We start from the raw sequence: 112,315 nt of genomic DNA on the forward strand, positions 1-112,315 counted from the left end.
GATCCTTTACGCAACCTTGGCCAAAGGACCTAAGCTGCCGCTGGAATACCAGGTCAACTCGACCCGCCAGTTCATGCGTGAGCTCAACCGCCTGGGCCTGACCAGCGCCATCGACGCAGGGGGCGGCTACCAGAACTTCCCCGACGACTACGCGGTGATTCAGGAACTGGCCGACAACGACCAGCTGACGGTGCGCATCGCCTACAACCTGTTCACCCAAAAGCCCAAGGAAGAGCTGGACGACTTCAGGAAGTGGACTTCCAGTGTCAAGCTGCACAGCGGCACCGACTTCCTGCGCCATAACGGCGCCGGTGAGATGCTGGTGTTCTCAGCCGCCGACTTCGAGGACTTCCTCGAACCGCGCCCGGACCTGCCGCAAACCATGGAAGAGGAGCTGGAACCGGTGGTGCGCCACCTGGTCGAGCAGCGCTGGCCGTTCCGCCTGCACGCCACCTACAACGAATCGATCACGCGCATGCTCGACGTGTTCGAGAAGGTCAACCGCGATATCCCGTTCAACGGGTTGCCCTGGTTCTTCGACCATGCCGAGACCATCACGCCTCAGAACATCGAGCGCGTGCGTGCGTTGGGCGGCGGTATTGCCATCCAGGACCGCATGGCGTTCCAGGGTGAGTACTTCGTCGATCGCTACGGTGCGAAGGCCGCCGAGCAGACCCCGCCGATCAAGCGCATGCTCGAAATGGGTGTGCCTGTGGGCGCCGGTACCGACGCCACCCGGGTCTCCAGTTACAACCCTTGGACGTCGCTGTACTGGTTGGTCAGCGGCAAGACGGTGGGCGGCATGGAGCTGTACCCGGAGGGCCTGAGCCGCGATACCGCGCTGCAACTGTTCACCCAGGGCAGCGCGTGGTTCTCCAGCGAGCAGGGCAAGAAAGGCCAGATCAAGGTTGGCCAGCTGGCGGACCTGGCGGCGCTGTCGCTGGATTTCTTCAGCGTTGATGAAGAGGCGATCAAGGGCATCGAGTCGGTACTGACTATCGTCGACGGCAAGGTCGTGTACGGCGCTGGCGAATTCGACAAGCTCGGCCCGCCACAGGTACCGGTATTGCCGGAGTGGTCGCCAGTGGTCAAGGTGCCGGGGCACTGGCGCGTGGGTACGCCCTCATTGGCTGCAGCGGTGCACCAGTGCAGCGGGCCTTGCGGGGTGCATGCGCACAGCCATGAAAAAGCCCGGCATTCGAGTGTGCCGGTGAATGACTACCAGGGCTTCTGGGGGGCCTTGGGCTGTTCGTGCTTTGCGTTTTGAGCTGATGTGAAGAGTGGGCCCCCTGCGGTTATGCCAGCCAGTTAGTGTTATCAGGGCTGCTACGCAGCCCATCGCCGGCAAGCCGGCTCCCACCGCGACCGCGCAGTTCTTCAGGCGTCACCTCTGGTTGAATGATCCGGGACTGTGGGGCAAGCGTAGAACAAGGTTTTGTAAGCGTGTGCTGGTTCAGGCCATGTCGCTGATCGCGAATTCCTCCGCCAGGTGGTCGATCAGCGACCGCACCGACGGCAACAACCCACGCCGCGAAGGGAAAATGGCATGCACGATGCCGCAACGTGGGTGCCACTGCGGCAACAGCTCCACCAAACGGCCTTCGGCCAGATCTTCGCGCACTGCCACCCGTGGCAAGTGCGCGATACCCACCCCCGCCACCACGAAATGGCGCAGGGCAAACAGGTCATCGGTGACCATGCGCGGTGTGTGCGGGATCACGATGCTGCGGCTCATGTCCTCGCCCTGGAACAGCTCCCACTGGTAATCGCGCTGGGCGCTACCCCAGTGCACGCTGGGCAGCGTGCCGAGCAGCTGCGGGTCGAAGCCCTTGGGCAACTGCTGCAGATACTGCGGGTGCCCCACCAGGCACTGGGTGCTGTTGCTCAGCACCTTCATCACCATGTCGGTGTTTTCCAGCGGCGGGAAGCGCACGCGCAGCGCCACGTCGAAGCCCTCGTGCAGCAGGTCGACGCGGCGGTTGGTGCTCTCGATGAACAGCTCTACCTGTGGGTACTTGAGCATGTAGCGGGTGAGCATTGGCCCGACCCAGGAGTTGAGCAGTGTGGTCGGGCAGCTGATGCGCACCAAGCCGCGCGGCTCGCTGCGGTTGCGCTCGATGATTTCCGCTGCACCTTCGGCCTCTACACGCATGGCCAGGCAACGGTTGTAGTAGGCCTGGCCGATCTCGGTGAGCGAGCAGTGCCGGCTGGTGCGGTGCAGCAGGCGCACGCCCAGGCGGTCCTCAAGGTCGGCGATGCGGCGGCTGAGTTTCGACTTGGGCATGTCCAGCGCCCGCCCGGCCGGGGCGAAGCCGCCGTGCTCGACCACCTGGGTGAAATAGTAGAGGGAGTTCAGGTCTTCCAATGATCGTTCTCCAGGTGGAACGCTAAGGGCAATTTTCGCAGTCTACCGCTCTAAAGGTGATGATTTTAATCTGTGCCCATCAACGCGAAACACCCCAGATTGCTGAAAAATTCATAAACCTCAGGAGCACAGAGCATGAGCAAATTCACCTACAACCGCCTCAACAAAGACGACGCCGCCGTGCTACTGGTGGACCACCAGGCGGGGCTGCTGTCGCTGGTGCGTGACATCGAGCCGGACAAGTTCAAGAACAACGTGCTGGCCCTGGCGGACCTCGCCAAGTTCTTCAATCTGCCGACCATCCTCACCACCAGCTTCGAACAAGGCCCCAACGGCCCGCTGGTACCGGAGCTCAAAGCACTGTTCCCGGACGCCCCTTATATCGCCCGCCCTGGCCAGATCAACGCCTGGGACAATGAAGACTTCGTCAAGGCGGTGAAGGCCACCGGCAAGAAGCAACTGATCATCGCCGGTGTAGTGACCGAGGTGTGTGTAGCCTTCCCCGCGCTGTCGGCACTGGAAGAAGAGTTCGAGGTGTTCGTGGTGACCGATGCCTCCGGCACCTTCAACGCCATGACCCGCGACGCCGCCCACGACCGCATGAGCCAGGCTGGCGCACAACTGATGACCTGGTTTGGTGTAGCGTGTGAGCTGCATCGCGACTGGCGCAACGATGTTGAAGGGCTGGCGGCGCTGTGCTCCAACCACATTCCGGATTATCGGAATTTGATGACCAGCTATAACGCGTTGACTGCTGGGAAGTAATACACAGCAACTTGACGGATGGCTCCTGCAAAAGGGGCCATCGTTACTTGATTCAGAAGTATTGTCAGCGGTTTACTGGAGCGCGAAACCACCTGCCATCCAGCGGCACTCGCTGGTGGAGGAACCCTGTCGATGGCTGGATCATCAACGTCGGGTGAGACCTCCACACCCTGGCTTGAGGGTGTATGAATATCAAGCATGATTACAGGGCCACTGGTGACAGTGGCCCTTTTCTTTGTTCGACAGTACACCGTATCGCTTGTAGAGCAGCTTCCCATGACGATGTTTGTTCAGTGCCTTTGCACCGCACTGCATGATGAAGGCGAGCCTATTGGTGCCATGGGTGTAAGCGACCCCCCACGCCTCGAACGGCCCGGTTGATGTACCCAGCGCTACTTTCCCATATCGCTAAGTAGCGTCTTGTCGTTTCTGGAAAACGTGACGGACACAGCTGCGCAAAATCCGAATGACGCCCAGCCAAAAAAGATGGCCTGAGACTAATGCCAGACAGTTAGCGTTATCAGGGCTGTAATAGCCCGAGCGCTCGATGGGGCCAGCGAGTACTCGGGGCCGCTTTGCGGCCCATCGCCGACAAGCCCGGCTCCCACATGGATTGCGTCAGCTTTTAGAGATTGGGCAAGACGCTTGCTTCCTCAGGTAAAGCGCAGACCTGAAGAACAGCGCGGTTGGGGTGGGAGCCGGCTTGCCGGCGATGGGCCGCAAAGCGGCCCCGGATCACTTAACGGGCTGGCATTACGCCTGAGCCCTCTTTGTCTTCGACGTACAAGCCTCAATCCGCATCCGAATCGAACAATCGCTCCAACTCCATCCGCGCTTCCTTGGCCGTCTGCATCACCTTGGCCCGGTCATCACGCACCTGCCCCTGTGCCTCCAGCACTTCCTCGTCATGCTGGGCAAACCGATCGATGCGGTCCGCCGCCTGTTCACTGCTCAGCCCCAACCCGACCAGTGCCCGGCGGGTCATTTCCAGGCTCGAATAGAACGTCTCGCGAATAGGCTCTGCACCAACGTCCACCAGCTTGTGCACATGCTGCCGGTTACGCGCGCGTGCCAGCAATTTGAGGTGAGGGTACAGGCGCTTCACTCGCTCTGCCGTGCGTATGGTCACCTCCGGGTCGTCGGTGGTAATGATGAAGTATTCCGCTTCGCCGACCTTGGCAGCGTGCAGCACTTCGGGGCGCTGTGGGTCGCCGTAAAACACCGGCGCCTGTTCGAACATACGGGTCATCTCGATGGCGTCCACCGAGGTTTCCAGGGCCACGAAAGGGATTTTCTGCGCACGCAGGATGCGTGAAACGATCTGCCCCATGCGGCCCATGCCGACGATCACCACACGCGGGGTACCGGCATCGATGGCTTTGTATTGCTCAGGTACTTCACGCGCAGGCTGCGTGCGCTTGAGGGCACGGGCGCAGCCAAGCATCAGCAGCGGGGTGATGGCCATCGACAGGGTGATGGTCATCAGCAGCAGGTCGTAGGTCTGGGTGTCGAACAGGCCCTGGTCCTTACCCAGCTTGAACACCACGAAGGCAAACTCACCACCGGCGGCCAGTACCATCCCCAGGCGCAGTGCGCTGGCGCTGTTCAGGCCACCGGCCAAGCGGCCGACACCCATCAGCAGCACCAGTTTGACCGTCACCAACAGCAGGGTCAGGCCCAGCAGAACCAGTGGCATTTCCAGCAGCAGGCGCAGGTTTGCACCCATACCCACACTCATGAAAAACAGCCCCAGCAGCAGGCCTTTGAACGGTTCGATCTGTGATTCCAGCTCATGCCGGTATTCCGAGTCGGCCAGCAGCAAGCCCGCGAGGAAGGCGCCCAGGGCCATGGAAATACCGGCTTCCTCCATCAGCCAGGCGGTACCGATCACCACCAGCAATGCGGTGGCGGTGGACACTTCAGGCAGGCCGGTGCGGGCCACGATGCGGAACACCGGGCGCAGCAGGTAGCGCCCGCCGACGATCACCACCGCGATACTGGCGAAGACATTCAGGCCATGCTGCAGGCTGTCACCGTGGCTGGTTTCCGGGCCGCTGGCAGCCAGCAGTGGCACCAGGGCTATCAGCGGGATCGCGGCAATGTCCTGGAACAGCAGGATGGCGAACGCCAGGCGGCCATGCGGGGCGTTGAGCTGCTTGCTCTCGGCCAGGCTCTGCAGGCCCAGGGCGGTGGAAGACAGGGCCAGGCCAAGGCCGACCACGAGGGCGGCCGAGAGTGACTGGCCGAAACCGAACAGGGCAATGGCGCCGATCAGTGCACCGGTCAGCAGCACCTGTGCAGTACCGACGCCGAACACTGACTTACGCATCAGCCACAGGCGCTTGGGCGACAGTTCCAGGCCGATGATGAACAGCAACAGGACCACGCCCAGTTCGGAAATGTGCGCCACGCTTTCGGTGTCGCGGATCAGGCCCAAGGCCTGTGGGCCGATGGCCACGCCCGCCAGCAGGTAGCCGATCACGGCGCCCAGTTGCAGGCGTTTGGTCAAGGGTACGGCAAGGACGGCGGCGAACAGGAAGATCACCGCGGTTTGCAGAAGGCTGCCTTCGTGTGGCATTGGCTCGAACTCCATGAGCTGCCGGGGCAGCGTTAGAACAGTGTGGCGGGCAATTCTGGGGATTGCGGCTGCCTAAGACAATCTGCCGCAGGAGAGAAACATTGTCCCACCAAGTGTGACAGTTTTACCTGGCGCTTCGCGGGCAACGAGGAACGCTCAGCTCAACTGCCGACGAACTGCGCCCGGTACTGCGCCGGCGTCATGCCTAGCCGCTCGCAGAACACTTATGCCGGTCACTGCCAAACCCACATTGCGCCGCCACCACCTTCAAAGGACGGTCGCTGCCTTCGAGCAGTTTACGTGCCTGATCGATCCGCGCGTTCTGCAGGTACTGCAACGGCGTGATGCCCACCTCACGCTGAAACCTTTCATGTCGTGGATGCTGGCCGCTTGTGCGGCCTGAAGCTGAATTTGGAGTGCATTTCGAGGTATCGATTAGGCTGTTGTCGGGGAAGGCCTCAGGGATAACGCGTTCGCCAAGAACAGCCAGCGTCAACCTTCAGTGCCCCATCGCCGGCCTGCCAGCGATGGGGCGAGGGGCTCAGCCCAGGCCGAGCAGATCCACACCCAACTGGAAGGCCACCCACAACGCCAGCCCGGTCGCGAATGCCAGCGCGATGTTTTCGAACAGGTTGTTGCGGTATTGCTTGCTGAGCAGCGACTTTTGGTTCGACATAATCAGCAGGCCCAGCGAAATGACAGGCAAGCCAATGATGTTCAACGCACTGACGCCAATGGTCAGGGTGACGAAGTCGGGCATGCCCGGGATCGACCAGATCAGCGGCGTCACCAGAATGAACAGCATGAACCACTTGTGCATCGGGTCCTTGTGGAACTCTTTGCCGTAACGCTCACGCCGCTGCGGGCGGACATGCTGGAAGGCATCGGTAATCAGCATCGGGAAGGCCGTGGTCTTGCCGGAAATGCTGGCGAACAGTGTGGCGAACACACCGATGAAGAAGATGTACCAGCCGATCGGGCCGAAGAATATTTCCAGTGCCTTGCCCAGGTCGCCGAGGGTTTTCACTTCGATGCCGTTTGGCCGCAGTATTTCCGCGCCGACGATCCAGATGGCCAGGTTGATGACGATACCGATGAACACGGCGAACAGCAGGTCGTTGCGCTGGATGCGTTTGTGTTGCGGGCCTACCCAGCCCTTCTGGCGCATCACATAGGGGTGCACGAAGTTGGCCACCGAGCCTGCCACCGCGCCGATCACCGACACCGCCACCAGCAGTGCACCGTGCACGCCTTCGTCGGCGGGGATGCTGAAGCCGATGGTGCCTTTGACGATACCGGCCACATCCGGGCCAGACATTACGGCCAGTGCCAGAAACGCCAGCGTCATCACCGCCAGCAGCAGCTTCATCACGCCTTCGATCATGGCGTAGATGTTGCGCCCGACCAGCATCCACACCGCCAGCACCACAGCCATCGAGCACAGCAGCGGGTAGTCGATGCGCAACAGCATCGCCAGCGCTTCGCCTGCGCCCTTGATCATGTAGGCGTTCATCAGGTGGCCCATCAGCAGCGCGTAGGCCAGCATGAACCAGGCAAATACGGGGTGCAGTTGCGCGTACCCCTGGAGGATGGTCATGCCTTGGTTATTGCACAGCTGGAAGCGGGCGATGATGTTGACGATGAGGTACCTGAGCAGCAACGAAACGGCCAGTACCCACATCATGGCGTAACCGTAGTTGGCGCCTGCCACGGATGAGGTTATCAGATCACCTGCGCCAAGCCAGGACAACACCGCGATGATGCCTGGGCCCAGCAGTTTAATCAGCCGTGTTACGCGGCTTTGAGAGGGTGCTGCAGCACTGCCCTCGGCCGAATGAATGCTCGACATGGGGATGTCTCCGTTATTGTTCTTGTTTAAACGAGCGCAGTCGAACACAGTAGATAGGATGTCGTACAACTACATTTTGTTTTCAAATGTGTCTAAGTATTACAGGTTTTGGGTAACGCCTTGTCGCTACAGGTGTCGCGAGCAGTTGCTTTGAATATGCCAGTATCCTGCAAATGCAAAAGGCCGCTTGCACGGCCTTGTTCGATCTTGCATGGGCATTCAGTTCTGGTTGCCTTGAGCGTTATCGGGCTGGTAGTAGCGAATGCTCCGGACTTGGCCAGTGCTGTCTCGGTAGGTCATGGTAGCGGTGCTTGGCTGGCCCTGGATCGTGGCCGAGGGGGCCAGGCTGATCACTTGCGCGATGTCCAGGTTCATGCCGTAGTGGTAGGGCGTCGCTTCGGTGGACTGAGCAAAGGTACTGGCACTGGTGCCCAGTGCAAGGGTGGCGAGGGTGAGTGCGAATACGGTGCGAAGGGTCATGGTCGTTCTCCAGATTCAGTAAGGGGTGGCGACGATTGCTTTCTGTCTGAAGCCAATATTGCGCGCTATTATTTTGCGCGCAAAATATATTACCACTATGGGTAGTATTGAGTGCGCATATGAAGGACCCGCCGCAGTGCTAGTGACTTCCGGGCCGGTACTGCAGGGCTTCGGCCAGGTGCGCCTTGGCAATCGTACTGGCCCCCTCCAAGTCAGCCAGCGTGCGGGCCACCTTCAACAGCCTGTGGGCGGCGCGCAGGGAAAGTGTCAGGCGCTCGCAGGCACTCTCCAGCCAGGCCTGGTCGGCAGCGCGCAATTCGCAGTGCTGGCGCAGCCCCTCGAGGTCCAGAAACGCATTGGCACAGCCTTGCCGCCGGTACTGCACCTCGCGTGCCTCGGCCACCTGGGCGGCCACGTCGGCGCTGGTATCGCCGCAAGGTTGGTTGTTGAGCGTGGTGGTTTCACGCGCCACGGTAAGGTGCAGATCGATGCGGTCCAGCAGCGGGCCGGAAAGCTTGTTGCGGTAGCGCTGGATCTGTTCGGTGCTGCAGCGGCAGCGGCCGGTGGGGTCGCCCAGGTAGCCGCAAGGGCAGGGGTTCATGGCCGCCACCAGTTGGAAGCGCGCCGGAAAGCGTACTTTGTCCCGTGCCCGGGCAATCACGATCTCGCCAGACTCCAGCGGCTCGCGAAGCACCTCAAGTACACGACGCTCAAACTCCGGCAATTCATCGAGAAACAGTACCCCATGGTGCGCCAAGGTGATTTCACCTGGTTGCGGCCGGCTGCCTCCGCCGACCAGCGCGGGCCCGGACGCTGAGTGGTGCGGATGGCGAAACGGCCGTTGCGGCCAGCTATCGAGGGGTTTGTGCCCGCTTACCGACTGGATGGCTGCCACTTCGAGCGCTTCATGTTCATCCAGCGGCGGCAGCAGGCCGGGCAGGCGGCTGGCGAGCAGTGTCTTGCCTGTGCCGGGCGGGCCGGTGAACAGCAGGTTATGAGCACCTGAGGCCGCCAGCAGTAACGCACGCTTGGCGGCTACCTGGCCCTGCACCTCGCTGAGGTCGGGGTAGGGGCGGCTGTGCAGCAATAGACCGTTAGCGGCAAAGGGAGGCAGAGGTACCAGGCCGTTGAGGTGCGCCACCAGTTCCAGCAGGTGCCCCACCGCGTACACCACCAGCCCACCCGCCAGGCTCGCCTCTTCGGCGTTTTCCCGCGGCACTACCAATGCCCGGCCAGCCTCGCGCGCCGCCAGTGCCGCAGGCAGCACGCCCTGAACCGGGCGCAGCTTGCCAGACAGCGCCAGTTCGCCCAGGCATTCGATATCGGTCAATGTGGCCACCGGCACCTGACCGTCAGCGGCAAGGATGCCCAGGGCGATGGCCAGGTCGTAGCGCCCGCCATCCTTGGGCAGGTCTGCCGGTGCCAGGTTCTGGGTGATGCGCCTTTGCGGGTAGTTCAGCCCGGAGTTGACGATGGCGCTGCGCACCCGGTCCTTGCTTTCCTTGACCGTGGTTTCGGGCAGGCCGACCAGCGTGAGAGTGGGCAGCCCGTTGGCCAGGTGAGTTTCGACGCTGACCGCCGGTGCCTGCACGCCAACCTGGGCGCGGCTGTGGACGAGGGCAAGGGACATGGACGCTCCGTTGTCGCGAATAGGGGGCCGCTTCCTGCGGCATTGCCAAGCATAGCGAGGCTCAGGAGGCCAGGAGCAAGAAGAGTGCATCCTCGTTTTTCACGTCAGCACAAAAATGGATCCAATAACTTTGCACCCGGCAAATCTATGGCTTAGTGTTTAAACGTTACTTTCCTGCCATCGGATGGCAATGCATCGCCTGCAAATGGACTTGAGGTACTGCCCGTGCAATCACTCACTCGCACCCGCCAGCAGATCCTGGAACGGGTCAAGGCCAATGAGTTCACTGAACTCAACCGTTTCTTCGATACCCTTCAGGCGCAGTGGCGGCAAGCGCGCCCTGGGGAGTGCCCGGCCTACCTTGAGGCCGTTCAGGGGCACATGCTGGTCGACTGGGATGTCGAAGGCAGCAAGGCCCTGACCCAGCGCCTCAACGCTTGGATCGAAGCCTGCCCCAAGGCCTATCACCCCCAGGTGGCCATGGGCTTTCACTGTTTCAATCGTGCTTGCCATATTCGCGGTACGGCTCCCGCCCATGAGGTGTCTGCAGCGCGCTGGCTGGCCGCCGAGCAAGCCTGCGAAATGGCTGCGGCGCACTTTCTGAGGGCCATCGAGCGATGCGCGCAGCCTGTAGCGGCGGCGATCGGTATGTTGCAGATCAGTGCGCACTTTCGTGAGCCAGGCTGGCTGGTGGAGCTGTTTCATGGCCGGCCGGCGCGCTTTCGGCCCAGTGCCCATGCCGATGTCGAAGTGCAGGAGGCCGCTGCACCGCTGCTGGTCAAATATGCACTGGCACCGCTGGTCGAGCTGCCGCAAGTGTTGCCTTCGTGCCTGAGTCTGCGCCCGCTCGCCGAGCAGGGGTCTGCCCGGGACTACTGGCTGCGGCATGCCTTGAACGGGTTCCCTGGCTGTTTCGAGGCGGTCGAGGCCTATGCCAGCTACCTGACACCCCGTTGGGGCGGTAGCTATGAGGCCATCGATGCCGTGGCCAGCGGCCCTTTGTGTCGGGACTGGCCTGAAACCTTGCGCAATGCGATCCGCTGGCTGGCGCTTGAGGATCAGTTCCGGCTGCCGCCTGCCGATCAGGCCCAGCAGGTCGCGGCATGGCAGCGCGTCTTCGAGCGGTGGATGCAACGCGAGCTCAGGCCAAAGGAACGCGCCACGCTCATGGCGTGGCGAGGGGCCTTTCGCCGCTATTCGCTGCAAGATTACCCCGGTGCGATGTGCGACTTCGTCGCCTCTGTCGCGCTATACCCCGACCAGGGCTTCGTACCGGCCATTGGCGAGCCGTTCTACAGCGTTGTCTGCCTGGTCGTGAGCCATGGTGTGCCAGACGATGCGCAGAGCCTGCGTATCGCCATCGAGCGGTTAAGCGAAAACCGCAGGCAAGCGGCGGCCTGTGCGCTGCGCTCGGTTGGGCACCAGTTCGGCGTGTGGGGTTTCAGGCAGTGCGTCGAGCAGGCGCGTACCTGGCTGCACGCTGCGGTGAAACGCCAGTGCGGGCGCGAGGGGCTGGGCTTTGATGTACTCGAGGTGGCGCGCCTGCTTTGGGCCGCCAATTACCACGAGGCCGCGTATTTTCTCTACAGGCAGTGTGCCGAGTGCAAGCTGCCCGATGCCGCCGCCGCGCTTTATGCGCTGCATTGCGGTCGGCTCGAGAGTACGCCGGAACACTACATCGATACTGGGGCTGCTGCGCATTGGCTGCTGTGTGCCGCGCAGTCAGGCAGCCAGGTAGCCAAGTACGAACTGGCCTGCCAGCGCATGCGTGATGAACAGCGTTTGAGCGAGCGTAGCGCGATGCTGGCGGTCAGGCGCTTGCTGCTCGATTGCCTGGGCAACGAAGCGCTCGATGCCCATGCCCGCTTGCAAGTGGCCATGCTGCAGCGCCAGTTCGGCGACCCTCGGGAACGTGCGGAGGCGGTCGCCTATTTGCTGGATCTGGTGCACTACCCCGATTGCGCGATAGCCGGGCGAGCCAGCGCGGAGCTTGGCCTGGCCTGGATGCACGGGCATGGTACGCGCAAGCCGAGCCGCTTTGCGGCCATCGAGTGGGCCAGCCGTGCTGTCGCGCTGCACCCGGGGGATGCGGCCATCGAGGGCATTCAGGCGCAGATTCGCAACGCGCACAACCTGTTCAGGACGCTGTTCACGGTGTGCGGCGCAACGCTGTTTCGAGGGGACCTGCACGCCAGTGAGCTGCCGCCCAAGCCAAGCAGCCCGGCGCCCGGCCGGGTGCGGGCTCCCGCGTGAGGGCAGGGCGCGGAGCTTACTCCTGTGACGCAGGTGCCATGCGCGCTTCCAGCTCGGCGACCTGTTTCTCCAGGGCCTCCAGGCGCGCACGGGTGCGGGCCAATACGACCATCTGGCTGTCGAATTCTTCGCGGCTGACCAGGTCCAGCTTGCTGAAGGCTCCTTGCATCAGCACCTTGAACTGGCTTTCCAGTTCAGCGCGGGGCTGGGCGGTGTCGCCGCTGAACAGGCGCGAGGCCTGGTCGCTGAGGGCATCGAGAAGGGCTTTGGGCGCGAGCATGATCGGCTGTCCACTGCAGATGGGTAATGGCCGGCAGTGTAACACGGGGCCGGTTTGCCGCTCTGTTGCACATTTTTCGAGCAGCCCCGTGCACTGCTGCGCACCAAAGTTGTGCATCTTTTCAATGCTGGCGACTGGCCAATCCTGAATCTTTCACTCAACTGCTTGTTTTTCAGCGCTTTAACAGAACTGGCAAGGTTTCTGCAAAGACCTGTACGAGCCATGCACTGATGCAGTTCCTTGTGACCAGGCAGTGCGCACGCGGAGCCGGATGCCGACGACGCGTTACAAAGCCAACCGCTGCGCTTAGACTTGAGACGGGTTTGTTTTCCTGGGGCAAGTCCACCAAATCGGGAGAGAGTTTCATGAAGCTAGTCACAGCCATCATCAAGCCGTTCAAGCTGGACGACGTGCGCGAGTCACTGTCGGAAATCGGCGTGCAGGGCATCACCGTCACCGAAGTCAAAGGCTTCGGTCGGCAGAAGGGTCACACCGAGCTGTATCGCGGTGCGGAATACGTGGTCGACTTCCTGCCCAAGGTGAAGATCGACGTCGCCATCGACGACAAGGACCTCGATCGCGTGATCGAAGCCATCACCAAGGCTGCCAACACCGGCAAGATCGGTGACGGCAAGATCTTCGTGGTGAATCTGGAGCAGGCAATCCGCATCCGTACCGGCGAAACCGATACCGACGCGATCTAAGCGCCCAAAAAAAGCCTCACCAAACCCAACGCCCCAGGAGAAAACAACATGACTCTGCGTAAGATCGCAGGGCTAGGAGCCCTATTGTCCCTCGTAATGCCGGGCATCGCCCTGGCAGAGGAGGCTGCCGCCCCTGTACTGAACTCCGGTGACACCGCCTGGATGCTGACTGCCACGGCGCTGGTGCTGTTCATGACCATCCCGGGCCTGGCCCTGTTCTACGGCGGCATGGTGCGTTCGAAGAACGTACTCTCGGTGATGATGCAATGCTTCGCCATCACCGGCCTGATGAGCATCCTCTGGGTCGTTTACGGTTACAGCATGGCCTTCGATACCACGGGTATGGAAAAGGGCGTGCTCAACTTCAATTCCTTCGTCGGCGGCTTCTCCAAGGCGTTCCTCAGCGGCGTAACGCCGGACGGGCTGACGTCGGCTGCGGCACTGTTCCCTGAAGCGGTCTTCATTACCTTCCAGATGACCTTCGCCATCATCACCCCGGCGCTGATCGTGGGTGCCTTCGCCGAACGCATGAAATTCTCGGCGATGCTGGTGTTCATGGGCATCTGGTTCACCCTGGTCTACGCACCGATCGCGCATATGGTCTGGAGCGGTGATGGCGCGCTGATGTGGGACTGGGGCGTGCTCGACTTCGCTGGCGGCACCGTGGTGCACATCAACGCAGGTATCGCTGGCCTGGTCTGCTGCCTGGTACTGGGCAAGCGCAAAGGCTACCCGACCACCCCGATGGCCCCGCACAACCTGGGCTACACCCTGATGGGCGCAGCCATGCTGTGGATCGGTTGGTTCGGCTTCAACGCCGGCTCCGCCGCGGCCGCCAACGGTACTGCCGGCATGGCCATGCTGGTGACCCAGATCGCTACCGCTGCTGCAGCGCTGGGCTGGATGTTCGCCGAGTGGATCGGCCACGGCAAACCGAGCGCCCTGGGCATCGCCTCTGGTGTGGTCGCCGGCCTGGTTGCCATCACCCCGGCTGCCGGCACCGTGGGCCCGATGGGCGCCCTGGTGATTGGCCTGGTGTCTGGCGTGCTCTGCTACTTCTGCGCTACCAGCCTCAAGCGCAAGCTGGGTTATGACGACTCCCTGGATGCCTTCGGCGTGCATGGCATCGGCGGCATCATCGGCGCCATCCTCACCGGTGTGTTCGCGGCACCGGCCCTGGGCGGCTTCGGCGCGGTCACCGACATCGGTGCGCAGGTCTGGATCCAGGCCAAGGGCGTGATTTTCACCGTGGTCTACACCGCCATCGTCACCTACGTGATCCTCAAGGTGCTGGACGTAGTGATGGGCCTGCGGGTCAACGAAGAAGAAGAGTCGGTCGGCCTCGACCTGGCTCAACACAACGAACGTGGTTACAACCTGTAACTGCGACGCTGGAAAAACTTGCCCGGCTTGCCGGGCATTTTTTTGCCTGTTTTTCGCCATTTTCCGCAGAGCAAACGGTTTATCAGTCACGTTCGCGACGTAGGCAAAAAACTTACAACACGCAGGGCGTTCATGGAGCTTTGCTTTTTCTCCGGGCGCGCTAGAATGCGCGCCGAGAGGTGTTGCACGAGTTGTCCGCACGCTTCTTCAGCCTTTGCTAGGCTTGCCAATAGCGTGTGGCCAGCAAGGGCTGCAAGGTTTTGTCGGGTCCTGCCAGGAGCAGGGCCTGCTGGGCGGGGCGTCCCATCAGGAGTGCCGTCTCAAGGGCAGTGGCCAACCCACGGCCAGTTGAATTTTCACTGGTGGCTGCCGGTCTACGGCTGCACTGGTCTATAACTAACCTGCTTTTCGCAAGTCATGAGGTAGAACATGAGCGACGACGATCTGGAAAATGATGACCTCGAAGTAGGCGACGAAGACGAGGCTGATGATGGCCTCGAAGCTGCGGCTGACGATGTTGCCGAGGACGCTGGCGATGACGACAGCAGCCCGGCACCGGTCGCCAAGGGTAAATCCAAGGCGGCTGTTTCGGTAGACGAGATGCCGAGCATGGAAGCCAAGCAAAAGGAGCGTGATGCCCTGGCCAAGGCGATGGAAGAATTCCTTTCGCGCGGTGGCAAGGTGCAGGAAGTCGAGGCCAACGTAGTCGCCGACCCGCCCAAGAAGCCGGACAACAAGTACGGCAGCCGCCCTATCTGAGTGGCTGAATACAAAAGAGCCCGCCGTCGCTGCGGGCTTTTTTGTGCCTGACGAAAATTGCAGTTATTTCTTACACAAAAAGTAGGTGTTTTAAGCTAGGCCATTTTGTCGCTTCCAGGCAAGCATTGCTCACTGATTCTGGAGGTGTTTATGGACAAACTGGTTCGTCGTTGCAAGCTACGCAAGGAAGACTTTTCTAGAGTAGAGGACCCTTTTTTTGCTAAGGGAAACGTAGAGCGTGCTCTTAAAGGGAACAGTCGCCTTGACGGTAAGGATGAGTTTCTCAGGAGTTGCGGCATCACCCTTCAGCGAGACCTTTCCGCCAAAGATATCGAGGTAGCAGTCGAAGAAATCAGAAGCGGCAGGTGGCTATTTTTGACCAACGAACCATTCAAGCCCATGAGGATAGATGGTTACCAAGGTGCAACTCAGTGCTTTCCTCTGCCAGGGCCGTTCAAGCAGCAGGCCGATGATGAGAGAGGGCCTGGTAAGTGGCGCACGATCGACATCGATTATGACGGGTTGAAAAATACATTCGCGATGCTGCAAAACCGCCTAGGCTCGCTGGGTGACGAGGGTCGTCTCTTCGGCTCGGAAGGCAAGGATTATGACAACACCACCCGTGTCGTAACCCAGCAATGGGTTCCCCTCGATGGTAATGATGATCATCTGGCATCACGATCTGTTATTCGTCGCTATGGGGAATTGCGAGCTATAACGCAGCGGTATTCTGAAGGAGATGATAAGTGGCAGGTCAGTGGAAAATCTTGGCACTGGCAGCCAGTTCTTCCTTTTGAAACCTACGAACACCGAGAAAAAAAATGATGCCCGGAGGACGAAAAGAAGAGCGTTGGGTATTGCAATTGTGGGGCATTCTGGATGCCCTTTCTTTGCTGCTCTACATCGTAGCCAGCGTGCGGCGTAGCCATCTACCTTTCTTTACTGACTTGCAGAGCATGTTGAGCTTATGGCGAGAGCAAGGTCTGCTAACCGTTATGCTCATTTTGATGAATCTGGTTCTGCACGTTTCGATCATTCTCAGCACTGTGCTTCTCCTCAGTGGCAGAAAGTCTGGTGTGTATTTAGGGCTCGCGCAGATACCCTTTAGGCTGCTTTTCGCTGCACCTTCGCTCTCGATATTGTTGATCTGGGCTAGCTTCGTACCCGATTACGATCCGTGGCTGATGCTTGGTTTCATAGGGCTTTCAGAGCTGATCAAGGGCGGCACCTCCTGGTGGTGGCTGCATCGCCAACGATCGCATCACCGGTTAGCCAGCAATTGAACAGTCTTTGTTGTGCCTGTGAGATTTGTATGGCCTGTGCCGGCCTCTTTGCGGCGGTTCGGCGCCCCGACACGCCCGCTCCCACAGGAACCGCACAATGCCTAAGGGCGGTGGTATTACTGTGGGAGCGGGCTTGCCCCGCGAATGGGGCGCGAAGCGGCCCCTGTCAGCGCCAGCGCGCGAGCACGTCGGGCAGCTGGGACAAGCGCTGGATCTCGGCATCCGGCGCCCGCTCGCCCGCCCAGGCCTTACCCTGCGGGTTGAACCAGACGGCGCGCAAACCGGCACGCTGGGCCCCGGCGATGTCGTCGCCTGGGTGATCACCAATATGCACCGCCGCACTGGCTTCAGCCTCGCCACGCTTGAGTGCTTCCATGAACGGCGCCGGGTCTGGCTTGCCGATGCCCAGGTCCTCTGCACACAGGGCAAAGCGGAAGTAATCCGCCAGCCCCAGACGGCTTACATCGGCGTTGCCGTTGGTGACCACGCCCAAGGTGTAGTGATGGCGCAGAATCTCCAGCACCGGCTGCACTTCAGGGAATACTTCGACCTGATGGCGTGCATGCAGGAACACTTCAAAGCCCTCGTTGGCCAGTTCTTGTGCCTGCTTCTCGCTGTAGCCGACTTCTTCCAGGGCGTGGAACAGCACACGCCGGCGCAGGGTACTGATGCGGTGCTTGAGGCCTGGCTCGGCCTGTACCAGGCGTTCGCGAATGGCGAACAGGTGTTCCACCGGCACGCCGCCAAGTATCGGGGCGTTGGCCTGCAGCCAGTCGCGCAGCACGATTTCCGCGCTGGCAATCACTGGCGCGGTATCCCACAGGGTGTCGTCAAGGTCGAACGTGATCAGCTTGATGCTCATGAGTCTGTGCCTTTGCTGCGTTTGGCCCGTGGGTGGGCGCTGTCGTACACCGCGGCCAGGTGCTGGAAGTCCAGGTGGGTGTAGATCTGTGTGGTGCTGATGTCGGCATGGCCGAGCATTTCCTGCACCGCCCGCAGGTCCTGGGACGATTCCAGCACATGGCTGGCGAATGAATGGCGAAGCATGTGCGGGTGCAGGTGCTGGCCCAGTTCGCGCTCACCGGCTGCCTTGACCCGCATCTGGATAGCCCGTGGCCCGAGGCGGTTGCCTTGGCGGCTGATGAACACGGCGCCGTCACGCGGGCCGCCGATACCGCGCAGTCGCAACCATTGCTGCATGGCCTCGCGCGCCTTGCGGCCCACAGGCAGCACGCGCGCCTTGCCACCCTTGCCGAGCACTTGTACCAGGCCGGCGGCAAGGTCCAGGTGTTCGAGGTCGAGGTTGGTCAGCTCGGACAGGCGCAGGCCAGAGGAATAGAACAGTTCGAGGATCGCCTGGTCGCGGCGGGCGATGAAGTCGTCGTCCACGCCGCCGTCGAGCAGTTGCAGGGCGCGGTCGGTGTCCAGCACCTTGGGCAGCCGGCGCTCGCCTTTGGGCGCGCTCAGGCCGCTGGCAGGGTCGTGCTGGCAAAGGCCTTCACGGTTCAGGTAGCGATACAGCCCGCGTACCGCCGACAGCAGCCGCGCCAGGCTGCGCGAGGACTGCCCATGATGATGCTGGCGGGCGATCAGTTGGCGCAGTTGCTGGATCTGTAATGCGCCCCAGCCAGCGATGCCTTGGGTGTTGCAGTATTCGATGACCTTCTGGAGGTCGCGACGGTAGGCCAGCAGCGTGTGTTCGGACACTTGGCGCTCGTTGCGCAGGTGAGCGCAATAAGCCTCCAGCTGGCGTTCCATCAGCGCACCGGGCGCAGGGGCTGGGTCACCCGTGGGACCACGCGGGCGAGCACTTCGGCGATGTAGCCAAGGAACAGGGTGCCGACGCTGCTTTTGTAGTGTTGCGGGTCGCGGCTGCCGATCGCCAGCACGCCGTGCAACCCTTGGTACTCCAGGGCAGCGACGGCGCTGGAGCCCACTTCCTGGTGCTGCTGCTCACCGAACAGGAACACCAGTTCGTGCTCACGCAGGTTGCCACTGACTGTCTTGCCACCGCCCAGCAGGCCGCCGATGGCCTGTTGGGCCTCGGCATTGCTGGCCCAACGGCCGACCGGCGCTGCATGGTCACCGAACAGGATCAGGCTGACGAACGGTACCTGGAACTCCTGGCGCAGGCTGTCTTCGACCGCCATGACCACTTCTTCCAGGCTGCCGGCATCGAGCAGGTCAAGGATCAGCCGGCGCGTCTTGTCGAACAACCGGTCGTTGTCCCTGGCCACGTCCATCAGTTGCGACAGGCGATGGCGCATCTCGATGTTGCGATCGCGCAGCAGTTTGAGCTGGCGCTCCACCAGCGACACGCTGTCGCCACGCTGGTGAGGGATACGCTGCTCGACCAACAGTTCATCGTGTTCGGCGAAGAAGGTCGGGTGGGCGCGCAGGTAGGCGACCACCGCTTCGGCATCGAGCTCACTGGACTGCTGGGGTACAACCTTGGGCTGATCGGTCATGGCAGTTACTCGCTTAGAGACGAACCTGTCCTTCGTAGACACGTACGGCTGGGCCAGTCATCAACACGGACGTGCCGGGGCCGGCCCACTCGATGTGCAGGCGCCCACCAGGCAGGTCCAGGGTCACCGGAGAGTCCATCCAGCCCTGGCTGATGGCTGCCACGGCGGCTGCACAAGCACCGGTGCCGCAGGCCTGGGTCTCGCCGGCACCACGTTCCCATACCCGCAGGTTGGCGCGGTGGCGGTCCATGACCTGAAGGAAACCGGCGTTCACCCGCTGCGCAAAGCGTGGGTGGTTTTCGATTTTCGGGCCCAGGTCATGGACCGGCGCAGTATGTACGTCATCGACGCGCAGCACGGCATGCGGGTTACCCATGGACAAGGCAGCGATAGCGTGCACTTCGCCGTCCACCTCCAGCGGGTAACTGAGCGCCTGCTCATCAGCGTCGAATGGGATTTCGGCAGGATTGAAGCGCGGCGGCCCCATGTCGACACACACCTGGCCGTCGTTCTGCACGTCCAGTTCGATGATGCCGCCCTTGGTTTCCACACGGATACGCTTTTTCGCGGTCAAGCGTTTATCCAGCACGAAGCGTGCGAAGCAGCGTGCGCCGTTGCCGCATTGCTCCACTTCCGAACCGTCGGCATTGAAGATCCGGTAGCGGAAATCCACTTCCGGATTGTTCGGAGCCTCGACGATCAGCAGCTGGTCGAAGCCGATCCCGGTGTGGCGGTCGCCCCATTGCTTGGCGTGCTTGGGCTGGATGTGCGCGTGTTGGCTGACCAGGTCCAGGACCATGAAGTCATTGCCCAGCCCATGCATCTTGGTAAAACGCAGAAGCATGGGGTCACTCCGGCAGCAGGCTTTCGCCAGCGTACAGTTCGGCAATGGTCTCGCGACGGCGGACTTCGAAAGCCTGATCGCCGTCGACCAGGATTTCCGCACAACGGCCACGGGTGTTGTAGTTCGAGCTCATGACGAAACCATAGGCGCCCGCGGACTGCACAGCCAGCAGGTCACCTTCGGCCAGGTTCAGCTGGCGGTCCTTGGCGAGGAAATCGCCGGTTTCGCAGATTGGCCCGACCAGGTCGTAGGCACGGCCTTCGCCTTCGCGTGGGATGACCGCGCTGACGCCCATCCAGGCCTGGTAGAGGGCCGGACGGATCAGGTCGTTCATCGCCGCATCGATGATGGCGAAGTCTTTGTGTTCGGTGTGCTTGAGGTATTCAACGCGGGTCAGCAGGGCACCGGCGTTGGCCACGATGTAGCGGCCAGGCTCGAACACCAGGGCCAGGTCACGATCACCGACGCGCTCGCGGATGGCCTTGATGTAATCGGCTACCAGCGGCGGCTCTTCGTCGCGATAGCGCACGCCAACACCGCCGCCCAGGTCCAGGTGGCGCAGGTGGATGCCGCAGTCGGCCAGGCGGTCGACCAGGTCCAGCAGGCGGTCGAGGGCGTCGAGGAATGGGTCTACGCTGGTCAGCTGCGAGCCGATGTGGCAGTCGACACCGACCACTTCCAGGTTTGGCAGCTGCGCGGCACGCACATAGATGGCTTCGGCGTCGGCGATGGCGATGCCGAACTTGTTCTCTTTGAGGCCGGTGGAGATGTACGGGTGGGTACCGGCATCGACGTCCGGGTTGACCCGCAGCGAGACCGGGGCCACCTTGCCCATCTCGGCGGCTACCACCTGCAGGCGCTCCAGTTCGTCGGTGGATTCGACGTTGAAGCAATGCACGCCGACTTCCAGGGCCCGGCGCATGTCTTCGCGGGTTTTGCCGACGCCGGAGAACACCACGCGGTCAGCCCGCCCACCGGCGGCCAGTACCCGCTCCAGTTCACCGCCGGACACGATGTCGAAGCCTGCGCCCATGCGGGCCAGCACGTTCAGCACGCCAAGGTTGGAGTTAGCCTTGACCGCGAAGCACACCAGGTGCTCGACACCTTGCAGGGCATCGGTATAGCTGCGGTACTGGGCCTCGATGTGGGCGCGCGAGTACACGTAGGTGGGGGTGCCGAAGCGTTCGGCGATGGCCGACAGGGCCACGCCCTCCGCGAACAGTTCACCGTCGCGGTAATTGAAAGCGTTCATCTGATTTCCTTACTGCTCTGGCGTTTGCTCGGGCTCGATTGGCTGTTCATCCTGTGGCTGGACAGGCTGAGCGTGCTGGTGCTGATGCGACTTCTGGCTGCCCTTGCCGTCCTTGCCGTCTTCTGGCAGGTAGAGGGGGCCTTTCTGACCGCAGGCCGAAACGAGGCAGGCAACCGCGACCAGCGCCGCGAGCGAGGAAATCAGGCGCTTCATGGGTGAAATCCTTTGAAATATGCAGTATTGCGCCCGAGTATACCGAGCGACTGCCGGATTGCCTATGCAAGAGCCGGTCCGCCGGGCGGGCAGAAATTGGCCACCAGCGGCGAGCGGCAAGCGGCAAGAAAAAACGTTCAGGTGTAGGCTGAGCTTTTTCCTGCCGCTTGAAGCTCCCCGCTTGCGGCTGGCGCCAAGCGCCCGTATCGTGCCCGGCCTGCCTGTAACGCAGCCAATTTCGAGGTTCCTGCAATGAGTTTGAGCGAAGCGCGTTTCCATGATCTGGTCGACGCCACCCAACAGGCCCTGGAAGACCTGTTCGACGAGAGCGGCCTTGACCTGGACATGGAGAATTCCGCCGGCGTCCTCACCATCAAGTTCGACAATGGCAGCCAGCTGATCTTCAGCCGCCAGGAGCCGCTGCGTCAGCTTTGGCTGGCCGACCGCTCCGGGGGCTTCCACTTCGACTACGACGAAGAGAGCGGCAAGTGGGTCTGCGAGAAGAGCGAAGAGCTGCTGGGCGAGATGCTCGAGCGGATTGTCTGGGAGCGGGCCGGCGAAAAGCTGGACTTCGACGAGATCTGAAATGAGCGCCCAGGCGCGGCCGGCCAAGCCGCTTTACAGTAACGTCAGCCCAGCGGTGCCGTCGCCGTGCATCAGCGTGTGCCGGCTGAATGAACAGCGCGTTTGCACCGGTTGCCATCGCCATGTCGAGCACATTCGCGAGTGGCGCTCGGCCGATGACGAACGGCGCCGGCAGATTTGCCGCGAAGCCGAGGCCTTGCGCACGCAGGGTTGAGTATTTGCCCGGCTGTGGTAGTGTCGGGTTATGCGTCGGTGACGCCAAAGCACTCATCAAACCCCGCCCTCTGGGCGGGGTTTTGCTTTATCTGCCCTTAGAAAACCACCTGTTCAATGGAGTCTGACTGGATCATGAGCACCAAGCCCTCCCTCATCCTTACCCGATTGGACGTGCAGCGTCTCGAGCGCCTGATCGACAGCCTCGACGAAAGCACCCCAGGTGTGCTCGCCCTGCAGGAGGAGCTGGACCGCGCCGAGCAGGTGGTCGGTCACGAGGACGTGCCGGCCGGCGTGGTGACCATGAACTCGCGCGTGCACTGCCGTGAAGAGGCCAGTGGCAAGGACTACCACCTGACCCTGGTGTACCCGAAGGATGCCGGCGGCGAAGGCAAGGTCTCGGTCCTGGCGCCGATCGGATGCGCGCTGCTTGGCTTGTCGGTGGGTGAACAGATCGATTGGCCGGCGCCGGGCGGCAAGACCCTCAAGCTCAAGCTGCTGGAGGTGGAATACCAGCCGGAAGCGGCAGGCGATTTCGACCTCTGATCCCCCATGGCTTTCAGGGCGTATTCCGCGCCCTGATAGAGCAGGCATGGATGCAGTTGTCGACGATCCTGCTGCGCAGCGACCAGTCCGTGTTGATGATGTGGAAGTTCTGGATGTAACTGTCGATACCTGTTGATTCGAACCATTCATCGACCTTGTCGCTGAAGTCGTCCGGCGAAAACCACCCTTTGTTGTATTTGGCGCACTGGATGGAACGCAGGGTGTAATCAGGTTTATAGCGTTGCGCCCGCTCGTCCATGAAGGCTTTCAGCTCTTCGGTGGACGGTGTGTTCTCACCCATCCAGCCATGTTCCACGCCTGGCCAGTGCTGCCCGCGGGCGGAGTTGTTGTACGCAATCACCACGGTCTTGCCTGGGTGTTCAATCCAGAGTTGATCCAGCGTCAGGGGGTGCAACGCCCAGGGGATGATGCGCTGGCCCAGGTGCTTCTCCAGCGTCTCCTGCAACCAGGCATGTTCCTGGTCGCTGAAGTTGTCGAACCCATGGAAGTCGAGAATGATGATTTCGCGAACGTTTGCCGGGTCTTCGTAAAAGCGGTTCAGTTCCAGGACGATGTCACCCAGTACGGTGCGCCCCGATGTACTCAGGTGGAACAGCTTGTAGCGATAGGGCGAATCGGGCGTGTGCTCGCGGTTGGCGCGCACTCGCAGATCAAGCACGCGGATGCCGCCGCGAACCTGTTCGATGCAGGAAACGTCCTGGGTCACTTCCTGGGGCGGGACGATGTTGTCCGCCTGCTTGTCCATCCCAGAGTCATGGCTGCCGGGGAGAATCAGCTGATCGATACGCAGGCGGCCTAATTCGGGCAGGGCGCCCATCCAGTTCTGCTTGTCCATGACGCACTCCAGTCATTGATTGAGTGCCCAAGGATGTTGCCGCCGTGTGCGGCCGTGCAGAGGGAAAGCGCACCGGGGTCAAGGTGCGAGCGACGCCTGCAACTGCTCCAACCCGTCGTTCAGGGCTCTTTCCAGCTCCCGCTTGTAGCGCAGGTAGAGGAGGGTCGAACCCTGTTCGTCATCGAGCAGTTCGGACAGGTCCAGGTCAGTGATGTAGCAACGATAATGCCCGGCATCGCGGCGCTGGCTCAGAATCTGCCTGGCTACCACGGTGTACAGTTCATCGCCGTGGTCCAGTTCGGAGAATTCCAGTTGGTCGCAGTAGAGCGTGACGTGCACGTCATCGCCGGTGCCGGCCTGGAGGATGGCCTGAACTTCATAGTAGGGCTGATCGTTGACGATGTCTGGCGTCGGTCGGGGCTCGATGCTGCGTGCCTTGCCCGTGCCCGAGGGCAGTAGCTGAGCATAATCGATGTACAAAGATGCCTGGTGCAGGTTATCGAGCGGCACGCGGGCGTCGTGGCGCATTACCACCGAGCGCAGAAAGCGCTGCAGGGGCAATAGCAGGTGATTCTCGTCGTGCAATGGCAGGCGTTGCTGCCATAACGCGTTGTACTCATCCAGCACATACAGGTCGGCCCAGCCCTCGAGCAGGCGGTAGAACACCTGAATGCAGCCGGGGCGGCCTTGTTCCAGCAGCAGCGAAAGGTCGTGGTCCTGCAGTGCGTTGGCATCCAGATAAAGTGGGCTGTAGGCGCTGCGTTCTTCGCTTAGGTAATCGAGCACGGCATCGTGCTCGGTCAGGGTGGCGAGGCTGACCTGGCCGGGCACCAGTTCCAGTGCGTGGGTGTACTGCGCCACCTGCAGCAGGTAGCGGTGGTTGCGGCCCTGGTCGAGCAGTAATTGTACCGTGTCGAAAATCTCCTCGACCCGCTGGCTGATGGCTTGCGCGCGGTTGTGGCAGAAGCAACGCACCCGCACGCGCGGCCGGTGGCTGCGCTGGCCGAGGCTGTTGAGGAAGTCCCGCATGCAGCGCAGCAGGGCGTGCTCGCCGTCGTAGCGCTGCACCAGCACCTCGTTCCAGCTGTTGAGGGTGACCTGATCGAGGGTCAGCACCAGGTTTTCGCGCACGCCTGCATAGCTCAGCGAGTCGGTGCGTTCGGTGGTCATCAGGATGTTCAGGTCGCGGTGGTGGCGCAGCGGGTCGACGCCAACGTTGACCAGCAGCAGGATCTCTTCGGCCACGCTGGGCTGCAGCAGTCGCACTTCGCTGACGGCCTCAAGCGGCAAGGGAATGCTTTGCTGCAGGCTGCCAAGCAGGTTGAACAGCTCGAATTCGCTCAAGTCGCTGACGCCTGGGTGCAGCGCAAAGCGCGTAGTGCTGTCGATAACGCCGTTGCGGTGGGCCCAGGTCAGCAGTTCGAGCAGCTCCCGGCAACGCTTGATCGGGCTGAAATGCTCCCACTCGTGGACGCCCAGGTTGCCGTTGTACAGGCCCCAGTGGTGGCTGCCGGGTTCCTTGCGGTTGGGTGACTGAACCAGTGTCAGGGTGTCCTCGGCGAGGTCCGGTGCGATGCCTGGGTTGATCACCTCTATCTTGCCGGCGCGCCGCTCGAAGGCTGCGTACAGGCGCCGGCCCAGTACGTTGAGGTCGCGTTGGTCGGCGCGGCTGTTGGCGTTCTGGTTTTGCGCGAACTGGCTGAGAAAGCGGTAGCTGTGGTTGAGCTCGGCGACCAGCTCGCGGCGCTCGACTGCCACCTGGCGTACCTTCCACTGACTACGGCTGTCGAGTAAGGCCAGCTGGCGCTCGTCCCAGCCCCACTCATCGGCCAGGCGCTTGAGCAACCGACGCTGCCAGCCGTTGCTGCGTGCGCGGTCCAGGCCGCTGAGCTTCTTGTTGACCTTCAGGTAAAGGCTGCGCCTTGCCAGCTCCAGCCGCCTGGTTTCACCGCGCGCTAGCAAGTAGCGTTCGATGCGCCGGTAAACCATGACATAGGGGTCAAGCGCGTCGAGGTCGAGGTGGTTGGCGAAGACCGCCTGTTTGTAGTCCAGGCTCAGGCAGCGCACGGCTGGGTGTTCGCTGGCGTAGACCTCGGTCAGCAACAGCTTGAGCAGTGACTTGTAAGGTGAGTCGATCCCTTTGAACAGCTGCCACAGGCCAGCACCGACGAACTCGCCGGCCGGGATGTGGGCCAGGTTGCCCAGGTCGAGGGCATCGGTGCTGCGGATGAAACGCTTGGACAGCAAGGTTTCGGTATAGCGGCTGTAATTGCGCTCTTCATACACCGGCACCAGCCACCAGAGCGGTGTGCGCCCGGCTAGCCAGATGGCCGTGCGGTAGAACTCGTCGAGCAGCAGGTAGTGCTGGGTGGTACCACAGTCGTCCGAGCTGAGCTGGCTGTCGCGCTGGCCTCGGGCGAAGCTTTGCGGGTCGATCAGGAAGCAATGTGCTTCGGCGCCGAGGCTGGCAGCCCAGGTTTCGAGCAACTGGCATTTGCGCCGCAGCTCTTCGAGCTGGCTGTCACCCAGGCCGGGGGCATGACAGACCCACAGGTCGATGTCGCTTTGCTCGGCCTGGGCCAGCGTGCCAAGGCTGCCCATCAGGTACAGGCCGTGTATCGGGCGGTTGGGGTTGCCCAGGCGTGTCTTGTAAGTGAACGACCGCGCCAGCCGTTGGCCCTCGGCGACCAGGTTGGCATCGGGCTCGAAGCCCGACACGCCGGCCGGTGTGCTTCCCGAAACATACCCAGGCAACAGGGGGTGGTTGACGTGAAACAGCAGCGGTAGCAGGGTCAAAACCTGTTGCTGGCGGGTCGAAAGCCCATCCATGGCGCGCTGTAGCCGGCCCGTGTTCAGCTGCAGGAACCGCGCACGCAATTTCGCCAGCACCTTGCGGTCGATGCCGTCTTCGATATCAGGGCGAATCTCGTGGGGGTGGGTCATTGCGAACTCAGGGCAGGCCGGGGGGGGAACTCTGGCGAGTTTAGCCTGAGTGATGCACTCGGATAAGCGGCAGTTGGAGTTTTGACGCCATTTTTCTCGCGCCTTTGTGTGCCCCATCCCCGGCTTGCCGGCGATGGGGCCGGGCGGGTTACGCCGGCTGGGGCGACTTGAGGATGTTCAGCAGCAGTTGCACGCTTTCGACCGCGTCATGCCCAAGGCTGGTGAGGTAACCGCCATCAGGCTGATCGGTCAATTGCTTTTCATGCAGGCGTCGAGCCGCTGCGACCAGCGCGGGTGAGGCATTGGCGTGAATCTTGATGCCTTCCTGGCTGCTGTCCAGATTGAACAGGGCAAGGACTTCCAGTTCAGCGATCAGTTCGGGGGTGAAGGACATGGCGACTCCTGACTTCCAGACGAGGATGGCGGCACCGCCAGCGGTGCCTGACCCTGGAGTGTAGTCGGGTTATTCGTCCCCGCCTTGATCTGCCTCAGGGGGTAGCTCGGGCAGGGCGCGCAGGGCGGTTTCGTACCATTGGGTGTCGAACGGGCGGTCCTCGTCGAGCATGTTGTCGATCTCGATGGCCAGCACGTGGGCCATGAGGTTGAGGATGTCTTCGCGCTCGTAGCCGACCAGGCTCAGCTTGTTGAACGTCGCCTTGGCGGCCGGCGGTTCGCCGCTTTCGATCTGGTTTTCGATGGCCTGGGTCAGCGTCGCCTCGGCGAAGGCTTCGTCGTCATTGTCGATTTCGTCGTGCTCGCTCATGGCGGTACTCCTGTGGTGGGGCGCACAGTTTGCCACGCCCGCGCCGGCAATGCCCGGTCATCGACCGGGAGCATGATGCTGGTCAGGCGCAGCCCCAGGGGCTATAACAGCCCAGCCAACCCCTTACGGCCTGGAGGCTGTTACCCCATGCTCAAGCTTCACGGATTCTCGGTCAGCAACTACTACAACATGGTCAAGCTGGCCCTGCTGGAAAAAGGCTTGCCGTTCGAAGAGGTCACCTTTTATGGCGGCCAGGCACCGCAAGCGCTGGAAGTCAGCCCGCGCGGCAAGGTGCCAGTGCTGGAAACCGAACACGGCTTCATCAGCGAGACCAGCGTGATTCTCGACTATATCGAGCAGACGCAGGGCGGCAAGGCGCTGTTGCCGGCCGATCCATTCGAACAGGCGAAAGTGCGTGAGCTGCTCAAGGAGATCGAGCTGTATATCGAACTGCCGGCGCGTACCTGCTATGCCGAGTCGTTCTTTGGGATGGAGGTCGATTCAGTGATCAAGGAGCGGGCGCGTGCGGATCTGCTGGCGGGCTTCGCCACCTTGAAGCGCAATGGCCGTTTTGCACCCTATGTGGCCGGTGAGCAACTGACCATTGCCGACCTGATGTTCTGCTTCTCGGTCGATCTGGCGTGTGCGGTAGGCAAGAAGGTGCTGGGCATCGACTTCCTCGCAGACTTCCCGCAGGCGAAGGCGTTGCTGGAGAAAATGCGCGAGAACCCGCACATGGTGAAGATTCTGGCGGACAAGGAGGCGGCAATGCCGGCCTTCATGGAGATGATCCGCAGCGGCAAGCGCTGATCTGAAGAGGGGCTGCGTTGCAGCCCAATCGCCGGCAAGCCGGCTCCTACAGGGATTGCGCACCGCTTGAGAGCGGCGCGGTCATTGTGGGAGCCGGCTTGCCGGCGAACGAGGGCAAAGCCCTCGCAATGGCGCTTAGCGCGAAGCCAGCAATGCCTTGCCGCGCACAACGGCAGCGCGCACCTGGGCAGGCGCAGTACCACCAATGTGGTTACGGGCATTCACCGAGCCTTCCAGCGTCAACACGGCGAATACGTCCTGCTCGATCTGGTCGCTGAACTGGCGCAGTTCATCCAGGCTCATCTCGGCCAGGTCCTTGCCGGTGTCAACGCCATACTTCACCGCATGGCCGACGATCTCGTGGCAATCACGGAACGGCAGGCCGCGACGCACCAGGTAGTCGGCCAGGTCGGTGGCAGTGGAGAAGCCGCGCAGCGCCGCTTCGCGCATGACCACGTGCTTGGGCTTGATGGCCGGGATCATGTCGGCGAAGGCACGCAGCGAGTCGCGCAGGGTGTCGGCGGCGTCGAACAGCGGCTCCTTGTCTTCCTGGTTGTCCTTGTTGTAGGCCAGCGGCTGGCCTTTCATCAGGGTCAGCAGGCCGGTCAGGGCGCCGAACACGCGGCCGCTCTTGCCGCGGACCAGTTCAGGTACGTCGGGGTTCTTCTTCTGCGGCATGATCGAGCTGCCAGTGCAGAAACGGTCGGGCAGATCGACGAACTGGAACTGGGCGCTGGTCCACAGCACCAGCTCTTCAGAGAAGCGCGACAGGTGCATCATCGCCACGCTGGCGGCAGCGCAAAATTCGATGGCGAAATCACGGTCCGACACGCCATCCAGCGAGTTGCCGGCCACGGCTTCGAAACCGAGTAGTTTGCAGGTCAGCTCGCGGTCGATCGGGTAGGTGGTACCGGCCAGCGCAGCGCTGCCCAGGGGCATGCGATTGGTGCGTTTGCGGCAGTCGACCAGGCGCTCGTAGTCGCGGCTGAGCATTTCGAACCAGGCCAGCAGGTGGTGGCCGAAAGTCACCGGCTGGGCGGTCTGCAGGTGGGTGAAGCCCGGCATGATGGTTTCGGCTTCGCGCTCGGCCTGTTCCAGCAGGCCCTGCTGCAAGCGGGTGATTTCGGCCAGAATCAGGTCGATCTCGTCGCGCAGCCACAGGCGGATGTCGGTGGCGACCTGGTCGTTGCGGCTACGGCCGGTGTGCAGCTTCTTGCCGGTGATGCCGATGCGGTCGGTCAGGCGTGCTTCGATGTTCATGTGCACGTCTTCGAGGTCGACGCGCCAGTCGAAATTGCCGGCCTCGATTTCAGCCTGGATGGTGTTCAGGCCGTCGATGATGGTGTCGCGCTCGGCATCGCTGAGTACACCGACCTGCGCCAGCATGGTGGCGTGGGCGATCGAACCCATGATGTCGTGGCGGTACAGGCGCTTGTCGAAATCGACCGAGGCGGTGAAGCGGGCGACGAAGGCGTCGACGGGTTCACTGAAGCGGCCGCCCCAGGACTGATTGGTCTTGTCGGTGCTCATGGATTCACTCGTTGAAGGCGTGAACGAAAAAGTGGCGGCGATAATAGCAGGGTTGGGCGTGTGGCCGAAGGACGCCGGTCGACAGAAATCGGCATAAAACCCCGCTCGATTGAGGTAAAGACGATATTCAACGATTGAACGGCAGTGTTCCACGGACCGTCTACAGTTGGACAAAGGACTGGCAGCGAATCTGCCAGCGCAGTGAATCTTTGGCCATCGTATTGGTCTAGAGCGTGACCGCAGTGTCGCTCGACCTGCAACTGTCTACGCTATACCTGTGCGAGACTCACTCAGGAATCCAGAGCAATTATGAATGTCCTGATCGTTGATGACGAATCCCTACCCCGTGAACGCTTGGCGCGGCTATTCGGGGAGCTGGAGGGGTACACCGTGCTGGAGCCCAGCGCCACCAGCGGCGAGGAGGCCCTGGCCCTGATTGAAAGCCTCAAGCCTGATGTGGTCCTGCTGGATATTCGCATGCCGGGCCTTGACGGCCTGCAGGTCGCGGCCCGCTTGTGCGAGCGCGAATCACCGCCATCGGTCGTGTTCTGCAGCGACGCCGATGACGATGAATACGGCGCAGAGGCTTTCACCGACAGCACCCTCAGCCATGTATCCAAACCGATCCATCCCCATGCTCTGCGTGATGCTTTGCGCAAAGCTGAGAAACCCAGTCGCACGCAGTTGGCGGCGCTGACCCGGCCAGGAAGTGAAGGGGGTGGCCCGCGCAGCCATATCAGCGCGCGTACGCGCAAGGGCATCGAGCTGATCCCTTTGCCCCAGGTGATCTATTTCATCGCCGACCACAAATATGTGACGCTGCGCCACGAAGCAGGCGAAGTGCTGCTCGATGAGCCACTCAAGGCCTTGGAAGATGAATTCGGCGAACGCTTCGTGCGTATCCACCGCAACGCCCTGGTAGCCCGCGAGCGCATCGAACGCCTGCAACGCACGCCGCTTGGGCATTTTCAACTGTTCCTCAAAGGCCTCAATGGTGATGCCTTGACTGTCAGCCGCCGGCATGTGGCTGGCGTACGCAAGATGATGCAGACGCTCTGAGCGCTGCAGGTGCCCCATCGCCGGCGACCTGGCGATGAGGGCGCGCATGGCCAGCCTGGTTCATGACCCACATCTGCTAGCGATACCGACGGAGCTGTTATCATCGGCGGCATTCCTAAGCATCGGGGCGTTCCATGTCCACTCGCGAAATCCGCATTGCCACCCGTAAAAGTGCCTTGGCCCTGTGGCAGGCCGAATATGTCAAAGCCCGCCTCGAACAGGCGCACCCTGGCCTTCTGGTGACGCTGGTGCCCATGGTCAGCCGCGGCGACAAACTGCTCGACGCGCCGCTGGCGAAGATTGGCGGCAAAGGCCTGTTCGTCAAGGAGCTGGAAACGGCCCTGCTGGACAATGAGGCCGACATCGCCGTGCATTCGATGAAGGATGTACCCATGGACTTCCCCGAAGGCCTGGGCCTGTACTGCATCTGCGAACGTGAAGACCCCCGCGATGCCTTCGTTTCCAACCGTTTCCCCAGCCTCGAAGCGCTGCCTGCCGGCAGCATCGTCGGCACCTCCAGCCTGCGCCGTCAGGCCCAGTTGCTGGCCCGCCGCCCTGACCTGCAAATCCGCTTCCTGCGCGGCAACGTCAACACTCGCCTGGCCAAGCTCGATGCCGGTGAGTACGACGCCATCATCCTTGCCGCGGCGGGCCTGATCCGTCTGGGCTTCGAAGACCGCATCACCGCCAGCATCAGTGTCGACGACAGCCTGCCGGCCGGTGGCCAGGGCGCGGTGGGTATCGAGTGCCGTAGCGCAGACAGCGAGATCCATGCGCTGTTGGCGCCTTTGCACCACATCGATACCGCTGACCGTGTGGTGGCCGAACGCGCGTTGAACAAGCACTTGAACGGTGGCTGCCAGGTACCGATTGCCTGCTATGCCGTGCTCGAAGGCGAGCAGCTATGGCTGCGCGGCCTGGTCGGCCAGCCCAGCGGTGGGACCCTGCTGATGGCTGAGGCGCGTGCACCGCGGGCATCCGCTGAAACCTTGGGGGTGCAGGTGGCCGAAGACCTCCTGGGCCAAGGTGCCGCCGCCATTCTCAAGGAAGTCTATGGTGAGGCCGGGCACCCGTGAGTTCGTGGCGCCTGTTGCTGACCCGTCCTGAAGAGGACTGCGCGGCGCTGGCCCAGACGCTGGCCGCGGCCGGCATTGCCAGCGAGTGCCTGCCGTTGCTGGCGATCGAGCCGGTGCAGATGGATGCTCTGCAGCGTCAGCAGCTTGCCGGCCTAGGGCAGTACCAGGCGATGATCGTGGTCAGTAAGCCGGCAGCGAGGTCGCTCCTTGCGCAGCTCGCTCAAGCAGGGTTGCAGCCGCCCCCAGCTGGTTGGTTCACCGTAGGTCAAGCCACGGCGGCGGTGTTGCAGTCTGCGGGGCTGTCGGTGGCTTTCCCTGCACAGGGTGACGACAGCGAAGCCTTGCTCACGCTCCCGGCCTTGCACCAGGCTATCAAGGGTCCCGCACCCCGTGTCCTGATCGCCCGTGGGGTAGGAGGTCGCGAACTGCTGGCCGAGCGTCTTGCAGAGCAAGGTGCTAGTGTCGATTATCTGGAACTGTATCGTCGTTGCCTGCCGGTATACCCGGCGGGCACGCTGGTGGCTCGCATCGAAGCGGAACGCCTGAACGGCGTGGTGGTCAGCAGTGGGCAGGGTCTTGAACACCTGCAACAGTTGGCCGCTGCCGATTGGCCGCGTGTGGCGCGCTTGCCCTTGTTCGTGCCGAGCCCCAGGGTCGCCGAGCAGGCCAGGGCCGCAGGGGCACAACAGATTGTGGATTGTCGTGGCGCGAGTGCCACGGCCTTGCTGGCAGCCGTGCAGCGCAGCGCTGCACCTGCCTCTTAAGGCGCTAAGCTCAGAGCGACGCGCCCCCATGCAAAGGATGGATACGTGAGCGAAACTGTCTTGTCCCACAATGATCAGCCGTCGGCGCAGGAGCCGACGCAACCCGTCACCCCGCCACCTGCCAAACGTTCCGGCACAGGCCTGGCCTTGCTGGCACTGTTAGTGGGTGCTGCCGGGGTCGCAGTGGGCGGGTGGGGTGTTTGGCAGGTGCGGCATCTGCAAGGCAATGAGCTGAGCCAACGTCAGCACCTTGAGACGCTGAGCCAGCGTGCCGCTGCTCTGCAGCAGCGCGAGCAACAGATCAGTGCCCAGTTGGCCAGCCTGCCGGCAGCCAGCGAACTGGAAGACCGCCGCCGCCTGGTGGCGCAGTTGCAGGGTGACCAGCAGCGCCTGAGCCAGCGCCTGGAAACCGTGCTTGGCGAAAGCCGCAAGGAATGGCGCCTGGCCGAGGCCGAGCACTTGTTGCGCCTGGCCACTTTGCGGCTTTCGGCCCTGCAGGACATCACCAGCGCCAAGGCCCTGGTCGAAGGCGCAGACGAAATTCTGCGCGAGCAAAGCGACCCTGGTTCCTTTGCCGCCCGCGAGCAGTTGACGCGTAGCCTGGCAACGCTCAACAGCACCCAGCAACCGGACCGTACCGGGTTGTATCTGAAACTGGCAGCCCAGCGAGAGTTGGTGCAGCACCTCAACGCCCAGTCGCCGGAGTTCGACAGCGATGCCGATGCCCTCGGTGCCTTGACCGCCGATGGCGATGTCGCCAGCCGCCTGGCGCAGTGGTGGGCGGAGATTTCCAAGTACTTCCAGATCGATTTCAACGCCGACGACAATGTACGGCCGTTGCTGGCCGGGCAGTCGCTCAACCAGTTGCGCCTGGCCTTGAGCCTGACCATCGAGCAAGCCCAGTGGGCTGCGCTCAATGGCGACGCCAAGGTCTACACCCAGGCGCTGGATGACGCGCGCAGTGTGCTGGTGGCCAATTTCGACGCTGACAATCCGCAGAGCAAGGCCATGCTCGAAAGCCTCAATGCGCTGGCCGAGCAACCGGTGTCGGTGGTTACCCCGGACCTCAGTGAAAGCCTGGCTGCGGTGCAGGCGTATATCCAGCGCCGCCACCTGCCTGCCGAGGGTGAGGGGGGCAAGCCATGAAGCGTGTGTACCTGCTGGCCGTGCTGGCGATCGTGATCGCCGCGGCACTGGGCATCGCGGTGGCCAAACACAGCGGCTACGTGCTGGTCTCCTACGGTGGCTTCCGTTACCAGTCCGGGCTGTGGGCGGCGCTCGCGGCCCTGGTTGCCGTATTTGCACTGTTGTGGCTGCTGCGCTACTTGGTCGGGCTGGTGCTGACGTCCAGTGGCGTGGTCAACCCGTGGTCGCGACGTAACCGCAGCCGTCGCATTCGCATCGCGATCGAGCAGGGCCAACTGGACCTCGCAGAGGGGCGTTGGGCCAGCGCCCAGCGCCACTTGCACCGCGCAGCCGAGGCCGAACGCCAGCCATTGCTGTATTACCTCGGTGCCGCACGGGCGGCCAATGAACAGGGGCGTACCGAAGACAGGGACAACCTGCTCGAGCGTGCACTGGAGCGTCAGCCCCAGGCGGAATTGGCGGTCGCCCTGGCCCATGCGCAATTGCAGATGGACCGTGGCGAAAGCGACGGCGCCCTGGACGCCCTGTTGGCCATGCAGGAGCGGCACCCGCACAACAACCAGGTCTTGCGCCTGTTGCAGTGCCTGTATCTGGAGCGCGGCGACTGGTCGGCGCTGATCCGCCTGTTGCCTGATTTGCGCAAGGGCAAAGTGCTGCCGGCCGAGGAGCTCGCTGCACTGGAGCAGCGTGCCTGGGGTCAGAACCTGGGGCTTGCGGCGACCCGTGGCGACGATGAGCAAAGCGCCCGTCAGTCGTTGGAGCGGGCCTGGCAACAGCTGACTGCGGCCCAGCGTCAAGAGCCCCGGTTGGTGCTGGCTTATGCCGAACAACTGCGCCAGGTTGGCGCTCAAGGCGAGGCCGAACAGGTGCTACGTGCCGCGCTCAAGCGTGATTACGAAAGTCACCTGGCGCGGCTCTATGGCCTGGTGCGCGGCGATGATCCGGCGCGCCAACTGCAAACAGCCGAGGGCTGGCTCAAGGCGCACCCACAGGACCCGAGCCTGTTGCTGACGCTTGGGCGTCTGAGCTTGCAAAACCGCCTTTGGGGCAAGGCGCGCGATTACCTGGAAAGCAGCTTGCGCATGGAACGCAACCCAGAGACCTGCGCTGAACTGGCCCGGCTGCTGGCTAGCCTGGGGGAGACCGAGCGCAGCAACCAACTGTTCCAGGAAGGCCTGGGCCTGCTCGATGAGCGTTTGTTGGCCTTGCCATTGCCGCAGGGCGTGCGCGCCTGAGAGATCCCATGAGCCCGCGCTGAGGGCGGGCTTATGGGGTGTTTGAGGCGTCTCGCGATCCCTGCGTTATTCTGTAATACCCTTCGCAAGATTTTTCCCACATTGCGATTGGAAATTTCTGCTACCCCTCAGTGACTTATCTCCCCTGTAGTGCCTTGAAACAAAGCACACCTTTCCTCTACCGTTCCAAGCCACTCAATTTGCCCCGGGACCACCACCTTTCATGTTGCCGGCCCGCTTGCGCACGTTTTTTCTACCGGCCTGCCTTGCCTCGTTGGCGGTGCTGGTCGCGTCCTTTTACCTGGAGATCACCCTCGGTCTGGTGCCTTGCCCGCTGTGCTTCAGCCAGCGGTTCCTGCTGGGCGTGTATGCCATGATCTGCCTGTGTGCGGCCGTGCATGCGTCGGGCGTTGCCGCTATGCGCCAGTACGCGCGCGCTGCCCTGGGCTGTTCCGCGGGCGGGGCCCTGCTGGCGGCCAGGCATGTCTGGATACAAGGGGAGATCGCTACGAGCCAGGAGTGCCCGGTGCCTTTCTGGCATGTACTGGAGCGCTCCTGGGGTGAAGCGGCCCGTCAACTCTTGCTTGGCGGCCCCGATTGCAGCTCGCTGACCTGGAGCTTTCTGGACCTGACCTTGCCCGAATGGAGCCTGTTGTCCTTCTTGCTGCTGGCAGTGCTGCCCTTGACTCGCCTGATGGCGTATCGTTTCCGCACGCTGGCCAACGCTTGATTGGGTGCGGCTGCGCTAGCCGGCACGACCAGTGGTGCTGCCCCAGGGTATTAAACACTTGTATGAACTTTGTCTGCTGCGTACCTTGAAGGGCAGCACGCACGGGAATAATCTCCCTGCACGCCTATCAAAAACACAACTGCTCGATGCCGTCCTGCTGATGTCACCTTTGTGCCGCACGATCGGGGTGCGAGGTGCAGCGGCATCTACCCAGAAGGGATGAGATCGCCATGCTCGATAGTTGTCAGAACGCCCAGGAACGCTGGGGTGGGGTTCACAAGCTGATCGACCGCTGGCTCAAGGAGCGAGAGGAGCTGGTTCAGGCTTTTCGTGCCTTGCGCGATGCCAAGCCGGCATTTGCGGACAAGGAAAAAAACCGAGATTTCTGCGCGGTGCTGGTCGATTATGTGTCGGCTTGGCATTTTGAAGTCAGCGAGCAATTGGTCAGTGAAGCCAAAGCTTTCGGTGACACGCGTGGCCTGGAGCTGGCCAAGCAAATCACTCCGCGCATCGATGCCATCACCGAAATCGCATCGGCCTTCAATGACCATTGCGAAAAGGGCGATTGCAAGGACCCGGACCGTTTCGCCAAGAAGCTCGGCGAGCTTGGTAGTCTGCTGCATGAACGCTTCGAGCTCGAAGACTGCCTGATCGAAGTGCTGCATACCGCGCACAAGGAAGAGGGCGCGGTCGAGGCTTGAGGGTCGGCGTCAGTCGCCGACCGCCAGCAGTTCTATCTCGAACACCAGTGGCGTATAGGGCGCGATCAGGTCACCCGCGCCCTCGGCACCGTAGGCTTGTGCCGATGGGATCACCAGGCGCCATTTCGCCCCCGTTTTCATATGTGGCAACGCCACTTGCCAGCCTTCGATGACCGAGTCCAGGCTGAACCACTGTGGCTGTTGGTTCTGATCGAATACCGTGCCGTCAGGCAACTTGCCTACATAGCGTACCTGCACCTTGCTCTTGGGGTTGGGCTGCGCGCCATTACCACTTTTCAGTTCACTGTAGAGCACGCCCTCAGGCAGCTCATGCACGCCGGCTCGTGCGCGCTCGTTGGCCATGAAGCGCGCCTCGATGCCTTGCAGTTTTTCCACTTCGGCTTGCACGGCGGTATTGTTCGCCTGTTCTTCATGCTGCTGAAGAATGGCTTGCATGCGCGCCTTGTCGAGTTTCAGCGGCTGGTTCTGGTAGGACTGGCGAAGTCCTTCAACCAAAGCCTCCAGTTGCAATCCAGGCACTTCCTCGCGCAGCCGCTCCCCCAGGCTGGCGCCCAGGCTGTAGGCCACGTCGTGATCACTGGGGGGCACCGTTTCAGGGGCGGCGAGTGCGATGGGAGCCGCCAGGCACAGGCCGATAAAAAGATAACGAGGCATGGTCAACTCCGAGCTCAAGAGCCGAGAAGTATGCCAGCCTTGTTGCATCGATTTGCGTAAATCTCGGCAACCATTTGTTGAGCAACTACACTTTCACGCAGCTGCAAGACAACAACTTTGCCCAGGCATGCAACGCGGCGCCAACGATACTGTCCACATGCCCTAGCGGCGGTAGCAGCACAAGCATAGTATTAGCCGCAATCTCGTCAGCCAGGAGGTAAACCATGTCGGCCAAGAAGAAGCCAGTAAGTACGCCGTTACACCTGCTCCAGCAACTTTCGGGCAGCTTGCTCGAACACTTGGAAGATGCTTGCTCGCAAGCGCTGGCCGATGCGGAAAAACTGCTGGCGAAGTTGGAGAAGCAGCGTGGCAAGGCTCAGGAAAAACTGCACAACGGTCGCCTGAAATTACAGGACGCGGCCAAGGCAGGTAAAACCAAGGCGCAAGGCAAAGCCCAGAAAGGCATTGGTGAACTCGAGTCGTTGCTCGACTCGCTCAAAGAGCGCCAGACGCAAACCCGTACTTATATCCAGCAACTCAAACGCGATGCCCAGGAAAGCCTGAAGCTGGCCCAGGGTGTCGGCAAGGTGCGTGAGGCTGCTGGCAAGGCCCTGGACCAACGGGCAGTTGCAGCCAAGTCGGCTAAACCAGCCGCTGCCAAAGCGCCTGCCAAAGCTGCGGCCAAACCTGCAGCAAGGTCTTCCACCAGCGCTGCGGCCAAAGCGCCTGCCAAGGCCGCTGCTGCCAAGGCGCCGTCGCGCGCTGCTGCCGCCAAGCCTGCTGCCGTAAAAACCCCGGCCAAGGCTGCGGCTAAACCTGCAGCTAAAGCTGCAGCCAAGCCAGTCACTGCCAAAGCGGCTGCAGCCAAGGCGCCATCGCGCACTGCTGCGGCCAAGCCTGCTGCCACCAAGGCCCCCGCCAAAGCCGCTGCTGACAAGCCTGCCGCCAAACCCGCCACGTCCAGAGGCACTGCAGCCAAACCGGCCGCGGCCAAGGCGCCGGCTAAAACCACTGCAGCCAAGCCTGCTGCGAAAACTGCTGCCGCCAAGCCCGCAGCCAAGCCTGCCGCGAAGGCCCCGGCCAAGGCTGCAGTCAAGCCAGCTGCCAAGGCGCCCGCCAAGCCCGCAGCCAAACCTGCGGCCAAGCCCGCCGCTGCAAAGCCGGCCACCAGCAAACCAGCTGAAGCCAAGCCAGCGGCGCCTGTGGTGACCAACTCGACAGGCACTGCCGCCCCGGCGACGTCCTCCGCCGCACCGGCAAGCACCTCGCCTCAGGCGCCGTCTTCGGCCTCCTGAAGCCCGGTGGCCGCGACACGCAGCTGAGTCAGCGAGTCGTGGCCATGGACCTGGTCGGGCGCCAGCCTGGCCAGCCAATCGTCCGCGGGTTCAGGCGAGCCCGTGGGCCATTGCCTTGCACGTGCCTCCAGGCGTTGCAGCAAGCGCTTCTCTGCCTGTAATTCCAAGCCCTTTACGTGCTCACGTAATGCCTGCAGGTGCGGGTCATGCTGCGCGGCCGCCCGCCATTGCTGGCGCAAATGGCGTAGCGGCGTCACCACTTCAGTTTGCCAAGGCTCGGCAATTGCGCGTAAAGCGTCGATTCGCCCGGCTTCTACGGCGACACCTCGGGTTTGCAGCCAGCTCGCGCACAACAGAAGGCACACATCGCCCCCCTCGGCCTGCACGCTCAGGCAAGCCGCTTCGACGCCCGGCCGGCCATACAGGGCCAGGGCGTAATTCCACAGGTCGGTGTACATGATTCCACTTACGCTCCGGGTCGAGGAAGCTGGTAGACTCCGCGACCATCATGATCAGACTATCCAACCTCACTTTACAGCGTGGTCCGCAGCGCTTGCTAGAAGGCGCCGAGATGACCCTGCACGCCGGTCACAAGGCCGGCCTGATCGGCGCCAACGGCGCCGGAAAATCCAGCCTGTTCGCCTTGCTGCGCGGTGAGCTGTCGCCTGATGCCGGCGACTGCCAACTGCCGGGTGACTGGCGCATCGCCCACATGCGTCAGGAGGTCGATACCCTCGATCGGCTGGCCGTGGACTATGTGCTCGACGGCGACGCGCGCCTGCGCAAGGTCCAGGCCGAGCTCGCTGTAGCCGAAACCGCCCACGACGGCACTGCCCTGGCACGCCTGCACAGTGAGCTGGAAAGCGCCGACGGCTATACCGCCGATGCCCGTGCGCGCAAATTGCTGGCCGGTCTTGGTTTTACCAACGAGCAGATGGACCGCCGCGTCGGCGACTTCTCCGGTGGCTGGCGGATGCGCCTGAACCTGGCCCAGGCCCTGATGTGCCCATCCGACCTGCTGCTGCTCGACGAACCGACCAACCACCTGGACCTCGATGCGATCCTGTGGCTCGAAGACTGGCTCAAGGGCTACCCGGGCACGCTGTTGCTGATTTCCCACGACCGCGACTTCCTCGACGCCGTGGTCGACCATGTGTTGCATGTCGAGCAGCGCAAGCTGAACCTGTACAAGGGTGGCTATACCGCCTTCGAGCGCACCCGTGCCGAGCGCCTGGCGCAGCAGCAGCAAGCCTACGAGAAGCAACAGGCCCAGCGTGCGCACATGGAAAAGTACATTGCCCGCTTCAAGGCCCAAGCCACCAAGGCCCGTCAGGCGCAGAGCCGGATCAAGGCCCTGGAGCGCATGGAGGAGCTGTCGGCGGCGCACGTGGATTCGCCGTTCGACTTCGTTTTCCGTGAATCGCACAAGATTTCCAGCCCGCTGCTGAGCCTTTCCGAAGGCCGTCTGGGCTACGGCGACAAGGCGGTCCTCGACAAGGTCAAGCTGCAGCTGGTGCCCGGTGCGCGCATCGGCCTGCTGGGCCCCAACGGCGCTGGCAAGTCGACCCTGATCAAGAACCTTGCCGGCGAACTGTCGCCGCTGTCGGGCCGCCTGGTGCTGGGGGAGAACCTGGCCGTCGGTTACTTCGCCCAGCATCAGTTGGACTCGCTGGACGACAAGGCCAGCCCGCTGTTGCACTTGCAGCGTATTGCGCCGGCCGAGCGCGAGCAGACCCTGCGTGATTTCCTTGGCGGTTTCGACTTCCATGGCGACCGCGTGGACGAGCCGGTGGTGAATTTCTCCGGGGGCGAAAAAGCCCGCCTGGCGCTTGCCCTGATCGCCTGGGAGCGGCCTAACCTGCTGCTGCTCGACGAGCCGACCAACCACCTGGACCTGGAAATGCGCCTGGCACTGACCATGGCGTTGCAGGAGTTCGCGGGTGCTGTGGTAGTCGTTTCCCACGACCGTCACTTGCTCAAGAGCACCACCGACGATTTCCTGCTGGTGGCCGATGGCAAGGTCGATACCTTCGATGGCGACCTGGACGACTACAGCCGCTGGCTGGTCGAGTACCGGCAGCGCAGCGCGCCGGCGAGCAACGCGCCGGTCAACCCGGACAAGACCGACAAGAAGGCCCAGCGCCAGGCCGCCGCTGCCTTGCGCCAGCAGCTGGCACCGCACAAGAAGGCTGCCGACAAGCTGGAGGCCGAACTGAACCAGGTGCATGCGCAGCTGGCCGAGGTCGAAACCGCCTTGGGCGACAGCGGCCTCTATGAGGGGGCGCGCAAGGACGAGCTGCGCGACCTGCTGGCCCGCCAGAGCAAGCTGAAGCAGCGTGAAGGCGAACTCGAGGAAGACTGGATGCAGGCCCTGGAAACGCTGGAAAGCATGCAGGCCGAGCTTGAGGCGCTGTCCTGACAGCGAGGTAGAGCTAGACCCACGCAGGGTGTGCGGCTGTCAGGCTGAGCGTTTGCAACGAGCGCATGATCGAGCGCCGCCCGCGCGGGCGGCGCTCGATGCACAACACATCCGACAAACCACGCTTTCCCTTCGCGCCCTGCAAAATTTGCTGGTTATTTTTTCGCCAACATCTTAGCTTAACGTTTTGCAACATATGTTCGAACGAGGTGTGTGATGTCGATGGAAGTGTGGTTGGGCTTCTTTGCCGCTTGTTGGGTGATCAGCCTTTCGCCCGGGGCCGGGGCGATCGCCTCGATGTCCAGCGGCCTGCAATATGGTTTCTGGCGCGGTTACTGGAACGCCCTGGGCCTGCAGATTGGCCTGGTCGTGCAGATCGCCATCATCGCAGCGGGTGTCGGCGCCATTCTTGCGGCCTCCGCCACGGCCTTCAGCCTCATCAAGTGGTTTGGCGTCGCTTACCTGGTCTACCTGGCCTACAAGCAATGGCGCGCCTTGCCGATGGACATGACTGATGAATCCACCGTGCGTCCGATCGGCAAGCCTTTGAGCCTGGTGTTCCGTGGTTTCCTGGTCAACGTCAGCAACCCCAAGGCCCTGGTGTTCATGCTTGCTGTGCTGCCACAGTTCATCAACCCGCATGCACCGCTGTTGCCGCAATACGTGGCGATCACGGTGACCATGGTCACCGTCGATATGCTGGTGATGGCGGGTTATACCGGGTTGGCTTCACGGGTGCTGCGCCTGTTGCGCACCCCCAAGCAACAGAAACGCCTGAACCGGACGTTCGCCGGCCTGTTCATCGGGGCTGCCACGTTCCTCGCGACCCTGCGCCGCGCGCCTGTCTGACCGTTTTGCGGGGGGCCTCGTGCAGGCCCCTCATTTCTCCCGGTCCATCATCCCCTTGAGCAAGTCCAAGGGCATTGGGAAGACGATGGTCGAGCTCTTGTCTCCGGCAATCGACCCCAGCGTCTGCATGTAGCGCAACTGCATGGCTCCTGGCTCCTTGCTGAGCATCTGCGCGGCCTGCATCAGTTTTTCCGACGCTTGCAGTTCCCCTTCGGCGTGGATGACCTTGGCCCGCCGCTCACGTTCGGCCTCGGCCTGACGGGCAATGGCGCGCACCATCGATTCGTTGAGGTCGACGTGCTTGATCTCGACGTTGGCCACCTTGATGCCCCAGGCGTCGGTTTGCGCGTCCAGCACCTGGCGGATATCCAGGTTCAACTGTTCCCGCTCGGCCAGCAGCTCGTCGAGCTCGTGCTTACCCAATACCGCTCGAAGGGTTGTCTGTGCCAGCTGGCTTGTGGCGACCAGGAAGTCTTCGACCTGGATGATCGCCTTCTGAGGGTCGAGCACACGGAAGTACAGCACCGCATTGACCTTCACTGACACGTTGTCGCGGGTGATCACATCCTGCGGCGGCACATCCAGCACCACGGTACGCAGGTCCACCCGCACCATCTGCTGGATCACGGGGATGAGCAGAATCAGCCCCGGCCCCTTCACCTGCCAGAAACGCCCCAATTGAAACACCACCCCACGCTCGTATTCGCGCAAGATGCGAAATGCCGACAGCAACAGCACGCCCAGCAGCATCAGCAGGGCCCCGAAACCCAATTGCATGAACATCGTCATTCTCCTTGCGCTGTAGGAGCAGCAGCGCTCACTTCGAGCATCACGCCATGACGCGCGGTGACCCGCACCTGCTGGCCGAGCTGCAAGGGCGTAGTGCACTGGACCTGCCATTGTTCGCCCTGGGCCTGTACTGCGCCACAGAACGGGTTGTCTGCCACCACCTGAGTGACGCTCACCAAGCTGCCCACCAAGCCGGCGTCACCGCTGACCAAGGCCCGCTTGCGAGCTTTGAGGGCCATGCCCAGCACACCCCCTATCAGCAATGCCGAGAGCACCGCCAGGCTCGCGATCAACGCCAGCGGAATGCCGAACCCGGGGGCGTCGGTGTCTATCAGGATGACCGCGCCCACCACGAACGCCACGATGCCGCCAAAACCGACCACACCGAAACTGGGCAGGAACGCCTCGGCGATCATGAAGGCGATACCGAGCATCACCAGCGCGACACCGGCAAAGCTCACCGGTAGCAACTGCAGGGCATACAGCGCCAGCAACAGGCAGATGCCACCGACCACGCCGCCCACGCCGGAGCCTGGGTTGATGAACTCGAACAGCAGGCCATACACGCCGATCATGATCAGAATCAGTGCCACGCCAGGGTTGGTGATCACGGCCAGCAGGCGTGTGCGCCAGTCCGGCAGATGCTCGACCAGGTTGGCGTCACGGGTGTGCAACGGGTGCGGCTGGTCAGCGGCGATGAGGGTCTTGCCGTGGAGCTGGCGCAGCAGGTCAAGCAGGTCGTTGGCCACGTAGTCGACCACGTTCTGTTTGAGCGCTTCGCTGGCCGACAGGCTGACTGCTTCGCGTACAGCCTGTTCTGCCCAGTCGGCGTTGCGCCCGCGCAGCTGCGCCAGGCCGCGGATATAGGCGGCGGCATCGTTCACCTGCTTGCGCGCAAGGGCTTGTTCATTGCTGTCGGGTTTGGCCTTGTCATCCTTTGGTGCACCCGGTGGGCCGCCAATCTGCACGGGTGTGGCGGCGCCGAGGTTGGTCCCGGGCGCCATGGCCGCTACGTGGCTGGCATAAAGGATGTAGGTGCCAGCGCTGGCAGCACGGGCACCGCTTGGTGCAACGAAGGTCGCAACCGGCACGGGACTGGCGAGGATGACCTTGATGATCTGACGCATGGCGCTGTCCAGGCCGCCGGGGGTATCCATGCGGATCACCACCAGTTGCGCGCCCTGTTCCCTGGCCTGGTCCAGGCCGCGCAGCACATAGTCGGCAGTGGCCGGCCCAATGGCATCATCGATGCTCAGCACCCAGATTGCTCCGGGCGCGGCCTGGCTGCCTGGGGCGAGGCCAAGCATCAGCACCAATAGCCACCCGCGCCAGCAGCGAGCGATCACCTGTCGTCACCTTGTTCGCTTACGTTCTCCAAGTTTAGCCCTGCCCACCCCGGCAGGGCCTAAAATTGGAGATGGGGGCGAAACCGGAGGTGCATCATGCGAATGGCCAAGACCCTGCAGCAGCGCCTGGACCAGGCTAACTGCGACTACGACATCATTCCCCATCCCCACTCGGCGACCAGCCTGGAATCGGCGCGTACGGCTGGCGTGCCGGCCGAGCGGGTCGCCAAGTCGGTCATGCTCGACGATCGCCATGGCAACTACATCATGGCGGTGCTGCCTGCCAACCGGCACCTGGACATGAGCAAGGTGCGCATGTCTGGCGCCTGGCAACTGACCCGCGAAAGCGGTCTGCCGAGCCTGTTCGGTGACTGCGAGCGTGGCGCCATCCCGGCAATGGGTGACGCTTATCAGATAAAGATGCTGCTCGATTCGAGTCTTACCCGCCAAGGCGATGTCTACCTGGAGGCGGGTGACCACGATCACCTGATCCACATGAGCATGGAGCAGTACCTGAAACTTGTGCCGCAAGCGGAAGTACGCGAGCTGTGCTGATGTTCTCAAACCAATGCCGGGCTGGCGTCGTGGACGGCCCGCCCGGTACCCAGGAGGAAACATGGAAGCGCCTACCCATCACTTTTCCGAGCTGTTCAAGCAGTTGGGCTTGCCCGATGATCCTCAGAGCATCGATCAGTTCATCTCCAGCCATTCGCCGCTGAAAAACGAGATCAAGCTGGTGGACGCGCCGTTCTGGACCGACTCCCAGCGCGCTTTTCTCAAAGAAAGCATCATTGACGATTCCGATTGGGCAGTGCCCTTCGATCAACTCAACGAAGCGTTGCGCCGCCCCCGAAAATAAAGCGCCGAGCGGCACCTGACGAGTGATCGGCCGTTGCTATGCTCAGGAAAACAATAAGGGGATATGCGCGATGAAAGATCCCTACGCACCAGGTTTCTGGTGCACCGTGACCATCCTGGGCACCCTGACGGCCGGCTACTTCTACGGTATCCGCCACACACACCACATGAACCAGGCTGTGCAGTTTCTGTACGCTGCTGCGGCAGTGGCTGCAGCGGTCGCGCTGCTGGGCCTGACGTGGATCGCATGGCAGCAACTGCACCTGAACAAGCGCGAGGTGATCCAAGGGCGAACATTGCTCACCATCTGGAACACCAAGGTGGCGCTACGCCGGGTAGAAACGGTATTCGACCGGTATTTCTGGGGCAGCTATTGGCATTCGGGGCGCACCTTCGAGGAAGTGATGGGCGAGCTCAGAGGTACACCCCTGGAACAAAGCCTGGATGCGCTCAAGCGCCAGTGCCGAGCGCTGGACCGCGAGGTCCACGACCATCACCATCACTGGTTGGCCAACGCCCGGGATCTGTCCAGCGTCGCCACAGCCATGGCACGCGAACGTTATCAACTCGACCTGCTCGAGCCCTCGAGCAGTGGCCATGGCAATACCGCAGTGCTCAATCGTGACCTTGAAGTGCTGGTCTACACATGGTCGGCGCGCCTGCGCAGCTTCGACCATCAGTTGGACGAACTGGAGCGCGCCTACCACTGAAGTGGGTCATTCACCGCGGATGTACTGCTCCAGTTGCACGATCAGGCTGGCCTGTTCGGCGATGGTTTCCTTGACCAGGTCGCCGATCGACAGCAGCCCGAGCAACTCGCCATTGCTGACCACCGGCAGGTGGCGCAGGTGGCGGTTGGTCATGAGGTTCATGCAGTACTCCAGATTCTGCTTGGGCTCCACCGTGACCACGGGTGCACTCATGATTTCCCGCACCGGCGTAGCCGCCGAAGACCGGCCCTTGAGCACCAGCTTACGGGCATAGTCACGCTCGCTGACGATTCCGATCACCTGGTTGTTCTCCACGACCGGCAGCGCACCGACATTTTTCTCCGCCAGCATTTTCAGGGCTTCGAGCACCGAGTCGTCAGGGCCGATGGTATAGACGGCCTGGTGCTGGGACTTGGTCTTGAGGATTTGTTCGACGTTCTTCATACAGGCCTCTGCGGATAGAAAAAACGGGCTCTTGGAGTAACTAAAGCATCCGGCACGCGGGGCTGCACGGCAATGCAGGAAGCGGCATCGAGTCGATTGAAAAACGTCATGGCTGAAGTCGTTACGGGGTGAAGTAATAGACAGGCTTGAGGGCGCAGGGGGGATGCCAAATCGGATGGGGTAATATGCCCGATAATCTGTGACAATACATGTCAAGTTGCCATCATTCAGTCCTCTTTCGGCAAGGAGCCGCAATGCACCGTGCGTTTCGCCTCACAGCGCTAAGCTGTGCCTTCATTACCGCTGCCGGGTGCAGCACTCAGCAGATGGACACCCTTTCCAAGAAAGTCAAAGACATCGGCAGGGACTACGGCATGCCGGTGCTCTGTGGCGTCGGTGTGGTGGCCGGGGGAGCTGCCGGTTACGCCCTCAAAGGCAAGGACGGCATCTTGCCGGGTGCTGCCGTCGGTGGCGCGGTGGGTTGCGTCGTGGGTTATGCCTGGCAGTCCCGCCTGCAGGAGCTGGACCGCATCGCCAAAGAAGAAAACCTGAAGATCACCACAGAGAAGCTGACAGTGGCCTCGGCCGCGGTGGTAACCGCTGTGCCGGAGCAGGCAGGTTTGGTGACCCAGATCGAAGACAGCGGCATGTTCGCCACCGGCTCTGACCAGTTGACCCCAAGCGGGAAGCGCGCCGTGGCCAAGCTGGCACAGATGTATGCCAAGCCTGCCGCCACCGATAAGCAGGCCGCTGCCAAGGAGTCGCTGGATCGTCGCCTGCTGATCGTCGGCCACAGTGATGCTGTGGGTAACGCCGAATTCAACCAGAAGCTGTCCGAGCGTCGCGCCAAGACGGTCGGCAAGGTCATGCTGCAGGCGGGCATACCTGCCCATGCGATCTACTACCAGGGGGCAGGAGCCTCGCGACCGATTGCCGACAACAGTGACCCGCTGTTGCGTGGCCAGAACCGTCGTGTGGAAATCGTCGAGCTGGCCAACGAACAGGCCTTGGTGATGCGGGCCCAGGCAGAGGCGGGCAACACCCGCTACCTGCACTATGGCACCTCGACCGCAGCCAGGTCCAAGGCTGCCGGCAGCGCTAAGGCCAGCAGCACGCCGACCCGGCGGGCGACCGCAATGTCCGGTACGGGCGTTGCCAAAACCCCTGGCAGCACCCCGCCCACGAAGGCCGCAGCCGCTGCCCGGCCGCAAGTCGATTTCGCCGGCACGCCGGTGGCCAGCTACAACTGGACCATGGCCCAGAGCATCAAGCCAAAACAGAGTGGCTTTACCTTGATCAGCAGCGCTTATGCCGCGCAGATGCCGATGTCGAGCTGTGAGGCCGACAGGCCGCGCACCGCCGGCGAGGTCTTGAGCATGGCCAACGACCAGCCGCTGCCAAGGCACGCGACCAAAGACTACCTGCCTGGTTATAACAACCGTGTCTGGGCCAACTTGGTCAATGGGCACCTGGTGACGGTGTCGCCGGTATCGATCCTGCGCGAGAACGCCAAGGTCGATCGCCAGCCGATCCTTCAACTGGTGGAAGATTACAAGCTGCCCACCCAGCACAAGCCACGGACGATGAAAGCCGTGGCCAACACCTATGAAGGCGAAAGCGAAGTGCTGTACCGGGTCTTCGCCAGTGATGCCAAGGCCTCGATTTCCTGCATGGATATCGTCTTCAGCAAGGGCAATGCCCAGGCCAGCCAAGGTGCCTTGTTCTATGCCGCCGGCGGTGATGCTTTCGTCGCTGCTTACACGCCGATCCCGGCCACCAAATAACCCAAGTCAAGGACGTCCTGAATGGAAGACTTTTCGCTAGCTGCACTCAAATCATTGATTCTCGCCAACCAGTTATTCACCGCCGGCCTGCTTTCGCTGCTGGTGACTGCGCTGATCGTGCATAAATACTGGGAGGAGGTTTCCTATTTCCTCATCCGTGTCTGGCACAGCTTCCCCCTGATCGGTACGGTGGCCCGGCTGTCGCGCAAGCGGTCTTCGGTCGACAGCGATGGCTGGATCAACCACGAAGTGACCTTGTCCAAGCCGTACTACGGCCAGTACAAGAAGTACATGAAAGGCGTGAACGCCTACAATGCCTCCCTGGACTACCTCGCCAAGGCCGGTGAGGCCGGGCGCTCGCCGCGCCCGGGTTGGGTGCTGGTACTGGTGCTGATGCTGGTACTGATCGAGGCCATGGGTTTTGCCTACGTCCTGGCCGGCTGGATGAACATGGATGCCTCGACCAATGACCGCCATTGGCTGACCGCGGGCACTGCGATCCTGCTCGCCGTCGCCTCGGCGTTTTTCGCCGAAGCCGCCGGCCATACGCTGCACCACAACAGCCTGATCGCCCGTGCCCGCCACTGGTGGCAAGGTGAAGAGCCTACCAAGCGCTCGCGTTCGCTGAAGGCCGGCAAGGCGATCAACCTGGAGGATTCCTTCACCGACTCGGACAAGCCGGACTACGAGCAACTGCTGGTCCGGGTAAAGGACGTCAACTCCACCGTCTCGCGCAAGTACGTCTGGCTGGTGGTCTGCGGTGTGTTCGTGGCGGCCATGGCTGTGGGTGCGTTCGTGGTGCGCTCGGCGACCCTGGACAGCATCGAGACCGAGATGGTCAACGGTATGCGCGCAGAGTCCGCGGCGCAAAGCTCCCTTGCCGGTTCCCCGTTTGACCTGCCAGCAGAATCCCAAGCCATCAATGATGAGGCCGACAACGCCACCATCGATGACAAGATGCACGCGATCCGCCAGGCCAGCCTGACCACCTACATCATGCTGTCACTGATCTACATCGCCATTCAGGGCATCAGCATCTGGCTGGCCAGCCGTTACTACTTTGCCGGCACCCACTCGCCAACCGCCTGGCGCCTGACCCACGAGTACGCCACCGCCGAGGAAATGCTCGACGCGATGGACCAGAAACGCCATGCCATTGCCAGTCACGCCGACGACAAGCTGCGCCGCCTGCAGACATCGCTGTCCGGCCGCGACCATACCGACGCCGCTGTGCTGCACGCGCTGGAAGGTGAAAACACCGCACATCGCAACTTCCTCGCCTACGTCGAGTACAAGGCCGGTAAGGTTTCGCCCCAGCCAGTCAAGCCAAAGCCTAGCGTTGAGGCGGCTGCACCCGCGCCTTCGGCGCAACCTGTAGCCCCGGCTCCGGTTGCGCCGCAGCCTGCCGTGGCCGAGCCTGTCGCCGCGGCCGTTGCCCAGCCTGCCGCGCCGGTTGAAATCAAGGCTTCGGACTTCCACGACATGACTGGCCTGCCGGAAGAGAACCTGGCTGCCGCCAGCCGGGCGTTGAACGTCAGCGAGGCAACACTGCGTGACATCCGCGAGCAACAGCAGGCGCTCAAGGCGCTTGGCCTGTTCCCAGCGAAAAAGGAGGGCATGCTGTCATGAGGCTGGCCAAGGCCCTGATCCTTGCGCTGGCGTTGCCTTGTGCAGCGCTGGCCGCTGAGCGCAATGACCTGCAGAGCTGCTACACGCGCAACGGTCTGGCTGACATCAAACCTGCAGCCTCGGGGCGCGAGCTGGTGGTGATCATCGATCAGACCATCCCGATGCCTGAAGACCTGCAGCGCAGCAGCTGGGGCCATATCGACCGGTTCGTTCAGCCGGGTGATCGCGTCAGGCTCTATACGTTTTCAGCGTTCTTGCCGGGGGAATATCAGCGCCTGGTGTACGCCGGCGAGCTGGACATGCCGTTGCAGGGCGATGTTCGCGACGACGTCAACATGCGCAAGCTGAGGGCCCTGGACCTGTGCCTGGCGACCCAGAAGAAAGCGTTCCAGGCGGGCTTTGGCGGGCTGTTCGTCAAAGGGCTGCGTGATGCGCGCCAGGACATTCCCAAGAGCGAAATCATGAACACCTTGCGCCGGGTAGGTGAGGACATGAGCAAAGAGCAGGGTGTCCAGGAGCGGGTGGTGTATCTGATTTCGGACATGCTCGAGCATTCTGACTACACCAGTTTCTATGCGGCCAACCAGATCAAGCAGCTCAATGTCAGCAATGAACTCAAGCTGGCACAGAGCAAAGGGCTGTATGCGGACCTGCAGGGTGCCAGGGTGTATGTTTCCGGTGCAGGCCTGGTGACCGATGCGGTGAAGCATGCCTACCGATCGGGCAAGACAATGGATGCGCTGAACGATTTCTGGGCGCAATACCTGAATGCGTCCAATGCAACCCTGGAAGGCTTCGGCACGCCCAGCCTGAGTACTGACCTTCGCTGAACGGGGCGGGGCTGCAACCTGCCCCAACCCACCAACGAAAAAGCCCCGGGCGCAGGCCCAGGGCTTTTTGATATGGCGCACTCGGCGGGATTCGAACCCACGACCCCTGCCTTCGGAGGGCAGTACTCTATCCAGCTGAGCTACGAGTGCAACGCGCACGCATGATACCCCTCTGATTCGGTCGCGTCCATCGCCTTGATCTTCGTCCATTTTTCCTGATCCAGGCTCACTTGCGCGACGCATACCAGATTGCGCAATTTTTGCGCAATCACCTCCGCCCGATGCCAGCTCAGCCCGCCGATACCCACTTCGATGTCCAGCAAATCATCTTGCTGGCTGACCTGCACGCTGTGCGGCGTCAGAAACTGCAGGGCGAACAGGTTCAGTACCCGGCACAAGGTGTCCGGCTCGGCTTCGGCTTGCAGGCGATAGCACACGTTGCTGTGGCTACTGCTGGCGGCCCAGACATCGGTTCGGGGCAGGGCGCGTTCGAATGGGTTCATGCTGGTCTCCGCAAAGGTGGGAGAAATTCTGGCAGGTTGATGCGGGTATTTTTTCGCTATTATTTGATGAATGGGCCAGTGCGGCGAATTGATCAATTTGAAGAATGCGAGATCAGGGAATTGTTAATGCAAAGCGAACTGGATGCGTATGACCGGCGGATTCTCGAGCTTCTTCAGGAGGATGCGTCACTGTCCAGCGCGCAGATTGCCGAGCGCGTAGGGCTGTCGCAGTCACCGTGCTGGCGCCGTATTCAGCGGCTCAAGGACGAGGGGGTGATTCGTGGGCAGGTCACGCTGCTCGATCGCAAGAAGGTCGGGCTGAACACGCAGATCTTTGCCGAGGTGAAACTGAACGCCCATGGGCGCTCCAACTTCACCGAGTTCACCGAGGCGATCCGGGGCTTTCCAGAGGTGCTGGAGTGTTATGTGCTGATGGGGTCAGTAGACTTCATGTTGCGTATCGTCACGCAGGATATCGAGGCTTATGAGCGGTTCTTCTTCGAAAAGCTCTCGAATGTCCCGGGGATTCAGGAGGTGAACTCCATCGTGGCGCTTTCAGAGATCAAGTCCACCACCTGCCTGCCGCTGACCCGCTGACGCTGTCGCCTGCAAGCCGGCCCCTAAACGTCAACCGCGGCCTGCGAGGCCGTGGTGACAGGGGAGCCGGCTTACCGGCGATGATGCACAAGCGGATGTCAGGCCTTGAGCAGGTGCTTCCAGCCGCGGCTCTGATCAATCGCGCGGGCCTGCTCCACGCGGGCTTCCAGCAGCTCGTCAGGCGCTTCGGCCAATGGCAGTTCCGCCAGCTCATGCAGCTTTTTCAGGTCGCCATACAGGCGGTCCATCTGCGGCGCCTCGAGCACCTGGCGCGCATGGTGCAGCCAGGCCAGCAACTGCTCGATACGCGGCAGTTGTTCAGCCAGGTCTTCCGGGCGTTGGGTGTAAAGCGGTAGCTTCAACGCACGGCCTTCCTCGCCCAGCAGATGTGCCAGCCAGCTGGCCAGTTGCGCCTTGCCCTGGCGTTCGCCACGGCCCTTGCGCTCTGCGGTCCAGGCACGGGCCAGCAGCCAGCGTGATGTTTCCAGAGAGAATTGGCCCCAGCGAACGTCCTCGAGTTCTTCGAGGAACTGCTCTGGCGCGGCGCGACGGATGTCCTCGTCGTCATTGCCGGCCTGAACCAGCGGGCGCCAGTCTTCCAGCAGCGCGTCCAGGCTGGCGCGCAGGTCACGGGTGCTGGCACGCGGGGCGGCCTGGCCAAGGCTGGCGACCAGTGCACGCAGTTCTGCCAGGCACTGCACCCAGTCCTGCAGCAGGCGCCAGTGGCCATTGTGGCGGTATTGCTCTGCCAGGCGCTGGCTGCTGCCCAGCAGTTGCCAGGCGAGGGCAGCGAAGGCATCGTCGACCGGCATTTCGGCGTCCAGTTCGGTGCTTGGCAAACCCAGCTCGTAGCTGTCGGGCTCCAGCAGGCGGTAACCGCGCTCTGCCTTGCTGATGTCGCACGGCATCAGGGGCAGGCTGGCGGCCAGCTCAGCGGCCAGTTCCAGCAGCGCCTCGGGGGCACCTTCGCGCAGTTCCAGTTCCAGCTCGCAGATCGCTTCCTTGCGTTTGCCGGCAATCACGAAGCCTTGGTCCAGCGCTGCCTCGATCACCACCTTGCTCTTGCCGCGGCCCCAGGCGATCTCGGCGAATTCGCGGGTGAAGTCGGTGGTGAACAGCGGTTTGATGGATTTTTTGTCAAGCTCGGCCAGTTGCTCAGGCCAGCAGGTGGCGTCGAGCTTTTTCAGGTCGAGTTTGACTTTGTCCAGGTGCCACTCGTATTCGTTGCGTTCGGACAGGCCGGCGACGCTTTGGCCACGGCACTTCAAGGTCTGGATGATCACCTCGCCGTCGCGGCGCAGGCGCAGCGCGACTCGGGCAGCAGAAAGTTCGCGCTCAGGGGTGTCGAAGTACTGGTTGAGCAGCTCGCGGGTCTGCCAGCCGGACTTGTTGCGCTTTTTCAGCAGAGGGTGCTCGCGCAGTGCGGCCAGAGTGTCGCGGCTGGCGCGGAGCTTGAGTTCGGTTTCTTTGTGCATCGCAGGCTCGAAGAGGGGCGTGATTGCCGTGCAGTCTACAGCAGTGTGCCGGCAACGGTTTATTCCTTACGGCGGATGGCCCTATGATGGGCAATGCTTCCGAGGAGTTCGCGCATGCCGTTGCCAACGCTGAAAGACCAGTTTGCCGCTTTGATCGCCGCGCCCTCGGTCAGCTGCACCCAGCCGGCCCTGGACCAGTCGAACCGCCAGGTCATCGACCTGCTGGCCGGCTGGTTGGGTGACCTGGGGTTCAGCTGCGACATCCAGCAGGTCGGCCCAGGCAAGTTCAACCTGTTGGCCAGCCGTGGCAGTGGCCCGGGCGGGCTTGTGCTGGCTGGCCACAGTGACACCGTGCCGTATGACGAGCAGTTGTGGAGCAGCGACCCGCTCAAGCTGACCGAGGTCGATGGCCGCTGGGTGGGCCTGGGCAGCTGCGACATGAAAGGCTTCTTCGCCCTGATCATCGAGGCGGTGATTCCATTGCTGGACCACGACTTCAAGCAGCCGCTGCTGATCCTCGCCACCTGCGACGAAGAAAGCTCGATGTCCGGTGCCCGAGCCTTGGCTGAGGCGGGTCAGCCACTCGGCCGTGCGGCGGTCATCGGTGAGCCGACCGGCCTGCGCCCGATCCGCATGCACAAAGGTATCCTCATGGACCGCATCGACATCCTCGGGCGCAGCGGCCATTCCTCGGACCCAAGCCTTGGCCACAGCGCGCTGGAGGCCATGCACGCGGTGATGGGTGAGCTGATGGGCTTGCGCCGGCAATGGCAGGATACCTACCGCAACCCGCAATTCACCGTGCCCACGCCGACCATGAACTTTGGCTGCATCCACGGTGGCGACAACCCCAATCGGATCTGCGGGCAGTGCGCCCTGGAGTTCGACCTGCGCCCCCTGCCTGGCATGGATGTAGAGCAGCTTCGTGCGGCCATCCGTGAGAAGCTGCGGCCGGTGGCCGAGCGCCATGAGGTGCGTATCGACTACGCGCCGCTGTTCCCCGAGGTGCCGCCGTTCGAGCAGGCGGCCGATGCCGAACTGGTGCAGGTGGCCGAGCGCTTGACCGGCCATCGCGCCGAAGCGGTGGCGTTCGGTACCGAAGCGCCTTATCTTCAGCAACTGGGGTGCCAGACGATCGTGCTGGGCCCTGGCGACATTGCCTGCGCCCACCAGCCGGGCGAATACCTGGAAATGTCACGAATCGAGCCTACCGTGCGTCTATTGCGTGACCTGATCCGGCACTATTGCCTGAATTAAACGTCCACCCTGCTGATTCGTCTTTGCCTAGAGGAGACCGCGCGTGACCGCAAGCCTGTTCCGACGATGATCCTGAACGCCGTGTGATCCAACGTTCTCCGTCCACTTTATCCACAGGCCCTGTCATGCCCGATTACGTCAACTGGCTGCGTCATGCCTCCCCGTACATCAATGCCCATCGCGACTGCACCTTTGTCGTCATGCTTCCCGGCGATGGGGTAGATCACCCCAATTTCGGCAATATCGTCCATGACCTGGTGTTGCTGCACAGCCTGGGCGTGCGCCTGGTGCTGGTGCATGGTTCGCGCCCGCAGATCGAAAGCCGCCTGGCCGCCCGTGGCCTGACCCCGCACTACCACCACGGCCTGCGCATCACCGATGCCGCAACCCTGGACTGCGTGATCGACGCCGTGGGTGCCTTGCGCCTGGCCATCGAAGCGCGCCTTTCGATGGACATCGCCGCCTCGCCGATGCAGGGCTCGCGCCTGCGCGTGGCTTGCGGCAACCTGGTGACGGCCCGGCCTATCGGCGTGCTCGAAGGTGTGGACTACCACCACACCGGTGAAGTACGGCGCATCGACCGCAAAGGCATCAGCCGCCTGCTCGACGAGCGCTCGATTGTGCTGCTGTCGCCGCTGGGCTATTCGCCGACGGGTGAAATCTTCAACCTGGCTTGCGAAGACGTGGCCACCCGCGCCGCCATCGAATTGGGTGCCGACAAGCTGTTGCTGTTCGGCGCTGAGCCCGGGCTGCTGGATGAGAGCGGCAAGCTGGTGCGTGAGTTGCGCCCGCAGCAGGTCGCACCGCACCTGGCGCGGCTGGGCAGTGATTATCAGGGCGAGTTGCTCGATGCCGCCGCCGAGGCCTGCAAGGGCGGCGTGGCACGTAGCCACATCGTCAGCTATGCCGAGGACGGCGCACTGCTCACCGAGCTGTTCACCCGCGGCGGCGGCGGCACGCTGGTGTCGCAGGAGCAGTTCGAAGTGGTGCGCGAGGCGACCATCGAGGACGTGGGTGGGTTGCTGGAGCTGATCAGCCCGCTGGAGGAGCAGGGCATTCTGGTGCGACGCTCGCGTGAAGTGCTGGAACGTGAGATCGAGCAGTTCAGCGTGGTCGAGCGCGAGGGCATGATCATCGCCTGCGCGGCGTTGTATCCGATTGCCGATTCCCAAGCCGGTGAGCTGGCGTGCCTGGCGGTGAACCCGGAGTACCGCCATGGCGGGCGCGGTGACGAGCTGCTGGAGCGGATCGAGAGCCGGGCGCGGGCGTTGGGGTTGAACACCTTGTTCGTGCTTACCACCCGGACCGCGCACTGGTTCCGCGAGCGTGGCTTTGCCCCTAGCGGGGTAGAGCGGCTGCCGTCGGCACGAGCATCGCTGTACAACTACCAGCGCAATTCGAAGATTTTCGAAAAGTCTCTGTAAACCAGGCGATCGATTGCCCTGCCAACCCATGCAAAACGCCGCCCCAGAGGGCGGCGTTTTCATTTACACGGTATGCAGATACCAGTTGTACTCGAGGTCGGAGATCGAATGCTCGAACTCCTCCAGCTCGCTCTCCTTGCACGCGACGAAGATGTCGATGTACTTCGGATCGATGTACTTGTTCAGGATCTCGCTGTCGTCCAGCTCGCGCAGGGCATCGCGCAGGTTGTTCGGCAGGCTCTGCTCCAGCTGTTCGTACGAGTTGCCTTCGATCGGCTCACCTGGCTCGACCTTGTTGGTCAGGCCATGGTGCACACCAGCCAGCACGGCGGCCATCATCAGGTACGGGTTGGCGTCGGCGCCGGCCACGCGGTGCTCAAGGCGTACGGCGTCGGGCGAGCCGGTCGGTACGCGCAGGGCCACGGTGCGGTTGTCCAGGCCCCAGCTCGGCGCGTTCGGCACGTAGAACTGAGCGCCAAAACGACGATACGAGTTGACGTTCGGGCAAAGGAACGCCATCGACGCAGGCAGGGTCTCGAGCACACCGCCGACAGCGTGACGTAGCGCGGCGTTCTGCTCGGGATCCTCGCTGGTGAAGATGTTGTTGCCATCCTTGTCCAGCACGGAAATGTGTACATGCAGGCCGTTGCCTGCCTGGCCCGGGTAGGGCTTGGCCATGAATGTGGTGTCCATTTCATGGTCGTAGGCGATGTTCTTGATCAAGCGCTTGAGCAGCACGGCATAGTCACAGGCCTTGAGCGGGTCAGGGACGTGGTGCAGGTTGACTTCGAACTGTGCCGGGGCGCTTTCCTTGACGATGGCGTCGGCCGGAATGCCTTGTTCCTTGGCGCCTTCGAGGATGTCCTGCAGGCAATCGGCGTATTCGTCCAGGTCGTCGATCAGGTACACCTGGGTCGACTGCGGGCGCTTGCCCGAGATCGGCGAGCGCGGTGGCTGCGGGCGGCCGTTCACGTTCTCCTGGTCGATCAGGTAGAACTCCAGTTCGAACGCGGCGCAGATGGTCAGGCCCATGTCGTCGAACTTGCTCACTACCTGACGCAGCACTTCACGAGGGTCGGCGAAGAAAGGCTCGCCTTCAAGCTCGTGCATGGTCATCAGCAGCTGTGCGGTGGGGCGTTTCTGCCAGGGCTCGTTACTGAGCGTACCCGGGATCGGATAGCAGATGCGGTCAGCATCGCCGATGTCCAGGCCAAGCCCGGTGCTTTCGACGGTGGAACCGTTGATATCGAGGGCGAAAAGGGAGGCCGGCAGGTTGATGCCTTTCTCGTAAACCTTGTGGAGGCTGGTGCGCTCTATGCGCTTGCCACGCACCACACCATTCATATCTGCAATCAGAAGGTCAACGTAGAGAACCTCAGGATGTTCCTTAAGGAACGCGTTCGCTTCGTTAAGCTGAACGGCACGCGGGGGTACCGACATGATGCAACACCTTTGTTGTTAAAAATATCAATCAAGGGGGGCTTGCAGGACCAGTCAATCGAAAAGCCATACTGATGTCAAGCCAACCCCATGATGCCCTGAAATGGCACATCGACGGCAGATTTGCTGCATATCGGGGCGTGCCATTATCCGCTATTTCCCTGCCAATGGGCTATCTCCGACATGCCGTGTTTTATTTTTTACGGAGGTGTTGTGTAAAAAAATGAACAAGGCTAAGCTCGGTCTCAACCCAAAACACAATAATACGAGGGTCACATGGTCCGCTTGTCGCGACCTGAAAGCGCTGCCTGTGCAGTGCGCTCGGGTATCCCTGCCGTTCCGGCACGCATCGATCGCGCTGTGGCCGTACTGGCCGCAATAATTGACGCTTTGCGCTTCTGGACTACCCCTCGTAGCGCCGTTTCGCTTCCTTTCTTGTATTCCTGCCCTTCGAACTCATTACGGACACGCTTGTTTGCAGTGTATCCACAGTGGTCCTGCGTGGGGGTTTTTGCTTTAGCAACCCACTCCATCCAGAATCAATGCGCGGACCACATTACCTCCTGAGGTATCTATGAGTAACAACCTCGACCAGCTCACCGATTGGTTGAAAGAGCACAAGATCACCGAAGTCGAATGCCTGATCAGTGACCTGACCGGCATCACCCGCGGCAAGATCTCGCCGACCAACAAGTTCATCGCCGAAAAAGGCATGCGTCTGCCCGAGAGCGTGTTGCTGCAGACCGTGACCGGCGATTACGTCGATGACGACATCTATTACGAACTGCTCGACCCGGCCGACATCGACATGATCTGCCGGCCCGACGAAAACGCTGTGTTCCTCGTGCCGTGGGCCATCGAGCCTACCGCCCAGGTCATCCACGACACCTACGACAAGAAGGGCAACCCGGTCGAGCTGTCGCCGCGCAACGTCCTGAAGAAAGTCCTGCAGCTTTACGCCGACAAGGGCTGGCAACCGATCGTCGCGCCAGAGATGGAGTTCTACCTGACCAAGCGCAGCGAGGACCCAGACTTCCCGCTGCAGCCCCCGGTAGGTCGTTCCGGCCGCCCCGAAACCGGCCGCCAGTCGTTCTCCATCGAAGCTGCCAACGAATTCGACCCGCTGTTCGAGGACGTCTACGACTGGTGCGAGCTGCAGCAGCTGGACCTCGATACCCTGATTCACGAAGACGGCACGGCGCAGATGGAGATCAACTTCCGTCACGGCAACGCCCTGCACCTGGCCGACCAGATCCTGGTGTTCAAGCGCACCATGCGCGAAGCGGCGCTCAAGCACAATGTGGCCGCCACTTTCATGGCCAAGCCCATGACCGGCGAGCCGGGCAGTGCCATGCACCTGCACCAGAGCGTGGTCGATTCGGTCACTGGCAAGAACATCTTCAGCAATGAAGACGGCAGCATGAGCGAGCTGTTCCTGCACCACATCGGGGGCCTGCAGAAGTTCATCCCCGAGGCGTTGCCGCTGTTTGCCCCGAACGTCAACTCGTTCCGCCGCTTCCTGCCCGACACGTCGGCCCCGGTCAACGTCGAGTGGGGTGAGGAAAACCGCACCGTCGGCCTGCGCGTACCGGATGCCGGCCCGCAGAACCGTCGGGTCGAGAACCGCCTGCCGGGCGCCGATGCCAACCCTTACCTGGCCATCGCTGCCAGCCTGCTGTGCGGCTACATCGGCATGGTCGAAGGCATTGCCGCCAGCGCCCCGGTGCAGGGGCGCGGCTATGAGCGGCGCAACCTGCGCTTGCCGTTGACCATCGAGGACGCCTTGGAACGCATGGAAGTCAGCCGCGCGCTGACCCAGTACCTGGGCAAGAAATTCATCACCGGTTACGTCGCCACCAAACGCGCCGAGCATGAGAACTTCAAGCGTGTCATCAGCTCCTGGGAGCGTGAGTTCCTGCTGTTTGCTGTGTGATCAACCCCTGAGGCCGCCCGCCGGCGGCCTGTGGACCCTGGAGAAGCACATGAGCGTCAAAAACCCGCAAACCCGTGACTGGCAAACCCTGAGCGGCGAGCACCACCTTGCACCTTTCAGTGACTACAAGCAGCTGAAGGAAAAGGGGCCGCGCATCATTACCAAGGCGCAGGGTGTGCATTTGTGGGACAGCGAGGGGCACAAGATCCTCGACGGCATGGCCGGCTTGTGGTGCGTCGCGGTGGGGTATGGTCGTGAAGAGCTGGTCCAGGCTGCCGAAAAGCAGATGCGCGAACTGCCGTACTACAACCTGTTCTTCCAGACGGCCCACCCGCCTGCGCTGGAGCTGGCCAAGGCCATTACCGACGTAGCGCCCGAGGGCATGACCCATGTGTTCTTCACAGGCTCTGGCTCCGAAGGCAATGACACGGTGCTGCGCATGGTCCGCCACTACTGGGCGCTCAAGGGCAAGCCGCAGAAGCAGACCATCATCGGCCGTATCAACGGCTACCACGGCTCGACGGTCGCCGGTGCAAGCCTGGGCGGCATGAGCGGCATGCACGAACAGGGCGGCCTGCCGATCCCGGGCGTCGTGCATATCCCGCAACCGTACTGGTTCGGTGAAGGCGGCGACATGAGCCCGGACGAGTTCGGGGTGTGGGCGGCCGAGCAACTGGAGAAGAAGATTCTCGAAGTGGGTGAGGACAACGTCGCGGCCTTCATCGCCGAGCCTATCCAGGGCGCCGGCGGCGTGATCATCCCGCCAGACACCTACTGGCCCAAGGTCAAACAGATCCTCGCCAAGTACGACATCCTGTTCGTCGCTGACGAAGTGATCTGCGGTTTTGGCCGTACCGGCGAGTGGTTCGGCTCTGACTACTACGGCCTCAAGCCCGACCTGATGACCATCGCCAAAGGCCTTACTTCCGGTTACATCCCCATGGGCGGTGTGATCGTGCGTGACAAGGTGGCCAAGGTGCTCAGCGAAGGCGGCGACTTCAACCACGGGTTCACCTATTCCGGCCACCCGGTGGCCGCTGCGGTAGGCCTGGAAAACCTGCGCATCCTGCGCGACGAGAAGGTCGTCGAGAAGGTCCGTACGGAAGTGGCACCCTACTTGCAAAAACGTCTGCGTGAGCTGCAGGACCACCCGCTGGTGGGCGAGGTACGCGGCCTGGGCCTGCTCGGCGCGATCGAGCTGGTCAAGGACAAGGCCTCCCGCAGCCGTTACGAAGGCAAGGGCGTGGGCATGATCTGCCGCAACTTCTGCTTCGACAACGGCCTGATCATGCGCGCGGTGGGTGACACCATGATCATCGCACCACCGCTGGTGATCAGCCATGCAGAGGTGGACGAGCTGGTGGAAAAGGCACGCAAATGCCTGGACCTGACCCTCGAAGCGATCCGTTGAGCGCCTGCTAGGCTAGCGATGTGACATTAAGTCGTTACAAGGGGCTGGTTTCCTTGAAACAGCGCCTTGTAACTTGCCAGACTAGCGGCTGTTTCAGTCGTCCGGCGCTCTGCACGGTAGGTTCTGGCTGCTGAACAGATGGCTAAATAAAAATTCTGGAGCATGACGCATGAAGAAAATGGGCAAGACGTTGCTGGCCGCCGCCCTGATGGGAGCCATGGCCACCGCTGTACAGGCTGAAGACAAGGTGCTGAACGTCTACAACTGGTCGGACTACATCGCTCCGGACACCATCGCGAAGTTCGAGAAACAGACAGGCATCAAGGTCAAGTACGACGTCTTCGACAGCAACGAAACCCTGGAAGCCAAGCTGCTGGCGGGCAAGTCGGGCTATGACGTGGTCGTACCGTCCAACAACTTCCTGGCCAAGCAGATCAAGGCAGGGGTCTACGAAAAGCTCGACCGCTCCAAGCTGCCGAACTGGAAGAACCTCGACGAAGACCTGCTCAAGGCCGTGGGTGACGCCAGCGACAAAGGCAACGAGCACGCATTCCCCTACATGTGGGGCTCGATCGGCATCGGCTACAACCCGGAGAAGGTCAAGGCTGCTTTGGGCGTCGACAAGATCGATTCGTGGGACGTGGTATTCAAGCCGGAGAACATCGCCAAGCTCAAGAGCTGCGGCGTGAGCTTCCTCGACGCACCGACCGAGATGCTGCCGGCCGCGCTGCACTACCTGGGGCTGCCTAGCGACAGCACCAAGAAAGAAGACCTGAAGAAGGCCGAGGACCTGTTCCTGAAGATCCGTCCTTCGATCACCTACTTCCACTCGTCCAAATACATCGGCGACATGGCCAACGGCAACATCTGCGTGGCCGTGGGTTACTCGGGTGACCTGGAGCAATCCAAGGCGCGCGCCCATGAAGCCGGCGACAAGGTCAAGGTCGACTACATCATTCCGAAAGAAGGCGCCGGTACCTTCTACGACATGGTCGCCATGCCCAAGGATGCCGAGCACAAGGAAGCCGCCTACAAGTTCATGGACTTCCTGATGCAACCGGAAATCATGGCCGAGATCACCAACGCCGTACGCTTCCCGAACGGCAACGCTGCTGCGACCCCGTTGGTGGACAAGGACATCACCAGCGACCCGAGCATCTATCCGCCTGCCGACGTGAAAAAGCACCTGTACGCGATCGCCGCGCCAGAAGCTGCTGCCCAGCGCCTGATCACTCGCAGCTGGACCAAGATCAAGTCGGGCAAATAAGCCTGACTGCAACAGCTCTGGGCCGGGGTTTTCCGGCCCAGAGCCGGTGAATGGCAATTGATGATTGCGGCATCGTGGCTGCGAAGGTAAGTTGCGCGCCGGTTTTGCGTGCGTGGCAGCGCTGCGCCGTTACCAAGGCACTGATTGTGAGGACCACCCACTTGTCTATTTCTGTATTACGCAAAGCCTTGATGGCTGGAGCGGGCCTGACGCTGGCATGCAGCGTCCAAGCGGCGCCTACGGTGCACTTCTACAACTGGTCCGACTACATCGGCCCGACCACGCTCGAAGACTTCGAGAAAGCCACGGGTATCAAACCTGTGCAGGACGTGTTCGACTCCAACGAAACCCTGGAAGGCAAGCTACTGGCCGGCAACACCGGTTATGACGTGGTAGTGCCGTCCAACCATTTCCTCGGCAAGCAGATCAAGGCGGGCGCGTTCCAGAAGCTCGACAAGAAACTGCTGCCCAATTATTCCAACCTGGACCCGGCGTTGATGAAGCGCCTGGAAAAGAACGACCCAGGTAACCAGTACGCCGTGCCTTACCTGTGGGGTACCAATGGCATCGGCTACAACGTCGACAAGGTCAAGGCGGCCCTGGGCGTGGACACCATCGATTCCTGGGCCGTGCTGTTCGAGCCCGAAAACATGAAGAAGCTGTCCAAGTGCGGCGTGGCCTTCCTCGACTCGGCGGATGAAATGCTGCCAGCGGTGCTCAACTACATGGGGCTGGACCCCAACAGCACCAACCCCAAGGACTACGCCAAGGCCGAGCAGAAGCTGCTGGCCGTGCGCCCGTACGTGACCTACTTCCACTCCTCCAAGTACATCACGGACCTCGCCAACGGCAACATCTGCGTCGCGGCAGGCTTCTCCGGTGATGTGTTCCAGGCCAAGGCCCGCGCTGAAGAAGCGAAGAAGGGCGTGAACCTGGCCTACTCGATTCCCAAGGAAGGCGGCAACCTCTGGTTCGATGTGCTGGCGATCCCCAAGGACGCCAGGAACGTCAAAGAGGCCCACGCCTTCATCAACTATTTGCTGAAACCTGAGGTTATCGCCCAGGTCAGTGATTACGTCGGTTACGCCAACCCGAACCCCAAGGCTGGCGCCCTGATGGACCAGGCCGTGAGGACTGACGCCGCGGTTTACCCACCGCAGGAAGTGCTGGACAAGATGTTCGTCAACAGTGAGTTGCCACCCAAGGTGCAACGTTTGATGACCCGCAGCTGGACCAAGGTCAAGTCGGGCAAGTAACAATTCAGGCCCGCCGCCAAAGCAGGGGCGGGCACACAAATCTTGTTGGGAGTTTCACTCATGGCAGTTGCCTCCGGTGCCTATAAGAAAGCCCTCGAGGGTGGCCAGCAACCCAAGCAGGTGTTGGTCGAGATCGACCGGGTCACGAAAAAATTCGACGAAACCATCGCCGTAGACGATGTGTCGCTGGAAATCCGCAAAGGCGAAATCTTCGCCCTGCTGGGTGGCTCCGGTTCTGGCAAATCGACCTTGCTGCGCATGCTGGCCGGCTTCGAGCGCCCGACCGAAGGGCGGATCTTTCTCGATGGCGTAGACATCACCGACATGCCGCCCTACGAGCGGCCGATCAACATGATGTTCCAGTCCTACGCGCTGTTCCCGCACATGACCGTGGCGCAGAACATCGCCTTCGGCTTGCAGCAGGACCGGATGCCCAAGGCCGAGATCGACGCCCGCGTGGCCGAGATGCTCAAGCTGGTGCACATGACCCAGTACGCCAAGCGCAAGCCGCACCAGCTCTCCGGTGGTCAGCGTCAGCGTGTGGCCTTGGCCCGCTCGCTGGCCAAGCGCCCCAAGCTGTTGCTGCTCGATGAGCCCATGGGTGCACTGGACAAGAAACTGCGCTCGCAGATGCAGTTGGAACTGGTCGAGATCATCGAGCGCGTGGGCGTGACCTGCGTGATGGTGACCCACGATCAGGAAGAGGCCATGACCATGGCCCAGCGCATCGCCATCATGCACCTGGGCTGGATTGCCCAGATCGGTTCGCCTGTGGATATCTATGAAACGCCTACCAGCCGCCTGGTGTGCGAGTTCATCGGTAACGTCAACTTGTTCGAGGGTGAAGTGATCGACGATGCCGAAGGCCATGCGCTGATCGCCTCGCCGGAACTCGAGCGCAAGATCTACGTTGGCCACGGTGTGTCCACTTCGGTCGAAGACAAGCACATTACCTACGCCCTGCGCCCGGAAAAAATGCTGGTCACGACCACGCAGCCGGATTTCGAGCACAACTGGTCGCGCGGCAAGGTCCATGACATCGCCTACCTGGGCGGCCACTCGGTGTTCTACGTCGAGCTGCCCAGCGGCAAGGTGGTCCAGTCTTTCGTCGCCAACGCCGAGCGCCAGGGCACCCGCCCGACCTGGGGCGATGAAGTGTACGTGTGGTGGGAAGACGACAGCGGCGTGGTACTGCGGTCATGAAACTGCGCAAGCTCAAGCGAGCCTTCCAGCGCCTTATCCCCGAGGGGCGGCACCTGGTGATCGGCGTGCCGTTCATCTGGCTGTTCCTGTTCTTCATGCTGCCGTTCTTCATCGTGCTGAAGATCAGCTTCGCCGAAGCCGACGTGGCGATCCCGCCGTATACCGAGATCTACAGCTACGTCGAAGACAAGGTGCAGCTGGTAATCAACCTGGCCAACTATGGCCTGTTGACCGACGATGAGCTGTACATCTCGGCCTATCTGGGCTCGTTGAAGATGGCCTTCATCAGCACCGTGCTGTGCCTGCTGATCGGCTATCCGATGGCCTACGCGATCGCCAACGCACGCAAGGAAACCCAGACCGTGCTGCTGCTGCTGATCATGATGCCGACCTGGACCGCGATCCTGATCCGCGTCTATGCCTGGATGGGCATCCTCAGCAACAACGGCCTGCTCAACGGGTTCCTGATGTGGACCGGGCTGATCGACCAGCCGCTGCAGATCCTCAACACCAACCTGGCGGTGTATATCGGCGTGGTCTATTCGTACCTGCCGTTCATGATCCTGCCGCTGTTCGCCAACCTGGTGAAGCACGATCAGAGCCTGCTCGAAGCCGCATCGGACCTGGGTTCGAGCACCTTCAACAGCTTCTGGAAGATCACCGTGCCGCTGTCGAAAAACGGCATCATCGCCGGCTGCATGCTGGTGTTCATCCCGGTGGTGGGCGAGTTCGTCATTCCTGAACTGCTGGGCGGCCCGGAAACCCTGATGATCGGTAAGGTGCTGTGGCAAGAGTTCTTCAACAACCGTGACTGGCCGGTGGCATCTGCCCTGGCGGTGGTGATGCTGGCGATCCTGATCGTACCGATCCTGCTGTTCAACCGCAGCCAGGCCAAAGAGATGGAGGGCAGGGCATGAAGCGCTTCAGTTTCTCCAAGCTGATGCTGGTGCTCGGCTTGCTGTTCATCTACCTGCCGATGCTGATCCTGGTGATCTATTCGTTCAACGCCTCCAAGCTGGTAACGGTGTGGGGCGGCTGGTCGGTCAAGTGGTACGTCGGCCTGCTCGACAACACCCAGCTCATGGGCTCGGTGATGCGCTCACTGGAGATCGCCTGCTATACGGCGGTGGCGGCGGTGGCTTTGGGGACCCTGGCAGCCTTCGTGCTGACCCGGGTCACCCGCTTCAAGGGCCGCACGCTGTTCGGTGGCCTGGTCACTGCACCGCTGGTGATGCCTGAAGTAATCACAGGCCTGTCGCTGTTGCTGCTGTTCGTGGCCATGGCGCAGACGATCGGCTGGCCGCAGGAGCGTGGCGTGGTCACCATCTGGATCGCCCACACCACGTTCTGTGCGGCCTATGTGGCAGTGGTGGTGTCGGCGCGCCTGCGAGAGCTGGACCTGTCGATCGAAGAAGCGGCCATGGACCTGGGCGCCAAGCCGTGGAAGGTGTTCTTCCTGATCACCATCCCGATGATTGCGCCGTCGCTGGCGGCGGGTGGCATGATGTCGTTCGCCCTGTCGCTGGATGACCTGGTACTGGCGAGCTTCGTTTCCGGGCCTGGTTCGACCACCTTGCCGATGGAAGTATTCTCCGCTGTACGCCTGGGCGTGAAGCCGGAGATCAACGCTGTGGCCAGCCTGATCCTGCTGTCGGTGTCGTTGGTGACCTTCATGGTCTGGTACTTCAGCCGCCGCGCCGAAGAGCACCGCCGCAAGGCGATTCAGCAGGCGATCGAAGAGGGGGCTGCTGCCAACGTTTCGCAGCCGCAGATCAAGCGCCCGACGGCCACCGCTGCGTCGGCCTGAGTGCGCTAGCTCCGGCCGGGCCCGCTTCCAGAGGAACGGTGCACGCCGCAAGGGCTGCATCAGTCCAGTGGGAGCGGGCTTGCTTCAGGGCCCGCCTCCGCGCCATGGCCGCCCAACTGACCCTGGTCAGTGTTTTTTCTGAACCCTGATCTACGCTAACAGTCGCATCCCACGAATCATTTGCGCGCAAGCTAGGAGCCTGCATGAGGGTGACGCGTTCACTGTTGGTTGTAGGCTTGGGGCTGCTAGGCCTGCTGACAGGTTGCAGCAAGGAAGAGGCGCCCGAGGTTTTGCCACGGGTGGGGGTACTGCAGGTCCAACCCACTGACTTCGCCGCCAGGGTCACCTTGACCGGTGATGTGCAGGCGCGTGTGCAGACCGATCTTTCGTTTCGCGTGGGTGGCAAGATCATCTCGCGCAGCGTTGACGTGGGCGATCACGTGAAGGCCAACCAGGTGCTGGCCCGGCTGGACCCCAAAGACCTGCAGAACAATGTCGATTCGGCCAAGGCCGAGGTGTTCGCCGCTCAGGCGCGCGTCACCCAAACCAGCGCGGCCTTCGTCCGCCAGCAAAAGCTCTTGCCCAAGGGCTACACCAGCCAGAGCGAATATGACGCCGCCGAAGCGTCGCTGCGCAGCAACCAGAGCGCGCTCAAGGCGGCCCAGGCGCAACTGGCCAATGCCCAGGAGCAACTGAGCTATACCGCCTTGGTGTCAGAGGCCGATGGGGTGATCACCGAGCGCCAGGCCGAGGTCGGTCAGGTGGTCCAGGCGACCATGCCGATATTCAGCCTTGCGCGTGATGGCGACCGCGATGCTGTCTTCAATGTCTACGAGTCCCTGCTGGTGGCGCCGCCGAGCGACGCCGGTGTAATGGTCAGCCTGCTCGACGACCCCAAGGTCCAGGCACAAGGCTTTGTCCGGGAAATTACCCCGACCGTATCGGCGCAGAGCGGCACGGTCCAGGTCAAGGTGGGCCTGCGTGATGTGCCTGCGGCCATGCTCCTGGGTTCACCGGTTACCGCCACGGCCAACACGCAAGGGCGGCCGAGCATCGAATTGCCCTGGTCGGCACTGACCAAGGCGTTGCATGAGCCTGCGGTGTGGGTGGTCGGCGAAGGCGACAAGGTTGAGCTGCGCAAAGTCCAGGTAGCCCGTTACCTCACCGGCAAGGTTGTCATTGCCCAAGGCATACAAGGCGGGGAGACGGTAGTCGTCAGCGGTGGCCAGTTGCTGCATCCCGGTATGCAGGTCGAGAAAATCGATGCCCAGGACGGAGGCGCCGCGCCATGAACAAAGTACTGTTGCTGTGTGCGGCAGGCTTGCTGTTGACGGCCTGTGGCAGTGAGGAAGAACAGCCTGAAGCCGTGCGCCCTGTGCTGTCGACCGTGGTCGAAGCCCAGGCGCAGTCGCAGCTTGGCCGCTTCGCCGGCACCATCCAGGCACGCTATGAAAGCACCCTGGGCTTCCGGGTGGCCGGGCGCATTGCCCGGCGCTGGCTGGATGTGGGGGCACAGGTAAAGCCGGGCGACACGCTTGCCACCCTTGACCCCACCGACCAGCAGAACCAGCTGCGCGCTGCCGAAGGCGACCTGGCCAGGGTCCAGGCGCAATGGATCAACGCCCAGGCCAATGCCCGCCGGCAACAGCAGCTGTATGACCGCGGCGTCGGCGCCCAGGCCCAGTTGGACATTGCCCAGACCGACCTGAAAACCACCGGCGCGAGCCTGGAGCAAGCGCGCTCGGCGGTCAGCCAGGCGCGTGACCAGCTCGATTACAGCACCCTGCGCAGCGACCATTCGGCGGTGATCACGGCGTGGCAGGCAGAGGCCGGGCAGACGGTCACCGCCGGCCAGGCGGTGGTCACGCTGGCGCGACCAGACATCAAGGAAGCGGTGATCGACCTGCCCATCGGCATTGCCGAGCAGCTGACCAAGGACCTGACGTTCACGGTCGCCTCGCAACTGGACAACAGCATCAATACCACCGCCACGCTGCGTGAACTGGAACCCCAGGCCGATGCCGCGACGCGCACCCGGCGTGCCCGCCTGACCCTTGCCAGCACTCCCGATGCCTTCCACCTGGGCACCGCGATCAGTGTCACCTTGACCTCGGCGATCACCCCGCGCAGCGAGCTGCCGCTGAGCGCGCTGCTCGAGCGTGATGGCAAGACCCAGGTATGGGTCATCGATCCGCAGCAAAAAACCGTCGCTACCCGTGACGTCGCCCTGCTGGAACGCTCCGCCGACAGTATCGTGCTGGCCTCTGGAGTGCAGCCTGGTGAGCGGGTGGTCACTGCCGGTGTCAACAGCCTCAAGCCTGGCCAGAAGGTCACCTTCGACGAGGAAGCGCAATGAAAGGAAGCTTCAACCTGTCCGACTGGGCGTTGCGCCATCAATCTTTCGTCTGGTACCTGATGTTCGTCGGCCTGCTGATGGGGATTTTTTCCTACTTCAACCTTGGCCGCGAAGAAGACCCGTCGTTCACCATCAAAACCATGGTGATCCAGACCCGCTGGCCGGGCGCGACCCAGGATGAAACCCTGTACCAGGTCACCGACCGCATCGAGAAAAAGCTCGAGGAGCTGGACTCCCTCGACTACACCAAGAGCTATACCCGCCCGGGTGAGTCGACCGTCTACGTCTACCTGCGAGACACCACCAAAGCCGCCGACATCCCGCAAATCTGGTACCAGGTGCGCAAGAAGATCCAGGACATTCGCGGCGAATTCCCCCAAGGTATCCAGGGCCCAGGGTTCAACGACGAGTTCGGCGATGTCTTCGGCTCGATCTACGCGTTCACCGCAGATGGCTTGACCTTGCGCCAGTTGCGCGATTACGTGGAGCAGGCCCGTGCCGAGGTGCGCGAGGTCCCCAATATCGGCAAGATCGAGCTGGTCGGCACCCAGGATGAGGTGCTCTACCTGAACTTTTCCACGCGCAAACTGGCCGCGCTGGGCATTGACCAGCGCCAGGTCATGCAGGCCCTGCAGCAACAGAACGCGGTAACGCCGGCCGGGGTGATCGAAGCAGGCCCAGAGCGGATTTCGGTGCGCACCACCGGGCAGTTCGCCTCAGAGAAAGACCTGCAAACCGTCAACCTGCGCATCAATGACCGCTTCTTCCGCCTGGCCGATATCGCCGATATCGAGCGCGGCTATGTCGACCCGCCGTCACCGATGTTCCGTTACAACGGCCAGACCGCGATTGGCCTGGCCATCGGCATGAAGGCCGGCGGCAACATCCAGGTATTCGGCGCCGCACTCAAGAAGAAGATGGACAGCATCGTCAACGACCTGCCCGTTGGCGTAGGCGTTCATACCGTGTCCGACCAGGCGGTGGTGGTGAAAGAGGCGGTTGGGGGCTTCACCAGCGCGCTGTTCGAGGCCGTGATAATTGTACTGGCAGTGAGTTTCGTCAGCCTTGGCGTGCGAGCAGGGCTGGTGGTGGCCTGCTCGATCCCGCTGGTGCTGGCCATGGTCTTCGTGTTCATGGAGTACAGCGGCATCACCATGCAGCGGATCTCGCTCGGCGCGCTGATCATCGCGCTGGGCCTGCTGGTGGATGATGCGATGATCACCGTCGAGGTCATGGTCACACGCCTTGAGATGGGCGAGAGCAAGGAACAGGCTGCGACCTTCGCCTATACCTCGACCGCGTTCCCGATGCTCACCGGTACCCTTGTGACCGTCGCCGGCTTCGTGCCGATCGGCCTCAATGCCAGTTCTGCAGGCGAGTACACCTATACCCTGTTCGCGGTGATTGCCGTGGCGCTTATCGTGTCCTGGGTGGTGGCGGTGTTCTTCGCGCCCGTGCTTGGCGTGCATATTCTCAAGAGCGACAAGCTCAAGGGCCATGACGCGGAACCTGGCCGCGTCGGGCGAGCGTTCGAAGGTGGGTTGCTGTGGTGCATGCGTCACCGCTGGCTGACCATCGTCGGCACCATCCTGCTGTTCGCCCTGGCGCTGTTCAGCATGCGCTTTGTGCAGAACCAGTTCTTCCCGTCCTCGGACCGTCCGGAAATCCTCGTCGACCTCAACCTGCCGCAGAATGCCTCGATAGAGGAGACGCGCAAGGTGGTCGATCGCCTGGAGGCGAAGATCAAGGATGACCCTGACATGGTGAGCTGGAGCACCTACATCGGCCAGGGCGCCATCCGTTTCTATCTGCCGCTGGATCAGCAACTGCAGAACCCGTACTACGCCCAGCTGGTCATCGTCAGCAAAGGCTTGGAGGAGCGTGCAGGCATGATGGCGCGCCTGCAGAAGCTGTTGCACGAAGAGTTCGTCGGCATCGGCACCAACGTGCAGTCGCTGGAAATGGGCCCGCCGGTAGGGCGGCCGATCCAGTATCGGGTCAGCGGCAAGGACATCGACCAGGTGCGCAAGCATGCGATCGATCTCGCCACCCTGCTCAATACCAATGAACACATCGGCGAGATGATCTACGACTGGAACGAGCCGGGTAAGGTGCTGCGCATAGAAATCGCACAAGACAAGGCGCGCCAGCTCGGGCTGTCGTCCGAGGACGTGGCCAATGTGATGAACAGCATCGTCAGCGGCGCGCCGGTCACCGAGGTCAACGACAACATCTACCTGGTGGACGTGATCGCCCGTGCGGTGGACAGCGAGAGGGGCTCACCAGACACCCTGCAGAACCTGCAGATCGTCACGCCCAGCGGCACGTCGATACCCTTGCTGGCGTTCGCCACGGTGCGCTACGAGCTGGAGCAGCCACTGGTATGGCGCCGCGACCGCAAACCTACCATCACCATCAAGGCATCGGTCAACGGCGACATCCAGCCTACCGACCTGGTCGCGCAGCTCAAGCCGAAGATCGACGAGTTCGCCAGCCAGTTGCCTGTCGGTTACGAGGTGGCCACAGGTGGTACGGTGGAGGAGAGCAGCAAGGCACAAGGGCCGATTGCCAAGGTCATCCCGCTGATGCTGTTCCTCATGGCGACGTTCCTGATGATCCAGCTGCACAGTGTGCAGAAGCTGTTCCTGGTGGTCAGCGTGGCGCCGCTGGGGTTGATCGGTGTGGTCGTGGCACTGGTGCCGACGGGCACGCCCATGGGCTTCGTGGCGATTCTCGGGATACTCGCGCTGGCGGGGATCATCATTCGTAACTCGGTCATTCTGGTGACCCAGATCGATGAGTTCGAAGCGCAGGGCTATTCACCCTGGGATGCGGTGCTCGAAGCCACCAACCACCGTCGCAGGCCGATCTTGCTGACTGCCGCAGCGGCGAGCCTGGGCATGATCCCGATCGCTCGTGAGGTGTTCTGGGGGCCGATGGCCTACGCCATGATTGGCGGCATCATCAGCGCAACGCTGCTGACGCTGCTGTTCCTGCCGGCGCTTTACGTGGCCTGGTACAAGATCCGCGAGCCAGAGCACAGCGAAGAACCTGCGGCATGAGGTTTGTGGGGGTTGGGCACGACAGCCCCCATGAATGCTCCGAACCATTACTTGAAAATGGTTATATAAAAATTCTTAAAGAGTATTTTTAAGAATAACCGCGCCTGTCTATGATCGCTCCCAAGCCAGGCGCAATCCCCTTCCAATACTTCTGCCCGGCACCTCACTCACAGGAGAGCGAGCATGAGTGCATCAGTGCGCAGCATCGACGGTCAGGACGAAGCCACCATTTTGCGTGAGATCCAGAGCGCCCTGCGCGATCTGCGTTTCGGTGCGGTGGAAATTACCGTGCACAACGCTCAGGTCGTGCAGATCGAGCGCAAGGAGAAGTTCCGCCTGCAACAGCCCGGCAACAAACCCAGCTGATCACGCACCACACACAAAATTAGAAAAATGCCAATCGGGAGCTTCACCATGTCCATCCGCCGTTATGCACTCGCCGCTTTGGCCAGTGCTGTTTTTGCCGGTTCCGCCATCGCCAAGGACTACGAACTGCTGAACGTGTCCTACGACCCGACCCGTGAGCTGTATCAGCAATACAATGCTGAATTCATCAAGCATTGGCAGCAGTCGCACCCGGACGACAAAGTGAAGATCCAGCAGTCCCATGGCGGCTCGGGCAAACAGGCCCGCGCGGTAATCGACGGCCTGCGCGCCGACGTGGTGACCCTGGCCCTGGCGGGTGACATCGACGAGATCGCCAAGCTGGGCAAGGCCTTGCCGGAGGACTGGCAGAAGCGCCTGCCGGACGCCAGCACCCCGTACACCTCGACCATCGTGTTCCTGGTGCGCAAGGGCAACCCGAAAGGCATCAAGGACTGGGGTGACCTGATCAAGAAGGACGTTTCGGTCATTACCCCCAACCCTAAAACCTCCGGTGGCGCGCGCTGGAACTTCCTCGCTGCCTGGGCCTACGGCCTGAAGCAAGGCGGCAGCGAAGCCAAAGCCAAGGAGTACGTGCAGGAGCTGTTCAAGCACGTGCCGATTCTGGATACCGGTGCCCGTGGCTCGACCATCACGTTCGTCAACAACGGCCAGGGTGATGTGCTGCTGGCCTGGGAAAACGAAGCTTTCCTGGCGCTGAAGGAGGACGGCGGGGCCGACAAGTTCGAAATCGTCGTGCCTTCGCTGTCGATCCTGGCAGAACCCCCTGTGGCGGTGGTCGACAAGAACGCTCAGAAGAAGGGTAATGAACAGATCGCCGAGGCGTACCTCAAGCACCTGTACAGCCCGGCTGGCCAGAAAATCGCTGCCGAAAACTTCTACCGCCCACGTGACGCGAAGGTCGCAGCCGAATTCGGCAAGCAATTCCCGAAACTGGATCTGGTAACCATCGACAAGGACTTCGGTGGCTGGAAGACGGCACAGCCCAAATTCTTCAATGATGGCGGTGTGTTCGACCAGATCTATCAGGCGCAATAAACGGCCATGGAACAGCGGGGCCGCCTTGCGGCCCAGGATTCACAAGCTTGCACCAGCCTGGCATGACTGCCGGGCTTGGTGCGTTCAACCAGGGATCTTTATGTCACGTCGCATTTCCCCTGTCATACCCGGCTTCGGGCTGACACTGGGCTACACCTTGGTGTATCTCAGCCTGATTGTGCTGATACCGCTGGCCGCCATGTTCGTGCATGCCGCGCAGCTTACCTGGGAGCAGTTCTGGAACATCATCAGTGCGCCGCGTGTGATCGCCGCGCTCAAGCTGAGTTTCGGCACCGCCCTGTTCGCGGCCATCATCAATGGTGTCATCGGTACCCTGCTGGCTTGGGTGCTGGTGCGCTATACCTTTCCTGGGCGCAAGATCATCGATGCGATGATCGACCTGCCGTTCGCTCTGCCCACTGCCGTTGCTGGTATCGCCCTGACCGCGCTTTATGCCCCGGCAGGCTGGGTCGGTCAGTTCGCCACCGACCTGGGCTTCAAGATCGCCTACACCCCTCTGGGCATCACCTTGGCGCTGACCTTCGTCACCCTGCCGTTCGTGGTGCGTACCGTGCAACCGGTGCTGGCGGACATCCCGCGGGAAGTCGAAGAGGCTGCTGCCTGCCTGGGCGCCAAACCACTGCAGGTGTTCCGCCACGTACTGGCACCGGCCCTGCTGCCGGCCTGGCTCACCGGGTTTGCCCTGGCCTTTGCCCGTGGTGTGGGCGAGTACGGTTCGGTGATCTTCATTGCCGGCAACATGCCGATGAAGACCGAGATTCTGCCGCTGCTGATCATGGTCAAGCTCGACCAATACGACTACACCGGCGCGACTGCCATCGGCGTGCTGATGCTGGTGGTTTCCTTCATCCTGCTGCTGCTGATCAACCTGCTGCAGCGCCGCATTGAAACCCCTTGAAGGAGGCCGGCATGTCCAGTTCATCCCTGACTACCGCCGACGCCAATGCCGCACGGCGTGGCAGCGCCACCTCGCGGCGCATCCTGATCGGCCTCGGCTGGCTGGTGTTCGCACTGTTTCTGCTGCTGCCGCTGGTGATCGTGATGTCGCAGGCGCTGAAGAACGGTTTCGGCACCTTCTTCGAGGCGATCTTCGAGCCTGATGCCTTGTCGGCGCTGAAGTTGACGCTGCTCGCGGTCGTCATCTCGGTGCCGCTGAACCTGGTCTTCGGCGTCAGCGCCGCCTGGTGCGTGAGCAAGTACACCTTCCGTGGCAAGAGCATCCTGGTCACCCTGATCGACCTGCCGTTCTCGGTATCCCCGGTCATCGCCGGCCTGGTCTACGTGTTGATGTTCGGCGCCCAAGGCTTGTTCGGGCCTTGGCTGCAGGATCACGACATTCAGATCGTCTTCGCTTTGCCGGGCATCGTGTTGGCGACCATCTTCGTCACCGTGCCCTTCGTTGCCCGTGAGCTGATCCCGCTGATGCAGGAGCAAGGCACCCAGGAAGAGGAGGCTGCGCGCCTGCTCGGCGCCAACGGCTGGCAGATGTTCTGGCACGTGACCCTGCCGAACATCAAGTGGGGCCTGATCTACGGTGTGGTGCTTTGTACCGCGCGGGCCATGGGCGAGTTCGGTGCGGTATCTGTGGTCTCGGGCCATATCCGTGGCGTCACCAATACCTTGCCGCTGCACGTGGAGATCCTCTACAACGAGTACAACCACGTCGCGGCCTTCAGTGTGGCCAGCCTGTTGCTGATCCTGGCGCTCTTCATCCTGCTGCTCAAGCAGTGGAGCGAGAACCGTATTAACCGCCTGCGCCATAGCGCAGCGGAGGAATAAGTCATGTCGATCGAAGTTCGTAACGTCAGCAAGCGCTTCAACAGCTTCCAGGCCCTGGACAACATCAACCTGGATATCCACAGCGGTGAGTTGGTGGCCCTGCTCGGCCCCTCAGGCTGTGGCAAGACCACCCTGCTGCGCATCATCGCCGGCCTGGAAACGCCAGACGACGGCAACATCGTGTTCCATGGCGAAGACGTATCCGGCCACGATGTACGCGATCGCAACGTCGGTTTCGTGTTCCAGCACTACGCGCTGTTCCGCCACATGAGCGTGTTCGACAACGTTGCCTTCGGCCTGCGCATGAAGCCCAAGGGCGAGCGCCCGAGCGAGAGCAAGATTGCCGAGAAGGTGCATGAACTGCTGAACATGGTGCAGCTGGACTGGCTGGCGGACCGCTACCCCGAACAGCTGTCCGGTGGCCAGCGCCAGCGTATCGCCCTGGCCCGCGCATTGGCGGTGGAGCCCAAGGTGCTGCTGCTCGATGAGCCGTTCGGTGCCCTCGATGCCAAGGTGCGCAAGGAATTGCGCCGCTGGCTGGCGCGTTTGCACGAGGACATCAATCTGACTTCGGTATTCGTGACCCACGACCAGGAAGAGGCCATGGAAGTGGCCGATCGCATCGTGGTGATGAACAAGGGGGTGATCGAGCAGATCGGCTCCCCAGGGGAAGTGTATGAAACGCCGGCCAACGACTTCGTCTACCACTTCCTCGGCGACTCCAACCGCCTGGCGTTGAGCGAGGGGCATCATGTGCTGTTCCGGCCACACGAGGTGTCGCTGTCGCGCCATGAAACAGAAGGGCACCACGCCGCCGAGGTACGTGATATCCGGCCATTGGGCGCGACTACCCGGGTGACCTTGAAGGTGGAAGGGCAAAGCGAGCTGATCGAGGCCGAGGTGGTCAAGGATCACGACAGCCTGACCGGCCTGGCGCGAGGTGAAACACTGTTCTTCAGGCCGAAGGTCTGGCAGAAGGTGGCGGATATCTGAGCCGCGTCAGAGGATGAAAACCCGGGCATGGTCCCGGGTTTTTTTTGCCTGGCGGATTATGAGGTGCGGTTGTGTGGCCCTTGCGCTAATTCGATGCCTTTTTTGAATGTTTTGTATGCATGGATTGCATCGCTCATGTAGGGCTGGTGCGAAGGCCGCGGATTACGCGGGCTTCAAGAAACCGACATCAGCCTATATATGGAAAAGATCTATTTTTAGTTTTAAACATTACTTTAAGAAATAAGACTCCTGCCTTGATGATTCAGCCACACACCTGAATCAAGAAACCCCAGGAGTTCGATCAATGGGTAATGTCCATACGGCCATCAGGGCCTACGACCAGCCACGCCACCTTGCACCGGGTGACCTGGTCGAGCTTGGACGGACACTTCGCCTGCCGTTGGGCCGGCTCCGGCTGCAACGTACCCCGGCCAGTGGCCTCAAGCGCCGCGACAAGCTGGTGCTGGCTTTGCTGGTACTGGCCGTGCACGGCGCTGGCGCCTTTTGGGTGAGCCAGGCCCCGACGCGTGAGTTGCCCGTGGTACCACCAAAGATTCCTCCCATGACCATCGAATTTGCCGCCCCGGCCCCTGCGGCAGTCGAACCGCCACCGCCAGCCCCGGCGCCACCGGTTGTCGCGCCACCTCCACCTGTAGTGGACGAATTGGCTGCCAAACCCAAGCCCAAGCCAAAACCCGCTCCCAAGCCAGTGGCCAGGCAACCGCCTAAACCGCAGCCCAAGCCTGTCGAGGCACCACCGCCTGCACCCGCACCGGTCGCCGCTCCCTCACCGGCTGCGCCGCCCGCACCGGCCCCGGTCACGCCGCCCTCGGCCAACGCCGCTTACCTGAGGAACCCGGCGCCAGAGTATCCACAGATGGCTCAGCGCCGCGGCTGGGAAGGCACCGTGTTGCTGAGGGTGGAGGTTTTGGCCAGCGGCAAACCCGGGCAGATCCAGATCCAGAAAAGCAGTGGTCGCGATGCCCTCGACGCTGCCGCCCTGGCGGCGGTCAGGCGCTGGAGTTTCGTCCCCGCCAAGCAGGGCGCCGTGGCGCAGGCCGGCTGGGTCAGCGTGCCGATCGATTTCAAGCTTCGTTAACTTTTTCGCAGAACACAGGAAGACATTCTCATGAGCCTGCTGGCATCCCCCCTCGAATCCGTTGAAAGTACAGTCATCTGGCTGTTGGTCGGTTTTTCCGTCGTCACTTGGAGCCTGGCCCTGGTCAAGATCGTGCAATTCGTGCGGCTGAAAAACCAGGACAAACGCTTCCACGCGCAGTTCTGGGCCGCCTCAAGCCTGGACGCGGCGGCCCAGATCAGCCACGAACTGCCTGGCCCGGCGGCCCGCGTCGCCCAGTCCGGGTGTGCCGCCATTGCCGTCGGCGAGGCACAGGCCAATGACCTGAGCCATGCGATCAATCATCAGGACCGCCTCGAACGCGCCCTGCGCCAGCAGATCGTGCGGGAGCGGCGCTCGCTTGAATCCGGCTTGGCAGTGGTGGCCAGTATCGGCAGCACTTCGCCCTTCATCGGCTTGTTCGGTACCGTATGGGGCATCATGGAAGCACTCAAAGGCATCAGCGCGGCGGGTTCGGCCAGCCTGGAAACCGTGGCTGGTCCTATTGGCGCTGCACTCGTAGCTACCGGAGTAGGTATCGCCGTCGCGGTACCGGCGGTACTGGTCTACAACTACTTCCTTCGCCGCCTCAAGTTGACTGCCGCTGATCTGGATGACTTTGCCCACGACTTCTACAGCCTGGCGCAGAAGAGTGCCTTCCGTGTGCTGGTGCATCCTGGCGTGCAGAAGGTGCAAGCCGGCTTTACCCAGCCTGTGAAGGAGGCGTCCTGACATGGCCTTTTCGACGCAGGACAGCGACGAAGTTCTAAGTGAAATCAACGTTACGCCCCTGGTGGACGTCATGCTGGTGCTGCTGGTGGTATTCATCGTCACCGCGCCGCTGCTGACCAATGCCATTCCCATCAACCTGCCCAAGACCGAGTCCGTGGCCCCGGTTGAGCAGAAGGACCCATTGGTGGTGAGCATCGATGGTGCCGGCAAGCTGTTCATCAACAAGGACGAGATACAGCCGGACTTGCTGGAGACCAACCTCAAGGCAGCCAAGGACAAAGACGCGCAGGTCCGTGTGCACCTGCAGGCTGACGACGGCGTCAACTACGGCGAAGTGGCGCGCGCCATGGCCGCCATCGAACGTGCGGGGATCACCAAGCTGGCGGTGATAACCGCACGCTGATACCTGTAACACCTCTTCAGGCAAGTGACTTTCGCGAGTGCGTTGGGGCCATATCTCTTGGCAGGGGTTGGCCCTTTTTTTTCGCACTGGCCATTGGCATTTTCTTCATGGGAGCGACTTGGTGTCACGATGGGCGACACCTTGAGTGATCGCTTATGATCTTGGATTTGGTTATTAATAAATAGCTTCTTATTCCTTTACGAACATAGCTCCATCCCTATACTGGTCTCCAAGCACGCAAACATACTGGAGGCGTCCCCATGCGCAATGAGTCCATCCGCTACCTGATTGTGCCGGGTTGGCAAGGCTCGCCAGACAATCATTGGCAGAGTCACTGGCAACGCACCTTGCCCAACAGCGCGCGGGTCGAGCAGCAGGACTGGCTCACCCCACAGCGCCAGGACTGGGTGCAGGCGTTGGAGCAGGCAATCGCTGCTGAACCCTCGCCAGTGATACTCGTTGCCCATAGCCTGGGCTGCATCACTGTCGTCCATTGGGCTGCCCAGGCCAAGCCGGCCTTGCTGCGGCGCGTGCGCGGCGCGCTGTTGGTTGCCCCGGCGGATGTCGAGCGGCCGACCTGCTCGCCCGCCCTGCGCAACTTCGCGCCGATCCCGCTGCAGGCCCTGCCGTTTCCAAGCCAGGTGATCAGCTCGGACAACGACCCGGCCGTGAGCGTGCCGCGCGCCCTGTACCTGGCGCAGGCTTGGGGCGCAGAAGCGGGGTTGCTGAGCAATGCAGGGCATATCAACGTCAAATCCGGGCATGAGCGCTGGGAGCAGGGTTTTGCCTACCTGTATCGCTTGCAAAGCCGTGTGGAACAGCGCGCGCTGCGCCGCGCCTGACCGGCACCCCTGTCTATCGTTTGCCTGACGCCCTGCCCGCTGAGGCCTGGGCGGGAGTTAGTCATGACTTTTCAAAACCCGTTTGGCCAGCCGCTGCTGACCTTCCCTGAACTGGACAAGAGCCCGCTCAGCATTCGTGCCAAGGCGCTGGTGTTCATCGACCCACGCTCGCAGCAGTTGCGTCAGGCGCTGGAATACCTGGCACCGCAAGCCCTGCCGGTGCTGATCCGCGGTGAGACGGGGACCGGCAAGGAGTTGCTGGCACGGCAAATTCACCGGGCCAGTGATCGTGCCGGGCTCTTCGTCTCGGTAAACTGCGCGGCCATCAGCCCTACCTACGCCGATGCCGAGCTGTTCGGCTACAGTGCCGGCACCCATGGTGGCACCGCCAGCAGCCGGGCGGGCTGGTTCGGCTCGGCCAACGGCGGCACGCTGTACCTGGACGAAATCGCCGACTTGCCGTTGGCGATCCAAGGCAAGCTGCTGGCCGCTCTGGAAAACCGCGAGGTCACCCGCGTCGGTGCGCATCAGCCGCAGCCGGTGGACGTGCGATTGGTGGCTGCGACCAGCATTGACCTGGCGCGGGTTGTAAAAGCGGGCAGATTCAACGAACGCTTGTACCAGTACCTGCGCGAGGGCGCGCTGGAGCTTCCTCCGTTGCGTGAGCGCTGCGGCGATATCCTGCCGTTGGCTGAGTATTTCGTGGGCATCTACTGTGCACGCCTGCAGCGCCCGGTGCCGTTGATCAGCGAAGCGGCCCAGCAGGTGCTCGAAGCCCACGCATGGCCTGGCAATACCCGCGAACTGGAGAACATCATCCACTTCGCCCTGCTGGTCAATGACAGTGAACAGATCCAGCCAGAGGACCTCGACCTGCCGAACACCGCACGCTAGACGTGGCTCATAAGCAAATGGGCTAATGGCAATTTGCTTTTGGAATAAGCAGCTAATTAAAAGGTATTGTTGCGGAATAAAAATTCTCGGTATCTTGCGCCCCACGCCCGCTGATGAAACGGTTGGGCATCTGACTTCGCCATCACCGATGGCCCAGAAACAAAACAAGGACCACCATGAAGAAGACCCTGCTGACCACCGCCCTGGCCGCTGCCCTGTCGTTCTCCGGCCTGGCTGCCGCCGCCGAAAAACTGGTGGTTGCCGCTACCCCTGTGCCCCACGCCGAAATTCTGGAGCTGATCAAGCCGACCTTGGCCAAGGAAGGCGTGGACCTGCAGATCAAGGTCTTCACTGACTACGTACAACCCAACGTACAGGTAGATCAGAAGCGTCTGGACGCTAACTACTTCCAGACCCTGCCTTACCTGAAGAGCTTCAACGAAGGTAAAGGTACCCATCTGGAAACCGTGATCGGCGTGCACGTCGAGCCGTTCGGTGGCTACTCGAAGAAGATCAAGAACCTGTCCGAACTCAAGGATGGCGCTACCGTTGCCATTCCTAACGAAGGCAGCAACAGTGGCCGCGCCCTGATCCTGCTGCAGAAGGCTGGCCTGATCACCCTCAAAGATCCTAAAAACGCCCTGGCCACTCCGAAAGACATTGCCGAGAACCCGAAGAACCTGAAGTTCAAGGAACTTGAGTCGGCCATGCTGGCGCGTGTGCTGGACCAGGTGGACCTGGACATGATCAACACCAACTACGCCCTGGAAGCTGGCCTGAACCCGGCCAAAGATGCGTTGGTGATCGAGGGTAGCGATTCGCCGTACGTGAACTTCCTGGTGGCCCGCCCGGACAACAAGAACAGCGAGGCTATGCAGAAGCTGGCCAAGGCCCTGACCAGCCCTGAGGTCAAGGCATTCATCGCCAAGAAGTACAGCGGTGCGGTGCTGCCGGCGTTCTGATACGCCTGCTTCCCCCTTGTACGAAAAACGCCGACGCATTTGCGTCGGCGTTTTTTTTTGCGGTGGCCCAACGCTCAGCGTTGGCTACCCAGTGCCCGGCTCAATGCCAGCAGCCACAGCAGTTGTTCGTTGGCGTCAGTCGGGCAGGGGCTTTTCATCGTTATCGTCCTTGTAGTGTGATGGCCGTGCGGATCGCAATCTGAAGCTCTTGGAGAAGCCGACCCGAAGAAAAGTTTCCATCACTCTGTCGGCACCAGACGCAAGGTAGTGTGAGCCGGTATCACCCCCATCTGGGCGCGCTGATATTGCCCCTCGATATAGCCTTCAGCCTGGTCCGAATAGTGGCGGTCAAACGGCACGCCACTTTGCCCGACCGGGTTGCTGGTCAAGGCCTGGCCAACGTCGGCGAAGTCGATCAGCCGTCGTGTCGAAGGCCCATACGTCACCGGCCACGGCGCCGGCCCGATTTTCGCTGACAGGTTATTGGGCACTTCATGGGTGCCTGGCGCGGCAAACGGGCCGACGTTGAACAGCAGGTTCAACGGTTTTTTAACACCCAGTGGATGGTTGTGCGTCAGGGTATGCGCCTTGCCCCATTGCCAGCTGGCTGGGTCTTTGCCAAAGGTTTCACGCAGGTGCGCGAGGGTTTGCTGCCAAGCGATGCGCACGATGGCAGTGCGGTCGGTACGCTGGTCGGCACCACGCGTGTCCCACCACGGTGATTGCGAGTCCGCTGCCAAGCGTGGCAGGGCAGAGTCGATGGTCCGGGTACTGATGAGCACCGGGAACCAGGTGTCGCCCAGCTCGTCATGCAGCGCGGCATGGGCCAACTGGTAGAGAAACTGGTTGAACAGAGTGGCGCTGGTCGAGTCCAGCGGGTGATCTCCGCGCCAAGCGGCCAGTTGCTCGACCAGCTCCTTTTCCTCATCGCCCTGGGCGATGTCGCGCAGGGTCGCAAGCAGGGGCGCCAGGGTGCGTGGGCCGTAGTCATTGGCGGTGTCCAGCTGCAGCGCCTGGCTGTTCTGGGTATCCCACTTCACCTGCGGGTTGGCCAGGTGGCGCTCCAGCTGACGGCCCCGGTCCGGCAAGTTGTAATAGCCCGGTATCGGTACCGCCGCTGGCGGCTGGTAATTGGCTGAAACGATGTAACCGCTGGCCGGGTTTTCCTGCTGTGGGTTGACGCTGAATGGATAGAAACCCAGCTTGTCGGCCTGGGCGCTCGCGCCATCGAGGATGAACGACGGGTTGACGCCATCCGGGCGGATCGGCAGTTGCGCCGCCGCCCACCAACCAATGTCGCCACCTGCACTGGCCCAGACGAAGTTGAGCCCAGGCGCCTGAACCATGGCCGCCGCCTCGCGCATCTTGGCAAGGGAGTCGGCACGGTTGAGCTGATAGAAGCCTTCGAGGATCGGATTCTCGGTTTCCAGAAAGGCCCACCACATGGCAATTGGCGTCGTGCCGGCGGTCGCGCCCAGCACGTCGTTGACGATCGGCCCGTGGGGTGAGCGGCGCAGGCTGATGACGACCGGCTGCTCGCCTTTGACGGCGATTTTCTCCTCAGTCTTTTCCAGTGTTCGCCATTGGCCGTTGACCATGACCTGATCGCTGTTTGCCGGGTTGGTCTTTTCCGCAATCAGGTCGACATCGTCGTTCTGGAACATGGTCAGGCTCCAGCCGAAGTCGCGATTGTGACCGAGCAGCGCGAACGGGTTCAGCGCCTGGAAGTAGCCGTACAGGTTGAACCCTGGCGCCGACAGCTCGGCCTCGTACCAGACGGCCGGCACCGCGAAGCTGATGTGGGGATCGCCGGCCAGCAGCGGCTTGCCGCTGCGGGTACGGCTGCCGGCCACTGCCCAGGCATTGCTGCCTTCGAATTGGGGAATGCCGGCATCGCCAAGGGCTTCGTGGCTGAGACGGGCGAGGGCTTCAAGGCCCTGCCAATCGGCCGTCGCCAGCGGGGTACCCAACGCGCCGTCAGGTTGCCAGTCGAGGTCGAACATCTTCAGGTACTGCGGCCCGAGCTGGTCGCGGATATAGGTCAAGGCAGGCTCGGTGCGGAACGCGGCGGCAAAACTGTAGGCCAGGTAGCCGGCGATGCTCAGGGTATCCTCAGCGGTGAACGGCCTGGGCGTGATGCCGATCAGGTCGAACTCCATGGGCTTGGGGTGGCTCGCTTGCCAGGCGTTGATGCCATCGAGGTAGGCTTGCAGGGCCTTGTACGCGGGGGACTGGCGGTCCAGCCGCTGCACCATCAGCGCCGCTTGATCACGGATGCGCAGGCTGCGGAACAGGGTATCGGTGGGCAGCAGCTTTTCGCCCAACACCTCGGCCAGCTCTCCGCGGGCCAGGCGGCGCATGATTTCCATCTGGAACAATCGGTCCTGGGCATGCACGTAGCCAAGGGCGCGGTACAGGTCTGCTTCGTTCTGCGCCTGCAGGTGCGGCACGCCGCGGGTGTCATAGCGCACACTGACCGGGGCCTGCAGGCCGGCGATCGCTACCTCGCCGTCACGCTGCGGCAGTTTGCCGTGCACGTACCAGTAACCGGCACCGGTGGCCATGGCCACTACCACGGCTAACAGGGTCAGGCTGCGCTTCATCGAGGCTCCTTGTGCATTCGAGCGGAAATTGTGGTCCGATCTTCGGCGGATTTGCGCAAAGAGCATAGCCCTCTAGAGGAGTTTCCATGTTTCTCAGCGAAAAACAGAAAATGCTTAGTGGTCAGCTCTACCATGCCGGCTGCCCCGAGTTGCAGGCCGAGCAAATCGCCACCAAGCACTGGATGCAGCGCTACAACACCAGCGTCGACCTGCTTAACGAAGCCCGCAACGGCTTGCTTGCCGAGCACTTCGGCCATGTGGGCGAAGGCACGGTCATTCGCCCACCGTTCTATTGCGACTACGGCTACAACATCAGCGTCGGCCGCAATACCTTCATGAATTTCAACTGCGTGATCCTGGACGTGCTGCCGGTACGTATCGGCGATGATTGCCAGATCGGCCCGGCGGTGCAGATCTACACCGCCGATCACCCGCTAGACCCTGAAATTCGGCGTACCGGGCTGGAGAGCGGAAGGCCAGTGACCATCGGCAACAACGTGTGGATTGGTGGCGCGGCGGTCATCCTGCCGGGGGTGAGCATTGGCGACAATGCCGTGGTCGGTGCAGGTAGCGTGGTGACCCGCGATGTGCCGGCGGGTGTGACGGTGGTGGGGAACCCGGCGCGGGTGCGAGGGTGATATGAAAAGCCCTGCGGTGTTGCCGCGGGGCTCGGTGTCAGGCAGGTTTGAAGCCGGGTTTGCCGTTGGCGGCGCGCCATTCTTTTATACGGTTTACGATGCCTCGAGGGCTCTTGTCCGAGTTTGCTGGAGGCCTAGTAAGGACGTCTGCTCCATCTGGGTGCTCTGTGATTGTTCTAAAGTTGAAAACAATCATGTCTCGAAAACTTTCCAACTCAGCGCCGCGACGGCCTGCGCGATTCTCGTATAGCTCTGTTATGAGTGTGAGGAACTCATCTTCTGTGTAATCCTCCAATTTTTCCTTGAGGGTCATTGATTGCTCTCCTTGTGGTGATCAATATGAACTCGAGGCGTCATGAGCAATAGATTGTCCAAATCATACACAGCGCCACCGTTTGCGATTTCATGCTTGTGATGGATCTCTATTTTTGTCCGTCTTCCTACCCAATGGCTCTCGGGTGCGAATGGAGCAAGTCCGTTACGCATGTTGTCAGCGTCCAGCAGTTCTAGATATTGCTTGAACTCCTCATCTACAGCAATTTCCAACCATATCGCTTCTCTAAGTTTATCGAACCTGCTGAACCTTCGCCCCCTCAGCCTTTCCGCAATTCTTGCAGGAATCGGCGCCCCTGCTGCCGTGCTAGCGGCATCTAGCACCCTGTTTGGGGTAACTGCACCATTCCCACTGGCGACCCCCGGCAGATACCGTGGGCTGCGCAACATCACATAGATCGGTGCTAATCCCGAGTCTGCGGGGAAGATGATGACGTAGTCATCGATCTGCAGGTCGGGCAGTTCGGGGAAGGTTCGAATATCAGGCTGCGGCGGGACGATGATGTTGCCCGGTAGGTGCTTGGGCAGGTCTTCGACGATGGGGGCGCCCGGGGTGAAGCTGCTGTTCTTGGGGTTGACGGTGCCCAGGGTCGATGGCGGCGTTGCCGGGTGCCACAGCAGTGTTGCACCGCCCGGCCCTTCAGCGGTGAAGCGATAGGCGCCCTGAGTCGTATCCCACTGGGCCTGGCGCACACGTACTTCACGCAGCAGGCTGCTGCCGTCCGTGGCTGCCAGGTACACCTCAGTCTGGGTCCCCTCGGGCACGGCATTCATCCGCAGCGGTAGCTCAAGGGTCTGGCCAACCTTGCGGTTCGCCTCATGGGTGAGGTCTGCACCGGGCGTCAACAGGACGAGCGGGACTGTGACCCCCATGCGTTCGCCATCGCCCAAGCGGGCGGCATAAAGCAGCAATGTCAAGTACTTGGCCGCACCGGGTAGCAGCCGCAGCGCAGCGTTGCCGATGGCGGTGCCCAGCGCCTCCCAGATGGGTTCGAAGTGCGCCGTGCCGCCGCGTGAGGTGGTCACTACCAGCGGGTGATGGGTGCTAGCGACCCAGGCATTGAAGGTGACAGGGGTATTGCTCGGCGTACGTCCCGTCAGCGTGCTGAGCAGAGCCTGCTCATCGAAGGCGGCTTCAACGGCATTGTTCGCCTGCAGATGCAACTGCTTCCCGACGGCCTCCACGGTCGCTGAGGTACGAGCATGCTCGGCAGCGTGGGCAGATGCCTGGGCCTGCAAGGCAGCCGCTTGGGCCCTGTGAGCTTCGGTGGCCCGGGGACCATGAAACTTCAGGTCGAAGTCGAGCCGCGAAATGTCCGTTGCCAGACGCCGATATTGCACACGCTGGTAGTTACCTGCGGCGTGTCGGCGTTCACGTGTCTTGAGCAGGTCGGATGTTTCCCGCACTAGCTCCCGGCTATGCTCCAGTGCCGCGGTTTGGGCGATGTCATCATGCCGGTGCCGCCCGAAGGCCGTGAGCATGCGCTGTAGCGTGCTGTTCGCTTCTTTTAGCTCGTGATCGGCAGTGAGCGTGCGGACGATTGCCTGCTCGACCCGGTCCACTGACAGGGCGATGCTGCTGTTACTGTTTTCTCTGGCTCTGGCGCTTGACAGGTTGCTGCGCAGGACGTGTTGGCGCCGGACCAGTTGGCTGTGCTGTTGTTCGAGGTACTTGACCTCGAATGCAGCCCGGTAGGACGCGAGCCAGGCCTCGCGGGGATCGGCCTGGGCTCCCAGCGCGCGGCCCGCGGCCAGGAACTCGCGAAAGGTGCGATGTTCTGGATCTGTGCCAAAGAAACGGTTGGCTTGCTGGCGCGCAGCTTCCAGGCGTGGGCCCAGTTGTGCCTGTAGCTGGTTGACCACCGTGATTCTGCGCTCGATGGCCTGGGACTCGCTGAGGCCGGCCAGTGAGCCTGCCTGTGCGAGAATGGTCTGATCCAAGTCTGGTTCGAGCTTGGCCTGGCGCTGTTCGTGCTGTTGCTTGACCGTTTTCTTGTCGTTCTCGATCTGCGGTACCAGGTCTATTACCAGGCTGCCTGGGCGGAGAGTGGATACGAGGTGATGCGGGGGAATGCGGTTATGGCCCCAGAGAACCTGAGGGCCCAGGTATTGAATTCGGGTGCTGCCTACGTGGCTGTTGGGTAGTTCGGTGAATCCTTGGCGCGACATACAGTTTCTCCATTGATCTGTATGTCGTCAGGCTAAAAATTGTCCTCCGGGGTAACGCTGTAGATATCTATCGGACACCCGCTATCTACCAGGGGCAATAGCACCCTACGGCCAAGGTATCGGTGGCCTGCACGGGTCGTGATGCGAGCAACGCCTTGATGATCGGTTCGATGAAGCTGTTGCTGGCATTGCACACTGCGCCTTCGCTGTAAGGGCCGAAATAGGCGAGGTTGCCCTGGTGGTCCCAGATGGCCACGGCGGGGGAGGCGGGCAGGTGTTCGCTGCCTGGCACGTTGGCGATGGGCTGCAGGCTGTTCAGGTTGGCGGGCAACAGGCCGTGGCTGCCGGGCTTTTGCAGCACGTGGAAGGCCACGTCCTGGCTGGCGAACTGGCTGACCAGGTCGCCCAGGTGCTGCTGGTTGCTGACGTTGCACGGGCAGGCAGGGTCCCAGAAATGCACCACGCGGATCGGGCCGGGGCCGGCCAGCTCGGCGGGGAGCTGCAGCTGGCTGCCATTGAACAGCGTGACCTGGTTGCCGAACGGGCGCAGGTAGCGGGCCTGGAAGGTGGTGTAGGCCTGCCAGAGGATGACGGCGCCAACCAGCAAGGCAATTACCGCGCTCAGCGGTTTGATGATTCGGCTATTCATGACCAGTCGGTGGACCTTTGTGGGAGCGGGCCAGCATTCAGGCTTTGTGCAGGACAGGGGCTGCTCAAAGGTGAGCAAGCTTGCCACGACGCCGCCCAGAGCTGAAGATTCCAGATCAATACTTGCATCAATGTGGATGTGCTCGATGCCCGCTGCTTTTCACCCCGACCTCCTGCGCACCCACCTGGCGCCGCTGGCCGCTCGTCAGCCGTTGACGAACCAGGCGCAGGACTACCAGCGCTTCTACGGCCTGAACTTGCCGGCACACAGCTGGCTGGGCGGGTTCCAGGCGGCGGGCTTCGACCTGGTCGGGCAGGCCTGGTTGCCCGAACAGCCCATCGCCACGCTGTTCTTGCTGCACGGCTACTACGACCACATGGGTCTCTACCGGCATGTGATCGAGTGGGCACTCCAGCAGGGTTTCGCCGTGATCAGCTGCGATCTGCCCGGCCACGGCCTGTCCAGTGGTGAGCGGGCCAGCATCAGTGATTTCGCAGTGTACCAGCAGGTACTGGACGCCCTGTTCGAACAGGCGCGCCTGCTGCAGCTGCCGCACCCCTGGCACCTGTGCGGGCAGAGCACGGGCGGCGCCATCGCCGTCGATCACCTGTTGCATCAGGGGCTACAGAGCCCGGTTGATGGCCAGATCATTCTGCTTGCCCCGCTCGTGCGCCCACGCGCGTGGCTGTGGTCGAAACTCAGTTATCGAGTGTTGCGCCACTTCGTCAATGGCATTGAGCGGCGCTTCAGCGAGAACAGCAATGACCCGACGTTCCTGCCGTTCCTGGAGGCCGACCCGCTTCAGCCTCGGCGCCTGCCGACAGCCTGGGTCGGCGCGCTGATGGCCTGGGTCAAGCGGATCGAGGCTGCGCCCTGCAGTGCGCGGCGACCATTGATCGTGCAGGGGCAGGCTGACGGCACAGTGGACTGGCCCTACAACCTCGAAGTGCTCAAGGCCAAGTTCGCCGAGCCCCAGATACTGCTGCTGCCCGAAGCCCGTCACCACCTGGCCAACGAACTGCCGGCCATCCGCCAGCGCTATTTCGACTTCATCGACCAGCGCTTGGGCTGATCACTTGAGGTTCGCGCCGCTCTGGCCGACAGCCAGGCCGGCGCGCACAGCTGCCACGGCGGCTTGGTAGTACGCTTTGCCTTCGGGTGACTCGGCGAAGGTGGCGAACTCTTCCAGCTCGGCGTCGGACAGGTCGCGGTACACGTATAGCAACGTGTTGTTGAGGTCTTCGCCAATCTGGTTCATCAGCCGCTGGCGCTGGCCATCGAGCAGGCCTTGGGCCTGGCCACCGCCGAACAGGCCGGGGATCATCGAACTGAGGCTGTCCGCCGCTACGTCGGCGATCGCCAGGCTAACCTCGGCACCGGCTTCGCGGGCCGGGAGGGCCTGAGCCAGGTGCCCGATGATCAGCAGACGGTCATCGCTGGCCTGGATTTTCGGCAAGCCCTTGGCGTGCTTGGCCAGTTGGTCCTTGCGAGTGGCCAGCAGTTCGGCAGCTACGATCTTGCGCCCCAGCGGTGACTGGAAAAAGGCCAGCGCCGGCGCAGGGTCGGGCAGCGCGCTGCGCAATTGTGCCTGGGCACGGCGGTCCATGGCCTCAGCTTGGAAGCGCTGATTGCTGTTGCTGACCAGCGCCTGGTAAACCGCAGGCGGCAGGCTGTTGCGGTAGCGCTGCTGGGCGGCGCTCACGGCATCATTGAAATGGGCGCGCTGGTCGGGCCAGCCGGCGGCCTTGTAGAGCTGATCGAGGCTGTCTGCCCAGACAGGCACGGTGCAGATCATCAGCAAAATCAGGAAAAACAGACGGCGCATTCAGGACTCCTGTCGGCAGATGGCTATTGTCCTTGGCTCGGCGCCGGTTTGTCGAGATAGGGGCGTGTTTCTCGGCCAAGTGGCGCTGTGCGAGGGCATGGCTAATGGATATGATGCGCGCCATGCCTATCTCCCCTGAAAACCCGATGCTTGCAGCCGTCGTTGACGATCTGGCCACCCGTGGCTGGTCGCAGCAGGCCCTTTTCCTGCCTGCTGAGCTAGTCGGCGCGCTTGCGGCCGAGTGTCGTCGGCGTGATGCCGAAGGCCAGCTCAACCCCGCTGGGGTGGGGCGCGGTGTGGCCCAGGAGGTGCGCGAGGCGATCCGCGGGGACCAGATCCAGTGGATCGACCCGGGTCAGGCCCAGGCCTGCGATCAGTACCTTGAAGCGATGGACCAGTTGCGTCTGGCCATCAACCAGGGGCTGTTCCTGGGCCTTGAAGACTTCGAGTGTCACTTCGCCCTGTACCCGGCAGGTGCGTTCTACCGTCGCCACCTTGACCGTTTCCGCGACGACGACCGGCGCATGGTTTCGGCCGTGCTTTACCTCAATGAAAACTGGCAGCCGCAGGATGGTGGCCAGTTGCGCATGTTCCTGGCTGACGCTGTCGAGCATGATGTGCTGCCCGTGGCCGGTTGCCTGGTGGTGTTTCTATCGGGTGAAGTGCCTCACGAAGTCTTGCCTGCGGGGCGTGAGCGGCTTTCGTTGACGGGGTGGTTCCGGCGCCGTGGCAATGACCCGTTCTGACCCGCCCAAGGTGCTGGTCAGCGCCTGCCTGTTGGGGCAACCGGTGCGGTATGACGGGCGGGCCAGCGGCCATCCTGATCTGTTGCAGCGCTGGCAGGCTGAAGGGCGTGTGGTGCCGTTGTGCCCGGAGGTGGCGGGTGGCCTGCCCACACCGCGCCCGCCCGCGGAGATACCGGGCGGGCAGGGCGGCGAGGTGCTCGATGGCGCCACGCAGGTGCTGACGATCGATGGCGAGGACGTAAGCGCGGCCTTTCTTGCCGGTGCCCGGCAGGCGCTAAAGCTGGTGCGTCGGCATGGCATCCGGGTGGCGGTGCTCAAGGCGGGCAGCCCTTCGTGTGGCAACCGCTTGACCTACGATGGCACGTTCGCTGGGGTGAAAGTGCCAGGGCAGGGGGTGACCACCGCACTGCTGCGGCGGGAGGGGGTGCTGGTGTTCAGCGAGCTGGAGCTGGAAGAGGCCCAGCGAGCGCTGGCTGGGCTGTCAGCCTAGTTTGGTGCTGGCCCGTTCGCGAGGGTTACCCGCGAATGGCTGTGCAGGCAATAACTGACTTACTCTCCGGTAGCCGTCTGCTGCACACCCTTGAACCACTTCTGCTCAAGCTCCGCCGTTCGGCCGCTGTCCTTGAGGCGCTGCAGCGCATTGTTCACCGCGCTCTCGAACGCCGGGTTGTCTTTCTGGAACGGGATGACCAGTTTCCTCTCGCCAAAAGGCTGGCTCAGGTCGAACGGTGTGTCGGCCTTGGGGGCATTTTCCGCTGGGGTCAGGGTGATGTCGTATTTGCCCGTTTCAACACCGGGGAGTATCTCGGCCTCAGGTGTTTCAATGAACTCGACACGCAGGTCCAGTTGTTTGGCCAGCTCTTGGCCGAACTCGATCTCAAAGCCGGTCAGGTGCTCGTTTTCCTTGAAGGCATACGGCGAGTTGTCGGCCTGTACGGCAATGCGCAGTTCGCCCCGGTCGGCGATTTCGTCTATCAGCTCGGCTTGAGCCAATGGCGTGATCAGTACTGCCAGCAGTACACCCAGCGTCGAACGCATCTAATGCCCCTTTTCTTTGGCAAATGAATAACTTTCGCCACGACTTTCTTCCTCGTCGTGGTCGAGCGCAGCCTATGACCTTGAAGCCTTGGCGATGTTTAACCCTAACTGAAATTTTTCTCTTTGTGGGCTATGGTGGACTTCCGCCGCCGTTCGTTTGCAGGTGGCGGTCAATGAGTGAATCACAGGAGAAGTGAATGAACAGCCTATTTTCGCGTGCTGCCGTAGCCGGTCTGCTGATGGGGGCCTCGGTACTGGCCAGCGCTGCGGATGCGCTGAAGAGCCAGGAGCCGCCCAAGGATGCCAAGGTCTTCATCGTTTCCCCCGCTGATGGTGCGACGGTCGACAAGACCTTCACCGTCAAGTTTGGCATCGAAGGCATGGGGCTCAAACCTGCGGGTGACCAGACCCCGCACACGGGCCACCACCACCTGCTGGTGGATGTGGACAAGGAGCCTGCAGCCGATCAGCCACTGCCGACCAGCTTGATGCCTGAAGGCGGGGCAGCGCTGCCAGCCGGCCCACAGGTGCTGCACTTCGGCAAGGCCCAGACCGAGACCACCCTTACCCTGACGCCGGGCAAGCACACCCTGCAGTTGGTGCTGGGTGACCGGTATCACGTACCGTTCAAGCCAAGCGTTGAGTCGAAGAAGATCACGGTCGAAGTGAAGTAAGCCGACGCCGCAGGCATCGCTAAGGGGGCGGGCTTGTTGGCCAAACTATAAAGGTGGCCATCAAGTTCGAGGCCCCTCGGCTAAGCGGTTTGGGGCCGCTTTGCGGCCCATCGCCGGCAAGCCGGCTCCCACAGAATGGGCTACCCCAGGACTTTGGAGTGGTGTCCAGAAAGGGCTACCCCAGGACTTTGGATGGGTGTCCAGCTTGCTTGGGGTAGTTCAGAGACCGCGCAGTGCTTGAGGCCTGCGCGCAGCCTGTGGGAGCCGGCTTGCCGGCGATGGGCTGCGTAGCAGCCCTGATAATGCTGTCTGACTGGCAGTCGCTACCAGGGCTTGGTAATCAAGCTCAGAACAGTACGCGCGAGCGGATGGTGCCCTTGACGTGCTGCAGCTTCTCTTGCGCCAGGTCGGAGTACTCGGCGTCAACGTCGATGACCACGTAACCCACTTTCTCGTTGGTCTGCAGGAACTGACCGGAGATGTTGATACCGTTCTCGGCGAAGACTTTGTTGATCTCGCTGAGCACGCCCGGGATGTTTTCGTGGATGTGCAGCAGGCGGTGCTTGCCCGGGTGCGCCGGCAGGGCGACTTCCGGGAAGTTGACCGACGATACAGAGGTACCGTTGTCGCTGTACTTGACCAGTTTCTCGGCCACTTCCAGGCCGATGTTGGCTTGGGCCTCGGCGGTGGAGCCACCGATGTGCGGGGTCAGGATCACGTTGTCCAGGCCGCGCAGCGGGCTTTCGAACTCTTCATCGTTGGAGCGCGGCTCGACCGGGAATACGTCGATGGCGGCGCCGATCAGGTGCTTGTCTTTGATGGCCGCGGCCAGATGGTCCAGCTCTACCACGGTGCCACGGGCGGCGTTGATCAGGATCGAGCCCTTCTTCATCGCGCGGATTTCTTTTTCACCGATCATCCACTGGGTGGATGGCAGCTCAGGCACATGCAGCGAGACGATGTCGGCCAGGCCCAGCAGTTCGTGCAGGCTGGTGACCTGTACGGCGTTGCCCAGCGGCAGCTTGGTCAGCGGGTCGTAGAAGTAGACCTGCATGCCCAGGCTCTCGGCCAGTACCGACAGTTGGGTACCGATCGAGCCGTAGCCGACGATGCCCAGCTTCTTGCCGCGGATTTCGAACGAGTTGGCAGCGCTCTTGATCCAGCCGCCACGGTGGCAGGAGGCGTTTTTCTCGGGGATGCCGCGCAGCAGCAGGATGGCTTCGGCCAGCACCAGCTCGGCCACCGAGCGGGTGTTGGAGTATGGCGCGTTGAACACGGCAATACCGCGTTCGCGGGCAGCGTCCAGATCGACCTGGTTGGTGCCGATGCAGAAGCAACCGACGGCGACCAGTTTCTTGGCGCAGTCGAAGATCTCTTCGGTCAGCTGGGTACGCGAACGGATGCCGATGAAGTGGGCATCGGCGATCTTTTCCTTGAGTTCCGCTTCCGGCAGCGAGCCAGTGAGGTACTCGATGTTGGTGTACCCGGCGGCCTTGAGGGTATCCACCGCGTTCTGGTGCACACCTTCAAGGAGAAGGAACCTGATCTTGCTCTTGTCGAGAGAAGTCTTGCTCATCTGCGTAAACCTGTATCCCGGAGAAAAAATGGCGAGAAGTGATGCTAGGCGCGGCGTCGGCCTTAGCATGAACAGCGGGAGCGCTATGCTAGCATACGCGACACAATCTGAGCTTATCCCGACAGGTGAAGAGTACTCAGGGTGACTATGAATAAGTCGAGAGTTCCGGCGATGACGCAGCCCGCGGTAATTGATGAACTGATGACCTTGGTAGACCCTGGCAAGGTCCTGACCGATGCCGTTTCCCTGGAAACGTACGGCAAGGACTGGACCAAGCATTTCCCGCCCGCGCCGACTGCCATCGTGTTCCCCAAAAGCGTGGAACAGGTTCAGGCCATCGTTGGCTGGGCCAATCGCCATCAGGTTGCCCTGGTGCCTTCCGGCGGTCGGACCGGGCTCTCCGCCGGTGCCGTGGCAGCCAATGGTGAAGTGGTGGTCGCCTTCGACTACATGAACCAGATTCTCGATTTCAATGCCTTCGATCGCACGGTGGTCTGCCAGCCTGGGGTCATCACCCGCCAGCTGCAGGCATTCGCCGAAGAACAGGGGCTTTATTACCCGGTGGATTTCGCCTCGAGCGGCTCCAGCCAGATTGGCGGTAACATCGGCACAAACGCCGGTGGTATCAAGGTCATTCGCTATGGCATGACCCGTAACTGGGTCGCTGGCCTCAAAGTTGTCACGGGCAAGGGCGAACTGCTCGAGCTGAACAAGGACCTCATCAAGAACGCCACGGGCTATGACCTGCGCCAGTTGTTCATCGGCGCCGAAGGCACCCTGGGGTTCGTGGTCGAGGCGACCATGCGCCTGGACCGCGCCCCACGCAACCTCACCGCGATGGTGCTGGGCACGCCGGACTTCGATTCGATCATGCCGGTGTTGCATGCCTTCCAGGGCAAGCTTGACCTCACGGCATTCGAGTTCTTTTCCGACAAGGGCCTGGCCAAGATCATGGCCCGTGGCGACGTTCCTGCGCCGTTCGCCACCGACTGCCCGTTCTATGCCTTGCTGGAGTTCGAGGCCAGTACCGAGGACGTGGCCAACGAAGCGCTGGCCACTTTCGAGCACTGCGTCGAGCAAGGCTGGGTGCTGGACGGGGTGATGAGCCAGAGCGAAGCCCAGTTGCGAAACCTCTGGAAGCTGCGCGAATACTTGTCCGAAACCATCTCCCACTGGACGCCGTACAAGAACGACATTTCGGTCACGGTTTCCAAGGTGCCGGCCTTCCTGCGTGACATCGATGCCATCGTCAGCGAGCACTATCCCGACTATGAGGTGGTGTGGTACGGGCACATCGGTGACGGCAACCTGCACCTGAACATCCTCAAGCCCGAGACCATGAGCAAAGACGATTTCTTCGCTTCATGCGCCAAGGTCAACAAGTGGGTGTTCGACATCGTCCAGCGCTATAACGGCTCGATCTCCGCCGAGCACGGTGTGGGCATGACAAAGCGCGATTACCTTGGCTACAGCCGCTCACCGCAGGAAATCGCCTGCATGAAGGCGATAAAGGCCGTCTTCGACCCTAACGGCATCATGAATCCGGGTAAGATCTTCGCTCCTGAATAAAAGCAGTAATCAAAGGAGTCGGCCATGAGTTACCAGCACCAGTACGTAGACGGCACCCGTATCCACTTCCCGTTGGGCAAGGTGGTGTGCGTTGGCCGCAACTATGCCGAGCACGCCAAGGAATTGGGCAACCCCATTCCGAGCGAGCCGTTGCTGTTCATCAAGCCGGGCAGTTGCGTGGTGCCGCTGGAGGGTGGCTTCAAGATTCCTACCGACCGTGGGTCGGTGCACTACGAAGCCGAAATCGCGGTGTTGCTGGGCAAGCCGCTGTCGGCGCACCCGTCCGAAGAAGAAGTGCTGGATGCCATCTCAGGCTTTGCCCCAGCGCTGGACCTGACCCTGCGTGACGTGCAAGCCAAGCTCAAAGAGAAGGGCATGCCGTGGGAGACCGCCAAGAGTTTCGACGGTGCCTGTGTACTGCCGCCTTTCGTTGCTGCCGGCACCTTCGAAGACCTGGCCGACATTCCCGTTCGCCTGACCATCAATGGTGAGGTTCGCCAGGACGGCAACAGCGCGATGATGCTCAACCCGATCGTGCCGATCATCCAGCACATGGCCTCGCACTTTTCGCTGTTGCCGGGGGATGTGGTGCTGACCGGGACCCCGGCAGGCGTCGGGCCCTTCGAGGTGGGTGATGAACTGGTGCTGGAGTTGCCGGGCGTGAGCCGCTTCGAAAGCCGGGTGCTCTGAGCCGAGACTGCGCCGCCCGCGAAGCGGGCGACGCGATTTACCGTTTTTTTCACAACCCATCTGGATAATGCGCGAATCTCCGCCTATTCACCCAGGAACACTCTGTATGGCCCCGTCTTCCAGCGCTTCCGTATCCCCCAAGCGTCGCTTCTACCTGCGCTGGCCATTCGGCCTGGCCGTGGCTGCGGTGATTGGCTATGGCGTGGCCGTGGCAATGCACTGGGATGACCGGGGCCGGCTGTGGTTGCAGGAAGGCTTCGAGAGCAGCGCAGAGCGCGGCGAAAGCGTCTGGTTGCCGGACTACCAGGTCGATATCGATGCCAAGCCCCTGCCGGGCATGGACGACGATGAAGCGTCGGACGTGGCGTTCAATCCGCATACGCGTACGTTATTTGTGGTCATGGGCAAGAACCCGTTCCTGGTCGAGTTGAGCCTCGAGGGTGATGTGCTGAGGCAGATCCCATTGCAGGGCTGGAACAACCCTGAAGGGGTTGCCGTGCTGGAGGATGGCCGCTTGGCCATTACCGATGAGCGTCTGCACGACCTCACCGTGGTCAAGGTGGATGCGCAAACCAAGTCGCTGAACCATGCAGATTTTCAGAGCCACGACCTGGGCGAATCGGTGAAAAGCAACAAGGGCTTCGAAGCCGTGGCATGGGACCCGATGCGCCAGCGCCTGGTGATCGGCGAGGAGCGGCCGCCAAAGCTGTATACCTGGAGCACCGATGGGCGTAGCCCGCTGCAGGGTGACAAGCAGCCGCTGGCCAGCGACGAACTCGACCTGCGCAACCTCTCCGCCCTGGGCGTCGACCCGCGTACGGGCCACCTTCTGGTGCTGTCGTCGGACTCCAACATGCTGCTGGAGCTCGACGAGCAAGGTCAGCAGGTCAGCTTCATGACCTTGCTGGGCGGTTTCAACGGCCTCAAGGACACCATTCCGCGCGCTGAAGGGGTGGCGATGGATGACCAAGGCAACCTGTACATGGTCAGTGAGCCGGCGCTGTTCTATCGATTCAAGAAAAACTGACTGCAAAATCAGATATTTCGGATGCTGGCATTAAGCTTTACTTCAGTTGTTCGTGGTTAGATTCGTCGTCCTCAAACCGAGTCTGCCCTATGCGTCGTTATGTTCGTCTGCCCCTGATCCTGGCTGTCACTGGTCTGCTCGCTGTGCTCTTGCTGGGCGTGGCGCAGCAGCAGTTCCGTTTGCTCGAGCGTGGCTGGTTCAACGTCAAGTCCTGGTGGCAGCCCGCTGAACGAAGCATGGGCCTGGATCGCTATCAGGTGGTGATCGAGGCGCAGGCTATCGACGGGCTGGACGATGATGTTTCGGCGCTGACGTACGACCCCGACCGCAAGACGCTGTTCACCGTGACCAACAAGCGGTCCGAACTGATCGAATTGTCCCTCGACGGCCGTATCCTGCGGCGGGTGCCATTGACCGGTTTCGGCGACCCCGAGGCGGTGGAATACGTTGGGCCCAACAGTTACGTGATCACCGATGAGCGCCAGCAACGGCTGATTCGCGTGCGCCTGGAGGATGACACGCTGTTCCTGGATGCCAACGATGCCGAGCAATTGAGCCTAGGTATCGGCCTGAACGGTAACAAGGGCTTCGAGGGCCTGGCCTACGACTCGGCGGGCAAACGCCTGTTCGTGGCCAAGGAGCGGGACCCGATGGTGATCTATGAAATTCACGGGTTCCCCCATGAAAATCCGGAGCAGCCCTATGCAGTGCATGTAGCGCAGGACCGCAAGCGCGATGAGGGGCTGTTCGTGAGGGATCTGTCGAGCCTGCAATTCGACGAGCGCAGCGGGCATCTGCTGGCGTTGTCGGATGAATCACGGCTGGTGCTGGAGCTGGACGTGAAGGGCAAACCGTTGAGCACACTGTCGCTGCGCAAGGGTTACCAGGGGCTGAAGCAGACGGTGCCGCAGGCGGAAGGGATTGCCATGGATGAGGCGGGGATCATTTATCTGGTCAGTGAGCCGAACCTGTTCTACGTGTTCAAGCAGCCGGTCGATTGAGTGTGTTTTTGCCCCAACCGCCGGCTTGCCGCCGAGGCGTTACTCGGCAGTGAGGCGCTTGACGCCTTCAGCGGTGCCCAGCAGCAGCAGGTCGGCCGGCCGCGCGGCGAACAGGCCGTTGGTGACCACGCCGACGATCGCATTGATCTGCGCTTCCAGCTCCACCGGGTTGGTGATCTGCAGGTTGTGAACGTCCAGGATGACGTTGCCGTTATCGGTCACCACCCCCTCACGGTACACCGGATCGCCACCCAGCTTGACCAGTTGACGCGCCACGTGGCTGCGGGCCATCGGGATGACCTCGACCGGCAGCGGGAAGGCGCCCAGCACCGGCACCAGCTTGCTGCCATCGGCGATGCAAATGAAGGTCTTGGCCACGGCCGCGACGATTTTTTCGCGCGTCAGTGCCGCGCCACCCCCTTTGATCAGGTTCAGGTGTGCGTCGCTTTCGTCGGCGCCGTCGACGTAGAACTCCAGATCGCTGACGCTGTTGAGCTCATACACCGGGATGCCGTGGCCCTTCAGGCGCTGTGCCGTGGCCTCGGAGCTGGCGACCGCGCCGTCGAACGCCGTCTTGTGCTGGGCCAGGGCGTCAATGAAGAAATTGGCAGTCGAACCGGTGCCGACGCCGATGACGCTCTTTTCATCCAGCTTGGGCAGAATGAAGTCGACAGCGGCCTGGGCGACGGCCTGTTTGAGTTGGTCCTGGGTCATGCGGGCTCCGGAAAGGGGCAGGGCGGTAATGAAAGGAGGCTAGTATAACGGCTCGGACGGCTTTGCTGTGGTCGCCCGACGTGGCGCTGGGGTAGACTCGCAGCCCTTGTCCCGCGGCCAGTGATGCTTTCCCGATGCTTGAACAGTACGTCAAGAAGATCCTCACCTCGCGCGTCTACGACGTCGCTGTCGAAACCCCGCTGCACAGCGCCGGGCAACTGAGCAAGCGCCTGGGCAACCAGATCTGGCTCAAGCGTGAAGACCTGCAGCCGGTGTTCTCCTTCAAGATCCGTGGGGCGTACAACAAGCTGGCGCAACTGAGCCCGGAAGAACTGGCACGCGGCGTGGTTACCGCGTCGGCCGGCAACCATGCTCAGGGCCTGGCGTTGGCCGCGCGTGAGATGGGCATCAAGGCCACCATCGTGATGCCCAAGACCACGCCGGAGATCAAGGTCGAAGGCGTGCGTTCGCGGGGCGGCAAGGTCGTCTTGCATGGCGACTCGTTCCCAGAGGCGCTGGCCTACTCGCTGAAGCTGGTCGATGAGAAGGGCTTGGTCTATGTCCACCCTTACGACGACCCGCACACCATCGCCGGCCAAGGCACCGTGGCCATGGAGATCCTGCGCCAGCACCCGGGCCAGTTGGACGCGATCTTCGTGCCGGTGGGTGGTGGCGGCCTGATCGCCGGTATCGCGGCCTACGTGAAATACCTGCGCCCGGAAATCAAGGTCATCGGCGTCGAACCTGACGACTCCAACTGCCTGCAGGCCGCCATGGCCGCTGGCGAGCGCGTGGTCCTGCCGCAGGTCGGGCTGTTTGCCGATGGCGTGGCGGTGGCGCAGATTGGCCAGCATACCTTCGATATCTGCCGGCTGTACGTGGATGACGTGATTACCGTCAGCACTGACGAGATCTGTGCGGCGATCAAGGATATCTACGACGATACCCGCTCGATCACCGAGCCTGCTGGCGCGTTGGGCGTTGCCGGTATCAAGAAGTACGTGGAGCTCACCGGCGTCACCGGGCAGACCCTGGTCGCTATCGATTCCGGCGCCAACGTCAATTTCGACCGCTTGCGCCATGTCGCCGAGCGCGCCGAGCTGGGCGAGAAGCGCGAAGCGATCATCGCGGTGACCATCCCCGAGCGCCCCGGTAGCTTCAAGGCCTTCTGCGAGGCCATCGGCAAGCGCCAGATCACCGAATTCAACTACCGCAAGCATACCTCCGACGAGGCCCACATCTTCGTTGGTGTGCAGACCCACCCAGAGAACGACCCGCGCGCTGCGCTGGTGCAACAGCTGACCGACCAGGGTTTCCCGGTCACCGACCTGACCGACAACGAACTCGCCAAGCTACACATCCGCCACATGGTCGGCGGCCATTCGGCCGGTGCCAGTGACGAGATCGTGCTGCGCTTCGAATTCCCTGAGCGGCCGGGGGCATTGTTCAACTTCCTCAACAAGCTGGGCGGGCGCTGGAATATCTCGATGTTCCACTACCGTAACCACGGCGCGGCTGACGGCCGTGTCGTCGCTGGGCTACAGGTGCCGGAAGACGAGCGCCACCTGGTGCCGGCAGCGCTGGCCAAGATCGGTTACCCGTATTGGGATGAAACCGAAAACCCGGCCTACCGGCTATTCCTGGGTTGAGCGGCTAAGCTTGGCTAACCACCCAAGGACGTGACGACATGGAACACCTGACCACCCTCAAGGCCCTGCACATCGTCGCCACCGCGCTGCTGCTTCTGGGGGCGCTGGGCTTGGCGATCTGGACTGTACGCGCCAGGCGCCAGGGCGATGCCGATGCCTACGGCAAGTTGCTGCGCCGGCCGCTGGTGTTCGTCTGGGTGTTGATGGGCGTGTGCCTGTTGAGCATGCCATTCACCGGCTGGTGGCTGGTGCACCTGGTGGGCTGGCCGTTGGGGCAGACCTGGGTGCTGGCTTCCAGCGTCCTCTATACGGTAGGTGCGTTTTCCGCATGGTGGCTGCTGGTGCGCCTGAATCGGCTGCGCAAGGCTGAGGTGGTGGGGTTGCGGTTTACCCTGGCCCTGGCGGTGTTCAGCGGGGTCTGCTTATTGTCCATTGCCGGCCTGATGGGCGCCAAACCGGTCTGAGCCGATGGGGCTGCTCGGCAGCCCCAACCCTTTCAATCCCGCAGGGAAATCACCGGCCAGCCGCGTCGTTCTGCCTCGCCCTGCAGGTTAGGGTCCGGGTCCACCGCCACCGCGTGCGTTACCCGCTCCAGCAAAGGCAGGTCATTCATCGAGTCGCTGTAGAAATAGCTGTCTTCCAGGTCGAAGCCGTTCTCCAGCATCCAGCGCTCCAGCCGCGTCACCTTGCCTTCACGGAAACACGGTATATCGGTACTGCGCCCTGTGTAGCGGCCATCCTGCATTTCACATTCGGTCGCCAGCAGCACCCGCACGCCCAGGCGGCGGGCAATCGGTGCGGTGACGAAGCGGTTGGTGGCCGTGATGATCACCAGCTGGTCGCCGGCATCGCGGTGCTGCTGCAGCAAGGCCAGTGCCTTGGGCAGGATGATCGGCTCGATGCAGTCGCGCATGAAGTCGCGGTGCCATTGGTCAAGCTGCGCCGGCTCGGTCGCCGCAAGGATTTCCATGGAGAAGGCCAGGTAGGCCTGCAGGTCCAGGGTGCCGTTCAGGTAATCCTGGTAGAAGGCGTCGTTGCGGCGTTTATAGGCGATGGGGTCCAGAATGCCCCGTTCGCACAAATAATCACCCCAGGCGTGGTCACTGTCGCCACCAAGGAGGGTATTGTCCAGGTCGAATAAAGCCAGGCGCATTGCGGTTACTCGCGTCAGCCATAGGGAAGGCCCGCAGAATACGGAGTTTTCACCTCGCTGCACATAAGCGTGGCGGGCGCGTTGCTGCCCTCGCAAGCTTTGTGGAACAATGCGGTGACATGCGTTTGCGAGGTTGCTGCCGTGATCGACCCGGATGGTTTTCGCCCAAATGTCGGGATCATTCTCACGAATGATGCCGGGCAGGTGCTATGGGCTCGGCGGATCAACCAGGATGCCTGGCAATTCCCTCAGGGTGGTATCAACCCTGACGAGACGCCGGAAGATGCCCTGTACCGCGAGCTGAACGAAGAAGTTGGCCTTGAACGCGATGATGTGGAAATTCTTGCCTGCACCCGCGGCTGGTTGCGTTATCGTTTACCCCAGCGTCTGGTACGTACCCACAGCCAACCGCTGTGTATCGGCCAGAAGCAGAAATGGTTTTTACTGCGCCTGCTGAGCAATGAGCAACGGGTGCGGATGGACCTGACCGGCAAGCCCGAATTCGATGGCTGGCGCTGGGTCAGCTATTGGTACCCGCTGGGCCAGGTGGTGACCTTCAAGCGTGAAGTGTATCGCCGCGCCCTGAAAGAGCTAGCACCGCGTCTTTTGACGCGCGACTGACGACGGAGTTCGACCCCGAGCCATGCTCAATACGCTGCGCAAGATCGTCCAGGAAGTGAACTCCGCCAAAGATCTCAAGACGGCGTTGGGTATCATTGTCTTGCGCGTCAAGGAGGCCATGGGCAGCCAGGTCTGCTCGGTCTACCTGCTCGACCCGGAAACCAACCGCTTCGTGCTGATGGCCAGCGAAGGCCTCAACAAGCGTTCCATCGGCAAGGTCAGCATGGCCCCCAACGAAGGCCTGGTGGGTCTGGTCGGTACCCGGGAAGAGCCGCTGAACCTGGAAAACGCTGCCGATCACCCGCGTTACCGCTACTTCGCTGAAACGGGCGAGGAGCGTTTCGCGTCCTTCCTCGGTGCACCGATCATCCATCACCGTCGTGTGGTCGGCGTACTGGTCATTCAGCAGAAAGAACGCCGCCAGTTCGATGAGGGTGAAGAAGCGTTCCTGGTCACCATGAGTGCCCAGCTCGCCGGGGTCATCGCCCACGCCGAGGCCACCGGCTCGATTCGCGGCTTGGGCCGCCAGGGCAAGGGCATCCAGGAAGCGCGCTTCGTCGGCGTGCCAGGCTCGCCGGGTGCTGCCGTCGGGCGTGCCGTGGTCATGCTGCCGCCGGCCGACCTTGAGGTGGTGCCAGACAAGACGGTCGAAGACATCGACGCTGAACTCAAGCTGTTCAACAACGCCCTCGAAGGCGTGCGTGCCGATATGCGCAAGCTGTCGGCGAAGCTGGCCACCCAGCTGCGCCCTGAAGAACGCGCGCTGTTCGACGTGTACCTGATGATGCTGGAGGATGCAGCCCTTGGCGGTGAGGTGACGGACGTCATCAAGACCGGCCAGTGGGCCCAGGGCGCCCTGCGCCAGGTGGTAGGCGAGCACGTCAACCGCTTCGAACTGATGGACGACGACTACCTGCGCGAGCGCGCCTCGGACGTCAAAGACCTCGGCCGCCGTCTGCTGGCCTACCTCCAGCAAGCCCGTTCGCAATCGCTGGTGTATGCCGACAACACCATTCTGGTCAGCGAGGAGCTGACCCCGGCGATGCTGGGTGAGGTGCCCGAAGGCAAGCTGGTGGGCCTGGTCTCGGTGCTGGGCTCGGGCAACTCCCACGTCGCCATCCTGGCCCGTGCCATGGGTATCCCGACGGTGATGGGCCTGGTCGACCTGCCGTATTCCAAGGTCGACGGTATCGAGCTGATCGTCGATGGCTACAAGGGCGAGGTGTTCACCAACCCCAGCGATGTGCTGCGCAAGCAATACAGCGAGGTGGTCGAAGAAGAGCGTCAGCTGGCCCAGGGCCTGGATGCGCTGCGCGAACTGCCTTGCGTCACCCCGGACGGTCATCGCATGCCGCTGTGGGTCAACACCGGCCTGCTTGCCGACGTGGCCCGTGCCCAGCAGCGGGGCGCCGAAGGGGTGGGGCTGTACCGCACAGAAGTGCCGTTCATGATCAACCAGCGCTTCCCCAGCGAAAAAGAGCAGCTGGCCATCTATCGCGAACAGTTGGCGGCGTTTCACCCGCTGCCGGTGACCATGCGTACCCTCGACATCGGTGGGGACAAGGCGCTGTCGTACTTCCCGATCAAGGAAGAAAACCCATTCCTGGGCTGGCGCGGCATACGCGTGACGCTCGACCACCCGGAAATCTTCCTGGTCCAGACCCGCGCCATGCTCAAGGCCAGCGAAGGCCTGAACAACCTGCGCATTCTGCTGCCGATGATTTCCGGCATTCACGAACTCGAAGAAGCGCTGCACTTGATTCACCGCGCCTGGGGCGAGGTACGTGACGAAGGCACGGACGTGCCCATGCCACCTGTTGGCGTGATGGTCGAGATCCCGGCTGCGGTTTACCAGACCAAGGAGCTGGCGCGTCAGGTGGATTTCCTTTCCGTAGGCTCCAACGACCTGACCCAGTACCTGCTAGCGGTGGACCGCAACAACCCGCGGGTTGCCGACCTGTACGACTACTTGCACCCGGCAGTGCTGCAAGCCTTGAACACCGTGGTGCGTGATGCTCACGGCGAGGGCAAGCCCGTCAGTATCTGCGGCGAGATGGCCGGTGATCCGGCAGCAGCGGTGCTGTTGATGGCCATGGGCTTCGACAGCTTGTCGATGAACGCTACCAACCTGCCCAAGGTCAAGTGGATGCTGCGTCAGATCAACATGAGCAAGGCCAAGGAGCTGCTGGCCGATGCCCTGAGCCATGACAATCCGCAGGTTATCCACAGTTCGTTGCAATTGGCCCTGAAAAACCTGGGGCTGGCGCGGATGATCGGGCCAGAGGCCAACAAGACCCTCTGAATTTCAGGGCCGCTGTGCGGCCCCAGGGTTTCAGACCGAAAGCTCAACCTCCCCCAAGTGCCCACCAAACGGGCCGAAGCTGCGTTCTATCAGCCGTCTATTGCCCTGATCATCCACGATCAGCACCGTACTGGCGCGTGTCCCATAGTTCTGGCTGGCAATGAACACACTCGACAGCAGCTTCTCGGTCGCCACGCCCACGCCAGTTTCCGGCAGCTCTGCTTCAGGCGCCGTCTCACCATCGGCCAGCAACGCCATCAAACCCTGCGGGTCCGCTGAATCCAGTACCCGTGCCAGCCCCTCGCGCGCCTTGATCAGCTTTGGCCATGGCGTGTCCAGCCCGGCATTGGAAAGCCCATAGACCCCAGCCGCCAGCAAGCGCGGCGCCGCGTCTCGGGCGTGCAGAAACCCCAGGCGCGCACCATCGCCCACCAGCAGGTTGAACCCCGAGTACTGTTGGCTGCGGCTGGCGACCTGGTCCAGGTATGCCTCGACCCCAAGCTCACCTTGCAGGTAGGCCGCCACCAGCTCGCCGCGCGAGCAGGGGCCCAATGGCTGCCCGGGGTCGCGAATATTGGTCAGCGCAGCGAACCGCCCCTGCGGCCCCACGCCCAGCCAGGTACCACCGGCCTCCAGGTCACGCCCGGCATATACGCCGGGCGCATCTTCCCAGGGCGCCAGCGCCTGAGTGGGGCGGGCATAGAACTCGTCGCGGTTGGCCGCCACGATCAGCGGCAAGGCATGCCCTGGCCGCCAGGCGAATACGATCAGGCACATAGGTTGGGCCTCTGTGTTTTTTGCCACTGTACCCACAGCGGCGGCGCCGATCCATCCTGTCACAGAGTTCACTAGAGCCCCGAGCCCGGCTTCCGTTACCATGCCGGATTGTTTTGTCGGGGACGACGAATGGAGTTCGCACTCTATCTGCTTCTGGGCGCCTGTGCCGGTGTGCTGGCCGGGCTGTTCGGCGTGGGCGGTGGCATCATCATCGTGCCGGTGCTCGTGTTCAGCTTCACCTTGCAGGGTTTCGACGCTTCGGTGCTCACTCACCTGGCAGTCGGTACCTCCCTGGCCACCATCGTCTTCACCTCGGTCAACGCCGTGCTCGAGCACCATCGCCGGGGTGCGGTGCAGTGGCCGGTCTTCGCCTGGATGACCGTGGGTATCTTGCTGGGCGCCGGAGTGGGCGCCAAGACGGCTTCGCTTATCCAGGGCCCGCTGTTGCAGAAGATCATCGGCGTGTTCGCCCTGATCATTGCCGCGCAGATGGCACTGGAGCTCAAGCCCAAGGCCAGCCGCGGCATTCCCGGCAAGCCCGCACTCATCGGCGCCGGTGGCGTGATCGGTTGGGCCTCGGCAATCTTCGGGATCGGCGGTGGTTCGTTGACCGTGCCATTCCTGACCTGGCGCAGCCTGCCGATGCAGCAGGCGGTCGCCACGTCTTCGGCCTGCGGCCTGCCGATTGCCGTGGCCAGCGCCCTGAGTTTCATGTGGCTGGGTTGGCACGATGAGCATCTGCCCGCCCATAGCGTGGGCTTCGTGTACCTGCCAGCGCTGGTCGGCATTGCCGTGACCAGCATGTTTTTCGCCCGCTTCGGCGCGCGGCTGGCGCACAAGTTGTCGCCCCGTCTGCTCAAGCGTTTGTTCGCCGCGCTGCTGTTTTGCGTAGGTCTGAGCTTTTTGATTTGAAACCAGAGGAATATCCATGCTGCCTTACCCGCAGATAGACCCCGTGGCCGTTGCGCTCGGGCCGCTGAAAATCCATTGGTACGGCCTGATGTACCTGATCGGCATTGGTGGCGCCTGGCTGCTCGCCTCGCGCCGGCTCAACCGTTTCGACCCCACCTGGTCGCGTGAAAAGCTCTCGGACCTGGTGTTCTGGTTGTCGATGGGGGTCATCGTCGGCGGGCGCTTGGGTTATGTGCTGTTCTACGACCTGCACGCCTACCTGGCCAACCCGACGTTGATCTTCGAGGTATGGAAGGGTGGCATGTCGTTCCACGGCGGCTTCATCGGTGTGATGCTGGCCGCCTTGTGGTTCGGCAAGCGCAACAACAAGTCGTTCTTCGAGCTGATGGACTTCGTCGCACCGCTGGTGCCGATTGGCCTGGGCGCAGGGCGTATCGGCAACTTCATCAACGCCGAACTGTGGGGCAAACCGACCGATGTGCCGTGGGCGATGATCTTCCCGCCGTTCAGCGACCCGGCCCAGCTGCCGCGCCACCCATCGCAGCTGTACCAGTTCGCCCTGGAAGGCGTGGCGTTGTTCGCCATCCTCTGGCTGTTCTCACGCAAGCCACGCCCAACCATGGCGGTGTCTGGGATGTTCGCGCTGTTCTACGGCATCTTCCGCTTCGTCGTCGAATTCGTCCGCGTGCCGGATGCCCAGCTGGGCTACATTGCCTGGGGCTGGCTGACCATGGGTCAGATACTCTGCATCCCGATGATTCTGGCCGGCCTCGGATTGATCTGGTGGGCTTATAATCGCAAACCCACGGCGAAACCCGCCATCTGATTCCCAACGGCAGGGGCGATCCCCCTGCCGTTATTGCTACAGGTAAGCCATGAAACAGTATCTGGACCTGGTCCGTGACGTCATCGAAAACGGCACTCTGCAGGAAAACCGCACGGGCATCCGCACCATTAGCCTGCCAGGCGCCATGCTGCGTTTCGACCTGCAGAAGGGCTTCCCGGCCATCACCACGCGCAAGCTGGCATTCAAGTCCGCCATCGGCGAGATGGTCGGCTTCCTGCGTGGCGTGAAGAACGCGGGTGAATTCCGTGAGCTGGGCTGCAAGGTGTGGGATCAGAACGCCAACGAGAACGCCCAGTGGTTGGCCAACCCGTTCCGCCAGGGCCATGACGACCTCGGCGAGATCTACGGTGTGCAGTGGCGCCAGTGGCCGGGTTACAAGCGCATCCCGCTGAGCAATCCGGCTGCGATCGAAATGGCCGAGAAAGCGGGCTTTCGCAGGATTGCCCAGGACGAAGAAGATGGCCAGGCGTTCGTCGTCCTGTACAAGGCCATCGACCAGGTGCGTCAGTGCCTGGACACCATCGCCAACGACCCGGGCAGCCGCCGCATCCTGTTCCACGGCTGGAACTGCGCGCAGCTGGACGAAATGGCGCTGCCGCCCTGCCATCTGCTGTACCAGTTCCACCCGAACGTGCAGACCAGGGAAATCTCACTGACGCTGTACATCCGCTCCAACGACTTGGGCCTGGGCACGCCGTTCAACCTCACCGAAGGTGCGGCGCTGCTGTCGCTGTTCGGCCGCCTGACCGGTTACACGCCGCGCTGGTTCACGTACTTCATTGGCGATGCCCATGTGTACGAAAACCATCTGGACATGCTCAATGAGCAACTCAAGCGTGAACCGCTGCAAGCGCCGAAGCTGGTGATCAGCAACCGCGTGCCTGCCTTTGCCGAGACGGGCAAGTATGAGCCTGAGTGGCTGGAGAAGATCGAACCGAGCGATTTCAGCCTGGAAGGCTATGAGCACCATGCACCGATGACGGCGCCAATGGCGGTCTGATTCACGCGAATGCCGAGGGCTGCACAGCAGCCCCCACGGCTTCAATGGCCGTGGCTGCGCCCCACGTGCGAATGCTCTGAATCCGGCACGGATACAGCCCCGTTCACTTCCAAACGCTGCAAGATCGCGCATTCCTCTCCCTGCTCACTGCACCGCCGGCGTAATTCCACCAGTTGCTCCTGCAATGCCACCAGTCCATCGATCCGCGCCTGCACGTGTTCGATATGTTCGTCGATCAACGCATTCACGCTGCCACATGAACCCGTCGGGCTGTCACGCAGGCGCAAAAGGCTGCGGATCTCGTCCAGGGTCATGTCCAAGGTGCGGCAGTTGCGGATGAAGGTCAGCCGCTCGACATGGGCTTGGGTATACAACCGGTAATTACCGTCGGTACGTGCAGGCTCCGGCAGCAGCTGTTCACGCTCGTAATAACGGATGGTCTCCACTGCACAGTCGGTGGCTTTGGCCAGTTCTCCGATTTTCATGGCGAATCTCCAACAGGTGGCTTGACCCTATAGTGGCTACAGGGTGTTCACTTGGCAACAGGTGCTCACTAAGGATGACCCCATGAACCAGCCTGTCAGCCACGAACACGTGCATGACCATGACCACGTCAACGCCAGTAAACGCCATTGCCACGACGCCCATGCACACAGTTGCTGCGGGTCCCGTGCGGCACCTGCGTTTGTGCAACTGAGCGAAAAGGCCAGTGGTCAGGCCCGTCTCAGCCGCTTTCGCATACAAGCCATGGACTGCCCGACAGAACAGACCCTGATCCAGGACAAGCTCGGCAAGCTGGCCGGCATCGAGCAGCTGGAGTTCAACCTGATCAACCGCGTACTGGGCGTGCGCCACACCCTGGAGGGCACTACTGAGATCGAGCGGGCCATCGAAAGCCTGGGTATGAAGGCAGAACCGCTGGCTGCAGAGGATGAGGGTGGCGCCTTTGCGCCAGCCAAGACTCGCTGGTGGCCATTGGCATTGTCCGGCGTCGCGGCGATCGCCGCCGAAATAATCCATTTCAGCGCCTTGGCGCCTGAGTGGGTGGTAGCCGCGCTGGCGCTGGCCGCGATCCTTGGCTGTGGCCTGGGCACCTACAAGAAGGGCTGGATTGCCCTGAAGAACCGCAACCTGAACATCAACGCGCTGATGAGCATTGCCGTGACCGGTGCCGTGCTGGTCGGCCAATGGCCTGAGGCGGCCATGGTCATGGTGCTGTTCACCCTCGCCGAACTGATCGAGGCGCGTTCACTTGACCGTGCACGCCATGCCATCAGTGGCCTGATGCAGCTTACGCCGGACATGGCCACGGTGCAGCAGGCTGACGGCCAATGGCGGGAGGCCCCGGTGCGCGATGTGGCGATCGGTGCCCTCGTGCGCGTGCGCCCCGGTGAGCGTATCGGCCTGGACGGGGAGGTGGTCAGTGGGCAATCCAGCGTCGATCAGGCGCCGATCACCGGCGAGAGCCTGCCCGTGGAAAAGGCCCCTGGCGACAAGTTGTTCGCCGGTACCATCAACCAGGCCGGCGCGCTCGAGTACCGGGTAACGGCCGTGGCGGGGCATTCCACATTGGCCCGTATCGTCAAGGCCGTGGAGGAGGCGCAGGGCGCCCGCGCGCCTACTCAACGTTTCGTCGATACCTTCTCGCGCATCTACACACCTGTGGTTTTCGCCCTGGCTTTGGCCGTAGCGCTCATCCCGCCGCTGCTGATGGCCGGCGCCTGGTTCGACTGGGTCTACCGCGCTTTGGTGCTGCTGGTGGTGGCCTGCCCCTGTGCCTTGGTGATTTCCACGCCGGTGACCATTGTAAGTGGCCTGGCGGCTGCGGCGCGCAAGGGGATCCTGATCAAAGGTGGCGTGTACCTGGAAGGGGGGCGCAAGCTGGATTTCCTGGCCCTGGACAAAACCGGCACCCTTACCCACGGCAAACCGGTGCAGACCGATACCAAGGTGCTCGACCCTTTGTTCGAAGGCCGCGCCCAGGCACTGGCGGCAAGCCTGGCCGAGCGTTCAGACCACCCGGTAGCGGCTGCCATCGCCCAGTTCGCCAGGGCGCAGGGGCTTGAACTGAGTGAGGTCAGCGGGTTCGCTGCGTTGGCCGGGCGCGGTGTGCGCGGTGATATCGATGGCGAAACCTATCACCTGGGTAACCATCGTTTGGTCGAAGAGCTGGGCCTGTGCTCACCGCAGCTCGAAGCGCAGCTGGACCAACTCGAGCGTCAAGGCAAGACGGTGGTGCTGTTGCTCGACCGCTCTGGCCCGTTGGCGCTGTTCGCCGTTGCCGACACGGTCAAGGACAGCAGCCGCGAGGCCATCGCCGACTTGCATGCGCTTGGCATCAAGACAGTCATGCTGACCGGCGACAATCCTCACACTGCCCAGGCCATCGCTACCCAGGTCGGTATCGACCGCGCCGAAGGCAACTTGCTCCCTGCCGACAAACTGAGCACGATCGAGCAGCTCTACGCCCAGGGGCACCGGGTTGGCATGGTCGGTGATGGCATCAACGACGCGCCGGCGCTGGCCCGCGCCGAGATCGGTTTTGCCATGGCGGCTGCCGGTACCGACACCGCCATCGAGACCGCCGATGTGGCACTGATGGATGACGACTTGCGCAAAATCCCGGCCTTCGTCAGGCTGTCGCGGCAAAGTGCGGCGATCCTGAAGCAGAACATCGTTCTGGCGTTGGGTATCAAGGCCATCTTCCTGGCGTTCACCTTTGCCGGCATGGCAACGTTGTGGATGGCAGTGTTCGCCGACATGGGCGTAAGCCTGCTGGTGGTGTTCAACGGTCTGCGCCTGTTGCGCAAGTAGCAGCTGCAAGCGGCGAGCTGCAAGCGGCAAGCTGATCGAGGTGGAATCGAGATCTATGAAACTACACAGTACTGCCTTAGCTTGCGGCTTGCAGCTTGGCGCTTGCCGCTGCGGAGCCCCGCAATGCTGAGTGCCGAGCTCAAAGCCTTCTACATGGTGGCCCGCCTGGGCAGCATCACCCTGGCGGCGAAGAAGCTTGGCCTGAGCCAGCCGACGGTGACCACCCAGATCCGCAACCTCGAAAGCCAGTACGCGGTGGAGCTGTTCTACCGCGGCGGGCGGCGCCTGGTGTTGAGCGAAGAGGGCGTGCGCCTGCTGCCGATGGTCAAGGCGCTGCTGCAACACGAAGCCGACATCGAGTTCGAACTGCGCAACAGCGGCCATGCCCAAGGCAACCTGCGCATCGCTGCCACCGCGCCGTATTACATCCTCGATCTGGTGAAGATTTTCCGTGAGCGCTTGCCACAGGTGGGCGTGGCCGTGGAGATCGGCAATTCGCAGCAAGTGCTGGAGATGCTGGAAGACTACCGCGTCGATCTCGCCGCCTCCTCACAGTTGCTGGAAGATGCGCGCCTGGTCAGGCGCGTGCTGGGTACGGATCCGCTGGTAGTGGCGGTGCACCGCAATCACCCGCTGGCGCACCGTCAGGTGGTCTCGATCGAGGTGGTGGCGGGGCAATGCCTGCTGATGCGCGAAAAAGGCTCGACCACGCGCAAGCTCACCGAAGAAATGATGCAAGGCGCTGGGGTGAAGGCCGAAGCGGTGCTGGAAATCGGTAGCCGCGAGTCGATCCGTGAGGCGGTGCTGCGTAATATCGGCATCAGCGTGATCGCCCGGCACGAGGTGCCGCACAATCCGGAGCTGCGGGTGCTGACCCTGGAAGACGCGCCGGTGATGCACGAGTACCTGTATTGCCTGAAAGAAAGACGCCAGGCCCGCTTGCCGGCAGCCTTCCTCGGGGTAGCGCAGGAAGTGGTGGGGTCGCAGTTCTAGCCAGCAACGCCACTACAAAATCTGCCTATACCACTATCGCCCGCTTTTGCCTCACCGCCACAGAACCTTCGCACAGCCTTCCTAGCATGGCCACATCTGCTCGATGAGGCTTTGCCATGAACCACGCCACCCCAGGCGCACACATGAAAGTGCGCGGTATTCACAAGCGCTTTGGCGCCTTCACGGCGCTGAACGATGTCTCCCTGGACGTCGCTGCGGGCGAACTGGTCTGCCTGCTCGGCCCCTCGGGCTGTGGCAAGACCACGCTGCTGCGCTGCATCGCCGGCCTCGAGCGCCAGGACCGTGGTGAGCTGTTCATTGGCGAGCGTGACATCTCCGAACTGCCGCCACAGGCGCGTGATTACGGCATCCTGTTCCAGTCCTACGCGCTGTTCCCCAACCTCACTGTCGAAGCCAACATCGCCTACGGGCTGACCGGCAGCGGCCGGGATGCAAGCCGCCAGCGTGTGGGCCAGATGCTTGAAATGGTCGGCCTGACCGGCAGCGAAAAGAAATACCCTGGCCAGCTATCCGGCGGCCAGCAGCAGCGCGTGGCCCTGGCCCGTGCGTTGGCGCCGTCGCCTTCGCTGTTGTTGCTCGATGAGCCGATGTCGGCTCTGGACGCGCGAGTGCGTGAGCACCTGTGCACCGAATTGCGCCAGCTGCAGCGCCAATTGGGCATCACCACCCTGATGGTCACCCACAACCAGGACGAAGCCATGCTCATGGCTGACCGCATTGCGGTGATGAACAACGGCCAGGTCGAGCAGTACGCCACGCCGCAGGAAATCTACGATCAGCCCGCCACACCGTTTGTCGCCGAATTCGTCGGGCAGGGCAACTGGCTGCCGTTCCAACGCACGGGCGACAGCTCCGCCCAGGTCGGCGGCATCAGCATGCGTCTGGCATCGGGGGCGCCGCGAGCCAGCAGTGGCCGGTTGTTCTGCCGCCCGGAGGCGATCACCGTCAACCCGGTGGTGCATGAGGAAAACCTGTTCCCGGCCAAGGTCCGCGAGATCACCTTCCTCGGCAACCGCTGCCGCATGAGCTTCGAGCTCCAGGCCTTGCCGGGCCACGCCCTGCTCGCCGAGCTGGCGCCAGAAGCCATGCCGCGTCTGGGCTCGCAGGACATCTGGGTGGCGCTGCCGCCGCAGAGCCTGCAGGTGTTTGCCTGAGATGGGCGCGTCAATGTCGCTGCCGCTCACCCAGGCCAAGCGCGGTGATGTCGCCTTGGGGGACCGCCTGTTCGTCGTCGGTGGCAAAAGCCTGCTGCTGTTCATGCTGCTGCTTGCGGTGCTGATGCCATTGCTGGCGATCTTCTGGCGTGGCTTCAGTGGCGATGCCGGCCAGGGCGGTGGCCTGCACGCGGCCCGTGAGCTGTTCGCCAGCGCGAATTTCCACTGGCTGCTCGGTAACAGCCTGTCGGTGGCCCTGACCGTTGCCGCGATCGTGATCCCGCTGGCCTACCTGTTCGCTTACGCCTTGCAACGCACGCTGATCCCGGCCAAGGGCCTGTGGCGGGGGATTTCGCTGTTGCCGTTATTGGCGCCTTCCATGCTGCCAGCCATTGCCCTGGTGTATCTGTTCGGCAACCAGGGCCTGCTGCGTGGGCTGCTCAGCGACAATATCTATGGCTTCTGGGGCATCGTCCTCGGTGAGGCCATCTACACCTTCCCGCATGCGCTGATGATCCTGCTGTCGGCCTTGTCGCTGGCCGATGCGCGGCTGTTCGACGCTGCCTCCAGCATGGGCGCCGGGTCGTGGCGGGCGTTTTGCAGCATCACCTGGCCGGCCACGCGCCAGGCCGTGTTCGCGGCCTTCTGCCTGGTGTTCACCCTGACCATCACCGATTTCGGTGTGCCGGTGGTTGTCGGTGGCGACTACCAGGTGCTGGCTCTGGAGGCTTACAAAGCGGTCGTAGGCCAGCAGCAATTTGGCCGTGGTGCATTGATCGGCATGGTGCTGCTGGTGCCGGCGTTGCTCAGCTTCGCGGTGGACGCCTGGCTGCGTCGTCGCCAGGGCGAGTCCATGAACGGCCGCGCCCAGGTGTTCGAGCCCAAGCCGTCGCGCGGCCGCGATGCCTGCTACCTGGCCATCGTCGTGCTGGTGTGCGTGGCGCTGGTGGGGGTGATCGGCATGGCGGTGTAC

108 protein-coding genes, 1 tRNA gene and 1 pseudogene (2 of these 110 running past the window's edge) are annotated in these 112,315 nt (G+C 62.1%); 72 read left to right on the top strand and 38 right to left on the bottom strand.

The window, feature by feature from the left end; genetic code table 11:
• On the top strand, positions 1-1,267 hold the 3' portion of the coding sequence (locus OSW16_RS01085) for an amidohydrolase (RefSeq protein ID WP_267824151.1). It extends 575 nt beyond the left edge of the window; only the last 1,267 of its 1,842 coding nucleotides appear in the window; the start codon falls outside the window, past its left edge; its stop codon occupies positions 1,265-1,267.
• Positions 1,268-1,453: 186 nt separating this feature from the next.
• Here the strand turns inward: OSW16_RS01085 and OSW16_RS01090 are convergent, their stop codons facing one another.
• Positions 1,454-2,365: a LysR substrate-binding domain-containing protein gene (locus OSW16_RS01090; protein WP_241804964.1), complete on the bottom strand. Its 912-nt coding sequence runs from the start codon at positions 2,363-2,365 to the stop codon at positions 1,454-1,456.
• A 135-nt stretch (positions 2,366-2,500) separates the two neighbouring features.
• Between OSW16_RS01090 and ycaC the strand changes: the two genes are divergently transcribed.
• On the top strand, positions 2,501-3,130 hold the full coding sequence (ycaC, locus tag OSW16_RS01095) for an isochorismate family cysteine hydrolase YcaC (RefSeq protein WP_267820098.1): 630 nt from the start codon (positions 2,501-2,503) through the stop codon (positions 3,128-3,130).
• 790 nt (positions 3,131-3,920) lie between these two features.
• Here ycaC and OSW16_RS01100 read toward each other — a convergent pair.
• The 5 genes and pseudogenes from OSW16_RS01100 to OSW16_RS01120 form a co-directional block, all read right to left on the bottom strand.
• Positions 3,921-5,708 (bottom strand): monovalent cation:proton antiporter-2 (CPA2) family protein, encoded by a 1,788-nt coding sequence (locus tag OSW16_RS01100; protein WP_267820100.1) that lies wholly within the window; start codon positions 5,706-5,708, stop codon positions 3,921-3,923.
• A gap of 161 nt (positions 5,709-5,869) precedes the next feature.
• Positions 5,870-6,072: pseudogene (locus OSW16_RS01105) on the bottom strand (helix-turn-helix domain-containing protein); the annotation flags it as partial.
• Positions 6,073-6,249: 177 nt separating this feature from the next.
• Positions 6,250-7,557 carry an Nramp family divalent metal transporter gene (locus OSW16_RS01110; RefSeq protein WP_267820102.1) on the bottom strand — a complete coding sequence of 436 codons (1,308 nt, stop codon included), beginning with the start codon at positions 7,555-7,557 and terminating at the stop codon, positions 6,250-6,252.
• A gap of 219 nt (positions 7,558-7,776) precedes the next feature.
• Positions 7,777-8,037 carry a DUF2790 domain-containing protein gene (locus tag OSW16_RS01115; protein ID WP_267820104.1) on the bottom strand — a complete coding sequence of 87 codons (261 nt, stop codon included), beginning with the start codon at positions 8,035-8,037 and terminating at the stop codon, positions 7,777-7,779.
• A gap of 139 nt (positions 8,038-8,176) precedes the next feature.
• On the bottom strand, positions 8,177-9,667 hold the full coding sequence (locus OSW16_RS01120; RefSeq protein ID WP_267820106.1) for a YifB family Mg chelatase-like AAA ATPase: 1,491 nt from the start codon (positions 9,665-9,667) through the stop codon (positions 8,177-8,179).
• A 225-nt stretch (positions 9,668-9,892) separates the two neighbouring features.
• Between OSW16_RS01120 and OSW16_RS01125 the strand changes: the two genes are divergently transcribed.
• Positions 9,893-11,920, top strand: coding sequence for a DUF4034 domain-containing protein (locus OSW16_RS01125; protein ID WP_267820108.1), 2,028 nt, complete (start codon positions 9,893-9,895; stop codon positions 11,918-11,920).
• Positions 11,921-11,936: 16 nt separating this feature from the next.
• Here OSW16_RS01125 and OSW16_RS01130 read toward each other — a convergent pair whose 3' ends face one another.
• Complete coding sequence (locus tag OSW16_RS01130; protein ID WP_241804976.1) at positions 11,937-12,200, bottom strand: accessory factor UbiK family protein; 264 nt, start codon at positions 12,198-12,200, stop codon at positions 11,937-11,939.
• Between the two features lie 365 nt (positions 12,201-12,565).
• Between OSW16_RS01130 and glnK the strand changes: the two genes are divergently transcribed.
• From glnK to OSW16_RS01155, 5 genes are all read left to right on the top strand, one after another.
• On the top strand, positions 12,566-12,904 hold the full coding sequence (glnK, locus tag OSW16_RS01135; RefSeq protein ID WP_002555808.1) for a P-II family nitrogen regulator: 339 nt from the start codon (positions 12,566-12,568) through the stop codon (positions 12,902-12,904).
• A gap of 48 nt (positions 12,905-12,952) precedes the next feature.
• A complete protein-coding gene (locus OSW16_RS01140) occupies positions 12,953-14,287 on the top strand; it encodes an ammonium transporter (protein ID WP_241804977.1) in 1,335 nt (444 codons plus the stop codon).
• A 429-nt stretch (positions 14,288-14,716) separates the two neighbouring features.
• Positions 14,717-15,046 (top strand): transcriptional regulator SutA, encoded by a 330-nt coding sequence (gene sutA / locus OSW16_RS01145; RefSeq protein ID WP_241804978.1) that lies wholly within the window; start codon positions 14,717-14,719, stop codon positions 15,044-15,046.
• Between the two features lie 150 nt (positions 15,047-15,196).
• Complete coding sequence (locus tag OSW16_RS01150; protein WP_267820111.1) at positions 15,197-15,871, top strand: hypothetical protein; 675 nt, start codon at positions 15,197-15,199, stop codon at positions 15,869-15,871.
• Positions 15,868-16,329, top strand: a complete 462-nt coding sequence (locus tag OSW16_RS01155; protein ID WP_267820113.1) for a hypothetical protein — start codon at positions 15,868-15,870, stop codon at positions 16,327-16,329. Before OSW16_RS01150 ends, OSW16_RS01155 begins: the two co-directional genes overlap by 4 nt.
• Positions 16,330-16,495: 166 nt before the next feature.
• Here the strand turns inward: OSW16_RS01155 and OSW16_RS01160 are convergent, their stop codons facing one another.
• From OSW16_RS01160 to lptM, 6 genes are read right to left on the bottom strand one after another with little or no spacing between them, the layout of a single operon-like run.
• Positions 16,496-17,191, bottom strand: a complete 696-nt coding sequence (locus tag OSW16_RS01160) for an HAD family hydrolase (protein ID WP_241804981.1) — start codon at positions 17,189-17,191, stop codon at positions 16,496-16,498.
• Positions 17,188-18,087 carry a tyrosine recombinase XerC gene (gene xerC / locus OSW16_RS01165; protein ID WP_241804982.1) on the bottom strand — a complete coding sequence of 300 codons (900 nt, stop codon included), beginning with the start codon at positions 18,085-18,087 and terminating at the stop codon, positions 17,188-17,190. Before xerC ends, OSW16_RS01160 begins: the two co-directional genes overlap by 4 nt.
• The gene (locus OSW16_RS01170) at positions 18,087-18,797 is read right to left on the bottom strand and encodes a DUF484 family protein (RefSeq protein WP_267820117.1); all 711 of its coding nucleotides are present in this window, start codon (positions 18,795-18,797) and stop codon (positions 18,087-18,089) included. Before OSW16_RS01170 ends, xerC begins: the two co-directional genes overlap by 1 nt.
• 13 nt (positions 18,798-18,810) lie before the next feature.
• On the bottom strand, positions 18,811-19,641 hold the full coding sequence (gene dapF / locus OSW16_RS01175; RefSeq protein ID WP_267820119.1) for a diaminopimelate epimerase: 831 nt from the start codon (positions 19,639-19,641) through the stop codon (positions 18,811-18,813).
• Positions 19,642-19,645: 4 nt separating this feature from the next.
• On the bottom strand, positions 19,646-20,893 hold the full coding sequence (gene lysA / locus OSW16_RS01180; RefSeq protein WP_267820121.1) for a diaminopimelate decarboxylase: 1,248 nt from the start codon (positions 20,891-20,893) through the stop codon (positions 19,646-19,648).
• A 9-nt stretch (positions 20,894-20,902) separates the two neighbouring features.
• Positions 20,903-21,106, bottom strand: coding sequence for an LPS translocon maturation chaperone LptM (lptM, locus tag OSW16_RS01185; protein ID WP_012312193.1), 204 nt, complete (start codon positions 21,104-21,106; stop codon positions 20,903-20,905).
• A gap of 252 nt (positions 21,107-21,358) precedes the next feature.
• On the opposite strand from lptM, the gene cyaY reads away from it, so the two are divergent.
• From cyaY to rnk, 3 genes are all read left to right on the top strand, one after another.
• Complete coding sequence (gene cyaY, locus OSW16_RS01190) at positions 21,359-21,691, top strand: iron donor protein CyaY (protein ID WP_012312194.1); 333 nt, start codon at positions 21,359-21,361, stop codon at positions 21,689-21,691.
• A gap of 1 nt (position 21,692) precedes the next feature.
• The gene (locus tag OSW16_RS01195) at positions 21,693-21,905 is read left to right on the top strand and encodes a DUF1289 domain-containing protein (RefSeq protein WP_241804986.1); all 213 of its coding nucleotides are present in this window, start codon (positions 21,693-21,695) and stop codon (positions 21,903-21,905) included.
• A 134-nt stretch (positions 21,906-22,039) separates the two neighbouring features.
• The gene (gene rnk / locus OSW16_RS01200; RefSeq protein ID WP_241804987.1) at positions 22,040-22,450 is read left to right on the top strand and encodes a nucleoside diphosphate kinase regulator; all 411 of its coding nucleotides are present in this window, start codon (positions 22,040-22,042) and stop codon (positions 22,448-22,450) included.
• Between the two features lie 13 nt (positions 22,451-22,463).
• On the opposite strand, the gene OSW16_RS01205 is transcribed toward rnk, so the two are convergent.
• From OSW16_RS01205 to OSW16_RS01220, 4 genes are all read right to left on the bottom strand, one after another.
• Positions 22,464-23,306 (bottom strand): hypothetical protein, encoded by an 843-nt coding sequence (locus tag OSW16_RS01205; RefSeq protein WP_267820124.1) that lies wholly within the window; start codon positions 23,304-23,306, stop codon positions 22,464-22,466.
• Between the two features lie 78 nt (positions 23,307-23,384).
• Complete coding sequence (locus OSW16_RS01210; protein WP_267820126.1) at positions 23,385-26,249, bottom strand: class I adenylate cyclase; 2,865 nt, start codon at positions 26,247-26,249, stop codon at positions 23,385-23,387.
• A gap of 148 nt (positions 26,250-26,397) precedes the next feature.
• The gene (locus tag OSW16_RS01215) at positions 26,398-26,643 is read right to left on the bottom strand and encodes a TIGR02647 family protein (RefSeq protein WP_012312198.1); all 246 of its coding nucleotides are present in this window, start codon (positions 26,641-26,643) and stop codon (positions 26,398-26,400) included.
• Between the two features lie 69 nt (positions 26,644-26,712).
• Complete coding sequence (locus tag OSW16_RS01220; RefSeq protein WP_267820128.1) at positions 26,713-27,012, bottom strand: hypothetical protein; 300 nt, start codon at positions 27,010-27,012, stop codon at positions 26,713-26,715.
• 147 nt (positions 27,013-27,159) lie between these two features.
• Here OSW16_RS01220 and OSW16_RS01225 point away from each other — a divergent pair, with 147 nt between their 5' ends.
• A complete protein-coding gene (locus OSW16_RS01225) occupies positions 27,160-27,822 on the top strand; it encodes a glutathione S-transferase (RefSeq protein WP_267820130.1) in 663 nt (220 codons plus the stop codon).
• Between the two features lie 135 nt (positions 27,823-27,957).
• Here OSW16_RS01225 and argH read toward each other — a convergent pair whose 3' ends face one another.
• Positions 27,958-29,352 (bottom strand): argininosuccinate lyase, encoded by a 1,395-nt coding sequence (gene argH, locus OSW16_RS01230; protein ID WP_267820132.1) that lies wholly within the window; start codon positions 29,350-29,352, stop codon positions 27,958-27,960.
• A 309-nt stretch (positions 29,353-29,661) separates the two neighbouring features.
• On the opposite strand from argH, the gene OSW16_RS01235 reads away from it, so the two are divergent.
• From OSW16_RS01235 to rsd, 7 genes are all read left to right on the top strand, one after another.
• Positions 29,662-30,411, top strand: a complete 750-nt coding sequence (locus OSW16_RS01235; RefSeq protein WP_267820134.1) for a LytR/AlgR family response regulator transcription factor — start codon at positions 29,662-29,664, stop codon at positions 30,409-30,411.
• Between the two features lie 134 nt (positions 30,412-30,545).
• On the top strand, positions 30,546-31,487 hold the full coding sequence (gene hemC, locus OSW16_RS01240) for a hydroxymethylbilane synthase (RefSeq protein WP_267820136.1): 942 nt from the start codon (positions 30,546-30,548) through the stop codon (positions 31,485-31,487).
• Entirely contained in the window at positions 31,484-32,251 is a 768-nt protein-coding gene (locus OSW16_RS01245; protein ID WP_267820138.1) for a uroporphyrinogen-III synthase, read from the top strand. The genes hemC and OSW16_RS01245 overlap by 4 nt, the downstream gene beginning before the upstream one ends.
• A 45-nt stretch (positions 32,252-32,296) precedes the next feature.
• Positions 32,297-33,397, top strand: a complete 1,101-nt coding sequence (locus OSW16_RS01250; RefSeq protein WP_267820140.1) for a uroporphyrinogen-III C-methyltransferase — start codon at positions 32,297-32,299, stop codon at positions 33,395-33,397.
• Entirely contained in the window at positions 33,394-34,632 is a 1,239-nt protein-coding gene (locus tag OSW16_RS01255; protein WP_267820141.1) for a heme biosynthesis protein HemY, read from the top strand. The genes OSW16_RS01250 and OSW16_RS01255 overlap by 4 nt, the downstream gene beginning before the upstream one ends.
• Before the next feature lie 223 nt (positions 34,633-34,855).
• On the top strand, positions 34,856-35,362 hold the full coding sequence (locus tag OSW16_RS01260) for a disulfide bond formation protein B (RefSeq protein ID WP_267820142.1): 507 nt from the start codon (positions 34,856-34,858) through the stop codon (positions 35,360-35,362).
• 230 nt (positions 35,363-35,592) lie between these two features.
• Entirely contained in the window at positions 35,593-36,063 is a 471-nt protein-coding gene (rsd, locus tag OSW16_RS01265) for a sigma D regulator (RefSeq protein ID WP_241804999.1), read from the top strand.
• A gap of 9 nt (positions 36,064-36,072) precedes the next feature.
• Here rsd and OSW16_RS01270 read toward each other — a convergent pair whose 3' ends face one another.
• Positions 36,073-36,738: an FKBP-type peptidyl-prolyl cis-trans isomerase gene (locus OSW16_RS01270; RefSeq protein ID WP_267820144.1), complete on the bottom strand. Its 666-nt coding sequence runs from the start codon at positions 36,736-36,738 to the stop codon at positions 36,073-36,075.
• A gap of 224 nt (positions 36,739-36,962) precedes the next feature.
• Here OSW16_RS01270 and OSW16_RS01275 point away from each other — a divergent pair, with 224 nt between their 5' ends.
• Entirely contained in the window at positions 36,963-38,033 is a 1,071-nt protein-coding gene (locus OSW16_RS01275; protein WP_267820146.1) for an AlgP family protein, read from the top strand.
• Here OSW16_RS01275 and OSW16_RS01280 read toward each other — a convergent pair.
• Complete coding sequence (locus OSW16_RS01280) at positions 38,009-38,491, bottom strand: TIGR02444 family protein (protein WP_267820148.1); 483 nt, start codon at positions 38,489-38,491, stop codon at positions 38,009-38,011. The genes OSW16_RS01275 and OSW16_RS01280 overlap by 25 nt on opposite strands.
• Before the next feature lie 50 nt (positions 38,492-38,541).
• Between OSW16_RS01280 and OSW16_RS01285 the strand changes: the two genes are divergently transcribed.
• A complete protein-coding gene (locus OSW16_RS01285) occupies positions 38,542-40,452 on the top strand; it encodes an ATP-binding cassette domain-containing protein (protein WP_267820150.1) in 1,911 nt (636 codons plus the stop codon).
• A gap of 216 nt (positions 40,453-40,668) precedes the next feature.
• Positions 40,669-41,301 (top strand): LysE family transporter, encoded by a 633-nt coding sequence (locus tag OSW16_RS01290; protein WP_267820152.1) that lies wholly within the window; start codon positions 40,669-40,671, stop codon positions 41,299-41,301.
• Between the two features lie 30 nt (positions 41,302-41,331).
• Here the strand turns inward: OSW16_RS01290 and OSW16_RS01295 are convergent, their stop codons facing one another.
• Both OSW16_RS01295 and OSW16_RS01300 read right to left on the bottom strand, forming a co-directional pair.
• Entirely contained in the window at positions 41,332-42,084 is a 753-nt protein-coding gene (locus tag OSW16_RS01295) for a slipin family protein (protein WP_039601721.1), read from the bottom strand.
• A 2-nt stretch (positions 42,085-42,086) separates the two neighbouring features.
• Positions 42,087-43,436, bottom strand: a complete 1,350-nt coding sequence (locus tag OSW16_RS01300; RefSeq protein WP_267820155.1) for an NfeD family protein — start codon at positions 43,434-43,436, stop codon at positions 42,087-42,089.
• Positions 43,437-43,532: 96 nt separating this feature from the next.
• On the opposite strand from OSW16_RS01300, the gene OSW16_RS01305 reads away from it, so the two are divergent.
• The 3 genes from OSW16_RS01305 to OSW16_RS01315 all read left to right on the top strand — a co-directional run bounded on the left by OSW16_RS01305 (position 43,533) and on the right by OSW16_RS01315 (position 45,004).
• A complete protein-coding gene (locus tag OSW16_RS01305; protein WP_039601719.1) occupies positions 43,533-43,991 on the top strand; it encodes an aminoacyl-tRNA deacylase in 459 nt (152 codons plus the stop codon).
• A 61-nt stretch (positions 43,992-44,052) separates the two neighbouring features.
• On the top strand, positions 44,053-44,295 hold the full coding sequence (locus OSW16_RS01310; protein WP_267820157.1) for a DUF2789 domain-containing protein: 243 nt from the start codon (positions 44,053-44,055) through the stop codon (positions 44,293-44,295).
• A 70-nt stretch (positions 44,296-44,365) separates the two neighbouring features.
• Positions 44,366-45,004 carry an NADH:ubiquinone oxidoreductase subunit N gene (locus OSW16_RS01315; RefSeq protein WP_267820159.1) on the top strand — a complete coding sequence of 213 codons (639 nt, stop codon included), beginning with the start codon at positions 44,366-44,368 and terminating at the stop codon, positions 45,002-45,004.
• A 6-nt stretch (positions 45,005-45,010) separates the two neighbouring features.
• Here the strand turns inward: OSW16_RS01315 and OSW16_RS01320 are convergent, their stop codons facing one another.
• Positions 45,011-45,448: a CBS domain-containing protein gene (locus OSW16_RS01320; RefSeq protein ID WP_267820161.1), complete on the bottom strand. Its 438-nt coding sequence runs from the start codon at positions 45,446-45,448 to the stop codon at positions 45,011-45,013.
• A gap of 254 nt (positions 45,449-45,702) precedes the next feature.
• Here OSW16_RS01320 and OSW16_RS01325 point away from each other — a divergent pair, with 254 nt between their 5' ends.
• The 3 genes from OSW16_RS01325 to OSW16_RS01335 are packed head-to-tail and all read left to right on the top strand — an operon-like array spanning position 45,703 to position 49,691.
• Positions 45,703-47,232, top strand: a complete 1,530-nt coding sequence (locus OSW16_RS01325; protein WP_267820163.1) for an OmpA family protein — start codon at positions 45,703-45,705, stop codon at positions 47,230-47,232.
• A gap of 21 nt (positions 47,233-47,253) precedes the next feature.
• Positions 47,254-48,861, top strand: coding sequence for a hypothetical protein (locus OSW16_RS01330; RefSeq protein WP_267820165.1), 1,608 nt, complete (start codon positions 47,254-47,256; stop codon positions 48,859-48,861).
• Complete coding sequence (locus OSW16_RS01335; protein WP_241805012.1) at positions 48,858-49,691, top strand: hypothetical protein; 834 nt, start codon at positions 48,858-48,860, stop codon at positions 49,689-49,691. Before OSW16_RS01330 ends, OSW16_RS01335 begins: the two co-directional genes overlap by 4 nt.
• Positions 49,692-49,764: 73 nt before the next feature.
• Here the strand turns inward: OSW16_RS01335 and OSW16_RS01340 are convergent.
• Positions 49,765-49,841, bottom strand: a tRNA-Arg gene (locus OSW16_RS01340).
• Positions 49,832-50,194, bottom strand: coding sequence for a hypothetical protein (locus OSW16_RS01345; protein WP_267820168.1), 363 nt, complete (start codon positions 50,192-50,194; stop codon positions 49,832-49,834). Before OSW16_RS01345 ends, OSW16_RS01340 begins: the two co-directional genes overlap by 10 nt.
• Positions 50,195-50,320: 126 nt before the next feature.
• Between OSW16_RS01345 and OSW16_RS01350 the strand changes: the two genes are divergently transcribed.
• Entirely contained in the window at positions 50,321-50,791 is a 471-nt protein-coding gene (locus OSW16_RS01350) for an Lrp/AsnC family transcriptional regulator (protein WP_267820170.1), read from the top strand.
• A gap of 98 nt (positions 50,792-50,889) precedes the next feature.
• On the opposite strand, the gene OSW16_RS01355 is transcribed toward OSW16_RS01350, so the two are convergent.
• Positions 50,890-52,266, bottom strand: coding sequence for an inorganic triphosphatase (locus tag OSW16_RS01355; protein ID WP_267820172.1), 1,377 nt, complete (start codon positions 52,264-52,266; stop codon positions 50,890-50,892).
• A gap of 114 nt (positions 52,267-52,380) precedes the next feature.
• On the opposite strand from OSW16_RS01355, the gene argE reads away from it, so the two are divergent.
• Positions 52,381-53,523, top strand: a complete 1,143-nt coding sequence (argE, locus tag OSW16_RS01360) for an acetylornithine deacetylase (RefSeq protein ID WP_267820174.1) — start codon at positions 52,381-52,383, stop codon at positions 53,521-53,523.
• A 125-nt stretch (positions 53,524-53,648) separates the two neighbouring features.
• A complete protein-coding gene (argA, locus tag OSW16_RS01365) occupies positions 53,649-54,947 on the top strand; it encodes an amino-acid N-acetyltransferase (RefSeq protein WP_267820176.1) in 1,299 nt (432 codons plus the stop codon).
• A gap of 63 nt (positions 54,948-55,010) precedes the next feature.
• On the opposite strand, the gene OSW16_RS01370 is transcribed toward argA, so the two are convergent.
• Positions 55,011-56,387 (bottom strand): glutamine synthetase family protein, encoded by a 1,377-nt coding sequence (locus OSW16_RS01370; RefSeq protein WP_241805017.1) that lies wholly within the window; start codon positions 56,385-56,387, stop codon positions 55,011-55,013.
• Positions 56,388-56,961: 574 nt separating this feature from the next.
• On the opposite strand from OSW16_RS01370, the gene OSW16_RS01375 reads away from it, so the two are divergent.
• From OSW16_RS01375 to OSW16_RS01475, 21 genes are all read left to right on the top strand, one after another.
• A complete protein-coding gene (locus OSW16_RS01375; protein ID WP_012312227.1) occupies positions 56,962-58,320 on the top strand; it encodes a glutamine synthetase family protein in 1,359 nt (452 codons plus the stop codon).
• A 49-nt stretch (positions 58,321-58,369) separates the two neighbouring features.
• Positions 58,370-59,731 carry an aspartate aminotransferase family protein gene (locus OSW16_RS01380; RefSeq protein ID WP_267820180.1) on the top strand — a complete coding sequence of 454 codons (1,362 nt, stop codon included), beginning with the start codon at positions 58,370-58,372 and terminating at the stop codon, positions 59,729-59,731.
• A gap of 169 nt (positions 59,732-59,900) precedes the next feature.
• Positions 59,901-60,998: a polyamine ABC transporter substrate-binding protein gene (locus tag OSW16_RS01385; protein ID WP_267820182.1), complete on the top strand. Its 1,098-nt coding sequence runs from the start codon at positions 59,901-59,903 to the stop codon at positions 60,996-60,998.
• 161 nt (positions 60,999-61,159) lie between these two features.
• A complete protein-coding gene (locus tag OSW16_RS01390; RefSeq protein WP_267820184.1) occupies positions 61,160-62,254 on the top strand; it encodes a polyamine ABC transporter substrate-binding protein in 1,095 nt (364 codons plus the stop codon).
• A gap of 60 nt (positions 62,255-62,314) precedes the next feature.
• Positions 62,315-63,457: a polyamine ABC transporter ATP-binding protein gene (gene potA, locus OSW16_RS01395; protein WP_267820186.1), complete on the top strand. Its 1,143-nt coding sequence runs from the start codon at positions 62,315-62,317 to the stop codon at positions 63,455-63,457.
• A 35-nt stretch (positions 63,458-63,492) separates the two neighbouring features.
• Entirely contained in the window at positions 63,493-64,374 is an 882-nt protein-coding gene (locus OSW16_RS01400; RefSeq protein WP_267824153.1) for an ABC transporter permease subunit, read from the top strand.
• Entirely contained in the window at positions 64,371-65,264 is an 894-nt protein-coding gene (locus OSW16_RS01405; RefSeq protein ID WP_241805022.1) for an ABC transporter permease subunit, read from the top strand. The genes OSW16_RS01400 and OSW16_RS01405 overlap by 4 nt, the downstream gene beginning before the upstream one ends.
• Positions 65,265-65,467: 203 nt before the next feature.
• The gene (locus OSW16_RS01410) at positions 65,468-66,556 is read left to right on the top strand and encodes an efflux RND transporter periplasmic adaptor subunit (protein ID WP_267820190.1); all 1,089 of its coding nucleotides are present in this window, start codon (positions 65,468-65,470) and stop codon (positions 66,554-66,556) included.
• Positions 66,553-67,620 carry an efflux RND transporter periplasmic adaptor subunit gene (locus tag OSW16_RS01415; protein ID WP_267820192.1) on the top strand — a complete coding sequence of 356 codons (1,068 nt, stop codon included), beginning with the start codon at positions 66,553-66,555 and terminating at the stop codon, positions 67,618-67,620. The genes OSW16_RS01410 and OSW16_RS01415 overlap by 4 nt, the downstream gene beginning before the upstream one ends.
• The gene (locus tag OSW16_RS01420) at positions 67,617-70,682 is read left to right on the top strand and encodes an efflux RND transporter permease subunit (protein ID WP_267820194.1); all 3,066 of its coding nucleotides are present in this window, start codon (positions 67,617-67,619) and stop codon (positions 70,680-70,682) included. The genes OSW16_RS01415 and OSW16_RS01420 overlap by 4 nt, the downstream gene beginning before the upstream one ends.
• A gap of 183 nt (positions 70,683-70,865) precedes the next feature.
• On the top strand, positions 70,866-71,048 hold the full coding sequence (gene oscA, locus OSW16_RS01425) for a sulfur starvation response protein OscA (protein ID WP_119688096.1): 183 nt from the start codon (positions 70,866-70,868) through the stop codon (positions 71,046-71,048).
• Positions 71,049-71,096: 48 nt separating this feature from the next.
• Positions 71,097-72,104: a sulfate ABC transporter substrate-binding protein gene (locus tag OSW16_RS01430; protein WP_267820198.1), complete on the top strand. Its 1,008-nt coding sequence runs from the start codon at positions 71,097-71,099 to the stop codon at positions 72,102-72,104.
• 100 nt (positions 72,105-72,204) lie between these two features.
• On the top strand, positions 72,205-73,023 hold the full coding sequence (gene cysT, locus OSW16_RS01435) for a sulfate ABC transporter permease subunit CysT (protein ID WP_161871732.1): 819 nt from the start codon (positions 72,205-72,207) through the stop codon (positions 73,021-73,023).
• Between the two features lie 11 nt (positions 73,024-73,034).
• Positions 73,035-73,904 carry a sulfate ABC transporter permease subunit CysW gene (gene cysW, locus OSW16_RS01440; RefSeq protein WP_267820203.1) on the top strand — a complete coding sequence of 290 codons (870 nt, stop codon included), beginning with the start codon at positions 73,035-73,037 and terminating at the stop codon, positions 73,902-73,904.
• Positions 73,905-73,907: 3 nt separating this feature from the next.
• Positions 73,908-74,897, top strand: a complete 990-nt coding sequence (locus OSW16_RS01445) for a sulfate/molybdate ABC transporter ATP-binding protein (protein ID WP_267820205.1) — start codon at positions 73,908-73,910, stop codon at positions 74,895-74,897.
• Positions 74,898-75,201: 304 nt separating this feature from the next.
• Positions 75,202-75,996 carry an energy transducer TonB gene (locus tag OSW16_RS01450; protein WP_267820207.1) on the top strand — a complete coding sequence of 265 codons (795 nt, stop codon included), beginning with the start codon at positions 75,202-75,204 and terminating at the stop codon, positions 75,994-75,996.
• Positions 75,997-76,026: 30 nt separating this feature from the next.
• Entirely contained in the window at positions 76,027-76,746 is a 720-nt protein-coding gene (locus OSW16_RS01455) for a MotA/TolQ/ExbB proton channel family protein (protein WP_267820209.1), read from the top strand.
• 1 nt (position 76,747) lies between these two features.
• Positions 76,748-77,149 carry an ExbD/TolR family protein gene (locus OSW16_RS01460; protein ID WP_267820211.1) on the top strand — a complete coding sequence of 134 codons (402 nt, stop codon included), beginning with the start codon at positions 76,748-76,750 and terminating at the stop codon, positions 77,147-77,149.
• Between the two features lie 260 nt (positions 77,150-77,409).
• Positions 77,410-77,991 (top strand): alpha/beta hydrolase, encoded by a 582-nt coding sequence (locus OSW16_RS01465; protein WP_267820213.1) that lies wholly within the window; start codon positions 77,410-77,412, stop codon positions 77,989-77,991.
• A gap of 63 nt (positions 77,992-78,054) precedes the next feature.
• Positions 78,055-78,885 carry a sigma 54-interacting transcriptional regulator gene (locus tag OSW16_RS01470; RefSeq protein WP_267820215.1) on the top strand — a complete coding sequence of 277 codons (831 nt, stop codon included), beginning with the start codon at positions 78,055-78,057 and terminating at the stop codon, positions 78,883-78,885.
• A 176-nt stretch (positions 78,886-79,061) separates the two neighbouring features.
• Positions 79,062-79,847 carry a MetQ/NlpA family ABC transporter substrate-binding protein gene (locus OSW16_RS01475; protein ID WP_241805030.1) on the top strand — a complete coding sequence of 262 codons (786 nt, stop codon included), beginning with the start codon at positions 79,062-79,064 and terminating at the stop codon, positions 79,845-79,847.
• Between the two features lie 239 nt (positions 79,848-80,086).
• Here the strand turns inward: OSW16_RS01475 and OSW16_RS01480 are convergent, their stop codons facing one another.
• Positions 80,087-82,450 carry a penicillin acylase family protein gene (locus OSW16_RS01480; protein WP_267820217.1) on the bottom strand — a complete coding sequence of 788 codons (2,364 nt, stop codon included), beginning with the start codon at positions 82,448-82,450 and terminating at the stop codon, positions 80,087-80,089.
• An 86-nt stretch (positions 82,451-82,536) separates the two neighbouring features.
• On the opposite strand from OSW16_RS01480, the gene OSW16_RS01485 reads away from it, so the two are divergent.
• On the top strand, positions 82,537-83,088 hold the full coding sequence (locus OSW16_RS01485) for a sugar O-acetyltransferase (protein ID WP_267820219.1): 552 nt from the start codon (positions 82,537-82,539) through the stop codon (positions 83,086-83,088).
• 37 nt (positions 83,089-83,125) lie between these two features.
• Here OSW16_RS01485 and OSW16_RS01490 read toward each other — a convergent pair whose 3' ends face one another.
• The 3 genes from OSW16_RS01490 to OSW16_RS01500 form a co-directional block, all read right to left on the bottom strand.
• Complete coding sequence (locus OSW16_RS01490; protein ID WP_267820221.1) at positions 83,126-83,401, bottom strand: bacteriocin immunity protein; 276 nt, start codon at positions 83,399-83,401, stop codon at positions 83,126-83,128.
• Positions 83,398-85,590, bottom strand: a complete 2,193-nt coding sequence (locus OSW16_RS01495) for an S-type pyocin domain-containing protein (RefSeq protein WP_267820223.1) — start codon at positions 85,588-85,590, stop codon at positions 83,398-83,400. Before OSW16_RS01495 ends, OSW16_RS01490 begins: the two co-directional genes overlap by 4 nt.
• 85 nt (positions 85,591-85,675) lie before the next feature.
• Positions 85,676-86,239, bottom strand: coding sequence for a DUF6436 domain-containing protein (locus OSW16_RS01500; RefSeq protein ID WP_267820226.1), 564 nt, complete (start codon positions 86,237-86,239; stop codon positions 85,676-85,678).
• A 145-nt stretch (positions 86,240-86,384) separates the two neighbouring features.
• On the opposite strand from OSW16_RS01500, the gene OSW16_RS01505 reads away from it, so the two are divergent.
• Positions 86,385-87,311, top strand: coding sequence for an alpha/beta hydrolase (locus OSW16_RS01505; protein ID WP_267820228.1), 927 nt, complete (start codon positions 86,385-86,387; stop codon positions 87,309-87,311).
• On the opposite strand, the gene OSW16_RS01510 is transcribed toward OSW16_RS01505, so the two are convergent.
• Positions 87,312-88,064 carry a DUF2059 domain-containing protein gene (locus OSW16_RS01510; protein WP_267820230.1) on the bottom strand — a complete coding sequence of 251 codons (753 nt, stop codon included), beginning with the start codon at positions 88,062-88,064 and terminating at the stop codon, positions 87,312-87,314.
• A 110-nt stretch (positions 88,065-88,174) separates the two neighbouring features.
• Between OSW16_RS01510 and OSW16_RS01515 the strand changes: the two genes are divergently transcribed.
• Positions 88,175-88,810, top strand: a complete 636-nt coding sequence (locus tag OSW16_RS01515) for a 2OG-Fe(II) oxygenase (RefSeq protein WP_267824155.1) — start codon at positions 88,175-88,177, stop codon at positions 88,808-88,810.
• The gene (locus tag OSW16_RS01520) at positions 88,797-89,300 is read left to right on the top strand and encodes a DUF523 domain-containing protein (RefSeq protein ID WP_267820232.1); all 504 of its coding nucleotides are present in this window, start codon (positions 88,797-88,799) and stop codon (positions 89,298-89,300) included. The genes OSW16_RS01515 and OSW16_RS01520 overlap by 14 nt, the downstream gene beginning before the upstream one ends.
• A 59-nt stretch (positions 89,301-89,359) precedes the next feature.
• Here OSW16_RS01520 and OSW16_RS01525 read toward each other — a convergent pair whose 3' ends face one another.
• Positions 89,360-89,848: a substrate-binding periplasmic protein gene (locus tag OSW16_RS01525; RefSeq protein ID WP_267820234.1), complete on the bottom strand. Its 489-nt coding sequence runs from the start codon at positions 89,846-89,848 to the stop codon at positions 89,360-89,362.
• A 197-nt stretch (positions 89,849-90,045) separates the two neighbouring features.
• Between OSW16_RS01525 and OSW16_RS01530 the strand changes: the two genes are divergently transcribed.
• Positions 90,046-90,522 (top strand): DUF4399 domain-containing protein, encoded by a 477-nt coding sequence (locus OSW16_RS01530; protein WP_241805040.1) that lies wholly within the window; start codon positions 90,046-90,048, stop codon positions 90,520-90,522.
• 346 nt (positions 90,523-90,868) lie between these two features.
• Here the strand turns inward: OSW16_RS01530 and serA are convergent, their stop codons facing one another.
• The gene (gene serA / locus OSW16_RS01535; protein WP_039602651.1) at positions 90,869-92,098 is read right to left on the bottom strand and encodes a phosphoglycerate dehydrogenase; all 1,230 of its coding nucleotides are present in this window, start codon (positions 92,096-92,098) and stop codon (positions 90,869-90,871) included.
• A 171-nt stretch (positions 92,099-92,269) separates the two neighbouring features.
• Here serA and OSW16_RS01540 point away from each other — a divergent pair, with 171 nt between their 5' ends.
• From OSW16_RS01540 to OSW16_RS01555, 4 genes are all read left to right on the top strand, one after another.
• A complete protein-coding gene (locus OSW16_RS01540) occupies positions 92,270-93,667 on the top strand; it encodes an FAD-binding oxidoreductase (protein WP_267820237.1) in 1,398 nt (465 codons plus the stop codon).
• 24 nt (positions 93,668-93,691) lie between these two features.
• Positions 93,692-94,357: a fumarylacetoacetate hydrolase family protein gene (locus OSW16_RS01545; protein WP_267820239.1), complete on the top strand. Its 666-nt coding sequence runs from the start codon at positions 93,692-93,694 to the stop codon at positions 94,355-94,357.
• 106 nt (positions 94,358-94,463) lie between these two features.
• Positions 94,464-95,384 (top strand): SdiA-regulated domain-containing protein, encoded by a 921-nt coding sequence (locus OSW16_RS01550; protein ID WP_267820241.1) that lies wholly within the window; start codon positions 94,464-94,466, stop codon positions 95,382-95,384.
• 89 nt (positions 95,385-95,473) lie between these two features.
• The gene (locus tag OSW16_RS01555; protein ID WP_267820243.1) at positions 95,474-96,385 is read left to right on the top strand and encodes an SdiA-regulated domain-containing protein; all 912 of its coding nucleotides are present in this window, start codon (positions 95,474-95,476) and stop codon (positions 96,383-96,385) included.
• Between the two features lie 39 nt (positions 96,386-96,424).
• Here OSW16_RS01555 and rpiA read toward each other — a convergent pair whose 3' ends face one another.
• Positions 96,425-97,099, bottom strand: a complete 675-nt coding sequence (gene rpiA, locus OSW16_RS01560; RefSeq protein WP_241805045.1) for a ribose-5-phosphate isomerase RpiA — start codon at positions 97,097-97,099, stop codon at positions 96,425-96,427.
• A 134-nt stretch (positions 97,100-97,233) separates the two neighbouring features.
• Here rpiA and ilvA point away from each other — a divergent pair, with 134 nt between their 5' ends.
• Both ilvA and OSW16_RS01570 read left to right on the top strand, forming a co-directional pair.
• Complete coding sequence (gene ilvA / locus OSW16_RS01565) at positions 97,234-98,748, top strand: threonine ammonia-lyase, biosynthetic (protein WP_267820245.1); 1,515 nt, start codon at positions 97,234-97,236, stop codon at positions 98,746-98,748.
• A 38-nt stretch (positions 98,749-98,786) separates the two neighbouring features.
• On the top strand, positions 98,787-99,212 hold the full coding sequence (locus OSW16_RS01570) for a DUF2269 domain-containing protein (protein ID WP_267820248.1): 426 nt from the start codon (positions 98,787-98,789) through the stop codon (positions 99,210-99,212).
• Positions 99,213-99,244: 32 nt separating this feature from the next.
• Here the strand turns inward: OSW16_RS01570 and OSW16_RS01575 are convergent, their stop codons facing one another.
• Positions 99,245-99,901 carry an HAD family hydrolase gene (locus OSW16_RS01575; RefSeq protein ID WP_267820250.1) on the bottom strand — a complete coding sequence of 219 codons (657 nt, stop codon included), beginning with the start codon at positions 99,899-99,901 and terminating at the stop codon, positions 99,245-99,247.
• Positions 99,902-100,042: 141 nt separating this feature from the next.
• Between OSW16_RS01575 and OSW16_RS01580 the strand changes: the two genes are divergently transcribed.
• The gene (locus tag OSW16_RS01580) at positions 100,043-100,522 is read left to right on the top strand and encodes an RNA pyrophosphohydrolase (RefSeq protein ID WP_012054016.1); all 480 of its coding nucleotides are present in this window, start codon (positions 100,043-100,045) and stop codon (positions 100,520-100,522) included.
• A gap of 22 nt (positions 100,523-100,544) precedes the next feature.
• Positions 100,545-102,824, top strand: coding sequence for a phosphoenolpyruvate--protein phosphotransferase (gene ptsP / locus OSW16_RS01585; protein ID WP_241805049.1), 2,280 nt, complete (start codon positions 100,545-100,547; stop codon positions 102,822-102,824).
• A 30-nt stretch (positions 102,825-102,854) separates the two neighbouring features.
• Here the strand turns inward: ptsP and OSW16_RS01590 are convergent, their stop codons facing one another.
• Complete coding sequence (locus tag OSW16_RS01590; RefSeq protein WP_267820253.1) at positions 102,855-103,601, bottom strand: NRDE family protein; 747 nt, start codon at positions 103,599-103,601, stop codon at positions 102,855-102,857.
• Between the two features lie 129 nt (positions 103,602-103,730).
• On the opposite strand from OSW16_RS01590, the gene OSW16_RS01595 reads away from it, so the two are divergent.
• Genes OSW16_RS01595 through OSW16_RS01605 form a run of 3 tightly spaced genes read left to right on the top strand, consistent with a single transcriptional unit; the run spans position 103,731 to position 106,360 of the window.
• Positions 103,731-104,513, top strand: coding sequence for a sulfite exporter TauE/SafE family protein (locus OSW16_RS01595; protein WP_241805051.1), 783 nt, complete (start codon positions 103,731-103,733; stop codon positions 104,511-104,513).
• A 16-nt stretch (positions 104,514-104,529) separates the two neighbouring features.
• Positions 104,530-105,339 (top strand): prolipoprotein diacylglyceryl transferase, encoded by an 810-nt coding sequence (gene lgt / locus OSW16_RS01600; RefSeq protein ID WP_241805052.1) that lies wholly within the window; start codon positions 104,530-104,532, stop codon positions 105,337-105,339.
• Positions 105,340-105,388: 49 nt separating this feature from the next.
• On the top strand, positions 105,389-106,360 hold the full coding sequence (locus OSW16_RS01605; RefSeq protein ID WP_267820256.1) for a thymidylate synthase: 972 nt from the start codon (positions 105,389-105,391) through the stop codon (positions 106,358-106,360).
• A 41-nt stretch (positions 106,361-106,401) separates the two neighbouring features.
• On the opposite strand, the gene cadR is transcribed toward OSW16_RS01605, so the two are convergent.
• Positions 106,402-106,845 carry a cadmium resistance transcriptional regulator CadR gene (gene cadR / locus OSW16_RS01610; protein ID WP_241805054.1) on the bottom strand — a complete coding sequence of 148 codons (444 nt, stop codon included), beginning with the start codon at positions 106,843-106,845 and terminating at the stop codon, positions 106,402-106,404.
• 82 nt (positions 106,846-106,927) lie between these two features.
• Between cadR and OSW16_RS01615 the strand changes: the two genes are divergently transcribed.
• The 4 genes from OSW16_RS01615 to OSW16_RS01630 all read left to right on the top strand — a co-directional run.
• Positions 106,928-109,174, top strand: coding sequence for a heavy metal translocating P-type ATPase (locus tag OSW16_RS01615; RefSeq protein ID WP_267820259.1), 2,247 nt, complete (start codon positions 106,928-106,930; stop codon positions 109,172-109,174).
• A 123-nt stretch (positions 109,175-109,297) separates the two neighbouring features.
• Positions 109,298-110,167: a LysR substrate-binding domain-containing protein gene (locus OSW16_RS01620; protein WP_267820261.1), complete on the top strand. Its 870-nt coding sequence runs from the start codon at positions 109,298-109,300 to the stop codon at positions 110,165-110,167.
• 116 nt (positions 110,168-110,283) lie between these two features.
• Positions 110,284-111,342 carry a putative 2-aminoethylphosphonate ABC transporter ATP-binding protein gene (locus OSW16_RS01625; RefSeq protein WP_267820263.1) on the top strand — a complete coding sequence of 353 codons (1,059 nt, stop codon included), beginning with the start codon at positions 110,284-110,286 and terminating at the stop codon, positions 111,340-111,342.
• 1 nt (position 111,343) lies between these two features.
• Positions 111,344-112,315, top strand: partial view of a putative 2-aminoethylphosphonate ABC transporter permease subunit gene (locus OSW16_RS01630; RefSeq protein ID WP_241805058.1) — the 5' portion only. 744 nt of this gene lie beyond the right edge of the window; the window shows 972 of its 1,716 coding nt (coding positions 1-972); it begins with the start codon at positions 111,344-111,346; its stop codon lies off the right edge, out of view.

This window comes from Pseudomonas putida (assembly GCF_026625125.1).
In the GTDB taxonomy this organism is placed as follows: domain Bacteria; phylum Pseudomonadota; class Gammaproteobacteria; order Pseudomonadales; family Pseudomonadaceae; genus Aquipseudomonas; species Aquipseudomonas putida_X.

Coding starts and splice junctions, on each gene's coding strand:
- OSW16_RS01615 (WP_267820259.1), top strand. CDS start 106,928: ATGAACCAGCCTGTCAGCCACGAACACGTGCATGACCATGACCACGTC.
- ilvA (WP_267820245.1), top strand. CDS start 97,234: ATGCTTGAACAGTACGTCAAGAAGATCCTCACCTCGCGCGTCTACGAC.
- OSW16_RS01525 (WP_267820234.1), bottom strand. CDS start 89,848: ATGCGTTCGACGCTGGGTGTACTGCTGGCAGTACTGATCACGCCATTG.
- OSW16_RS01120 (WP_267820106.1), bottom strand. CDS start 9,667: ATGTCCCTTGCCCTCGTCCACAGCCGCGCCCAGGTTGGCGTGCAGGCA.
- OSW16_RS01510 (WP_267820230.1), bottom strand. CDS start 88,064: ATGCGCCGTCTGTTTTTCCTGATTTTGCTGATGATCTGCACCGTGCCT.
- OSW16_RS01500 (WP_267820226.1), bottom strand. CDS start 86,239: ATGAATAGCCGAATCATCAAACCGCTGAGCGCGGTAATTGCCTTGCTG.
- OSW16_RS01235 (WP_267820134.1), top strand. CDS start 29,662: ATGAATGTCCTGATCGTTGATGACGAATCCCTACCCCGTGAACGCTTG.
- cysW (WP_267820203.1), top strand. CDS start 73,035: ATGTCCAGTTCATCCCTGACTACCGCCGACGCCAATGCCGCACGGCGT.
- OSW16_RS01470 (WP_267820215.1), top strand. CDS start 78,055: ATGACTTTTCAAAACCCGTTTGGCCAGCCGCTGCTGACCTTCCCTGAA.
- rsd (WP_241804999.1), top strand. CDS start 35,593: ATGCTCGATAGTTGTCAGAACGCCCAGGAACGCTGGGGTGGGGTTCAC.
- OSW16_RS01490 (WP_267820221.1), bottom strand. CDS start 83,401: ATGACCCTCAAGGAAAAATTGGAGGATTACACAGAAGATGAGTTCCTC.
- ptsP (WP_241805049.1), top strand. CDS start 100,545: ATGCTCAATACGCTGCGCAAGATCGTCCAGGAAGTGAACTCCGCCAAA.
- OSW16_RS01620 (WP_267820261.1), top strand. CDS start 109,298: ATGCTGAGTGCCGAGCTCAAAGCCTTCTACATGGTGGCCCGCCTGGGC.
- OSW16_RS01515 (WP_267824155.1), top strand. CDS start 88,175: ATGATGCGCGCCATGCCTATCTCCCCTGAAAACCCGATGCTTGCAGCC.
- cadR (WP_241805054.1), bottom strand. CDS start 106,845: ATGAAAATCGGAGAACTGGCCAAAGCCACCGACTGTGCAGTGGAGACC.
- OSW16_RS01270 (WP_267820144.1), bottom strand. CDS start 36,738: ATGCCTCGTTATCTTTTTATCGGCCTGTGCCTGGCGGCTCCCATCGCA.
- argA (WP_267820176.1), top strand. CDS start 53,649: ATGCCCGATTACGTCAACTGGCTGCGTCATGCCTCCCCGTACATCAAT.
- OSW16_RS01445 (WP_267820205.1), top strand. CDS start 73,908: ATGTCGATCGAAGTTCGTAACGTCAGCAAGCGCTTCAACAGCTTCCAG.
- OSW16_RS01335 (WP_241805012.1), top strand. CDS start 48,858: ATGAGGCTGGCCAAGGCCCTGATCCTTGCGCTGGCGTTGCCTTGTGCA.
- OSW16_RS01345 (WP_267820168.1), bottom strand. CDS start 50,194: ATGAACCCATTCGAACGCGCCCTGCCCCGAACCGATGTCTGGGCCGCC.
- OSW16_RS01415 (WP_267820192.1), top strand. CDS start 66,553: ATGAACAAAGTACTGTTGCTGTGTGCGGCAGGCTTGCTGTTGACGGCC.
- OSW16_RS01370 (WP_241805017.1), bottom strand. CDS start 56,387: ATGTCGGTACCCCCGCGTGCCGTTCAGCTTAACGAAGCGAACGCGTTC.
- OSW16_RS01505 (WP_267820228.1), top strand. CDS start 86,385: ATGCCCGCTGCTTTTCACCCCGACCTCCTGCGCACCCACCTGGCGCCG.
- OSW16_RS01540 (WP_267820237.1), top strand. CDS start 92,270: ATGACGCAGCCCGCGGTAATTGATGAACTGATGACCTTGGTAGACCCT.
- OSW16_RS01595 (WP_241805051.1), top strand. CDS start 103,731: ATGGAGTTCGCACTCTATCTGCTTCTGGGCGCCTGTGCCGGTGTGCTG.
- OSW16_RS01150 (WP_267820111.1), top strand. CDS start 15,197: ATGGACAAACTGGTTCGTCGTTGCAAGCTACGCAAGGAAGACTTTTCT.
- serA (WP_039602651.1), bottom strand. CDS start 92,098: ATGAGCAAGACTTCTCTCGACAAGAGCAAGATCAGGTTCCTTCTCCTT.
- OSW16_RS01285 (WP_267820150.1), top strand. CDS start 38,542: ATGATCAGACTATCCAACCTCACTTTACAGCGTGGTCCGCAGCGCTTG.
- OSW16_RS01255 (WP_267820141.1), top strand. CDS start 33,394: ATGAAGCGTGTGTACCTGCTGGCCGTGCTGGCGATCGTGATCGCCGCG.
- OSW16_RS01405 (WP_241805022.1), top strand. CDS start 64,371: ATGAAGCGCTTCAGTTTCTCCAAGCTGATGCTGGTGCTCGGCTTGCTG.
- OSW16_RS01485 (WP_267820219.1), top strand. CDS start 82,537: ATGTTTCTCAGCGAAAAACAGAAAATGCTTAGTGGTCAGCTCTACCAT.
- sutA (WP_241804978.1), top strand. CDS start 14,717: ATGAGCGACGACGATCTGGAAAATGATGACCTCGAAGTAGGCGACGAA.
- OSW16_RS01480 (WP_267820217.1), bottom strand. CDS start 82,450: ATGAAGCGCAGCCTGACCCTGTTAGCCGTGGTAGTGGCCATGGCCACC.
- cysT (WP_161871732.1), top strand. CDS start 72,205: ATGTCACGTCGCATTTCCCCTGTCATACCCGGCTTCGGGCTGACACTG.
- OSW16_RS01555 (WP_267820243.1), top strand. CDS start 95,474: ATGCGTCGTTATGTTCGTCTGCCCCTGATCCTGGCTGTCACTGGTCTG.
- OSW16_RS01430 (WP_267820198.1), top strand. CDS start 71,097: ATGTCCATCCGCCGTTATGCACTCGCCGCTTTGGCCAGTGCTGTTTTT.
- OSW16_RS01350 (WP_267820170.1), top strand. CDS start 50,321: ATGCAAAGCGAACTGGATGCGTATGACCGGCGGATTCTCGAGCTTCTT.
- OSW16_RS01570 (WP_267820248.1), top strand. CDS start 98,787: ATGGAACACCTGACCACCCTCAAGGCCCTGCACATCGTCGCCACCGCG.
- OSW16_RS01450 (WP_267820207.1), top strand. CDS start 75,202: ATGGGTAATGTCCATACGGCCATCAGGGCCTACGACCAGCCACGCCAC.
- OSW16_RS01420 (WP_267820194.1), top strand. CDS start 67,617: ATGAAAGGAAGCTTCAACCTGTCCGACTGGGCGTTGCGCCATCAATCT.
- OSW16_RS01260 (WP_267820142.1), top strand. CDS start 34,856: ATGTTGCCGGCCCGCTTGCGCACGTTTTTTCTACCGGCCTGCCTTGCC.
- OSW16_RS01130 (WP_241804976.1), bottom strand. CDS start 12,200: ATGCTCGCGCCCAAAGCCCTTCTCGATGCCCTCAGCGACCAGGCCTCG.
- ycaC (WP_267820098.1), top strand. CDS start 2,501: ATGAGCAAATTCACCTACAACCGCCTCAACAAAGACGACGCCGCCGTG.
- oscA (WP_119688096.1), top strand. CDS start 70,866: ATGAGTGCATCAGTGCGCAGCATCGACGGTCAGGACGAAGCCACCATT.
- OSW16_RS01575 (WP_267820250.1), bottom strand. CDS start 99,901: ATGCGCCTGGCTTTATTCGACCTGGACAATACCCTCCTTGGTGGCGAC.
- OSW16_RS01530 (WP_241805040.1), top strand. CDS start 90,046: ATGAACAGCCTATTTTCGCGTGCTGCCGTAGCCGGTCTGCTGATGGGG.
- OSW16_RS01275 (WP_267820146.1), top strand. CDS start 36,963: ATGTCGGCCAAGAAGAAGCCAGTAAGTACGCCGTTACACCTGCTCCAG.
- OSW16_RS01605 (WP_267820256.1), top strand. CDS start 105,389: ATGAAACAGTATCTGGACCTGGTCCGTGACGTCATCGAAAACGGCACT.
- OSW16_RS01465 (WP_267820213.1), top strand. CDS start 77,410: ATGCGCAATGAGTCCATCCGCTACCTGATTGTGCCGGGTTGGCAAGGC.
- argH (WP_267820132.1), bottom strand. CDS start 29,352: ATGAGCACCGACAAGACCAATCAGTCCTGGGGCGGCCGCTTCAGTGAA.
- OSW16_RS01210 (WP_267820126.1), bottom strand. CDS start 26,249: ATGACCCACCCCCACGAGATTCGCCCTGATATCGAAGACGGCATCGAC.
- lysA (WP_267820121.1), bottom strand. CDS start 20,893: ATGAACGCTTTCAATTACCGCGACGGTGAACTGTTCGCGGAGGGCGTG.
- OSW16_RS01160 (WP_241804981.1), bottom strand. CDS start 17,191: ATGAGCATCAAGCTGATCACGTTCGACCTTGACGACACCCTGTGGGAT.
- OSW16_RS01455 (WP_267820209.1), top strand. CDS start 76,027: ATGAGCCTGCTGGCATCCCCCCTCGAATCCGTTGAAAGTACAGTCATC.
- OSW16_RS01140 (WP_241804977.1), top strand. CDS start 12,953: ATGACTCTGCGTAAGATCGCAGGGCTAGGAGCCCTATTGTCCCTCGTA.
- OSW16_RS01100 (WP_267820100.1), bottom strand. CDS start 5,708: ATGCCACACGAAGGCAGCCTTCTGCAAACCGCGGTGATCTTCCTGTTC.
- OSW16_RS01550 (WP_267820241.1), top strand. CDS start 94,464: ATGGCCCCGTCTTCCAGCGCTTCCGTATCCCCCAAGCGTCGCTTCTAC.
- OSW16_RS01545 (WP_267820239.1), top strand. CDS start 93,692: ATGAGTTACCAGCACCAGTACGTAGACGGCACCCGTATCCACTTCCCG.
- OSW16_RS01475 (WP_241805030.1), top strand. CDS start 79,062: ATGAAGAAGACCCTGCTGACCACCGCCCTGGCCGCTGCCCTGTCGTTC.
- xerC (WP_241804982.1), bottom strand. CDS start 18,087: ATGGAACGCCAGCTGGAGGCTTATTGCGCTCACCTGCGCAACGAGCGC.
- OSW16_RS01305 (WP_039601719.1), top strand. CDS start 43,533: ATGCGAATGGCCAAGACCCTGCAGCAGCGCCTGGACCAGGCTAACTGC.
- OSW16_RS01590 (WP_267820253.1), bottom strand. CDS start 103,601: ATGTGCCTGATCGTATTCGCCTGGCGGCCAGGGCATGCCTTGCCGCTG.
- OSW16_RS01220 (WP_267820128.1), bottom strand. CDS start 27,012: ATGAGCGAGCACGACGAAATCGACAATGACGACGAAGCCTTCGCCGAG.
- OSW16_RS01195 (WP_241804986.1), top strand. CDS start 21,693: ATGAGCGCCCAGGCGCGGCCGGCCAAGCCGCTTTACAGTAACGTCAGC.
- argE (WP_267820174.1), top strand. CDS start 52,381: ATGCCGTTGCCAACGCTGAAAGACCAGTTTGCCGCTTTGATCGCCGCG.
- OSW16_RS01280 (WP_267820148.1), bottom strand. CDS start 38,491: ATGTACACCGACCTGTGGAATTACGCCCTGGCCCTGTATGGCCGGCCG.
- OSW16_RS01355 (WP_267820172.1), bottom strand. CDS start 52,266: ATGCACAAAGAAACCGAACTCAAGCTCCGCGCCAGCCGCGACACTCTG.
- cyaY (WP_012312194.1), top strand. CDS start 21,359: ATGAGTTTGAGCGAAGCGCGTTTCCATGATCTGGTCGACGCCACCCAA.
- OSW16_RS01410 (WP_267820190.1), top strand. CDS start 65,468: ATGAGGGTGACGCGTTCACTGTTGGTTGTAGGCTTGGGGCTGCTAGGC.
- rpiA (WP_241805045.1), bottom strand. CDS start 97,099: ATGACCCAGGACCAACTCAAACAGGCCGTCGCCCAGGCCGCTGTCGAC.
- OSW16_RS01155 (WP_267820113.1), top strand. CDS start 15,868: ATGATGCCCGGAGGACGAAAAGAAGAGCGTTGGGTATTGCAATTGTGG.
- OSW16_RS01330 (WP_267820165.1), top strand. CDS start 47,254: ATGGAAGACTTTTCGCTAGCTGCACTCAAATCATTGATTCTCGCCAAC.
- OSW16_RS01315 (WP_267820159.1), top strand. CDS start 44,366: ATGAAAGATCCCTACGCACCAGGTTTCTGGTGCACCGTGACCATCCTG.
- OSW16_RS01520 (WP_267820232.1), top strand. CDS start 88,797: ATGACCCGTTCTGACCCGCCCAAGGTGCTGGTCAGCGCCTGCCTGTTG.
- OSW16_RS01110 (WP_267820102.1), bottom strand. CDS start 7,557: ATGTCGAGCATTCATTCGGCCGAGGGCAGTGCTGCAGCACCCTCTCAA.
- OSW16_RS01495 (WP_267820223.1), bottom strand. CDS start 85,590: ATGTCGCGCCAAGGATTCACCGAACTACCCAACAGCCACGTAGGCAGC.
- OSW16_RS01385 (WP_267820182.1), top strand. CDS start 59,901: ATGAAGAAAATGGGCAAGACGTTGCTGGCCGCCGCCCTGATGGGAGCC.
- OSW16_RS01375 (WP_012312227.1), top strand. CDS start 56,962: ATGAGTAACAACCTCGACCAGCTCACCGATTGGTTGAAAGAGCACAAG.
- OSW16_RS01295 (WP_039601721.1), bottom strand. CDS start 42,084: ATGTTCATGCAATTGGGTTTCGGGGCCCTGCTGATGCTGCTGGGCGTG.
- lptM (WP_012312193.1), bottom strand. CDS start 21,106: ATGAAGCGCCTGATTTCCTCGCTCGCGGCGCTGGTCGCGGTTGCCTGC.
- OSW16_RS01310 (WP_267820157.1), top strand. CDS start 44,053: ATGGAAGCGCCTACCCATCACTTTTCCGAGCTGTTCAAGCAGTTGGGC.
- OSW16_RS01170 (WP_267820117.1), bottom strand. CDS start 18,797: ATGACCGATCAGCCCAAGGTTGTACCCCAGCAGTCCAGTGAGCTCGAT.
- OSW16_RS01290 (WP_267820152.1), top strand. CDS start 40,669: ATGTCGATGGAAGTGTGGTTGGGCTTCTTTGCCGCTTGTTGGGTGATC.
- OSW16_RS01115 (WP_267820104.1), bottom strand. CDS start 8,037: ATGACCCTTCGCACCGTATTCGCACTCACCCTCGCCACCCTTGCACTG.
- hemC (WP_267820136.1), top strand. CDS start 30,546: ATGTCCACTCGCGAAATCCGCATTGCCACCCGTAAAAGTGCCTTGGCC.
- glnK (WP_002555808.1), top strand. CDS start 12,566: ATGAAGCTAGTCACAGCCATCATCAAGCCGTTCAAGCTGGACGACGTG.
- OSW16_RS01215 (WP_012312198.1), bottom strand. CDS start 26,643: ATGTCCTTCACCCCCGAACTGATCGCTGAACTGGAAGTCCTTGCCCTG.
- OSW16_RS01225 (WP_267820130.1), top strand. CDS start 27,160: ATGCTCAAGCTTCACGGATTCTCGGTCAGCAACTACTACAACATGGTC.
- potA (WP_267820186.1), top strand. CDS start 62,315: ATGGCAGTTGCCTCCGGTGCCTATAAGAAAGCCCTCGAGGGTGGCCAG.
- OSW16_RS01380 (WP_267820180.1), top strand. CDS start 58,370: ATGAGCGTCAAAAACCCGCAAACCCGTGACTGGCAAACCCTGAGCGGC.
- OSW16_RS01625 (WP_267820263.1), top strand. CDS start 110,284: ATGAACCACGCCACCCCAGGCGCACACATGAAAGTGCGCGGTATTCAC.
- rnk (WP_241804987.1), top strand. CDS start 22,040: ATGAGCACCAAGCCCTCCCTCATCCTTACCCGATTGGACGTGCAGCGT.
- OSW16_RS01205 (WP_267820124.1), bottom strand. CDS start 23,306: ATGGACAAGCAGAACTGGATGGGCGCCCTGCCCGAATTAGGCCGCCTG.
- OSW16_RS01325 (WP_267820163.1), top strand. CDS start 45,703: ATGCACCGTGCGTTTCGCCTCACAGCGCTAAGCTGTGCCTTCATTACC.
- OSW16_RS01460 (WP_267820211.1), top strand. CDS start 76,748: ATGGCCTTTTCGACGCAGGACAGCGACGAAGTTCTAAGTGAAATCAAC.
- dapF (WP_267820119.1), bottom strand. CDS start 19,641: ATGCTTCTGCGTTTTACCAAGATGCATGGGCTGGGCAATGACTTCATG.
- OSW16_RS01320 (WP_267820161.1), bottom strand. CDS start 45,448: ATGAAGAACGTCGAACAAATCCTCAAGACCAAGTCCCAGCACCAGGCC.
- lgt (WP_241805052.1), top strand. CDS start 104,530: ATGCTGCCTTACCCGCAGATAGACCCCGTGGCCGTTGCGCTCGGGCCG.